Source organism: Nostoc sp. UIC 10607, assembly GCF_047228265.1.
GTDB lineage: Bacteria > Cyanobacteriota > Cyanobacteriia > Cyanobacteriales > Nostocaceae > Nostoc > Nostoc foliaceum_A.
This window is the reverse complement of sequence record NZ_JBIQNW010000030.1, coordinates 1-83,702: the sequence shown is the minus strand read 5'-3', so window position 1 is coordinate 83,702 and position 83,702 is coordinate 1. Positions and strand designations below refer to the sequence as shown.

The window sequence follows — 83,702 nt, the reverse complement described above, 5'->3', positions numbered from 1 at the left end:
CGACCCTGGTTTCATACCTATCTTTACAGCAATACTAATGAATACTCACACCTGTGTAAAAAACCTACACCTGTCAGACCCGAACCCTCCCCGTATGTATTAGGGAGGGAACTGGATTTTCTTGTTTCCCCCCTTTATAAGGGGGATTAAGGGGGGTAAAACGCCTGTGTAATAAGCGTTTTAGCTTAAGTTGACACGTATGGGCATTGCGCCTTGCCCTCTACGATAAATCTATATGTATCAGGATTTTTGTGAATTGGTGTCAAAGGTGTTTTTTGATGTTTGGGGAGATGGTGAAGTACCAAAAAGGAGTAAATTAGAATTTCCCTCTAATCCCACCTAACAATTACTTAAATCTTGTAAAGATTTAAACATTAACGTAAATGAATATAAATAAAATTACACTTTCCCAGTTAGAAAACTTTTTAATGGGAGCGGCGGATATTCTGCGGGGCAAAGTGGACATTAATTAATTAATGTCCACTTTGGTCTAGTATTGGCATTACTGAAAACATCAAATTCCATGACTTTTACCAATTACCCAATTACGCCGGAAAAATCGCGCTAAAGCTGATTCTTCTAAGGATAGATAAATTGGTCGTCCGTGGGGACAGGTGCGAGGGTTGCGAGTGCGTTGCCAATTATCTAAAAGTGTCTGCATTTCTTCTTGGTTCATAGGTGTACCATTACGAATGGCACTGCGACAAGCGACAGCTACTTGGGCTGTTTGTAAATCACCTCCCCAGCTAAGTTCTAAAATTGCTTCTGCACAGTCGTCTCGCTGTTGCAAAGGTGCGGGTATGTTTCGCACTGCCCAAAGTTGTTCGCCAAAGGGTTCTATTTCTAAACTGATGCGTTGTAGTTGTGATACTTGCGCTGGTGACAATTGATAAAGAATGATTGGCGGTTCGACAGGGACAAGTTGCCAATCATCGCATAATTGCTCATACAAAACTCGCTCATGGGCAATGTGCTGTTCTACTAACCACATACCACCTGGATGTTCAGCCACAATATAGGTGTTACTAACTTGAGCGACAGCTTTTAAAGAGTTAGGAGTTGGGAGTGAGGAGTTAGGAGTTTTGGGATTTTCGTTAGGATTTTGAGAATTGAAATTGTAGCTGCCTTTTGCTTCTGCGGCTTTGAGTAATTTACTAACTCGCGTCGTGTGAACAGCTTCTTTGAGGTTGGGAGAAGAAATGCTGAGTGCTTGGTTAATTGCTTGGGTAATTTGTTCTTGCCAATAAATGATTTCGTTGAGATAAATCTCTGTTTTCGCTGGATTGCGATTCCAATTAATTTGATCGGGAGAAATGGCAAGATGTAAGAAACAAATTGGATAGCGATCGCGTGGTAATGTTCTGTGAAATGCTGATAATATCGTTTGCTCTAGTTCTGGTGTTTTAACCATCCGTCCGTTAATGGCTACACGTACCCAATCTGGACGATGACGATGACAGCGATCGGGTAATCCTACCACTAAATTGAGTGCTGAGTGGGGAGAGACGCGATTCATCGCGTCTGTACAAGAGTTGGGAGGGTTGGGTATTTCGAGTTTGACTTCTTGCAAATCACCTTGTCGCACTTGGGGTAAAATCTGTGGTAGCAATTGCCCAGTTGTCGCAGCTGGAGAGATGGTGAACCATTGACGGTCATTTTGCCAAATCTGCCAAGTAACGTGAGGATGACATAGGGCAATTTGGTGAATTGTGGCTTGCACGGCTTTCATTTGCTGTGCTGCTGTGGGTAATCCCTGACGACGAGATGAGCAATTACCGAAAAGATGAGAAACTGTCACCACTGTACCAGGTGCGATCGCAGTTACTTCAACTTGCACAACTTCCCCGCTATCGCCATAGCTAATCCGCCATCCTAAGTTTCCACCCACAGGACGACTCAAAATTTCCAAATCTGCCAAAGTCGTTAAACTGTGTAACGCCTCACCACGAAACCCCAAACTGTTAATTTTCCATAAATCGGCACCAGAGCGAATTTTACTGGTGCTGTGGGCTGTGGCTGCTTGTTGCAAATCATCTAGGTTCATTCCACAACCATTATCTGCAACACGAATTCGCCATTGCTGCGGCCATAAAGAAACCACAATTCGCGTTGCACCTGCGTCTAGGGAATTTTCTACCAATTCCCGCACCACAGAAGCAAAAGAGTCGATTACCTCACCAGCTGTAATGAGATATACGACTTCTGTTGGTAGAGCTTGAATAGTAGATGCCATAAATTATAGTTTATAGCTTCTGGGTGCAAGGGAAGTGGAGGGAGAAATCAATTAAAAGTTAAAAATTAAAAATTGTACCTTTACGGGGATCTTGTGCTTCTCGTAGAGAAGAAGAAGACTGGGGGAGATGTAGCTTTAGCTTCCCGTAGCTTGGATAAATAAGCAGACGAATTTACGAGAAATTTTTATTAATTGTAAAGAAAACTCAATTAAAGGGGGATTTTTGATAAATTGCTTGTGAGGTGATGAACCAGAAAACTTATGAGTAATAACTTAGTTGCTGATGTCCATGAGTTAAAGACCCGTTTGCAATGGGGTCAACCAGGTTTTACAATTGTTGATGTGCGCGATCGCCACACCTACAATCACGGTCGGATCAGTGGAGCAATACCCATCCCATTAAACGATTTGGTATCTAGAGCCAAATCTGCTCTACATAAAGAACGCCATATTTATATCTATGGCGACAGTGACGAACATACAACCCAGGCTGCACAAATTCTAAGAGGGCAAGGGTTTGCTGAGGTAGCAGAAATCAAAGGTGGTCTTGCAGCTTGGATTTCAATCGGTGGTGCTACAGAAGGTGTCGCCGCTTAAACTTAACTCAGATATATAGCAATCCTATTTGGGTTGTGAAATTGTCGTCGAGGTAGGCAATAGGCAATAGATTTTTTTCACGAATGATTTAGGATTTCTATCTCAATCCAAGTCTATTTATTGCATAATTGCTAGTTTTTGTACTGCACATTAGACTTCTAACAAAAATCTGAATTAGCGAAAAGGAAACCACAGATAAACACCGATGAAATATCTGCGTGTATCTGTGGTTTAATCCCTAAAAAATTTACTTTTGCAAGATATCTACTGTGCATTACAGCTTTCTCTACGGCATCATCAAAACTAACTGATTGCAACATTAATTAACATTGAATTATCTTACTTTCTGCTTACCTCTAGATGGTGGTTAATTACTATCGCGTCAGAACTTTAGGTGGTTCAGGTTTCAGTAACCCATTCAACAGGGATGCGGGACGTTGACTGTAAGGCCAAGCAAAAGCATGACGGAAAGCTGCATCCTGACAAGCTTGTAGTTGGGCAAAACTGATAATGTTATAAGTCAAGAGATTCTCATACTCAAATGGTAGACGCACATTGTGCAACCCAGCATTATCGGTACAGATAGCGATATCTACCCCAGCTTCAAAACAACGATCAAAAACTAATTTGAGTTGACGGATATCCTGCAAAGTACCAGTTTTCAGGTAAGTTGTGGGGCAAACCTCTAAACACTGTCCGCGTTTAGCGACATCATTAAGTAACTCTGGATATAGTAAGGGAATTTGGATGCCGTGACCGATTCGCATGAGATAGGGTAAGAGTTCGGGGTAACAGCCAGCAGTGGTTTCATATAAATGTCCCGTGGTGTTAACGCCCTGCGATCGCGCATAATCATATAAGCTAATCCATTCTTCTAAGCGATCGGCATAATAGCTATCACCCCCCGCTACATCTACTGCACAGACATACTGCTTATTTTGCGCCGCCAAATCAACAATCGCCTTGTTCACCTCATAGGGTAGACGCGTGTGCATACAGAGAATTTGGCTAGTAACAATCGGATATTCTGGCTGGTGGCTAGCAAGTCCTACTACTTCCACAATTTCTGTCATCTTGTCAATTCTCTGTGATTGATTCAGATGCTCAGGTGTACGCAAATATGGAGTGTAACGCAGTTCCAGGTAAGCCAAATTTTCAAAAATGTAAGCACCCCGCACCAAGCGATAGATAAAGTAAGGCAAAGTCTCCACAGTTTGCACACTTTCTACGAGAGTGTGTAATTCTAAATACTCATCCAGGGTGTTGCGTGGGCGAGTATAAAAATCTTCAAATTCTGAATAGTCCGCAAAGCGGGAAATCAACTCCGAAGAATGTCGCTCGAAATATCGCCATAAAACTCTGGGTACGACCGAGCCGCCCAGGTGCCTATGTAATTCAGCATATAAAGCCATAGTGGTATTTTTAGGTAAAAATTTCATTAATTGTAACAAAAACATAGAAATAAAAATCTATACTCGAAGAAATAATGAACATCGGCGGGAATCCCATCCCAACAAGAGGGGTGTCCAGGATAGCGGCCCGCCGATTTAGTCATTAGTCATTGGTACTAATGACTAATGACTCGAAATTCCACGGCTTTTCATGAAAAGCCGTGGGATGATTTAACATAGGCTCCGACCGAGAAGCTGCACAAAGGTTGGGATTTTATCCATATTTTCTGAAAATCCAGCATTTATATAGTGTTTTGAGCAAAAATAAACTTGACATTATCAAGATTAAATTGATAGCATTGAAAGATTTTAATTTTTGTGTTACACTAAATAAACATTGCTATTGTTGAGCAAGTGAAATATAGCAATATATTTTTCCTTTAACTAAGCAAATTCCTGGCAAGGTTGGTATTAATTGAAAATTCAAGCGTTGGAAGTCAAAGCTGGCGATCGCATTGTTGCTTACTGCAACAACAAAATGCAAATCTGCAAGGTAAAACGCATCTTAGATCCCGGTCAAGCTAATATCACACTATCAGTATTCACCTCTGAGAATTATCGCGGTTGCTCAGTTTCGTCTATAGTCCGCTTTCAAAGCAACGCCTTAGTTGATTTAGTAAGTTAAAAATCAAGTAAACATTCAATCTCAAAAATATCTTTAGCTATTGTCCAGCCTCAAGCTGGATATAGTTATTATTGTATGTGCGATGCCTGTGGCGGGCTACGCCTACGCACATACAAATCCGTTAATTGTGGCTGGATGATTTTTCAGAAAAACGCTCTCACACTATAAGCAGTGCAGGCGGAAGTTTTTGAGAAAACTGATACTATGCTCATGCACCACCAAAAAATTAGAGAACTAGGCACAAAATAATTAGAATTCTGCTTAGTTTCTAGTAGTTTGTCAAATTTAAATTGATGGGTAAGCAAGTTCGTAGTAAGGACTTTAGTCCTTAATTCCGTTGCAATCACTCATCCAAGCGAGACATTTCTACCGCACGGTTTAACAGCAAGCCATTAACCTGGTTTGAAGCGGAGTGGAGCGCTAAAATATAATACTTGCCGTTTATATTACTGATAATTGCACCTCCAGAAGTACCGTGATTAGTATCACAGTTGTGATACAACAAATTGGAGGATACTGCATTCCAGGTGAACGCCAGCAGTTAGTTATACTTTCACCAGCACTTAGATTTTCATAACCTTTTTTCTTGGGGTTGGGAAAATCACCAGAATAGCCTACCAAAGCGAACTTTTTCGTATCGCCAACCAAACCAGAAGATGGTAGGGATTTCCAGCCCAAATAACAATATTTTTTACCGATAGGCTTGTTGAGCTTCAAAATCGCCCAGTCATTTGAGTAATCGGCTAAGGTGCCATTTTTAAAGTCTGCGGTTACGGTGTACACACAAGTGCTAGTAAATTATGGATGGAAGGGATTGAGGGGGATCTAAAAAGTTAGGAGGCTAAAGGAGTAGTTTCAAAACATACCCAATTAATTGGTAGCCTCTACCTTTTCCTTGCAGTGCATAGGCGTAGCCTGTGCACTGCTAACCAACAAGGCATAGTGCAGGCTAAAAGTCTTCTGAGTCCTTGTGTCAAGCCTAATTGAGATGATATTATCCTGGCAAAGCGATGCCTACGGCGAGTTTCTCTACGAGATGCTCCGCGTAGCTTGCTTCCACGGAGTGGTACGCTAACGCGTTACTAAAATCACCCTCCAATTGATGGCTTTTATTAGTTCTTTTTCACATCGCGAGCCATATTGAGGTAGTAGTCGTCAATTTTGGCATTAGGACGACGGCGGTTAGTGGCAGAAATTTTAGAAGTGTTATCCTGATTCGTTTTAATTGGCTCTTTTGCAGAAGCTTGCTTTATACCTTGCGCCTCATCCGATTCCAAGAAATAATCAGACCTTGTAAATCCGAACAGGTTGGCAAAAAAACCAAATAAATTTCCTACAGCATTGGAAACACTTTTGAATAAAACACCAAACAAGCCTTGAAGACGAAGGAACAAGTTCCGAACAATTTGAGTTAGACGAAACATAACAGCACCCTCTATGATTGCCTATTATTATTCTGACTTAATTCCAATAGGAGGAATGGTGCTATGCAAAAAATCTACCAGGCGTAGGCATGAGAGCAGCGAGAATTTATTAGAGGTTGTATTTGAAACATTTCTATTTGGCACCACAAACCCTATAACTGCGTCAACTATCTTGCAGCTAAATTACTGTATCAGTTTTCCTGGTGTAGCAATTTAACGTTTATATGGAATGAATATAACCAATTAACCTCATTTAGTCAGCAGAAGTAATGACAAATCAGTTTTGGGAAAAAAGCATAGAAATCAATGCTACTCTAACCAACTTACTAGTTAACACCGTGCGTAGCTTATTCCTGTATCGCAGCAAGCTACGCAAAGCGTCTGGTAGAGTTGCGCCTAGTCGTCAGACATCGCCTTTCATTCATCAAGGTTGGTGGCTTTTAAGGAAGCGTTTGCTGCCATTATTATGTCTGATATCATTCGTTACGGTATTGCTAATCAACAGCTTTGCCCCTAGCTTTGCCCAACTACCTCCTCAACCTCGTCAAGAAATTCGGGGGGTATGGCTGAGTGGTAACGATTTTAACGTTTTCAGAAATCGCTCAAAGGTGCAAGCAGCCATGAGCCAATTGCGGCAGCTAAACTTTAACACCGTTTATCCAGTAGTCTGGAACGATGGCTATACCCATTACCCCAGTGCCATCATGCAAAAAAAGGGTATTCCCTTCTTCTTCAAAGGAACAGATGGACAAGATGTGATTGCAGACATTATCAGCCAAGCCCGCAGAGAAGGGCTACTAGCAATTCCTTGGTTTGAATTTGGTTTCATGGTTCCCCTAAGTTCGGAACTCGCATCCCAGCATCCAGATTGGCTGACACAAAAACGGGATGGGACTCAAACTTCAATTAGTGCTGCGGGTGAGGTAGCGTGGTTGAATCCGTTTCACCCGGAAGTGCAAAAGTTGATCACCGAACTCGTGATGGAAGTCATTACTCAATACGATGCTGATGGCGTTCAATTTGACGACCACATGAGTTTACCTGTGGATTTTGGTTACGATAAATACACAATTAGTCTATATACTCAAGAAACGGGCAATCCTCCCCCACCGAATCCCCAAGCCCAAGCATGGATAAAATGGCGGGCAGATAAAATCACTGCATTCATGGTAGACCTCCACCAAACTGTGAAAGCTAGAAAACCGAATGCTATCTTCTCAGTTTCTCCTAATTACTATGATTTTGCCTACAAGCTGCAACTGCAAGACTGGCTTAACTGGGTACGGTTAGGTATTGTCGATGAGTTAGTCATGCAGGTATACCGTAATGATTTAGAAAGTTTTATCGCTCAAATTACCCGCCCAGAAATTTTAGAAACCCAAAAAATCATCCCAACTGGTATCGGTATTATGGCGGGGTTACGAAATCGCCCAGTTTCCATGCCACAAATCCAATCCCAGGTGCAAGCAGCGCAACAACGCGGTTTAGGTAGCGGCTTTTTCTACTACGAAAGCCTTTGGGATATCGCGCCTGAACCAGCAGCGCAACGCCAGTCAGCTTTTGCGGCTCTTTTTCCAAATCCAGTGTTGCGCGACATCTCTCAAAATACACCCCGCAAGCCAACTTTTGATACCATATCCCTACCTTTATACACAAAACCTTCCCTTGGACAACGGGTTCGCGGCTATTTTCTGGAAATAGCGATCGCAAATGGTCAACCAAAGCGTATCTTATTAGATACAGGGTCAGCAGGGCTGCGAGTTCCCAAAGAGTTTTTAGGTAATGCTCCTATCCGCAGAACAGGACAAAATATCAAGGAAGTATTAAGTGATGGTACTCTCTTAGAGGGAGAATTAGTTTATACCAATGTCCGGTTTGGTTTGCTTCCCGCCGCAGAACCAGTTCCGGTACAAGTTGTTACTAGCCGCCAATGTATTGCCCAAAAGCCTAATTGTTCAGCAAAGAGTGGTGCGCCATTTTCTGGTATTATCGGTGTCAACTATTTTGAAAAGTCACTTCCCTATAATCCGTTGAGAAAATTACCAGGAAATCTGAGTAACGGATTTATGGTGATTGGAAATGGTGGTAGTAACAATAATGGCAGCCTAATTCTCGGTTTGACTGCCAATAATCAAGCAGGTTTCAAAATGGCTGCTTGGAGTAAACAAAGCGAAATTAATGGTGTGCCCGGTAATAGATGGGACTCTCAACTGAGCAAAGTTTGTTTAACTATTGCTGGGAGTTCTGCTAAAAATCTTTGTAATGGCAAAATGATCACTGATACTGGAACTATTAATGGTTTGACTGAATTCAAGTCAGCTTCTACAGCAGGTAAGCTCAAGCCAGGAGTGTTACGTTCAGCAAATGCTCTGAAAGTAGCAATTAATAGCATTTTTGATTACAGCCTGACACCAGGAACCCGCGACGGATTTAATCGCTGGAATTTGAGTATTTCGCCACAAGCAGAACTTCCTATATTTGTAAATACTGGCATCGCCTTTTTTGATAAATACGATGTCCTCTTTGACCAAGTTAATGGAAGACAAGGTTTTCGCAGTCGGCGGTAAGAGGGTAGTAAAGTCTTGCTACCTCAGATAGCATTCAATACTAGTTTTCCTGAACCAGCAAAACTGACTTCACGGGACGCTTGATAGGATTTCCTTCCAAATCAACCTTCCCGTAAAAGGTTTTGCCCTTGTAATAAAGTGAAGACGAACTCCCACCATCCAGATTCATTGCTTGATCAGCACCAAGAGTTTTCATAAAATCAGCTAATGCTGGTAAGGATATCCCAGAGTTCGCGGGAGCCGAGGGTTTTTGAGCCACCATAACTAAAATAACGCTGCCATCACGAGTGATACCCACAGCAGTTCTGGCGTTGGGTTGGTTGCTGCCAAGTGCATCTCGTTTATTGGAATTATCCACAAAGCCCTCTTTTACTAACGTGATGTCTGGTAATAGGCGTGGGCCAGCACCTATAGCATCGACTAACTGACAACCTGCTGGTGGTGACTGACTGTGTAGGGCAATAGAATAACTGATAGTTTGCCCACATAAGTAGCTGCGAAATTCTGCACGATTGAATATTTGACCCAGGTAAGGTTTTAAGTTGGGATTGTTCACCAGTCGCTCATTTTCCTTGGGGTCAGCTACCAACTTCCCTTGTCTGACAACGTAAGATGTCGATTTTTGGTTAACTGGGTCAAAAAAGCCTGCATTCAAAATAGCTACGGCTCGATGCTTCTGGGCAAATTCCTCTACAGTGGCTACCTTCTGTGATAATGCAGGAGTTACCAAAAATCTGCTGTTAGCTGGAATTAACACGATGTGAGCTATGCTTTGAGACAAAGTGCGCTCGAAGTAGCGAATAGTTTTTGGTGGTGAAGATGCAACAGTTAGTATTGACGGTGTTGAAGAACGCAAATTAAACCACAACACCATTGTCAAACTAATTAATATCAAAGCCAGTAGTTTGATTTTTCTCACATTTAAACCCACTGCGGTTAGCTCAAACAAAATTAGTTTAGTTGAAATAGCAGAAACACAGGGAGAAATTAACCGCTATAAAGATCCTGTTCCTATTATTACTAAGCGATCGCTAATTTTTGGCTGATAGTAAAAATTCTCTAAAAATCCCTATTGGGTATTGAAACGCTTGAAACTTACTAAAATCCCTATTGGGTATTGAAATTAAGACTATGTTAGAAACCGCAAACCTGAAAAATATCTCCAATCTCAGGTAGCGCACCTGCACAGTCTAATAGAATAAAGGTATGGTGGATTCATAACCAATACCCAAGAGTCGATCCCGTATATAGTCCAGATCAGAAAATAGTGATAACGGCGTATCATATTAACTGATATTCTTTATTTCTATTAACCATTTTTCAACGTGGGCAGAAAGTTTTGGTTGATAGGATTTTTGTAGTCTGTGATATTTTCACCAGCAATATAAATTAGCCATCTCCTGTAACTGATTCCAATTCTAGAGACAGCGAATGTGTATCTCTGAATGTTGAGGCAGGCAAGTACACTGTAAATTGAGTACCTCTATTTACTTGACTGTAAACATTGACAAAACCACCGTGATTTTTAATAATACCCAACGCCGTGGAAAGTCCTAAACCTGTACCTTTGCCTACCTCTTTGGTAGTGAAAAATGGTTCAAAAATCCGTTGCTGGACTTCCGACGACATCCCCATACCAGTATCCGTCACCACGATCGCAATATAAGAACCCACTTTAGCATCAATATTTATCTGGGCAGAATGTTCACCAATCACCAGATTTTCTGCCGCCATCCTCAATATACCGCCACTAGGCATAGCATCGCGGGCGTTGACTACTAAATTTATCAGCACTTGATGTAGTTGAGTTGTGTCTCCACGCACATACCATAGGTTCTTGGGAATATCTGTCTGGCAGATGATGGATTTGGGGAATGTTTGAACGATAATTTGCTCAATTTCTGCCATCAAAGGCTGAATTTGGACAATTGTCTGTTTACCTTCAATACCCCGTGCAAAGGACAACACTTGCTTGAGCAAATTAGCACCGCGTTTGACATTATTTTCTAGGGTTTGCAGTATTTGCTGACTCTGCGAATCGGGCAATTTCTTCTGCAACAGTTGAACTGACATTAAAATTGGGGATAGTATATTGTTGAGGTCATGGGCGATACCGCCAGCTAGGGTGCCGATACTCTCCAAACGTTGCGATCGCAGAAGTTGAGCTTCCAATTGTTTCTGCTGCGTAATCTCGGTGTTCACACTCAAAATGGATTTGGGTTGTCCATTATCATGTCGGATCAGTGTCCACCGACTTTCAAGGATAATTACTTTGCCTTCCCTTGTTAGTTGATGCAACTCACCGCGCCACTCACCCGCTTTCATTACCTTCAAGTAAGCATCTTCTAACTGTGGTGAAATGTCTTTATACAAAAGTTGCACAACATTTTTGCCCACAGCTTCCTCAGCCTTCCAGCCGTATAGACGTTCAGCACCTTTATTCCAAAACAAGATTTGGTTGTGGATATTTCGCACCAGAATCGCGTCAGTTGATACATCCAGCAGCGCTGCTTGTTCACGGATTTTCTGTTCTGCCTGTTTTTGCTGGGTTATATCTCGCGTCAGTGCCAAATGGATAAACGTACCATCAAATTCGTTACGCAGTGGTACGGCATGAGTTTCCATGTAGCGGCGGGTACCTTTAAATCCAACGATTTCAAACTCCAAAGTCCCTTTGTTACCTTGGCAGATATTTTTATGCAAGTCGGCAAAGGCTGCTCTATACTCTGGTAAAATTACAGCATCAGCTGGTTTACCAATCAAAACATCAGCACTTTCCACTTCCAGCATTGCAAGCCCATAGGCATTAATTTCTAAAATGGTGCCATCCCTGGCAATTAACTTGATGCATTCTGGCTCTGCATCTATCATGGCTCGTAAACGATTTTCGCTTTGGCGTAGGGCCAGTTCCGTCTGCTGAAGTTGCTTGATATAACGCCACAACAAGTCATACAGCAGCCCCACCAGGACTAAATCCACAACAGCAGCGATAAAAAATGTGACTATCGCCTTTTGAGAATTTGCTTGTGACTGCTGCATTCCCTGCTGTAATAAATTTTGCTCTAGCTCTAAAGAGTCGTGAATAAGCTGTTGGATTTCTTTGCCAATTTGCTTGTCTTTGTCAGATAAGATTCGCTGCCGAACTGCTTCAAATCCCTGGTTTTGCCTGAGGTAAATTTCTTGTTGCAGGATGTTGAGCCTGTTGCTAATTTTTGGCTCCAACAAAAAAATCCACTGCTGCTTTTGATGGTTCTGGGCAGTTAACTTGCTGAGAATCTGAATATTGCTATTAGTTTGTTGATAAGCTGCAAGATAAGTTTTTAGATCATCTGCATCTGCTGTAATTAGGTAATTACGTTGTGCAGTTTCAGTATCTTTGAGTGTAGATTGGATCTTTTCAAGTTGAGTAACCACTTCATAGGAGTATATCATCCATTGCTGGTTGTAAATCAGCTTAACAGTGTTGCTATAGGAGACTACAGCGTTAGTAAATATAACTGCTAACGCTAAGATGAATATTGCTTTCAGCTTTTGGACTCGATACCATTTTTTGATCATGCGATCGCCCTTTCTGCCGCAGATGCCCTCCATCAGTTAAAATTAAAGATTAAAAGTAAATACTGAGAATATTTTAATGATTGTGACAGCACGGGTAACAAAATACAATCTCTTCAAGTTTTAAATATCTGGATTTTTTGGGATGATGATTTATACATAATAATCACAAATAAATCCGCTAATTTTTAATATAAATTCATTTTGAGCAGTAGTATAGCCAATGCAGTTTGGATCAGATTAAGTTGCCTATCCATAATGTTTGTAGATAGATTGCATTGCAACGCATCTATAATTAGGGAATTGTAATTAACCTCCCACTATCCATAAATCCAAAACAAAACCAGGGCATTGATGTCAACTTAACGTTACCGCGGCAGTTTCTAACCGCCTGAATTGAAAACTAAGTTATTCTGCAATAAACTTGACATGATTCAAGCAATGTGTTAATAATTATAGTTTGTGGAAACTTTACTTCTTAATATAAGCTCTTGGCTAACGTCATTGTCATAGGTGCCCAATGGGGCGATGAAGGAAAAGGTAAAATAACTGACTTACTCAGCCGTTCCGCAGATGTTGTGGTTCGTTACCAAGGGGGTGTCAATGCTGGACACACGATTGTAGTTAAAGGTCAGACCTTTAAGCTGCACTTGATTCCCTCTGGTATTTTGTATCCAAATACCGATTGTATTATCGGCTGTGGAACAGTCATCGATCCACAGATTTTGATCGCAGAACTCGACCAATTAAAAGAATTAAATATTTCCACTGACCACCTGCTGATATCTGAGACAGCCCACGTAACGATGCCTTATCATCGGTTGATTGATCAGGCATCCGAAGAACGACGGGGAAGCCATAAGATCGGCACAACAGGTCGGGGCATTGGGCCGACTTATGCTGACAAATCTGAACGTACAGGCATTCGGGTTTTAGACTTGATGAACCCGGATGGGCTAAGTGAGCAGTTGGAATGGACGATTAATTATAAAAACGTCATTTTAGAAAAGCTTTACAACTTGCCACCTCTAGATCCACAAGAGGTAATTGAACAGTATTTGGGTTATGCAGAACGCTTGCGCCCTTACGTTATTGATACATCGTTAAAAATATACGATGCGATTCAGCGACGGCGGAATATTTTGTTTGAAGGTGCACAAGGTACGCTTCTTGACCTAGATCATGGAACTTATCCCTATGTCACCTCCTCTAATCCTGTGGCCGGGGGGGCTTGCGTTGGTACAGGGGTAGGGCCGACAATGATTGACCGGGTAATTGGAGTGTCGAAAGCCTACACAACGCGAGTGGGAGAGGGACCATTTCCCACCGAATTGGATGGAGAGTTGGGAGAATTGTTGTGCGATCGCGGTGCCGAATTTGGCACAACCACCGGGCGCAAACGCCGCTGTGGCTGGTTTGATGCTGTCATTGGTCGCTATGCCGTGCGGATAAACGGCATGGATTGTATGGCGCTCACCAAACTGGATGTCCTGGATGAATTAGAGGAAATCCAAGTTTGTGTAGCCTATGACATAGATGGCCAACGCAGCGAACACTTCCCCACAAGTTCTCGTCAATTTGCTAGATGTCGCCCCATCTACAAAACCTTACCAGGATGGAAAGTGTCAACAACCCACTGCCGCACCCTGGAAGACTTGCCACAGCAAGCACTGGACTATCTAAAATTCCTCGCTGAATTGATGGAAGTCCCGATCGCGATCGTCTCACTAGGAGCAAGCCGCGATCAAACCATAATCGTAGAAGACCCCATCCACGGGCCCAAACGCGCTTTATTGCAGGCTGACGGCACACCTGCTACCCTGCTCAGTGCTTAGTTAAAAGTTAAGAGTTAAGAGTGAGGAGTAAGTAATTAATTCAAAACTCCTAACTCCTAACTTCTAACTCCTAACTCCTAACTCTAATTAACAACTCACATATTTCTATGGCTATTACAGTCGAATCTCAAAAACGCCCAGAAGGCAGCAAGCCAAGAGCTTTGCGCCGTTCTGGACTGATACCTGCCAATTTATACGGTCACAAAGGTACAGAGTCAATTTCTTTGACCATTGATGCCAAAACTGTTGAGCGCTTGCTCAAAAGAGTTTCAGTCAACAATACATTGATTGAGTTAAACGTTGCTGATGTACCTTGGCGCGGCAAAGCCCTACTGCGGGAACTTCAAATCCATCCAGCAAAAGGTACACCCTACCACCTCAGCTTTTTCGCGGTTGCAGGCCACGGCGACACAACTGTAGGAGTACGGCTGCGTTTTGTGGGAAATGCTATTGGTGTTAAACAAGATGGTGGTGTTTTAGACACCGTAATCTCCGAGTTGCAAGTGAGTTGTGCGCCAGAAAACATCCCAGATGTAATTGAAATCGATGTCTCTAACCTGCAAATTGGAGACAGCTTGAGTATTAGTGATATACCCTTTCCTGAAGGTGTAACACCTCTAGCTGAATCAGAACGACTTGTTGTGAGCGTTTTGCCACCACAAATCAGTGCTGAAGATGCTGGGACAGAAGCTGAAACTGAGGCAGCTTCTTAAGCTAGGTAAACTGTGTAATAATTTTTGATGACACCAGGGGGGAACTCCTGGTTTTTTTGTATTTGAACCGCAGAGGCGCAGAGAGCGCAGAGGACAGAGATGACAGAAGCGACTCTTCCAGTCTTAATTCAGCAAATGTTACAGCCAGGATTTTATCCCCATCCGGTAACAGAACCCATTCAACTAATTCAAACCCACGTTTCTTATGTGCTGCTGGCTGGGGATTACGCTTATAAGCTGAAAAAACCTGTGAATTTTGGTTTTTTGGACTTTTCCACCTTAGAAAAGCGGCAGCATTTTTGTCAGGAAGAGTTACGGTTAAATCAACGGGGTGCTGGTGAACTGTATTTAGAAGTTTTGCCCATAACTCTGGTAGGGGAAAAATATCAGTTAGGGGGAACGGGCGAGGCTGTAGAATACGTGCTGAAGATGTGCCAGTTTCCTCAAGAGTCTTTATTAAGTACACTTTTTGAACAGGGTAACTTAAATGAGACACACCTAGAAGAGTTGGGACGGGTCGTGGCTCAATACCATGCCGAAGCACAGACGAATGATTATATTCGCAGTTTTGGTGAAGTGCCAAAAGTTCGGGCTGCAATTGATGAAAATTATCAGCAAACTGAGAAGTATATTGGTGGCCCGCAGACTCAGGCGCAGTTTCTAGAAACAAAGCAATATACAGATAATTTTTTTGCAGAACATCCAGAATTATTTGCTAACAGAATTCAAAACGATTATATTCGTGAATGTCACGGGGATTTACACCTGAGAAATATTGCGTTGTGGCACGATAAAATCCTGCTGTTTGATTGCATTGAGTTTAATGAGCCGTTTCGCTTTGTCGATGTGATGTACGATGTGGCGTTTACGGTGATGGATTTGGAAGCGCGGCAGCGCAAAGACTTGGGTAATGCTTTTTTGAATGCCTACATAGAGCAAACTGGAGACTGGGAAGGCTTACAGGTGCTGCCCTTGTATTTAAGCCGTCAGGCTTATGTCCGGGCAAAGGTAACTTCGTTTTTGCTAGATGATCCGAGTGTACCCGCGACGGTAAAGGAAGAAGCGACAAAAACCGCCGCTGACTATTACAAACAGGCTTGGGACTATACTAAACCAAAGCTGGGACAACTAATTTTGATGTCGGGGTTGTCAGGCTCTGGTAAAAGTACCACAGCAAGGAATTTAGCCCGTCAACTGGGAGCGATTCACCTTCGTTCTGATGCAGTGCGGAAACATTTAGGGGGAATTCCCTTATGGGAAAAGGGTGGCGATGATTTATATACCCCTGAGATGACCGAGAAAACTTACACACGGCTATTGGAATTGGGAATTATCCTGGCTAAACAAGGTTTTTCGGTGATTTTGGATGCCAAGTATGATCGACAGCAGTTGCGGCAAGAAGCGATCGCTCAAGCTACGAAGTATCAACTACCGCTTCAGATTATTCAATGCACAGCACCGTTAGAAGTTCTAAAAGAACGTCTGAACAATCGCACTGGTGATATTGCTGATGCCACCGCTGATTTATTAGACTTACAAATCAAACAAGCTGAACCTTTCACTGAAGAAGAACAATCCTACGTAAAGATTTTGGATACAACTCAACCACAACAGGCACAATTAAAATAATTCGTAATTCGTAATTCGTAATTCGTAATTGAATCGAAAATTAGGAATTACGTTAGCGAGTCAGATGCTCCTACGTTGCTAACGCTTCTCTACGAGACGCTGCGCGAACGAATTAGTTAATAGCCTTTTTTTATTCTATGGCAGACAAAAAGAACGATTTTTTCAGTATTTCTCCCAGCTTCTTTTCTCAGTTGTTATTTGGGGCATTTTTAACATTTATATTAATAATGACCGGCTCTGCACCAGCCCTGAGCATCTTTTTAGGTATCATGGGCGGTTTCATCTTAAGCTGGATCACAAATGTAACCAATAATAGCCCCCAGCCTCCAACTGTAGCCTCTTCTGATGGCGTGGATACAGGATTGAAATACTGGTTATTTTTCATGCTTGGCTTTGTGTATTTGGGGTATCCAGCACCCATGAGTATCTTACTAGGTGGAATAGGTGCTTTAGCTGGAGGCTGGATTACTGCTTGGTGGGGAAGTAAGGAAGAAACTAGAACTCAGCTGCAAGTTGAAGAATCAGAGGAGGGCGAAGTTGAACCAACGAACGATAGGATCAACAAACGGCAAACAAGAAGAAGTGCCCGCCGTTATCGTCGCACTCCTGGAAGTAGTATCAATCTCAGGTTTTGGGAAAAGTAATAATTTGGGAATGGGGCATTGGGCATTGGATATCGGGCAATAATCAATAGTTCTTCTTCCTCATCTCCCTCATCTCCCTATTTCCCATTCTCTATTCCCCAATATGTTTTTATATCTATCCAAATTACTGCCACTATTTTTTTATCCACTAGGATTAGCCTGCGTGAGCTTGGTAGTAGCATTAATCACGTTGTGGAAACGACCGCGCACTGCGGCGATCGCAATTGCTTTTGCCCTAACTTTATTGCTATTTTGCAGTAATGGTTGGATTGCTAAATCACTCGTGCGATCGCTAGAATGGCAAAATCTGCCACCCGCCCAAATACCAGTTGCAGAAGCAATTGTGGTTTTAGGTGGCGCAACCAAATCAGCGTTTCCCCCCAGACCTACCGTCGATTTGAGTGAATCAGGCGATCGCGTAATTTATGCCGCACAACTGTATCGCCAAAAAAGAGCGCCTATAATTATCCTCAGTGGGGGTCGCATTGATTGGCGTGGAAGCGGTTCATCAGAGTCGGCAGATATGGCAACAGTACTCACATCTATTGGTATTCCATCTGAAGCGATTGTTCAGGAACCTGAATCTCTTAATACTTATCAAAATGCAGTGAATGTCCGAAAAATTTTGGAATCACGTGGCATCAATCAGGTGTTATTAGTTACTTCGGCGATGCACATGCCGCGATCGCTTAGAATTTTTCAACGTCAAGGAATTAATGCTATTCCTGCACCCACTGACTTTATAGTTAGTGAGGGTGAACTCCAAGAACTCGGCAGCACTCCCAAAGGCGCTATATTGAATTTATTACCTGATACCGACAACTTAAACCAATTTACCAGCGCTTTAAAAGAGTATATTGGTTCTTTTGTCTATCGCTTACGAGGTTGGCTCTGAAAGAGTGATAATTATATAGTTCCTTGATCAGGAATGCTATTGATCATAAACTCACCACCATATAATTTCGCTATATGCTGAACAATACTAAGCGATAATCCAGAGCCTTGTTGTTCGTATAACTTTCGATTAAAAATGAATATTTGAGAAAACCCGTAAAACTCAAGCGTCTGGCAGCCACCATTCAACTGAAGATAATTATCCAAAGAATACTATTTTCACAGGATTCCTTGAAGACAAATGAATGGAGATAATTACAAACATCTTTGTCATCAACGACAAATCTTTACGCCCAAGACTAAGCCAATCTGTCCCACATACATTTAACTTCGGTAAAATCCGTCAAACCCTCCCATCATCCCCTAAAAAATAATCAGCTATCGCATCACGCAAACAGGCTCAACAGCATTACTCACAAGATTTTATAGTCGCGTATCGCCAATAGCTATAATTTCAATAGTCGCAGAGTTTTAATTTTTAAATACCTTAGCACTTAGCACTCTTAAAATTATGTCTAAAAATTTACCCTATATTATCCCATCCCCTCAACCCCAAGTTGAAGAAGCTTTTGCTACTTACCAAACAACCCACCAGTTCTATCACGAAGTTCGTTCCCGGTCAGAGTTTGAGCGTTATTGTGAATGGTATTATACAACAGCAGAACAGCACCGCCAAGAGCTTAAAAGAATGCGCGGCGAACTGAATATTTTCCAGTGGTTTCGCCGCCGATGAGTCATCTAAATGACTTCTAATTCATTTTCACGTAAATGGGCTTTAAACTTTTTACTAAACTGGACTACAATCGGCAGATTAGCGCTTACGGGTCTGTCTCGCCATTGGGTGGCAATATTTACTACATCTCCTTCTTCACCTTTGATGTCAAAAGGCTGATTCCGATGTTCAGGATGATGATACACTACTACCGAATCTTTAACGCGGACGCGATCGCCAACTTTCATAACAAAATTTACATCTAGCATTTGCTTTTCCACAAGTATCTGCTACAAAATATATGAATGAACTACCTCATCTTACTTTGTTGAAGATGAGGTTTCTACATCCCCATCAGTAAGTTTAGATTTTTGTAAAAAGCCCTAGCAAATAGAATTCGCCCCCAGAAGAGACTTTAACTGTCTACGCGGGCTTTCAATTTCTTAAGTCCAGGCAGCCACTGAGGCAATAGTTTAAACGATGCCTTTGTTAATTTTTTAATGCATATCTAGTTCAAAGGATGTGGGAGTAAAAACACAGATTTGATCGTCTGAGAGAGCGAGCACACTAATCTTAACCAATTATTGGCATAACCGAATAGGAAGCGATCGATATTTAATCTATCAGCTTCAAGTATTAAAAACCTTTAATCAATATCATAACCCGAAAAACGATGTAAATAAAGCACTTATATTTTTAACTATTTTAAGTAAAAGCATATATCAAATACCAGATCAGATAATATGTGAAAATAAGATATATCGGATGCAAGCACATTATCTAAACTAAATTCATATAAATCTTAAACAAAAATGTCCCATATTAATCATATACACTCCTCTGCTTCAAAAAATAAACTAACCTAGAAATAATGCTCTTAAAGACTGGATAAAATCATGGTTCAGCAACTTCTAATCAATGATGATGATTACTATGTGCCAGATGCCAACCAGCTAGTCACTGAAAATGATACACCTGTGGATAATTTTGCATCTGCTAAACAACAACGCGCCGAACAAGCAGAACAACGCACCCAATTACTAGCAGATAGGCTACGGGCTATGGGCGTAGATCCCGACACTCTATAAAACACTCGCTGTTAAGACGCAAAGTTTTTTTACGTCTTTGCATGAGTAAAAAAATCTCACTAACTCGTGCAACTTATAAACTTATTTATACGATGCCAAACCTTCTCTAATAAATCAGGATCATTCGCATCAAACCATTCAATTTTTGGATAGGCGCGAAACCAAGTGCGTTGTCGCTTGGCAAATTGTCGTGTATGCAAAACTATTAATTCTTTTGCTTCATTTAAGGAAATATCCCCAGCCAAATATTGCTTAATTTCTTGATAGCCCAAAGTATTCAACAAAGACAAATCAGCGCCATATTTTTGACAAAGATACTCCACTTCAGCGACGAAATTATCTGCTATCATTTGCTCAGTACGCTGTTTAATCCGAGCATCCAACTTTTCAACATCGCAATCTAAACCAATTTGCAAAATCGGATAATTCGGTGGATTCTCCCCTTGTTGTTCTGAAATGGGGCACCCAGTAACATAATATACCTCTAAAGCTCTTAAAGTTCGCACTGAATCATTAGCATGAATTTTTTGTGCAGCAACTGGATCAACTTGTTGTAACATTACGTAGAGTTGAGTTTGACCAAGAGATTCAAGCTGCGATCGCAATTCTGTTTGTGGTGCAACTCTAGGGATTTTCATCCCTTGGACAATGGAACGGATATATAAACCAGTCCCACCAACTAGCAACAGTGGTGTAACATCAACAGAAGCAATTAAGGCTTGTGTTTGTTCCTGGTAGTCTGCTACTGTCATCATGTCTATTGGATCGCAGATATCTATTAAATAGTGCGGCACCAATTTTTGTTCAGCCACACTTGGTTTCGCCGTCCCAATATCAAACTCACGGTAAACTTGACGAGAATCAGCACTAAGAATCACAGAACCCAACCCCATCGCCAAAGCCAAAGCCAAACCCGACTTACCTGTTGCCGTCGCCCCACAAATCACAATTAATTTAGTCATTAGTCATTAGTCATTAGTCATTAGTTTTCTTCCCTTGCTCCTATGCCCCTCTTATACGGTACTGCAACCCCAGTATAAACTTCTCTTGAAAATGCCCTACAGACGCCAGCAAGGCTTTTGTGTTACAATTTTGGAGTGTTTTTACTTTTATTTGCCTTTAGGCGATTTCAACCCCACGCATCAGGAGAGTTTACATGACGAGCAGTTACAGTGCCGATCAGATTCAAGTTCTGGAAGGTCTGGAAGCCGTCCGCAAAAGACCAGGAATGTACATCGGTACCACTGGGCCGCGAGGACTCCACCATTTAGTTTACGAGGTGGTGGACAATTCAATCGATGAGGCTTTGGCGGGTCATTGCACTCATATAGAAGTGGATATCAACGCTGATGGTTCCGTGACTGTAACAGATGATGGTCGCGGTATTCCCGTCGATACTCACTCACGCACCGGGAAATCGGCTTTGGAAACCGTGATGACAGTATTGCACGCCGGTGGTAAGTTTGGCGGCGGTGGCTACAAAGTTTCTGGAGGTTTGCACGGGGTTGGTATTTCTGTTGTTAATGCCCTATCTGAGGTTGTAGAAGTTACAGTTTGGCGAGATAAAAAAGTTCATCTCCAACGCTATGAACGGGGTATCCCAGTTAGTGAACTGCAAGTAAAGCCTTACAAAGAAGCTAGAACTGGAACTTCTGTCACCTTTAAGCCAGATACTCAAATCTTTACAACTAGCATTGAGTTTGATTACATCACTTTATCAGGTCGCCTACGGGAATTGGCGTATCTGAATGCAGGTGTCAAAATTACCTTTACTGACCACCGTTTAGAACTACTAAAAAGCGATACACCGAAAGTAGAATCCTACAATTACAAGGGTGGTATTAAAGAATATATCGCCTACATGAACCGCGAGAAGCAGCCGCTGCATGAAGAAATTATCTATGTGCAGGGAGAACGCAACAACGTACAAGTGGAAGTTTCCTTACAATGGTGTACTGATGCTTACACGGATAATGTTCTAGGTTTTGCTAACAATATTCGCACGGTGGATGGTGGTACGCACTTAGAAGGATTGAAGGCGGTTTTGACTCGGACATTAAATGCGATCGCCCGTAAGCGCAATAAAATTAAAGAGAATGAACCTAACCTCAGTGGCGAACACGTCCGCGAAGGTTTGACTGCGGTAATTTCCGTTAAAGTCCCAGATCCAGAATTTGAAGGACAAACTAAGACTAAACTTGGTAACACCGAAGTTCGAGGAATTGTTGATTCTTTGGTGGGAGAAGTTCTCACCGAGTACCTAGAATTTCATCCTGCGATCGCAGACTCAATTTTAGATAAAGCTATCCAAGCTTTCAAAGCCGCAGAAGCAGCGCGTCATGCGCGAGAGTTGGTCCGGCGCAAATCTGTACTGGAATCTTCGCCATTACCTGGTAAATTGGCAGATTGCAGTTCTCGTGACCCCAGCGAATCTGAGATATTCATCGTGGAAGGGGACTCAGCAGGTGGAAGTGCCAAACAAGGACGCGATCGCCGGACTCAAGCTATCTTGCCTCTACGTGGTAAAATTCTCAATATTGAAAAAACCGACGATGCCAAAATCTATAAAAATAACGAAGTTCAAGCGTTAATTACAGCACTTGGTTTAGGTGTCAAAGGTGATGAATTCGATTCCACCCAACTGCGTTATCACCGCATAGTCATCATGACTGACGCTGACGTAGATGGAGCGCACATTCGAACTTTGTTGTTAACATTCTTCTATCGATATCAACGGGCACTGATCGAACAAGGCTTTATTTATATTGCTTGTCCCCCATTGTTTAAAGTAGAACGGGGACGTAATCATGAGTACTGCTATAGCGATCGCGAAAAAAATCAAGCGATCGCCAAATTTCCTGCTAACGCCAACTATACCATCCAACGCTTCAAAGGTTTGGGTGAAATGATGCCACAACAACTCTGGGACACCACAATGAACCCAGAAACCCGCAAAATGAAGCAAGTCGAAATTGAGGACGCTGCCGAAGCTGATCGCATCTTCACAATTTTAATGGGCGATCGCGTCGCACCCAGACGAGAATTCATCGAAACCTATGGTTCTAAACTGAACTTCACTGATTTAGATATCTAATATCAATTCCCTGCTACTACTCTGAGAATTTTTGACAAAGGTAATGGGTGATAGGTTTTCACCCATTACCTTTTTTATATCCAAAATTGCTATAAAAAAATACCTCTTTTGGCTGATGTCAAACTAGGAAATAGATAAGTTTTTGTATTAATATTTTTCAGACTACAAACTATGTCGTTAGATGAGTGACTATATCCATAAATTCATTAACTATTGTTAATAATTCCCTATTTAATTGGATTCGACACAAAGCTATGAAAGCGAGCAAAGGCATAGTACGAAAAGCATTGTTCAATATTATTGGCATAGGTAGTTTGGTTGCTCTGTCTGCCTGCGCTCAACCTGTCACAGAAACTCCCACCGCAACTGTTCCTCCCGTTGCCCAAACCCCCATAACAACTGTCCCTCCCGTCACGCCAACTCCTAACAGCACAACTGCAACCCAAAATTTAGCAGAACTGGCAAAGTCCGCAGCTAGTCAAGGACAGTTTAAAACTCTCATCCAAGCAGTGCAAGCTGCGGGCTTAACTGAACAATTGGTTGCACCAGGCCCTTACACAGTATTTGCTCCTACTGACGCCGCTTTCTCTGCTTTACCAAAAGCTACTTTAGACCAACTCTTACAGCCAGCAAACAAACAACAATTAGTCAGGCTTATAGCCTACCATGCTATACCTGGGGGAATTACCTCCCAGCAATTGACTTCTGGACAAGTTAAAACAGTTGAGGGTAATCCCGTTAAAATCACGGTTGATCGTGCTAGCAATTCAATCACAGTCAACAACGCTAAAGTGACTCAGCCAGACATCCCAGCTAGCAATGGCATCGTTCATGTAGTTGACCAGGTACTTCTGCCACCTAATTTTCCCGCAAGTTTAAACACCACCCCAACACCACGGTAGTTCAAGCATTGCTCATAGTTTCCAGCTTTCGCTAGGGGTAGACTTGAAAGCCACCCTGGCTTTTAACTAGACGCTAACAATCAATTAAAAAAATTTAGGTTGACCTACTACTTGTGTGGTAGGTCAGTACTACATAACTACAAAAATTCTAAATTTTTCAGTTGGCAAATATACATATAATTTGCTTCTTGTCAACATTTTACAAAAGTTCAATCTTCTAGTGTTAGCTAAACTACCAACTTTTTTGGAAATTTAGTTAAGATAATAATCTTTGCAGTGACTGGTTGATTCATTTCGCCCACCACCTAAAAACACATTTGTTATGCTTTAAGAAAATAACTGAATCTCATCTATCAAACAGCAATTAATAAGTATCTTGAGGATTTCTCATAATAAGATGACAGAAGCTTACCGAAATAAAAGTATTGAAGTTTACAACATACTTACGCAAGCAAAGTTTGTAACCAAATCATCAGACAATCTTCTGGGTTATCTTTGTTCGAGGTAATGCCTACTGGAAGCAGACACCAACTGGCAGCAAACTTGTTAATATCTTCATGTACTGCCGTGGAGATCGCTATTGTATCGTATGTATCTAATGAACTTTTGCCTTAAATAAGACTATACTGGCGAGTTCGCAGGACAAATTGTTTTTGAATTGATTAAAATATCCTTGTATACAATAAGAAAAGTTTGTCAAGTTTCATAGGGCTGAAATCGCCACAGTGCGCTAACGTGTGAATAAGACCGAATTAGTTCAACCTAAATTGATCTGCTATCAGGTCGATTCCGCCCCAGCCTCAACTCCTCAGTTAAGGTAATTAGTCTGCGGAAGGTTAACTGCTTTAAGGCAAGCACCACCACCCTTGTTGTATTTACCCAAGGTTAAGACCCGGTTTAGTCTAAGGAATGCGTAATTTGTGAAGGAAATGTAAAAATGGGTAGATTAAGACGAATTGTCTGAGTTAACATAAAATGCACTCTTCCTAAGTAATTAATGTTGTGTAAAATACATGAAATTCGGCAAAAGCAAACGTACTTACTTTGTAATGTAATAAGCAGGTCACTGCAATTCCGAAAAGTGGAGAAAAATTTAAGGGTATAACTCCCGTTTTTAATATCTTTTTGGTAATAGTGGCTAATAATTGCTTTAGAAGATCATGATTAATACACAAAAAGAGTGCAATTTCTGTGAAACAGGCTACAATCGGAAGAGTCTTTATAGGAAAATCTGCCAACAGTCTGAATTCATTAGTATAGAGTGGCAAATTTTTTGATAAAGGCGAGTCTTTTTTTTGACCAGTTAGTTGAAAGCAGTGTGTGATAGCAACACATATAACATTTACTAAGATGAGCAAGTCACTTTTAGTAATGGCTTAAACTAAAGTAAAAAACCCTCCAACTGGAGGTTTAAAACGCCCGAAAATATATCTGGCAAATCTGCCAAAAAGATTATTTTCGGTTGACAAATAGCTCGTTTAAAAGAGCAGTAAACACATCTTGAGTAATTGATTCTGCAAGGAGCATGAGGAACGCGGCATGAACCAGGCTAACAACGTACTCGAAAGCATATATCAGCCTGACCTAGAAATAATGAATCAGCCTGAGCTCGAGTTAGAAGAACTCTTAATAGACGATGAAGAGGACTTGCTGATCATCGATGAAGGTGACGATGAATTTTTAGAGCCTCAGTCTGATGAGGACGACGCAAAGTCTGGAAAAGCCGCTAAATCGCGTCGTCGGACACAAAGCAAGAAAAAGCACTATACCGAAGATTCAATTCGGCTTTACTTGCAAGAAATTGGTAGAATTCGTCTGTTGCGGGCAGACGAAGAAATTGAATTGGCGCGGAAAATAGCCGATTTACTGGAATTAGAGAGAGTACGCGAAAGACTTTCAGAACAGTTGGATCGCGATCCTCGAGATAGCGAATGGGCAGAAGCAGTACAACTGCCACTACCAGCTTTTCGTTATCGCCTCCATGTTGGTCGCAGGGCGAAAGACAAGATGGTGCAATCTAACCTCCGTCTTGTAGTTTCAATTGCTAAGAAGTACATGAATCGTGGTTTGTCGTTCCAGGACTTAATTCAGGAAGGCAGTCTCGGTTTGATTCGTGCCGCTGAAAAGTTTGACCACGAAAAAGGTTATAAGTTTTCTACATACGCTACATGGTGGATTCGTCAAGCAATTACCCGCGCGATCGCAGATCAATCCCGCACAATTCGCCTTCCAGTTCACCTATACGAAACCATCTCTCGGATTAAGAAAACTACCAAGTTACTGTCTCAAGAAATGGGTCGTAAACCAACTGAAGAAGAAATCGCTACTCGGATGGAAATGACCATTGAGAAGTTGCGTTTTATTGCTAAGTCTGCCCAGTTGCCTATTTCATTAGAAACGCCTATTGGTAAAGAAGAAGATTCTCGATTGGGCGATTTTATTGAATCCGATGGTGAAACGCCAGAAGACCAAGTTTCCAAAAATCTTCTGCGCGAAGACCTCGAAAAAGTCCTTGACAGTCTCAGTCCTCGTGAACGCGATGTTCTCAGACTGCGTTACGGCTTGGACGATGGTCGGATGAAGACCCTTGAAGAAATCGGGCAGATTTTCAACGTTACCCGCGAACGCATTCGTCAAATTGAGGCGAAGGCACTCCGCAAGTTACGCCATCCAAATCGTAACAGCGTTCTCAAGGAATATATTCGGTAGTCAATTCGTCATTGGTCATTAGTGAATAAACAAAGCACAACTGACAAATGATAAATGATAAGTGACAAATAAAAAACCTGGTAGTGAATTAGCACTCCAGGTTTTTTTATTTATAGGTCATCTTAGATATTAAAACTTACAGGATGCCCCAAAAGTGTAGAAAGCCTTGTCCAGAAAAAACCTCAACCAAAATTGCTGCTGAAAAGCCGATCATTGCCAAACGACCGTTCCAAATTTCTGCTTGTGGGGTAAAGCCCCAGCGCCAAGCGTTGCGATCTTCAATTACAGGATTAGTAACTTTTGTTGTGGTTGCATTTGTCATGGTTGAGACTCCAAACTTAATTTTTAAGGTTTATTGCCTTATGTAAACTAATATAACAAATATTTTTATAAAGGCAACATTATTTATACTTTTGTTTCCATATCTTGACATAAACAGAGATAGCTATTTATACAGATTAAAACATCAGCCTTCAGTTAGATTTACTGAGTGTTACATGAATTTTTATCGTCAGAGACAATCTTATTTTTATTGAGAGCAATTATCAAATATTGATTTGTATTGCTTTATTTTCAATAAGTTTATTATTTTGCGATGAAAAATTAGAGATATGTATAGTCAAAAATACTTAAAAATATGGATGAAACAAAATGCAAAACTTTTGTTTCATAGGTGGATGGCAATACGGTTCGGTTAAGGGAAGAGACGGGGATTTATCGCGTTTTTGTGATCTATGATTTTCATCAAAAAACCTTGTCCGAACCGTATTGAGGTGGATGGTGCTTAAATAAGCACCATCCACCTCAATATTTTCTGCCGCCAATTCGGGAGGCGGCAGCCTCTAAAAAGGCATTCCCAGCCGGAGACTGGGAACGAGGTAAACCTAGAAGAATACCTACAAGAATAGAAACTCACCTTGATTTACGATCGCACTTCGGCAACGGTGATGATTTTTTCATCGCGGTTGAGTTGGAGAATGCTTTCACCTTTCACATCTCTACCTAAAATAGGCACTGTTTCCACAGGTATCCGCACTACCCGTTCTTTATTCGTCACCAAAGCTACCTCGCCAGAGGCGTTGGCGTAGCCCGCCGAAGGCATCGCTATGACCATACCAGCTAGGTTGTCAGTTTTACTGGCAAATTTCAGCGCTTGCGTGCCTAAATCACCGCGATTAGCCGCTCTCAACTGACTCGCAGCCATCCGCTTGGCATATCCTTCTTGAGTAACTAGCAGCAGTTGGTCATCTTTACCGACAGTGACACAGCCAACCATTTGCTGATTTTTCAATAACCGAAATGCTTGTAAACCCATCGCAGTGCGACCCATGATCGGTAATTGTTCATCATTGACTGCAAAGCGCAACACTCGCCCACCTGAACTAGCTAAAATCAGATGCTCCCCTGGAGCGTTGAACTGGGTAAATGACAATTCATCATCGTCTTTGAGCTTCAAAATGGTGATTCCGCGTCGAGTCAAGTTAGTAAATTCTCCCAGAGACAGACGCTTAATCCGTCCCTGTTTTGTTAGGAGAATCATCTGCTTAGTTTCGAGATTTTCCGGCAGTAAAAAGCGGCTGACCACAGCTTCTTGAGCACCTTGAGCAGTACTACTAAGCATAGTAATCAAAGGTTTTCCCCGTGGAGAACGTCCAGTGGTGGGAGGAATTTCTCCCACCTTCACAGGATAGACTTTGCCACCACCGCTTAGTATTAGCAAGTCTTTTTCTGTGTCAGTTAAAACAGTTTGGATAATGAAGTCATTATCATGCAGACCATTTTCACCTTTTGACTTTCTCCCAGATGGCTGGGTGCGACGGACATAACCTCGTTGGGTAAATTCTAAAACCGCTTCCTCTGCCGGTTCAGAAGATTTAAGTTCCTCTTCTTCCTCTACTCCTTGTCTTTTTTTACCCTTGTCCTCTTGTATTCTTGTATCAGTGCTGGTGGGTGCTAGCTTGGTACGCCGGGGATCGCTGTACTTGCGCTTGAGCGATCGCAAATCTTTTTTCAGCGCCTTGAGCAATTCCCGGCGATCGTTCAGTAACCGCTCCAACAAGCCAATTTGTTCACTTAGCTGCTCAAATTCCTGCTGCAAATTTTGCTGTTCTAAACTGGTGAGGCGACGCAACGGCATAGCCAGAATTGCATCTCCTTGTACCTCACTCAAATCTAGTCGGCTACAAAGGTTAATTTTTGCCGTACTTCCATCGGGAGCTTGCCGCAAAATTTCAATTACTTGATCCAAATTAGATAGTGCTTTGAGTAAACCTTCTACCAAATGCACACGACTTTGGGCCTTACCCAACTCGTAATTGTAGCGACGGTTGAGTGTCTCTTCTCGGAAACTCAAAAACTCTTGCAACAGTTGACGCAAACTTAACTGTCGGGGTTGTCCATTCACTATTGCTAAGAGAATCGCCCCAAAAGTCATTTGCAAAGCAGTTTGGTGATACAAATGCTGGAGAACTTCTTGGGGATTGGTATCGCGTTTGAGTTCAATTACCACCCGCATCCCTTCGCGATCGCTCTCATCCCGAAGATCAGAAATTCCTTGCAAGCGTCCTTGATTTACTAAGTCGGCTACCTTCTCAATCCAGGCAGCCTTATTCACTTGATATGGCAATTCTGTAATGATAATTGCCGTCCGTCGCTTGCTTCCCCTCGCGGCTGGAATTTCCTCCAGAGTTGCGACTCCCCGCACTAGAATTCCACCTTTACCTGTGGTGTATGCTTCCCGAATTCCCGCCTCACCAACTATTTCTCCACCAGTGGGAAAGTCTGGCCCTGGAATTAGTTCAAATAATTTTTCATCTGGCAAATCTGGATTGTCGATTAAGGCAATTAACCCATCGACAACTTCCCCCAAGTTGTGTGGTGGAACATTCGTTGCCATTCCCACGGCAATACCAGAACAGCCATTGAGCAACAGAAACGGCAATTGAGCAGGTAGCACCGTTGGTTCTTGCTGGGAATTATCAAAGTTCCCGACAAATTCCACAGTCTCTTCGCCAATTTCTGTCAGCATTCCCTCATGACTGATGGGTGCGAGGCGCGTTTCTGTGTAACGCATCGCCGCTGGCGGGTCATTATCGACGCTGCCAAAGTTACCGTGTCCTGCTAGTAAAGGATAGCGGCTAGAAAAATCCTGCACCAGCCTGACTAAAGCATCGTAAACTGATTGGTCGCCGTGAGGATGGTATTTACCCAACACATCACCCACTACGCGGGCACATTTTCGATAGGGTCTATCTGGTACTAAACCGAGTTCGTGCATTGCATACAAAATGCGACGATGCACTGGTTTTAAGCCATCACGCACGTCTGGTAGCGCTCGCCCGACAATCACGCTCATGGCATATTCTAGATAAGACCGTTGCATCTCGGTGTGCAGGGCTGTTGTAATTACCTGTCCCGTTGAGAGAAGGTTTAACTGTTTTGCCATGAGTTTTTTCCCTGAAATTTAACTACACTAAAGCCGGCGGAACTCAATATTGCAGCAACCACAGCATAACGGATGAAATGGGATTCCTAACAAAATATTGACAGTCATAAAAGAAAAAGCAGTAGTATCATCCTTGATGACAAGGATGTACATTCACTATTAAAAAGGAAACAGATAGCAGGTAGCTATTTTAATCGAATGATAATCTGCTGCACACTTAATTTGTATAGACTCCATAGCCAGGATACTTGCCATGACTGCACTTTCTCATTTTGAATTTTGAATTGCCTAATCCCCTTACCTCTACCTCTATAACTAAAATTCTCATGAAAACTGTTTTAATTGTCGAAGACGATCTAATTAATGCTCGTGTTTTTTCCAAAATTTTGTCCAAGCGTGGCGGCTTGGGTGTGAAACACACTGAAAATGTCGAAGAAGTAATAAAAATTGCCCAATCAGGAGAAGCCGACCTGATTTTGATGGATGTTTCCCTGTCTAGAAGCGTTTACCAAGGTAAATCTGTTGATGGAATCAAAATTACACAAATGTTAAAATCTGATCCAAAAACAGCAAATTTACCTGTTATTTTGGTGACGGCACATGCTATGGAAGGCGATCGCGAGAACTTTCTCAAACAAAGCGGCGCTGATGGCTACATTTCTAAACCAGTTGTTGACCATCAACAGTTTGTTGACCAAATCATCGCACTTCTACCCACAGATGAACACTGAGAATTGACGACTTATTTCAGGAATACTCGCCCGCAAATGTTTTTGAGCGACTAATTCCTGTCTTTAGTTAGTATAGATGTACTACGAAAAGGTACTGTTAGGCAAGTGGTAATAAGAAAGTTATGAGTTATGAGTGCTGAGTTATGAGTTGAAATATTGACTTTTAACTCCTAACTCCCAACTCGTAACTCCTAACTCTATTATTGGGTAGGCTGTTTTTCAGGGGCTGATAATGAGTTTTCTCGTTGCTGTAGGGCTGCTTGAATACGGGGTAATTCTAGGAATTTTTTCGTATCAGACAGTAGGCGATCGCCCCAGAGATTTTCTTTGAGAAAATCCAAATTAGCATAGCGCGAATCGATACGGAGTGCGGCTTCTCCCAAGGTTAGTCCTTGTTGGCGCTCGCCTTTAGTATACAGTGCCACTGCCAAGGCCAATAAAGGTTCTGCCGCTTGCTTATCAAGGGTTACAGCAGATTGCCATCGCTTAATTGCTCCGGGGATATCACCCTGTTCGTAGTTGATTAAGCCAATATTGTTAAGGGCTGGCCAGAATTTTTTATCTTGGGAAACGGCTTTATCGTACTGTGCGATCGCATCTGGCAATCGACCCAGCAGATAGTAAGCATTACCCAAATTAAACAACCCTTCTGGATCATTGGGTTTTAACTTCAAACCATCTTGGTAATTGACAACAGCTGCTTGGTAATTTTTCTGCTGAAAATTTGCTGAACCCAAAGCAAACAAAATATCACCATTTTTGGGGTTGATAGATTGCGCTTTTTTCAGGCTAGCGATCGCCCCGTCAAACTCTTTAGTTTGTAGTTGCAATCCACCTAAGAGCAACCACACTTTATCATTCTTAGGAGCCAGTTGACTAGCCAGCCGCGCTCGTGGCAAAGCTAATTCAACCTGTTGAAACTGAGCTAGTTGAGCCGCCTCTTGTGCCAAGCTCAACCCCTGTTTCTCTAACTTTGTACCATCTAGTTGCAGTGTATGGGGTATTAATGCCTGCGCGTTAGCGGCTTTTGGCATACTCCACAAACTACAAACCATTAGAAAAGAAATCAAACGAACATGTTTAGGCACACTACCGCCTTTAAGCCACTAATCAAAGAATCTTTCAGCTAGCTTAAACGATCTCCGCTGTTGACGGCAGCAAAATCTTACGTCATTAGTTCTTGACATCCCCATAATAAAAGCAATATATTAATAAGTAATCACTTACTTATTTATGGCTCGTATACCCAGAATCACCAATCAGCAAATCTTAGAAGCAGCCCGTCAAGTTTTCCTACAACAAGGATTTGGTGCTTCAACCTTAGAAATTGCTCAACAGGCTGGTATTTCTGAAGCTTCAATTTTCAAGCGATTCTCAACCAAAGAAGAATTATTTTTTGCAGCGATGGGAATTCCAGAAAAACCCCTCTGGGTGAACGAGTTGGAATCTCTTTGTGGCAAAGGCAATCTCAAAGAAAACCTAATCAATATTTGTCTCCAGATTATGGAATTCCATCGTGAGGCGCTGCCTCTAATCATGATGCTGCGATCGCGAGGCAATGCGCTCCCACAACTTGGAGGTAAAGAACCAGGGCCCATGCGAGATGTCAAAGTACTGACTGCTTTCCTAGAGCATGAGATCAACCAAGGCCGGCTTCGCCTTTGCGATCCCCAGACAGTGGCTCATATCTTACTAGGATCGCTGATGAACTACGTTTTCTTAGAGCAGATATCGTCTCAAGTCAGTACATCAACTACCGAATTACCATTAAATTCTGGAGATCGTGCCACAGAAGTATCACTATTTGTCCAGAGTCTTGTGGATATTGTCTGGCAAGGAATTGCACCAAGCCAGGATTAAATCAAAGGGGTTAGGTATTTATTGGCCATTAATTATTCTCCCTTACCCCCTCTGCTCGCCACTCCCCATTAAAAAAATTGGTGACTTTGGTCATACATCAGCGTGGAATTACTAGTGACTTTCGTCATACATCGGTTTGAACTTTTTGATCAATAATTATTATGTATGAATTTATACGATGAGGTAAATATTAAACACTTTGATGTGCTGAATTCAAACCTCAGCAAAATAGAACTTCAATGCAAATAAGGAGTCAATTCTATGTTGAAACCAAACCGTGTATCAATAGTCTTAGCTGCTGCTGCTGCCCTGGTCATTGTCCCTACTCTCTTGACTGCGCCTGCAAGTGCCCAGACGAAAGTCTACGTTGTTGGCGATCGCGATCAAAATTGGGATCGCGACGGCAGACGCAACTATAGAGAACGTAGAAACCCCAGAGACAGGGGTAATTGGAACCGTAACGGCAGACCCTATCCTGGAGAAGTCAGAAACCCTGGAAACTGGGGCAATTGGAACCGTAACGGCAGACCCTATCCCGGAGAAGTCAGAAACCCTGGAAACCAAGGCAATTGGAACCGTGACAACCAACCCTATAGCAGAGTAGTCAGACTTGGTAATGGTGACATTAGATATCCCAATGGGCAAATTATTCCTGCTAGATCCATAGTCAGACTGCGTAATCAAGGTTATTTTAGACTTCCCAACGGGGACATTCTTCTTCCCAATCAGGAAATTGTTCCATCTGGGAGATTAGTGAGAGTGCGTGATGATTACTTCAGACTTCCTAGTGGATTGGTACTGCAAATAAACCTTTAAAACACCAAAAACTCAAAATTATTGTCAGTATAGGGCTACCAGGCTATAGTTTTAGCCGTGAATAACTAGCTCGGTAGCCGTTCTTTATAGACAAATTTAGATATGAAAATTGATACATCAGATGCCGTAGATTCACCAATTTTAGTTCCAGAGGTAAAGAAAAAAAAGGGCAGGCGTAATTGGCTCTCTTGGCTAATTGCCCTTTGCCTTTTAGGGGGAATTGGCTATGCAGTTTATTACCAAGTAGCCGTTGTTTCCCGTCAAGAAGCCAGAGGTCGGGTGCTGACAAGACCTGTAGAAAGGCAGAGTTTAACAATCACAGTTTCAGCGAACGGAACGGTGAAGCCTGAGCGGTCAATCAACCTCAGCCCGAAAAATTCAGGCATCTTGAAAACACTGCTGGCAAAGGAAGGGGATCTCGTCAAACAAGGACAGATTGTAGCTTACATGGATGATTCCAACCTCCGGGGGCAACTCACCTCTGCTCAAGGACAATTGGCACAAGCCGAGGCAAATCTGCAAAAGGCGATCGCAGGTAATCGCCCTCAAGATATTGCTCAAGCCCAAGGAGTATTAGACGAAGCCCAGGCGAATCTGCAAAAGGTACAAGCAGGCAATCGCTCTCAAGATATTGCCCAAGCACGGGCACGCTTGCAAAGCGCTCAAGCCTCCCTTCGCCAAGCAGAAGATGATTTGGTTCGTAATCAGCAACTTTACAATGCAGGTGGTATTTCCCTTCAGACTCTTAACCAAAACCGTGCCAATCGTGACAGCGCTCAAGCTAGTGTAAATGAAGCACAGCAAGCACTGGCTCTGCAACAAGCCGGGTCACGTCCAGAAGATATTGAGCAAGCACGAGCTGTGGTGAAGCAAAGACAGCAAGCTTTAGCACTTGTGAAAGCCGGAACGCGCCAAGAAGATATTGACGCAGCCCGCGCCCAGGTAACATCTGCTCGCGGTTCGCTGCAAAACATCCAAGCCGAAATCAATGACACAATTATTCGCGCACCTTTCGATGGTGTGGTGACAAAGAAGTTTGCTGATCCAGGCGCTTTCGTGACACCCACAACTGCCAGTAGTGAAGTAGCTTCTTCTTCTTCTTCTTCAATCTTGTCTCTAGCTTCAACCAATGAAGTTGTCGCAAGTTTAGCGGAAACAAATATTTCCAGAATCAGCCTTGGTCAAAAAGTTTCGATTAAAGCAGATGCCTACCCAGGAAAAACCTTTGAAGGTAAAGTCAGTCAAATCGCTGCCCAAGCAATAGTAGAGCAAAACGTCACCAGTTTTGAAGTGAGAGTATCACTTTCAGACCCTCAAAGGCTACTCCGATCTGGAATGAATGTGGAAGTAGATTTTCAAGTCGGTCAAGTTGAAAATGTTCTAGTAGTACCAACAGCCTCAGTTGTGCGCCAAAACAATGCCACAGGTGTGTTTGTGGCTGGAGCTGATAACAAACCTGTGTTTACTCGCATTGAGACTGGCGTTACCGTGAATAACTTTACCGAAGTTAAGTCTGGATTGACAGGAAACGAGAGAGTATTACTCAGTTTTCCACCAGGATCACGTCCGCAATCAACACCACGAGGAGGAGTTTTTCCTGGTTTAGGAGGAGGCGGAGGAAGAGGAGCCGGTGGCGGCGGAGGTCGTTCAGGCGGTGGTTCCCCTTAAAGTTAGTTGTAAATAAAACCTTATGTTTAAGATATTTAGCGGCTCTTATAAAGCTAAGAATACCCGCACAGTACCGTTGTTGGAAATTTTGACAATGGCGGCAGAGACTCTGTGGAGTAACAAATTACGCACAGGTTTAACTATGTTGGGCGTGATTATTGGGATTTCTTCAGTCATTGCCATTACTTCTGTCGGTCAGGGAGTGCAAAAGGGGGTTGAGCAACAGATACAAGCATTGGGTACAGATGTGATCCAAATCTTGGCGGGTGCGGCAAGAAGCGGGAATGTCCGTCAAGGAGTAGGTTCTAGCAGTACTTTGACTTGGGAAGATGCAAAGGCGATCGCTACACAAGCGCCATCAGCACAGATGGTTTCTGCTTATCTCCAACGGAGTGCCCAAGTTGTATATGGGGGACAGAATACCTCAACAACCATTTATGGCACAGATTTGAACTACCCAGAAGTCAGAAATACTCACCCCCAACAAGGAAGATATTTTACTCAAGAAGAACTAGATACTGTCGCACAGGTAGCTATTCTTGGCCCTACAGTCCAAAGAACACTTTTTGGACAGAGTGCCAATGTCCTCGGCGAGAGAATTCGCATTCAGGGAGAGGCTTATGAAGTAATTGGGGTGATGGAACCTAAAGGTTCTCAGGGGCCAATGGATCGAGATGACCAGATTTTCATTCCTCTAACTAGTATGTCGAAGAGACTAGTTGGGAACAATGCCCTGGTAGGCGTTTCTGTAAATGGAATTTTAGTCAAAGGTGCTAATCAGGAGCAATTAGAAGCCGCTCAGTTTCAAGTCACCAATCTCTTACGGTTGCGTCACAACATTTATCCGCCACAAGCTGATGATTTTCGACTGACCAATCAAGCTGATATTGTTAGTACCTTCACTAATGTTGTGGGTTTGTTTACAGTCATGGTGGTAGCGATCGCTGGAATTTCATTAGTGGTTGGTGGAATTGGTATTGCCAACATTATGCTGGTTTCCGTGGTTGAGCGGACGCGAGAAATCGGGATTCGCAAAGCCGTAGGAGCCACCAATTCTGCAATCCTGAATCAATTTTTAGCCGAAGCGATCGTAATTTCCATTGCTGGTGGAGGTATTGGTATGGCCACTGGCGTTTTATTAGCCTTTATAGCTGCAAGCACTTTCAAATTTCCCTTTGTCATTTCTTTCTTGTCGATCATTGCTGGATTTGGACTCTCATTGAGCGTTGGCTTACTAGCTGGGGTGATTCCAGCACGAAACGCATCTAAATTAGATCCAATCACTGCTTTAAGAAGCGACTAAATAATTCGTAATTCGTAATTCGTAATTCGTAATTCTTGTACAGACGCGATTAATCGCGTCTCTCTACTATGCCAACAATGATCTGGATGGAATCTATTACTAAAACTTACTACTTGGGAGAAGTTAGTGTTCCAATACTCAAAGGAATTGAACTCTCTATTGAAGAAGGGGAATATGTCTCGATTATGGGTGCATCAGGTTCGGGTAAATCCACGCTCATGAATATTTTGGGATGTCTGGATCGTCCTACTACTGGAGACTATATTTTTGAAGGCAGAAACCTGACGACTTTTGATGATGATGAATTAGCCTATATTCGCAACCAAAGGATAGGTTTTGTTTTCCAACAATTTAACCTATTGGCGCGAGCGACAGCGCTGGAAAACGTTATGTTGCCAATGGTTTACGCTAATTTACCCAAACCAAAACGCCGTCAAAGGGCATTAGAAGCCTTGGAAAAGGTAGGACTAGAGGGACGCATATCTAACCGCCCTAGTCAACTATCTGGGGGACAACAACAACGAGTAGCGATCGCTCGCGCTTTGGTCAACCGACCTGCATTAGTTTTGGCAGATGAGCCAACAGGAGCTTTAGATACTGAAACTTCCCATGAGGTAATGAGTTTGCTGACAGAACTTAATGACCAAGGGATCACGATTGTGATTGTCACTCATGAACCAGATATCGCGGCTCAAACCAAAAGGATTATTCGAGTTCAAGATGGCTTGATTGTAGGCTAATTTGTTAAGATCAACCCTTTGAGGGGGAATTTAAGATTGAAATTTCTGTAGGTTAATCAGGATATAAAACTCTTGATGTATCCTCAAAAAAACCTAATTAATGACTACATTTAGATTATGAATTTCAGTTTATTATTTGTGCATTCTACCTGGGTGAGCGTAGCATTGGCGGTAGCTTTGCCGTCAGGCATCGCTATTCTTTTTCCAACTTTAGCAAGTGCAGCAACTCCCCCAAAACCCCAGAATTCCTCAAACTCTGTACAGGTTCCCGATTACCTCAACCCCAATCCCAATCCTCTGCAATTTCCTACAAAACCGGAGGAAGTAAAGATTCAGGGAACTGTGCCAATCAGTTTGGCACAAGCTTTAGAACTAGCAAAACGCAACAATCGAGACTTACAGGTAGCCATATTAGAGCTAGAACGCAGTCGCTCGTCGCTACGCGAGTCTCAAGCTGCCTTATTTCCTACTCTTGGTATTAACAGTAGTTTGACTAACAGTGGTAATGGTTTTACTAGCAGTTCATCTCCAGCCAGCACCTCTTTCAATGGTTCAGCACAACTGAATTATGACCTCTATACTTCTGGGAACCGACAAGCTACTATCCAAGCCGCAAAGGAACAGCTAAGGATAGATGAATTAGATGTTGAGAGTACATCTTTGGAAATCGAACTGAATGTCACCACTGAATATTACGATTTGCTAGAAGCAGATGAACAAGCACGAATTAATCAGTCTGCCGTGGATAATGCCCAGGCTAGTTTGCGGGATACTCAAGCGAGAGAACAGGCTGGAGTGGGTACGCGGTTCGATGTGCTGCAAGCTCAGGTGAATTTAGCAAACGCCCAACAAGAACTGACTAATGCTATCTCACAGCAAGAAATCGCCCGTCGTCGGTTAGCAACTCGGTTAAGTTTGGCACAGTCGGTTAATATCACTGCGGCAGATCCGGTACAGTTAGCCGGTCTTTGGCAGCCAACAGTAGAAGAAACTATTGTACTAGCTCTTCAAAATCGTCCAGAATTGCAACAGCAATTAGCACAACGTAACATTGGTGAGCAACAGCGACGACAAGCACTTTCACAGCTAGGGCCACAAATTAGTTTGGTAGGTAACTACAATCTGCTAGATCGGTATGATGATGGTGTCAGCATTACTGATGGCTATTCAGTGGGAATTCAAGGAAATCTCAGTTTGTTTGATGGGGGAGCAGCAAGAGCAAGGGCGGCTCAGTCGAGAGCTAATATTGCGATCGCAGAGACTCAATTTGGTAGCCAGCGCGACCTAATTCGCTTTGATGTAGAACAGTACTATTCTCAATTGCAAGCCAATTTAAATAATGTGCAGACTTCTAGCGTGGCTTTAAATCAAGCCAAGGAAGCTCTGAATTTAGCAAGGCTGAGGTTCCAAGCTGGTGTGGGTACTCAAACAGAGGTGATCTCTGCTGAAAATGACCTGACAAGAGCAGAAGGTAATCGAGTCACAGCTATTTTGGATTACAATCGCGCTCTAGCTAATTTGCAAAGATCAGTCACTTCCAGGGCTTCGCGCTAAGGTCAAATTAATAAATAAATTCAAGTTGCTCGACGTTTTTAGATAGAAACGGATTGGTATCCCCCGCAATTTGATCCACATCAAGAATTAAGATGAATGGGTATAACTGAGATTTTCTTAAAATACAAAAAAAGATGAGTTATAATCACAAGCTTAAAATCCTACCTTTTATAGTAATTTTCCTGTTAATGCTTGAATGCTTGCTGGTTAAGCCAACTGCCATAGCAAGAGCAGATTCTCCATCCACCACAGTTTACGAACAACGGATAATTCATAGTCCAGATGGTATTGGCAAATACTACATGGGGCGAGAAATTGCCAAAGTTATGGGATATACAGGCGCAGGCTGGCTAGAACGACAAAGCCGAGAGGTGGAGGAACAGCCAAGTAAAATAGTCAGCCTCCTTAACCTTAAATCTAACGATGTAGTAGCAGATATTGGCGCTGGTACAGGTTACTTGAGCTTTCGCATTGCGCCGTTATTAACAAGAGGTAAAGTCTTGGCTGTAGATATTCAGCCAGAAATGTTAGAAATCATTGAGTTGTTCAAAAAAGAGAAAAGTATCACCAATGTTGAGCCTGTTTTCGCAACCCTTAGCAACCCCAACTTACCATCTGAAAGTATCGATTTGGCGTTGATTGTAGATGCTTACCATGAACTTGAGTATCCCCAAGAAGTGATGCAAGGAATTGTGAAAGGACTTAAAGCAGGTGGTCGGGTAGTGCTGGTTGAGTACCGAGGTGAAAATCCCTTTATTATGATTAAACGTCTGCACAAGATGACTCAAAAGCAAGTCCGCAAAGAAATGCAAGCGGTTGGTTTGGTTTGGCGTGAAACCAAAAATTTGTTACCCCAACAGCATTTAATGGTATTTGAGAAACCTAATTCTAACGATTCTTTGACAAGATGAAACTTGGGCAGTAGATCACAAAAAAATATGTACCAAGCCATAATAAAGTAAGACTCCTTGCCAGAGCAGAAAATCATGGTTAACCTATCACTCAAGCAGCGAATTCCTCCTTTAGAAAATGGCGATCACCTCACTCGCTACGAATTTGAGCGACGCTATCAAGCAATGCCCCGTCATCAAAAGGCAGAATTAATTGAAGGAGTTGTATACTTGGCATCCCCTTTACGCTTTGAAAGTCATGCTGAACCACATGGTCATACAATCACTTGGTTAGGAGTTTATGAAGCATCAACCCCTGGTGTGAGATTAGGAATTGAGCCAACAGTCCGCTTAGATAGAGACAATGAACCGCAACCTGATGGGGTGCTATTAATAACACCAGCAGCTAGAGGACAATCTCGTTTTAGTGATGATGATTACATCAAAGGTGCGCCAGAACTCGTAATAGAGATAGCAGCTAGCAGCGTTGCTATTGATTTACATGACAAGAAAAAAGTCTATGGTCGTAATGGGGTAAAAGAATACATTATTTGGCAAGTATTTGAAAATAATTTAAATTGGTTTAGCCTGCAACAAGGAGAATATGTGTCCTTAGAAGTGGACGCAGATGGAATTATCAAAAGTCAAGTATTTCCTGGTTTGTGGTTATCAAGGTCGGATTTACTTGCTGGCAATATGCAGCAAGTATTGGCTGTGTTGCAGTTGGGATTAAATTCGCCAGAACATCAAATATTTGTGCAGCAGTTGTCTGATTAATTCGTAATTCGTAATTTACTAAGAGAAGATAGGTAGCTACTCTTAAATAAGGAATGATTTTTTATTATCTCCTTAAATGAATTTGGTTACTCTAGACTATTAATTACGAATTATTCGGTTACAGCAATTTTTTAGCATCAGTCTATTTTTTGGGGAATTAGACTGGCATTTTTGGTTGCACTATCCCAAACAATCCAGCTAATAGAATTATCTAAATCATCGGGGCTATTTGAAACTTTGAAATATAGCTTTTCTAAGCCTTTAGTTTCAATGGCAAAGTCGGCATTTTGAGCATAAACAACTATAAAACCTTTGTCTCGCAAACAATACATCGCCCAGGCTTTCAATGATTGCTTGTATGGTTCGTGTGGAATTGGTGGTTTTGTGATTGTGTCTTCAATTACTTTAAATATTTGCGTGATTTTTGCGGACATAGTAGATACTTTTGTTATTACCCCTAAGTTAACTGGCTTCTGGATCGCAACGAATTTCAATCATAAAGCCATCTGGATCGTAAAAATACACTCCTCTACCAGTAGGACGAGTGACTGGGCCATGTGCGATCGCTATTTTATTTTCTCTGATTACTGTCACCGCTTGCTCGAATAACTGCGGATCTATATCAAAAGCCAGATGGTATGCTCTGGTGAAAGTCTTCTCTGGATTGGGATCTGGTGGTGATAATTCTGGTTCCCCAAATAAATCCAAGACCGTACCATCCGGGGTGATGAAGTTGGCTACTTTTCCAGAAGCAACTAGTTCCACCAGGGTTGCGGGTACTTCATCGCCTGTCAGTTCATGCAAACCCAGGATTGTGCCATAAAAGTAGCGGGAAGCTTGCATATCCTGGACGTTGAGGGCAATGTGATGCACTTTACGCAGATTTCCCGGCGCAAGGACACTGTTCACAGATTGGGTGCTAGATAGCATAGTAGAACCAAATCTCTTTACTAGGATAGAAGTTGAACTTTTTCTTAAAGTTTACTATTCCTAAATAAAAATCTATCATGCCATTTGATTATTCTTTAGACTTTAAGAATATTGATTTTCGCCAACATCCCGAACTATATCGTGTTGGCAAGGGTGAGCAGGGTGTACTTTTGGTAGAACCATACAAATCAGAAATTATTCCCTACTGGCGGTTCAAAACTCCTGATATTGCTAGAGAGTCAAGTGAAAAAATCTACGAGATGTTTCTTGTTTATCTAGAACAAGATGATTTTGTCGGAGCGGATATGGCACGAAAGTTTATCCAAATGGGTTATACTCGCTCTCGTCGTTATGCTAATCATAAAAGCGGCAGAAAATACAAACAGGACTCGCAAAAAGAGATTTTACCCTATGAAGTAGACCCTGTTAAAGCTGAATCAGCAGCAATATTTAAAGTCAAATGGATGCAAGCAAAGACAAATCAGAAATATCAAGAGCTTTTAACCAGACATAAGCAGAGATATGAAGTTGACTAGCTGTCTGTCAAGTCTAAAGTTATTTTTGTGATCATCTCCGTTGTAGCTCGATTTTTTCTTATGCTTAAAAGCGGGCAATTCTACAGGAGATTGTAATTTTGAATTACCTTGTCCCGCTACCCCCTCACAAATTAGTCATGATGCTGACTCCTCTACTAACAATTCTGATGCAGCATCACCATCAACAGGTTGATCGAAACCACTAGGTTTAGAAAAACCATCTGCTACATCTTTGATAAAACCAGCTACAGGTACAGCGATTAGCAAACCCAAGACTCCACCAACATTGGTTCCTACAAGCAAAGCAACTAACACCCATATTGGTCTAAGTCCAGTAAACTTGCCTAAAAGTCGTGGTGCGATCGCCTGATCAATTAACTGGTCAATGACAACAGCTACCGCAAAAACCTTCACTGCTAGCCAAAAGTCATGTGTGGCTATTATTAAAGTTATTACAACAAGACTGACAACATCGCCAAAGGGAATTAAGCTCAAAAGCCCAACTCCCAAACCGAAGAGTAAAGCAAACTGGACTTGAAAAGCTAAAAACAATAATGTTAGTGAAACACCCATCAGCAAAGCTAAAGTTCCCTGACCAATCAAGTAATTTTGGAAGTTTTGCTGAATTGACTGGCTTACCTGTTGAGGTAAACTCCCAGGTAACTTTTTAAATATCGCCTCCCAAATTCTTGGCCCATCTAACAACAGATAAAAAGTTATAACTACTATGATTAATGCCTCAGAAATACTATCAATCGTATCTCTGATAATGCTTAAAAGTTTATCTGAAACAAACTCTATCTCATTGGGTAATTGGTCAGTAATTTGTGTTAATAAATGACTCAGATTCACATTTATTTTGTGCCTTAAAAACCAATCATTTAAAACTTTAAGTTTTTCTTCGCTAGAATCAATCCATTGGGGAAGAACTTTGGCCATTTCATTAAATTGCTCTAAAATAATGGGAACTAAAGTAATACCCAGAGCAACAATAATTACCAATGCTAATATAAAAACTAATGATACTGCATAGCTGCGTTTAACTCCTCGTTGTTGGAGAATCGAAACAGGATAGTTTAAAACGAATGCAAGCAAAATAGCCAAGACAAGTATTGTTCCGACAGGTTGAAAAGTTTTAAAAAGTAAAAATGCTAGCCAACTATTGAGAAATACTAGAGGAAATAGCAGCGTAAAAATTAACCATTTAAGTAGTTGATTGAGTGAAAAATTCATAATTAATTTAAAAATCAAAATTATTCTAGTGACTAAATTGAACCTGGGGATTAAATATGAATAAGGGGACGGAGATGATGAAAATCTTTACCCATTTCCAATTTTCGGTTATTTGAGTACTAACTTTCATTAAAAGCTAAAAATTGCTCCTCATTTATTCGTCCAGCTTGATACAGAGTATTCGTAATTTCCGAAAGAGTTAAAACCGCATGACCGCGATAACCATTTTGCTGTAATTTATCTTTTACCCCTTGTTCATGGTCGATAAATACCACAATATCATTAACTTTTAATCCTGCGGATTCTAACTTTTTTGCCCCTTCCATGACACTTTTACCGCTGATGAGAATATCGTCAACCACCACAATCGTTTCGCCGGGATGAAAGTTACCCTCAATTACTCTCCGAGTTCCGTGTGCCTTCACCTCTTTACGAGGGAAAATCATCGGACAATGAAGGCGCAAAGCTAAACCGGTAGCAGTAGGCAAAGAACCGTAGGGAATACCTGCTAACCTATCAAAATGGAGATTCTTCAAAATATCCTCATAGGCAGTGAGAACTTGATTAAAAACTTGAGGATTGGAAATAATTTTGCGTAAGTCAATGTAATAAGGAAATATAGCTCCTGATGCTTGGACAAAGCTGCCAAACATAATGCAATCAATATCATAAAGTTGTAAAATCAAATCCTGTTGTGGGTGCTGATTTAGCAAACAAACATCAGGAAACCACACAGAACATGTAGAATTTTCGTGAATAATTTCAGTTTTGATTTGATTAATTTCTGCGCGTAAAGACTGGACTTCTTCAGATAGCTGTGTGTTTCCCAACATATCTTGAGGAACAGGAATCAGCAAACCATCACCGTTAGCATTCAAGCCTGCTTCTAAAATTTGCTTCAGGTTTTGACCATCTGCCCAGATGCTACGCGCCATAATAATTCTTTCAGGCGCAATTGCTCGAATAAGTGCTAAAACTTCAGGATTTGTAGTTCCCACTTCCAAACCCAATTGTTCTGGAGTTCCCCAGGTTTTTGATTCTTTTACTACCTGTAAATAAAGGGGCGATTCCTTTGTAGGATATTGCTGTAAAGTTTCTGCACCTGGATTAGAAGTACAGCATAAAATAAACACCGCTTTATCAGGATAGACCAAAAAAGGTGCTACATGATCTTGTCCTGTATAGGGACTAAGAGTGATTGCATCCACCTGCCATTCTGTAAACACAGTTTGAGCAAAAATGGTACTAGTATTTAAGTCACTGTGTTTAGCATCTAAAATAACTGGGATGTGCGCTGGAATAGCTGCTAAAGTTTTGTACAGCAGTTCTAAACCGGGAATACCTAATGCTTCGTAAAAGCCAAGTGTCGGTTTATAGGCACAAACGAAATCAGAAGTTTCAGCAATAATGAATTGTAACCATTTCTCCAAACCAGCGATGAGTTCTTCAGATTCATAACGCACAGGCATCATCTCTGGATTTGGATCAAGTCCTACAAACAGTAAGCTTTGATTTTGCAAGATATTACGATTCAATTTATCAAAAAAGTTCATATTTTTGTGAAAAAAAGATTATTTATCAAAACATTGATTCTGTTAATTCAGTACCACCAGCTTTCCGCCCTAATCGAGAGTGAATCACTGCAAATAAGATAACCATCGGTACTGAGGCAAAGTGAACGATTCGTAATGCTTGCCAACTGCCAAACAGATCCACAATCCAGGGAAATTGAGCAGGTTTATACATTCCTATTCCTGTAAATAACGCTAGAAGCAAAATAGGAATAATTGCTGTATAGGCAATCCGATGCCAAGCATAAATTAGACGCTTGGAATTTTGACTTTTTTGTAATGCTTTCAAGTCATTGGCACCGACAAACCGATGTCGCCAGCGCCGGGTAATTAAAACGTAAATTCCATACCACAGGAGATTTAGTGAAAATAGCCACATTGCTGCAAAATGCCAGTGTCTACCTCCAGCAAGCCAACCTCCTAAGGTAAATATCGGAGGAATGTGCAAACCTGCACGCCCACCAAAAACAGGGTTGGCGTTGTAAATTTGTAGTCCACTGGTGAGCATGATAAACAGGCTAATAATGTTACACCAGTGAAAAATTTTGGCTGCGATCGCTTGAGTGGGTCGCTTTCGAGTTTGGGAGGGGGTCAAATTCATAGATTTTGACTGATAAAATTTGCTGTTTATCTGTCTTGGGTGAATGGCCTAGCAAGTTTGGAGATGGGCATTAATCACCTTTATTTTCCCATCCTATGACTCAGTATTCTGACATTGATGATCTAACATCTGCTGTTTTAAATGTCAGTTTAGGTATGCTTAGAGGTGTTCTAAGCTAAATTGTCAAAATTGGGCAGTGTCTTACAGCAGTCTGCTCGTAATAAAATGATAAATTGCATTCCATCATTCTCTCGCTCAAACGACTGCTGATACTCGAATCCCAATTTCTGCCATACCCGTATCGCACGCTTATTGAATGCTGCGATCGTCACCCGACAAGCTTTTGGGTTAAATAAACTGTCTGCAAATTTCAATACGGCATTGGCATACTCAGCACCCTTTCCTCGTCCGGTCAAGTCAGGGCGAATTCCCATGCCAATATCTAGCGCCTGATCGCGGTAATCACCACCAGTGACCTGTCCATCTTGTCCAAAAGAACAGTAAGCTACCAACTCGCTATTTTTATCCACAATGCTATAGAAGTTATTCTGGGAGTGCAGAATATGTTGTAGTGAATTAGCTTCTTGCTCTGAGTAGTTGTATAGATCATAAGGTGGCTCATATCGCCAACTTAGGATAGCGCGTGCATTACTCTCATTGATTAGGTAAAACGTGAACATTACTTACTGTGCTGTTTGTACTACGCTAACCATAACTTTGAGATACGCTCAGTATAACGCCGCTTTGTTAATGCATCGACTTGCAAAAATTAACACCTCCTACTCAAGGCTAATTACTTAAAAGCTGGCGTGTTTTCTCATAGCGGTATAGTGTCTTGCTGTTGTATTCATCTCAATGACCAACTCTGTGCCTTGACCTAATTGAGAATTACACTTCAGTTTCCCTTGATGTTTTTCAACTATAATTTCCCGACTAATTGATAGTCCCAGTCCTTTTCCTTTTCCTACTGGTTTGGTGGTAAAAAATGGTTCAAATATCTGTCTTTGGATATGGGGAAGTATGCCTTTACCATTGTCAAAAATACGAATTATAACTTTGTGTTTTTTTCCTGTCCGTTTGTCATTTATCCAAGGTTCATTACTATTTACCAATGATAAATGACTGCTAATAATTTCTGTCTGAATAAAAATTCTAGGGGTAAATAAATAATCATGTTTCATCCTTTCTTCTAAAGCATCAATAGCATTAGTTAAGATGTTCATGAATACCTGATTTAGATCGCCAGGGTAACATTCGATTAAGGGCAATTCCCCATAGTCTTTAATTACTTCAATACCTGATCTATCTGGTTGTTCTTTCAAACGATGCTGCAAAATCCTCAGAACACTATCAAGTCCTTTATGCAGGTCAACTTTTTTCATTTGACCTTCGTCAGAGGTTGAAAAATTCCGCAAGGCGAAAACAATTTCTTTGACGCGCTCAGATCCGGCTCGCATTGACCACAGCAATTTTAAAAAGTCTGTCTTCACGAAACCAAGGTCGAGGCGTTGCAGATGTAAGGCAATGACTGGGGCCGGTTTGGGATAGTAATGTTGGTAAAGTTCAATGATTCTGATTAAGTCTTCAGCATATTGACTCGCAGGATGGAGATTGCCGTAAATGAAGCTAACGGGGTTGTTAATTTCGTTAGCCATATCTGCTACCAGTTGACCGAGGTTAGCCATTTTCTGGTTCTGTAATAACTGCCTTTGGGTATATTTAAGTTCTTCGAGGGTAATTTCTAGCTGCTGTGATTTTTCCTTAACTTGGTCTTCGGTAGATTGGCGTTGGGTAATTTCTGTTTGGAGTTGTTCAAATAGTTGGTATTGTTGAATAGCGTAGGCGCAGCCCGTCGTAGACATCGCTTTATCCTGACTAATATCCTTGTGCGTCCCCGCCATCCGCACTGGTTTACCGAATTCATCCCACTGAAATACTTTGCCACAAGCCAGAATCCACTTCCACTCACCGGATTTAGCCAGCATTCGTAATTCGACTTCAAACACAGGTGTGCATCCTTGGAGATAATCGTGCAATGTCTGGCGAATTCTCGCTAAATCCCCTGGATGTACAAGTCGCTCAAAGGATGTATAATCATTATCAATTTCGTCTTCTTCATACCCCAGAATGCGCTTCCACTGGGGATCATAATAAGTTTTATGAGTTACCAGATTCCAATCCCACAACCCCAAGCCACTGGCTAATAATGCCATTTGTAAGGCGGCTTGTGAGCATTGGCAAGGATCTAAATCTTCTTGAGATAAGTCTTTTTGTCCTTTTTGCAGTGGCTGTGATTCTGGGAAACTCTGAGAATCTTGTACTGAAAGTAGAGCTTCCGATTTATGAGTAGCGGGTTCTTCGATATGCATAGCTGCTGGTACGATGAGGAAGATGTCCTGTAGCTCTCTCTACGCTGTCTTAGCACCCTGACGATCCAGTTATGGACAGTACGGTTTTGTTAACAAATCGTCTACTTGGTTGATTAGGCTGTAACTTAGGTCAGAGATATATCAGCCCATATCATTAATTTGGATGGAATTGAGAAAAAGGTAAACGGACGAATGTAACCTCTGTTGCGATCGCCGTGGCCATTTTTTAGAAAAAAATCGCTACATTGTGTGCATCTATATTCTAAGATATGTCTAAAAAAAGTAGTTCAAATCACATATAATCACCTAAAAAGTCGAAAAATTTTGTAAAAAAAATTCTATGATTAAGTCATGTCAAATATTTTAGGATACAAATAAATTGTCAAGCCTTGTTTGTAGCTTTTTGGGAAAGGGCTGGCTGCTATCCATAGAAGGCAGGCTACATTGAGTTCCAAAGAATAATGGTGTGAGAAAATTTCATGCTTTAGAGCCGATGAGTAATGACTATAGATGAAGTAGTATTGCTACTAAAAGCCAGTCAAGCAACCGGTTTAACGACATTTCAAGAGATCATATTACGTTCTTCGTGGGAAGGAAAAACCTACACCAATATAGCCTGTGAAGCTCAGTACGACGAGGAACATGTCAGGAAAATTGCTGCTCATTTATGGCAATTGCTGAGTGATTTTTGCAAAGAACCTATAAATAAATCAAACTTCCGCCAGACTGTAGAAAATCATCGTCTTAGTAAAACACATCAGCAGTTAGTTAAGGAATTCAACAAAGCAGCCACGGCTATATCCTTAGAATTTCCTAGTGGCCCAGTATCCCTTAATTCCAGATTTTACATCCCTCGTCCGCCAATTGAGGAACTCGCCTACGCAAAAATGGCTGAACCTGGGAGTCTCATCTGCATCAAAGCACCCAAGAAGATGGGGAAAAACTCTCTGATTTTGCGGTTGCTTAAACACGCTAACAATCAAGGTTTGAGTACTGTAATGTTGGATTTTCAGCAAGCAGATAAAGCAGTATTTGCCAGTTTGGATAAATTTTTACGCTGGTTCTGTATCAACGTCAGTCGAGAATTGCAGCTAGAACCAAAACTCAATGATTATTGGGATGAAGATATGGGTAGCAAGGTGAGTTGTTCTATCTATTTCCAACAGTATTTACTGTCTGCGCTGGAAACTCCCCTTGTTTTGGTAATGGATGGAGTGGATTGGCTGTATGAGTATGAGGAAATTGTTGGAGAATTGTTACTATTGGTGCGATCGTGGCATGAACGAGCCAAAGGGGTAGAAATTTGGCAAAAACTGCGCCTAGTTCTAGTTTATTCAATGGAAATTTTTGTTCCTATAAAACTGACTCAATCACCATTTAATATTGGTTTACCGATTAAGCTACCTCCCTTTACAAAAGAACAGGTACAGGATTTAGCAGTACGTCACGGCTTGGATTGGACAGATAGTAAAAACGTCGAGAGTTTGATGGCAATGGTGGGGGGATATCCTTATTTGGTGCGCTTGGCTTTATATCACCTTGTGGGTAAAGGAGGACTAGAAGGGGATTTAGAACAGCTATTGCAACAAGCACCCACAGAAGCAGGAATTTATCACGAGTATTTAAGGCAGTTTGTGTTAGTGCTACAAGATGAGCCAGGATTGCAAGATGCTTTTTATGAGGTAATTAACGCTACAAATTATGTGCAATTAGAGCCAGCATTGGCATATAAATTACAGAGTATGGGGCTAATTAATTTAGAAGGCGATCGCAGTACTCCTGCGTGTGAATTATATCGTTTATATTTTCGACAATATCTGAAAAAAAGTGACAGTTTAAATAATAATTGTGTTGAACAGTTGTTTTAACATAAATTAAACTGGTAGCACAACGCGAGATTTCATGGCCATAAAGTTTATTCTGAGCGACTATATTGACGGAGCGATGTCTGACGAAAAGCCGAATGATTTAAAAGAATAAGCGGTAAATGTGACATTTTGCACTGTAACAAACCCTTACCCGCAGCCCCATTCTTTACAATGGAAAGGGGTTTTATTCACTTTCCTTCTTGAGGGAATCTCAAAGTCAACACACCAACTGATGCATGATACCCAACTGCTACCACGCATTAATGCTACAGCCAAAAGAGAAAATGGTAAACAATATTATGTAGATGCCAAGGGAAATCGCTTTCCCAGCGTTACTACAATACTCAATGCCACCAAATCACAAGCAGACAGAGACAGATTATTAAACTGGAAAACGCGTGTTGGCACAGAAGAAGCTAGCCGCATTACTACCACTGCTAGCCGTCGGGGAACCCAAACACACAAACAAATTGAGCGCTACCTCCTTGGACAAAATCCTGTTTGTCCCGAAGCCAGTCGCCCTTATTGGGAGAGTATCCAGCCAGTTTTACAACAAATCGACAAAGTTAGACTCGTGGAAGGCTCTGTTTTTCATCATGATTTGGGTTATTCTGGCAAAGTTGATTGTATTGCCAGTTATCAAGGTATTCCCTGTATTTGTGAGTGGAAAACAGCAGACAAACCCAAAGGTTCAATTGAGCATTTATATGAACATCCACTGCAACTTACGGCATACATAGGAGCAGCTAACGAATATTATCAAGATTATGGGATTCAGCTAAAGCACGCTCTCTTGGTAGTAGCAATTCCAGAAATGCCAGCAGAAGTATTTTGGTTTGAATCAGCAGTTATTAAAGATTACTGGGAGCAGTGGGAAAAAAGAGTCGCTGAATATTGGGAACGCAGAAGCGTTTGGGGTTAATCAGTAGGATTTCATAATTACCAAAATTGGAACCCCGCTTCTATTCCTCTCCCCGAAAGGTCGAAATGCTTTGATTCTTGCTCCCCTTCTCTACAAGGGAAGGGGTTGGGAGTTAGGTTTGAGATAAAGTTGCACACGGCGTTAACCTTGTAATGGAAACACACTAATTAATCCCGAAAATCTAGCAAAATCACTCGTGTTGTGAGTGAGTAACTGAGGAATGCCATAAACTAGCATCGTAGCGACAATATTTGCATCATGAACTTGCTTACCACCAATAGTAATTTGCTCCATTAGAGATAAAAGTCTTTCTGTCACTTGGGCGGTTTCATCAGCTACTCGAAATTGAGCTTGGAAAAATCGGGTACGCTCAATTATGAGTGCAACAGGTCGGGGATTCATCAATGCTTGTGGACGACTAAGAGTCATTAAGAATTCCCGCAACACCTGGCGACTAATCCATTATTCAATTCCTGCGTCATAAAGATTTTCAATAGCCTGTAGTGCTGCTTGGTGAAAGGGAGATTCGGACACATTTGCATACACTAAGATGTTTGTGTCCAGAAATACAGAGTTAGCGACCCCAATCACCATACATATCCTCACGTCTCAAAGAAAGGTTTTCAGGCCAAGGCCCATAATTATCTACAGGAAAGTTTAGAGGAGGGCGTTTTTCCTTGCTCTCTGCTTTCTCAGCCAAAGGCTTTTCATCAATTACTATTACTACCTGATGCTTACCCTCTGGAATATCCAATGGTAATTGCGCTGTAATCTTACCATCTTTGGTAACTGTGGCAATTGTTTCTATACTTTTCATCTCATTTATCCTTAATCAATCCATTACAGCTAACACAGCTTTCGGCAATAACTTATCTTTAAACCAAACAATTCTGGCGGGGACATCATTTAATTTTACTCCCGCCTTTTCTAAATTAAGTCGCTCAGAAATTGCCAAAATTAAGTCATCACGTCCAGCCCGCCGCACCTGAGAAAACTTCTTTTGTAAATATTCTGGTCGCCAATAGCCAACAATTTCTAATAAAAAGGTGCGTCCATCAGCATGTACCAAGCGAAAATCGGGAATCATCACACTACCAGGAATTGGTATCAAATCAACTTCTCGCTCTAACGCCCAACCACTTTTCAACGCATCCCACTTATCAGCAAAAGATGCTTCTAGCATACTATCGTAGGGCTTTCCTGGTGGATAATGGGATACCAAACCACATTCAGAATTGAGAGTAAAACGTCCAGTTTTCCAAGTGTTTGTATATGCATCGCGGGTTTGGAGAATGGAAGAAAGACTCCATTTAGTGACGTGAAGTAAAGCGGGAATAAGTTTAGCGATCGCTAACCCATATCGCGTACTAGGATTAAATAAACTCGTCGGCCCATCTATCGTAATTGTAAACCCGTGATCAGCATCACCCTCAATATAAGCCATCAATTGAAACAACTTTAGATAGCGAAATAACAGCTTATATTCACCCGGAACATTACGATGGGCATTTAACACCAGTTGACTGGCTTTATAAAATACACCCTGCACCTGAGATAAGTTATATCTATTTATCAAATCTGGCGCTGTTGGTGCATCAAAAACAGTCAAGATTTTATTTTCAGATAAATCAGCATATAGTCCATTACGAACCTGTTCTAGTAAAACTTCCCGCTCAAGTTCTTGAGTTAGCTCATCAGCAATTTTACTCAGAGTAACTTGTGTAGATTCTCGACTAGAAACAGACTTTGCAGCCAACGAAAACACCCGTTCTCTTAACATTTGTGGTTCCAGAGGACTAACCACCTCAAAAGTGCAAAAACTGCTTTTGAGAATATAAGCTAACCCTCGCTTCACCCGATAATCTGTAGAATCTCCTTCAAAATCAGTCAGTTGTCGCTCAAGTACACCTTGAGTCTTCCCCACTGCTGATTGAAAATAATTAATTAACTCAATCGCCAACTCTGAAGTTTTCTGATCAATCTTCAGTCTCTTCGGAATGATCTCCTCCCCGTTTTGGCGATGCATCAGTAAGTCTGTCGGTAACATCTGCTGAATTTTGGATTTTAGATTTTGGACTTCCGGTTGAATAATTAATTTCTAACTGTTCCGCAGCCTTCAAACTCCGTTCCTTCCCACTCCCATACACAACCTGTAACTTCCCTTTCTTCTCCTCCTCCTCTCTGCGTCCTCCGCGCCTCTGCGGTTCGTCTCTCCTCTCCCCTCTCCGCCTAGCCGAAGTCCCCTCCTCACTCGTATCCTCCGCCACCACCTCATACAAAATTGCCTGTTTATTCTCAATATTCCCCTTCCGTAAAACCCTCCCCAAGCGCTGAGTATACTCCCTAGCCGAACCCGTCCCTGATAAAATAATCGCCACAGAAGCCGCCGGCACATCAACCCCTTCATTCAACACATGAGAAGCAACCAAAGTATTAAATTGACCCTCTCGAAACTTTGTTAATATCTCATGCCGTTCTTTCACAGGAGTTTGATGAGTAATTGCCGGAATTAGCAACTCTTGAGAAATGCGATAAACCGTTGCATTATCCGCAGTAAAAATCAAAATTCGTGCCGGATAATGTTCTGCCAATAAATTAATCAGAATTCGCAATTTACCATCAGTACCCAAAGCGATATCTTTCGCTTCCCGGTGCGCTAACATAGCTCTACGTCCAGATTGCGATCGCGCACTCATTTGCACGAACATTTGCCAACCTTGCAAACTCCCCAAAGAAATCTTGGATTGTTTCAAAAAGTCGTTCCGAGTTTGAATTAGTTGATTGTATCTTTCGCGCTCAAGTTGCGATAACTTTACCTTAATTTGGACAATTTCATGTTCTGCTAACGCCTTCCCCGCCAAATCTTCAGCGCGTTTGCGATATACTTCTTGACCAATGAGGATATTTAAGTCAGCGTGTTTACCATCGGTGCGTTCCGGTGTAGCGGAGAGTCCAAGACGATAAGGTGCGATCGCATATTCAGCAATCACCCGATTAAAATCTGTCGGTAAATGATGACATTCGTCAAAAACAATCAATGCATATTGATTCCCTAACGTCTCAGCGTGAATTGCTGCACTATCATAAGTTGCAACTAAAATTGCCGTTCTATCCCGCGAACCACCTCCCAGCAATCCCACCTCAGCATCAGGGAAAGCCGCTACCAAATGTGCATACCACTGATGCATTAAATCCAAAGTTGGCACCACAATTAGCGTCGTGCGCGGCGTTGACTGCATCGCCATTTGCGCCAAATAAGTCTTTCCCGCCGCCGTGGGAAGCACAACAACCCCTTGTCTACCCGCCAGTTTCCAAGCCGCTAGCGCCTCAGTTTGGTGAGGATAGGGTTCCATTTCCAGGCTGGGTACCAAATCTACAGGATAAAATTCCTTCGCCTCATCGATAAAATTCACATCTTCCGCTTGTAGTGCTTCCACTAGCGATCGGTATCTAATTGCTGGAATGCGGAATTTCTCAACTCTATCATCCCACGTAGCATAATCCATCCAACCTTTGCCGCGTGGTGGTGGATGCAAAATTAATGTGCCACGATCAAAATTTAGTGTAGGGGTACGGGCCATGAGTATTGGGCATTGGGCAGGGTAGCAAGAGAGTGGAGGGGCGAATAATAACTCCTCAGTCAACAGTCAACAGTCAACACTCCCTTGATTACTAATAACGCAAAAAGTGCATGATTCATCCAAGTAACTCTGACAAAACCCAACTAGATACGCTCATTAGTCATGGAATGTCTGATCGACAAACCAACAATAACCTTGTCGAATCTTATAAAGAACAGCGACAGAACTTTCTGCTAAAACGGCTGCAATTACAGGCGCAGATTATGCTGGTAGCTGGCTTGACTTTAATCGCTTTTTTTCTTTGGGCAAATTCACATCTAGAAGGCAAGATATACGCTTTTAAAATTGGTATTGTAGTAGAATTATTCACTCTTATTTGTTGGGGTTTATGTAAAACTCCTATCGGCCGCCGTCATTCTGACTTAATTTTTTTGAGTTTATGCTGGTCTGTAACTTGTGCTGTCCAAATTGATATAGCTTTGCTGTTTAATGATTTGGAACCTAGAAGCAATATTTGGACTCTGATGTTTCTCACTCAGGCTATGATTGTTCCAGTCCAATGGTGGATGCATTTAATATCTCAACTTGGAACAATAATTTGCTATTTAACTTTATATATTTTATCCAAACCTATCTTGAAAAATCCATCAGCTTTTTATGCTGAACAAGGATTATACTTCTTTTGGACTTGCATAATTTGTGTATTTTCTGTCTATTTATACGAACGCTTGCGCAAAAAAGAATTTTACGCCCGCAAGGCAATGGAGCTAGCCCAGCAAAAATCAGAAAGACTGCTACTAAATATCCTGCCAGAGATGATTGCAGAACAATTAAAACAACAGCCTACAACTATTGCCGATAGTTTTCTGGAAGTTACGGTACTGTTTGCCGATATTGTCGGTTTTACAGAGCTTTCAACTCGTACATCTCCTGCGGAATTAGTCGAGTTATTAAATACAATATTCTGTTTGTTTGACCAATTAGCAGAACTTCATGGGGTAGAGAAAATCAAGACCATTGGCGATGCATATATGGCTGTTGCTGGATTGCCAAATCAGTCTAAAAACCATGCTCCAGCTATAGCTAATATGGCATTGGATATGCAAAATGCTATAGCTATCTTCAATGTAGAAAACAACCAAGTATTTCGCATCCGTATTGGCATTAGTACTGGGCCAGTAGTGGCAGGGGTAATTGGGCTAAAAAAGTTTGCCTACGATCTTTGGGGAGATACAGTAAATACTGCAAGTAGAATGGAATCACATGGTATAGCAGGTAGTATCCAGGTTTGTGAAGCAAGTTATCAGCTTTTAAAGGATAAATACTTATTGGAGAAACGAGGTTTAATTCAGGTTAAAGGCAAAGGAGAAATGATGACTTATATACTAAAAGCAATTAATTCATAAACTTAATATATCTATGCTTTTTGATGGAGAATCAAAAAGCATAGATGTATATAATTAGAGCGACAACTATCAGGTTATTGAACATTTGCTAAAACTGAGTTTTACTACTTTAGATAGATTCGCAGCAACTAACTGCTTAGGGGTGTATTTTTCCGATGCATAATAGGTGTTGAGCGATGTCTACGACAGGCTACGCCAACGCATTGTCTAGCTGATTTTGGGAATAATCCTTTAGCTAGCTGCATAAAAGGAGAAGCCACATTGAAAGGAATACGTTCCCTTCTAATACCCTATGCTGTGGCACTATTGGCTGTTGGTAGCGCATTGCTACTAACACTATTGCTACAGCCACTACTGAAACCAACTATTTTCCTGCTGTTTTTTGCTGCCGTGGCCGTTAGTGCCTGGTATGCCGGCATGGAAGCAGGATTGCTGACTACCGCTTTGTCTGCTTTAGCCGTCAGCTACTTTTTCTTAGAGCCAGTATTTTCGCCCTTTGTTGATAACCTAGACAGCATAGTGCAGTTAGGCAGGTTTATGCTGGTGACAACACTCATCACTTTGCTGAACTCAGAGCTACGCACTGCCAAACAACATCTTCAAATGAGTTTGCAGAAGCTACAGGTGAGCGAAGCTAGGTTGAGAAGGTTGGTAGATTCCAACATCATTGGGGTAATTGTAGCCAATATGGACGGGGCGATCGCAGAGGCTAATGATGCTTTTTTACGAATGGTAGGTTATTCGCAGGAGGATTTGCTAGCAGGGCGAGTTCGATGGCGTGACATGATACCACCAGAATATATTGAAGCAAATAACAGCGCAATCGCAGAACTCACAACCAAAGGCGTGTGTCAGCCCTTTGAGAACGAATACATCCGCAAAGATGACAGCCGTGTTCCCATTTTATTAGGTTGCGCCTTATTAGAAAATAATCCAGAGGATGTTATCTGTTTTGTACTTGATTTAAGTGAACGTAAACAAGTAGAGCTTGCCCTTGGCAAAAGCGAAGAACGCTACCGCACTTTTTTAGAGCAGAGTTCAGAAGGTATTTGGTGCATTGAACTAGAGGTACCAATTTCGCTAGATTGTCCAGAAGATGAACAAATTCAACATTTTTACCAATATGTTTACTTAGCGGAATGCAACAATGTTATGGCGCAGATGTATGGCTTTTCTCGTGCCGAAGAAATCATCAGCGCCAGACTAGGAGACTTGCTCGTTCCCTCCGATCCACATAATATTGCATACCTGCGTAGTTTTATCCGTTCTAACTACCGACTCATTGATGCAGAGTCTCATGAAATAGATAAGCAAGGTAATTCCAAATATTTTTTGAATAATCTGGTAGGAATTGTCGAAAATGGCTTTTTAGTCAGAGCGTGGGGAACTCAACGCGACATTACAGAACGCAAGCGATCAGAAGCAGCACTGCGTCAACGAGAAGATCAACTCCGCCTGATTACAAATGCTGTGCCCGTCCAGATTTCTTATGTTGATGGGGAGCAGCGTTATCGCTTTAATAATAAAGGATATGAAGACTGGTTTGGAATTCCTACTTCGGAAATTTATGGTAAACACATTAGAGAAATTGTCGGAGAATCAGTTTATCAGTCAATTCTGCCTTATGTAGAAAAGGTACTTTCAGGAGAGCAAGTAACTTACGAAACCCAATTACCCGATAAAGATGGCATAAACCATTACGTGAATGTCACTTACGTTCCCCAGTTTAGTCAGCAAGGAAAAGTTGAAGGATTTGTTGCCCTAATCACAGATATTACACTTCACAAGTTAGCAGAAGCAGCTCTCAAACAGAGCGAGAAACGGTTAAAGACACTCACAGAAAAAGCCCGCGTGATTCCTTGGGAGGTAAATGCTAGGACTGGGAATTTTACCTATGTAGGGCCACAAACTGTTGAGATTCTTGGCTATCCATTGTCAGACTGGTACACCGATAATTTTTGGGCAAAATGTATACATCCAGAAGATCGGGAGTGGGCTATCCAGTATTACCAAGAATCTTCGCTCTCACTAAATAATTACGAACTTGAATACAGGGTGTTGGCTGCTGATGGCAGAGTCGTGTGGTTATATGACATTGTTAATGTCGTGCGGGATGAGGATGGAGCGCAGCTACTACATGGGTTCATGATTGACATTACCGATCGCAAGCAAGCAGAGCAAGAACGCGAACAACTGCTTGAGCGCGAACAAGCAGCACGCGCCGATGCAGAAGCTGCAAACCGGATGAAAGATGAATTTCTCGCCACACTCTCCCACGAACTCCGCACACCCCTAAACGCCATATTGGGCTGGACACAGCTACTTAGGAATCGCAAGTTTGATGAAACTACTACTGCGCGGGCACTAGAGACAATTGAGCGTAACACCAGATCCCTAGCTCAACTGATTGAAGATGTCTTAGATGTCTCGCGGATTATTAGAGGCACACTCCATTTAAGTATTCATCGGGTAAAACTTGTACCACTTGTAGAGGCAGCAATCGATACTGTGTATCCAGCAGCCCAGGCCAAAGAGATTAGCATCAAGTGTAAATTTGACCCGGAAGTAGGGGTAGTTGTGGGTGATGCCAACCGCTTGCAACAGATTGTGTGGAATTTGCTCTCCAACGCCGTTAAGTTTACACCCAAGGGGGGAAGAGTTGATGTGGAATTGGAGCGAATTGAATCATGCGTGCAAATTCGAGTCAGTGATACAGGAGTGGGAATTGCTGCCGAATTCCTAGCCCATGTATTTGAACGCTTCCGTCAAGAAGACAGTTCCAGCACGCGATCGCATGGTGGATTAGGATTAGGGTTAGCGATCGTCCGCCACTTGGTAGAATTACACGGCGGCACAGTCTCTGCCGAAAGTTCAGGAATTGGACAGGGGGCAACATTCATTGTGAATCTGCCAATGAAAGCCGTTTATGTAGAGACTAATACGGCGGAGCAGCTTTCATCTGTTGGAGATACCCAAGAGACTAACTATTACTTGCCAAAGCTAGATGGCTTGCGGGTGCTGGTTGTTGATGATGAGGCAGACGCGCGTCATTTGCTGACTACGATTCTGGGACAGTATGGTGCCCAAGTCATGGCTGCTCCATCTGCAAGTGATGCACTGCTTGCCCTGCAACAGTTTCACCCCCATATACTGGTGAGCGATATTGGTATGCCACAAGAAGACGGCTACACACTAATTCGTCAAGTCAGGGCGCTACCAACAGACCAAGGTGGACGGATTCCAGCAGTGGCGCTGACAGCCTATGCTAGGGCAGAAGATCGCACGCAAGCCCTGTTAGCAGGCTTTCAACTTCATGTCCCCAAGCCAGTCAATCCGGGCGAATTAGCAGCCGTAGTTGCCAATCTCACCGGACGGACTTGAATAATTCAAAATTTCCCCACCTCTGCTGCTAAGACTAGAATTAGAATTGACGTGATGTTTCCTAGTAGCTAAAGTGTCAGATTCTCTGCCATTGCGCGATCGCTATCTTGCCTTAATCGATGAAATTGTCGAAACCACCCTCAAGGGCAAAATTAGCTCTGTTGAGATGGTGTATCAAATGCTGCTTAAAGGGATCACTTCCGGTACAGGGGAAGTCTTTGAGCTAGCTTTGAGCGATCGGCTGAATGCTCTCCAAAGCCAAGTCGATAGTGAAAAAGATGAACTCAAAAAAGCCAAGGCGACTCGGAGTTTGAGAGCGATTAAGACTATTCAAAGTCAATGGCAACGCTCTTCAGAGCAAAACAAAGCCACAGAAGCGATCGCCTCCGCAGTTACAGAAATTACCACAGCCTCTGCTGACGAACGTCTGGCGGCATTTATACGGGTTACTGACCCCAATCAGAAGTATCCGCTAAATTTACAACAGCTACAGCAATTGTCAAAAGCATTGCTGCAATTTGCTCAGGCAGATGCTGATTTAGAACAATTTTCTGAAGGGATTACCCGTGGTTTAGCTTCTTGGCAGCAATTGCAAGACAACTTGCTCAGTTGGATGTACGAGCAAAAAGAATCTTTGGGATTTGGCGGCGTACCGGGAGAACGTGGCCCTTGGGCAAGTTGGGCTAAACAACTCAATAGTGAGTTACCCAAAACGCTGCTTCGCACCTTGGCTATGGAAGAATCGGCAATTGACTTTGCCGAGCGACAACGAGGAATCACCCTCAGAGATTGGGTGGAAATGGCATTGATTTTACAGTTCTTGCAACGGGGACTAATTAACTGGTTTGACCAACAAGCTTACGATGTTAAAGCGGGGCCAAAGTTGTCCATTTCCACTTTTTTGACCTTTGCAGTGATTTGGAGTCAGTTAGCAAGTGGTTTTGGCAGCATTGGCAAAATATACGGCGATGCCTGTTCTCAAATCATGCTCCAGATTTTGCGAACCTTTGCCCAGCGTCCGTATTTTCCCTTTTACGGCGGGATTTTTGCCTCTTTTACTGGCACTTATTTGCGAGATGCCCTTGATTATTTGGATGAGCCATTGCGTCGAGGCGAGGGAACCCAAGAAAAGGCGCGAATTTTGACACTTTTAGGCTATTCACAACGTGCTTTGGGACAATACCAGCGCTCTATTGATTTTCATCAGCAGGCGCTAGAGATAGCCAGAAATGCAGGCGATCGCGCCTGTGAAATTGCCAATCTCAACCACCTCAGCCGCACCTATGTGCAAGAGCAAAATTATGCTGAGGCAATTAACTATAGTCAACGAGCATTAATACTAAGTCGCCAAGTAGGCGATCGCACAGGAGAAGCAAACGCGCTGGTAAATTTAGGTTACAGCGAAGTTATGCAGGCTCAGGAATTGGAAAACCTAGAACCGGAAACTTATGAAGCCGCAATTAACTATTTGGAACAAGGTTTAAAATTATCAGAGAAATTAGGCGATATTCAAAGTAAAGCCTTATGTGTCAGCAGCTTAGGAATTGCTTATCTAGTAATTGGAGAACACCAAACGGCAATTAAATATCTCGAAGATGGCTTTAAAACAGCGCAAGTTTCTGGCGATTTGTATCTGCAAGGGCGGAACTTAGCTTATTTGGCAGAAGCTTATTACCATCTACAAAATTCGGACAAAACTATTTACACAGGCTGCTTGGGAATGTATCTTTTGGAGCAAATTGCTTCTCGTGAGTGGCGACAACCGGCGGGGTTACTGACAATTTTACAAGGACAGATAGGGGCAGAAGCTTTCCAAAAGTTCTTACAGCAACATCGCCCGAAAATTATTGCGATTATCGGTGTAGATGGGTATGATCACATTCCGCAATTGTTAGAAGAATACAAGCAAGATATGTAATACCAATTTGAAAAAAGAATGCGACAAATAGACTATTTGTAGAGACGCGATTCATCGCGTCTTTACCCAAGGATATGTTGTAATCATTAATTGAATTGGTATAAGAAAGTATTGACAAAGAGTTAAATCTTAACCCAAGCGTATTGCGCTATAAATGTTACACATACACCTGAATTTTGCTGTAGATTCAGGAAGTTTGCTTCTTTTCTATTTGGTAAGCCTGCAATAGATATTCACCATTGAAATGAATCAGGTGAGTAGAATCTTCAGCAACCCAAACATCTGTTTCCCAAGCCATCTCTGCCAGATATGCCACCATTGCCTTACGACTGAGAAATGTTGTTACCATCACCAGAGGTATTTCGGCAGTTCTAAATAGAACTTCAAGTTCCTTCTTCCTTTTAGGATTAATTGGGCCATGTGAGGTTACAGCTTCAATGAGCACCAACCAGTTATTTGTTGTGAAGTGAATAATCACATCTGGCATTTTGCCGTGGGAATCGATGTTAACGCCCAAATCTGACAATGCTGTTTCATCAAAGTGGGCGAATTTTTCATTTGTATCCCCAACATAGATGAGCTTTCCACTAGGAGTAAAACGAGGGGCAAAATCATTAATAATTTTTTTAATTAGAATATTTTGGCCACCTGGCGATAAAGTTTTAATTTTTCCGTTAATTACTATGGGAATACGAGGTATTTCACGCTGGTAAACTCTAAACTACTGTTATGACTTGCTACTAAAGCTCTACTGCTTGATGGGACGATCACGGTCTGTTTTTTTTATTGCTATCAAGTCTACAATAACTTTACGGCATCCTCATGCCTGAAGAAGACCACGTTTGCGATCGCGTTCCACCCACCGGAGGTATCGCATTGTACAGAACCTTAGTAATGTTGAGACTCTTCACTCAAAGAAGTCCTGCTGACTCATACAATCGTTTAAGCATCGCTGAAATCCTTGCACCATAATCCAAATCTGCTGACCAGCGCCCTGATAGCTGATCAATTAATGGCGCAATTCCCCGCGTTACAAAGCGAAACCTGGGATCTACTACTTCCTGCACCAAAGGTTCTAAACTGGCGTAAGCTTTCAAATGTTGGACGTGCGCCCTCACTCCAATTCTGGCACTTTGAAAAGATGCAGCCTCCGAACCTCCACCGATCGCACCTAAGCCTGCAAAGTTATTTTGCTCAGGTCTAATATCACCACCGAACCGTAAAAATCCAGTTTCTACACACATTTGGCAAAAGGCAATATCATAGTTAACTCCCTCTATACCTGCTTCTTCTCGATAAAGTTTTGGGATATCAGGAAACTTTACTAAAGCATTTTCATTATTGTTTCTCAGGAATAATTGTAACTGTACTTCTGAAGTATTACCGTTCGACATTACCCGCTCAAATTGACCAGAGCAAACTATCAAATTTGATCGCAAGCTAACAGTACGCGTTGTAGCATCCCAATTGACTGCAACATTAAAATCTCGCAGTTCGATCGCTTTGACATAAACTACTTTGCGATAGGTAATCCGATTAACATTAGCCGCTTTTGCAAGGTCAATCCGTAGACGGTCTACTAAATCAATGGGGATGTAAGCATTTCCATTAACCAACACTCCTTGCTCTGAGTAATTTTGCCCATTAATATTGATATTAATTGGCGGATAATTTGGTTCCGCCGGAGTTCCAGGATTGGGGTCAATCACGCGACTCCAAGTTACTAGTCCATCGACAATTCCTAAGGCAAAATCGCGGCGACGAGTTTGTAGCAAAGCCCGATCCTCTGGATTACTAAGAAACCCCACTTGCATCATCAAAGCTGGAAGCGTTGTCTGGCGACAGAATGCTAAACTACCCAAGCCACTATTTGTATCCGGTTTAACTCCGCGATTTGGTAATTGGGGTACGCGGCGCAACAACGCCACTAACAACTGTTCAGCATTACTTCTGCGATCGCTATTATTAACAATGTAGAAGACGCTAGCCCCACGCACAGAAGGGCTGCTAGCTGCATCAGATTCAATTTCTAGGGCGACATCACCCCGACGGGCGCGGGAATTGATCCAGGTGATAGTTTGGGCGGCACTCAAGTCATCAGGGACTGCCAAAATTTCCAGATTCCGCGCTCTCATTTCCGTGACAATCAAATCCCGCAGCAGAATCATTTCTTTCGCTTCAGTTGTACCACCTGCGATCGCACCTGGATCTATCCCTCTGGCTTCTTTGCCTCCGTGAGCCGCTGAAATAAAAATACGCCCCATTTTAGGTATTTCCTCTGATGAAATTAAGTGTAAGCAATTCTATATATCATTCTTGGTCTAGCAACAAGAATATAATAGCTATCAGTTGGGAAATGCACCGCAGTGTTAACTACCAACCCATGACTTAATAGATAAACTAGAATGCAAATCCCCCGCTTGCACCCAGACACAATTGAGGAAGTTAAACTACGGGCTGATATTGTAGATGTCGTGTCAGAATACGTAGTTTTACGCAAACGCGGGAAAGATTTCGTCGGTTTGTGCCCCTTCCACGATGAAAAATCTCCTAGTTTCACTGTCAGCCAAACCAAGCAAATGTACTATTGCTTCGGCTGTCAAGCTGGAGGAAATGCCATTAAGTTTGTCATGGAGTTGGGGAAGCGCTCTTTTACTGATGTGGTGCTGGATTTAGCACGGCGTTACCAAGTACCCGTACAAACCCTAGAACCCGAACAACGCCAAGAATTACAGCGTCAGCTATCTTTGCGTGATCAGTTATACGAAGTTCTGGCTTCCTCAGCCCAGTTTTATCAACACGCCCTCAGACAATCCCAAGGGCAAAAAGCACTTCAATATTTACAATCTAACCGCCAACTCAAAGAAGAAACTATACAGCAATTTGGTTTAGGTTATGCCCCAGCAGGTTGGGAAACTCTCCATCGTTATTTAGTGGAAGATAAACATTACCCAGCGCAGATCCTGGAAAAAGCGGGATTAATTAAGCCACGCCGCGAAGGGGGCGGTTATTATGATGTATTCCGCGATCGCTTGATGATTCCCATCCGTGATGTTCAAGGGCGTGTCATTGCCTTTGGTGGGAGAACCCTCACGGATGAGCAACCTAAATATCTGAATTCACCAGAAACCGAGCTTTTTAGTAAAGGTAAAACATTATTTGCCCTCGATCAAGCCAAAGGTGGGATTTCTCAACTCGATCAAGCCGTGGTGGTAGAGGGATATTTTGATGCGATCGCTCTCCACGCCGCTGGTATTAATAACGCCGTCGCCTCCCTTGGTACAGCTTTAAGCTTAGAACAAGTCCGGTTAATATTACGCTACACCGAATCGAAACAATTAGTACTCAACTTTGATGCTGATAAAGCCGGAACCAATGCCGCCGAACGGGCGATCGGTGAAATTGCCGAACTGGCATACAAAGGCGAAGTTCAGCTAAAAATTCTCAATTTACCCGATGGTAAAGATGCTGATGAATATTTGCATAGCCACACTCCAGAAGATTATGGAGAACTGCTAAAAAATGCGCCACTTTGGCTAGACTGGCAGATTCAGCAAATTATTCAAGATCGTGACTTGAGACAGGCTACTGATTTTCAGCAAGTAACTCAGCAATTAGTCAAATTACTTAAAAATATAGCTAACAGCGATACACGCAACTATTATGTTTCCTACTGTGCAGAAATACTCAGCTTGGGAGATACCAGACTTATACCCCTACGAGTCGAAAATCTGCTAACTCAAATTGCTCCCCCTCCGGCTACATACTCTAATCCTGTATCAGCGAAGAAAGCATGGGGAGGTGGCAAAGTTTCCCACTCTCCACTCCCCACAGAACGCAGCCTTTTAGAACACGCAGAGGCGTTATTGCTAAGGATTTACTTGCATTGTCCTGAACAGCGTCGAGCAATTATTGAGGAACTAGAGGAGCGAGATTTGCAATTTAGCCTTTCCCACCACCGATTTTTATGGCAACGAATTTTAGAAATTTCATCTGGTGATGGGCAAACAAAAAATTTTGCGTCTCCACCAGATTTAATTTCCCGCCTGCAAGATCAGTTCTTAGAATTTGGCAGCGAGATGGAGTTAATTTCCCACTTATTTCACGTGGATGAAAAAAACCAAAAAGAAATACTTCGGACTCCGCAAGTAGTTCAAGCTGCGATCGCTTGCATGGATTTAGTGATGCTTGAAAAACGCTATCGCCACTTTTTGGAATTATGGCAACAAACTGATCCCGAAGCTGAACCAGAGCGTTATCAATCGTATTATCAGGCTTTCTACGCTGAAAAAATCAAGCTTCAGCAAATAGATCGACAACGGTTATTTTCCATCACAGAGTTATTGTAGTTTCGGTTTACGCAGTCAAAATAGGGGACAATAGGGGGAAATATTTATGTTCTGCACGCTTTTTATAATACAATGCAGTTCAGATAAGACCAAAACACTTGTAGAGACGGCGATTTATCGCGTCTCGAAAACCCACAATTTTGTACAATTGAACCTACAGCTAGATTTTAAACACTAAGTAGACTAAGTAAAAATAAGTTTCTCGGCTTAAAAACTCTATCTGACTCTGAAAACTGCGATAGCGGGTAGTAGGTGTGGGAGACGAATGTGCATCCATTCCTAAGCCTCGTGCCATTAATACGGCTCGCTTCATATGCAATGGATCGCTAACAATAAGAAACTTCCTTAATTGGTGAGCATTGGCTACCTCTAAAGCATTTTTGAGGTTTTGGTTAGTTGTGCGAGATTGAGTTTCAGTGAAAATGTCAGCAGCTTTTACCTGTTGCGCGATTGCATAATTTTTTCCAACTATAGCTTCAGCAGGTTCATTACTTTCACCAACTCCGCCAGTAAAAATGATCGTCTTAACAGATCCATTTTTATATAAGTTAATGGCGTGGTTGATTCGCTCTCTGAAAACAGGAGATGGTTCTTGTCCCCAAACTGCTGCTCCTAAAACAATTGCTGCATCTGCCTTGATATTATTACTACTATTACTACTGCTGCCATATAAGTAAATACTTGAGGCTGTAGATGCGATCGCCAGCAACAAGGCAGATATCAAAGCCACGGTAACCCAAATTAACCATTTTTTGGGAATTTTGTAATTGAGCATGGGCCGTTGTTCAAAGAGCAATCCTTAAGAACGAAGATTAGCGATCGCGTTTAGCAGAACGGCGCGATGCAGACGAACGAGCACTAGGCTTATCTCCATTCGTAGCAGGTGGCGCTGCCTTACGTTTAGCTGATGTCGGTGGTGACGGTTTAGAAGTACGAGCCGGACGTTTATCACGTTCGGGTTTGGCTCTGTGTTGCCGTCCATTTGGGGTTGGTTCAGGGTTGATATCGGGGTTGAGCGCAAAACCAGCCACCACTTCCCTTGGCAAGCGCTGCTCGATCAGTTTTTCAATATCTTTCAATAGAGGGTATTCATCGACGGACACCAGCGATACGGCTTCACCTGACGCGCCAGCACGACCAGTTCGCCCAATGCGATGAACATAATCCTCTGGTACATTGGGCAGATCGAAGTTGACTACATGGGGCAGTTCGCTGATGTCAAGACCCCTAGCAGCAATGTCTGTCGCCACCAGTACTTGTAAGCTGCCATTCTTGAACTTTGCCAGAGCATTAGTACGCACCGGCTGGCTCTTATTACCGTGGATTGCCAGTGCTTGAATGCGGTCTTCGCCCAACTGCTTAACCAAACGATCAGCACCATACTTAGTGCGAGTGAAAACTAGCACTTGATACCAATTATCTCGGCGAATCAGGTGAGCAAGTAATTGGCGTTTCTTGTCACGGTCTACGTGGTAAATTTTTTGTGCGATCGTCTCGGCGGTAACGTTGCGGCGTGCCACCTCAATCATCGTCGGGTTATTAAGCAACCCGGCGGCAAGTGCCTTAATTTTGTCCGAAAAAGTAGCGAAGAATAGCAAATTTTGTCGCTTTTTGGGCAGGAGTGAGAGGATGCGGCGGATATCATGAATAAAGCCCATGTCCAGCATCCGATCTGCTTCATCTAGCACCAAAACCTCAATATACGACAGGTTCAGCGTACCCTGCTGTACATGGTCTAGCAGTCGCCCTGGAGTCGCGACCAAAATATCCACTCGATTCCGCAAACGCTGTTTTTGCAGATTAATACCGACTCCACCAAACATCACCATCGAGTTTAGATTTAAGTACTTACCGTACTCACGCACGCTTTCTTCCACTTGTGCAGCGAGTTCACGAGTCGGGGTGAGAATCAACGCCCGGATTGGTGGGTATCCATTAGGCGTACCTTTGCTCTTGTTAGACGACAACCGATGCAGAAGCGGCAGAGTAAAACTAGCGGTCTTTCCAGTACCAGTTTGCGCCCCAGCTAGCAAATCGCTACCCGACAAGACGGCAGGAATCGCCTGCATCTGAATCGGCGTGGGTTCGGTGTACCCTCGCTCTGTAACCGCACGGATAATTTCATTGGACAAGCCGAGAGTAGAAAAAGACATAAGACTCCAAAGATAACATCGGCCTGTCGCCAATGGCGGCGTCAGTCTGAGGCGGACGGATACAAATTATTGAAAAGCTGGATGGGCAGTAGCGCTAAGACTGAGAGCGAATGCCGCAGTTCTGCATTCTAACAGATTGCTGTCCATTGTGTTGTTAAAGTTGCTCTGATTCAGTGTTGTGTTAAATTAGCATTACTTGGAAAGTAAAATGTTGAACAATTAGGAGAAATTCGTTATCGCAATCCAAAAGCAACTGATTAATTCCCAAATCAAGTCACCTAGCGTCTTCTTAATTGACCATGAGAATAACAATCGTGGTCTGATCGACACCAATGAGGCGCTACAGCTAGCCGAAAGCTTAGAGCTTGACTTAGTTGTAGTCTCTCAAGGCAAAGACGCTCCAATCGCCAAGATTCTCAACTATGGCAAGCTTCAGTATCAAAAGAAAAAACGTCAGAGCCAGAGTGCTAGACCCACGGTAAAGGAAGTGCGATTTGGTCTAAACGTGGGCGTGGCTGATTACAATTTACGCATCCAACAAGCAGGTGAGTGGTTGAGTAAAGGCGATTCAGTCAAGTTTGCTATACGTTTACGAGGCCGAGAACATCAATATCGTGACAAAGCAGGAGAACTGCTAGACCGAATTGCAAATGATCTCAGTCAAGTAGGTAAAATCCAGTCATTGGATAAACGCGCACTAGTTGTTCAAGTAATTCCTGCCTAGTTATCTTGCGATCGCTAGAGCATATATTTGTAACAACTTGTAAAGAACCAAAAAAGCCGGAGGCAACGCTGTAGCTTCTATGGAAAAAAATTGACATTCTCCCCATTGAAGACAGCAAGGGGATTTTTTCGCTGTGCATCCAGTTGCGCTTGCACAGAGTTACACTTACCCGTCAGGGAAGTGTAGGTAGTTCACAAATATTAATAGAGCCAACCCCATTTCTGTGGAACTCAAAGCCGCACTGACACTTATAAGTGCGGTTTTTGATTTTATGTCCTATACCGCACGATAGACTAATAGCTTTTAAGTTGAAAGCAAGAAAGTTTTACCACAGGTACTGGGGGATTGAAAATTCTCTTTATTTTATCGCCAGTTAGAAAACCGTTCCACAATATCCTTTACTGTCTTATAACTTAGATGAAACTGCTGGGCGATCTGGCGGCTAGCATACCCCTCCCGGATCATTGTTAAGACTTGAAAGGCATACTTGTCTAATTGTTTTAAATTATCCATTTAATTTTTAGACCTTTTGTATAGAGTTGGGAAAAAACTCGTATTATTAGATGGAACAATTATTGCGAAGCAAGCTTTTACAGTTATTCTCGTTAATTCCTTTGAGTTATTAAAAAGCCTCTAGTTTGGAAATAAACTAGAGAATAGCTCGTGCTTAATGTTGTCTAAAAAAATACTCTTTTTTCCAAATTTATTCTTCCATCTGGTGAATAAGTAAAGGCAGATAAAGTATAGTTTAATATTAAGTCCACTAGCAATAAGGGATACAAAGCAAAATTACCAAGATTTTCATAATAATGTACGAAATCGTACTGACTGGGGGCAACTAAGTATTTTAGTCTTTAAATAATACTTAAATATAGGCAATCCCGAACGTCTAAGAAATTTGAGATCAAATTCATGGATGGCAATATCCCTTAACTACTCGTTACTGAATTTTAGTCAGTAACAAATGGTTGGTGGGATAAAACCCATTAGGAATTGCTTAACAATCTCTTTCTATTCAGGGATTGAAACTTGGATGTCACTTGAATTGATCATGAATGTAGATATGTTTGCCCAGCAGTTACAGTCAGTGCAAGGGCGTTTGGTTAACTTGTACCAAGATGCGAACACCGGAGTACAGCCAGAAGCTGATTTGCTGCTAGCAGCCTTGAAAGAAATTGATGCTGCTTCAAAAACACTAGAGATAGCTACAGAGAAGTTGTTCGAGCAAACTGAAAAATTGGGAAATGTACAAGCACGGCTTAGAGAGGAATACAAGCGCTACCAAGACCTGTTCGAGTTCATACCAAATGCTTACTTGGTGAGTGACACACAAGGAAAAATTCTGTCAGCTAATTGTGCCACTGCCACATTGTTCAATCTTCAACAGCGATTTTTGGTAAACAAACCGTTAGTCTGTTTCATTGCAGTAGAAGAACGTCAAGCGTTTCGTTGCCAACTAAACCAGATGCACGAGTGTGAGTGTGACTATGTGCAAGAGTGGTTATCACGCATACAGCCCCGTGACTGTGAGCCTTTTGAGGCTGCTATGACTGTAGCTCCTATCCGCGACGTTAAAGGCAAGTTAACAGGCTTGCGCTGGATAGTGCGCGACATCCATCACGTGTCGCAACAGCCTCTATTAGCGCTAGAAGGGTCAAAAGGACTTTATCCGTTATCTCTCTAGCTTAAACTTTAGCAGGCGATTATATTCTTCTTTGATTACCCCATAACACTCACAGGAAGCCTCTTCTAGTCCCTGCCGATCAATGGTTTGAATTTTCTTTCGGCCGCATTGGATGAGACCTTTCTTTTCCAGATGGTGGACGGTTTCGGTAATGCCAGAACGGCGCACGCCCAGCATGTGGGAGAGGAACTCATGCGATAGGAACAGTTCATCCGTGTAGAGACGGTCAATGGACTCAAGCAACCAACGGGCCATGCGTTTTTCTAGAGTATGAACGCGGTTGCAGGCAACATTCTGTGAGATTTGCGCGATATAAGCCTGTGTGTATTTAAGCATCACATCCCGCAGCGGCTTATTGGTGTCAAACTCGTAAAGCAGCAGATGTGCCTTCATTCTCACCGCATTGCCAGGAACTTGAACGATGTACTGGGTCTGGGTCGTCTCCCGACCGCCCATGAAGGCGTTGATCCCCACCATCTCGCGGCTTCCGACCACTCCGGCTTCAACCGTGCTGCCGTCCATCATCGTGATGGTGACTGAGATTAGGCAGGTGAGAGGGAAGTAAACTTCTTCGATGGTTTCGCCGGGTCGGTTGAGTATCTTGCCCGATGAAAGGTCTACCTGCTCCATCTTGTTTTCTATCCGCTTGTACACCTCGCGGGGAAGGGCGGTGAGCAGAAGGTTTTCAGTAGCCATATTTTTCTTAAGGCTTTTTTCTTACTATTGTTAAGCATCAATCGGCGCATTTAGTGATTAGGTGTGTCAAAGCATCAATCAGGCGATCGCTTTCCATTGGTACAATGTCTTGTCCATGCATCACATTTTGAGTAATATGAAAATGCACCAATGCTCCTAAAAGAATTCTCGCTGTTGCCTCTGGGTCAGGTATCTTTAATTCCGGAGCCGCTAAGTAGTGAGTGAGAGTTTCCGCTACTGGCTTAATCATCACCCGAACACAAATTTGAGCTAACTCAGGAAAACGCCCAGATTCCCCGATTAGGACTCGCATAAATGCACTATGTTCTTTGTCGTTAATCATGTGCTCTAATGCTTTAGTTGCTATCTGGCGCAGTATGACGGCTGGTTCTCCTTCAATAGGTTCTGTGCCAAAAATGGAGCTGTTCTTTTTGCTTGTCAGTTGCTCTAACAGTACTTTAAAAAGTCCTTCTTTATCTTGAAAGTGGCTGTAGACTGTCGCTTTAGAAACACCTGCTGCTACCGCTACCCGATCCATGCTTGTACCAGCATAGCCATTTTGCAGGAACTCTTGCATTGCCCCTTGCAGAATTTGCTCCACTTTATCAACGGAATTATCTCGATCAACTTCGTCAGCTTTGATGCGTACCATTTATTAATCATCCTTTCTTATAAACAATATTAATAGATGCTGCAAAACGCCCCAGTACAAAATGGCGAAAATAAATATACCCTGCGATAAAGCCCAAAAGTCTCTATTATCAGCTTTCCTCCCTTCTACTTTTTTGTAGTAGAGAATAATCCCAATAGGGAATAGCAATTTGCTGCATAATTCAGAGCAAATTGATTGACAAGTTTAGTTGTATCATCTTGACTAAACTAGTCCGTTTAGTTTAGCATAAATTGAACTGTACAGTTTAGTACAAGTTGCTACTGGTGGTAAGGGGAAAATAGTATGGAGCAAAACAGGAATTCAGAGGGTCTAAGGTCTTCTCAGAATCTTGTGCGATCGCCTGTTCTACTTGCAATAATTACATCTCTAGCAATAGGCGGAATCAGCGTTTATGCTGTGATGAGGCTTCAGGCTACAGCTAATGAGAAAGAAAAAACACCAGTAGCAGTTCAGCCTGTGGTAAAAACAGTAACAGCATTAGGGCGGTTGGAACCAGAGGGAGAGGTAATAAAACTGTCAGCGCCTTCTTCTGGTGAAGGAAATCGGGTAGAGCAATTATTAGTGAAAGAAGGCGATCCCATCAAAGCTGGGCAGGTAATTGCGATTATGGACAACCGCGATCGCCTACAAGCTAGTTTGGGTGAAGCACAAAAACAAGTTCAAGTTTCCAAATCCCGCCTTAATCAGGTAAAAGCTGGAGCCAAACAGGGAGAACTTGGAGCACGCCAAGCTAACGTGAATCGTCTGCAAGTAGAACTACAAGGAAACATTAAAACTCAGCAAGCCACAATTGATCGTATAGAAGCAGAACTGCAAGGACAACAACGGAGCTTGCAAGCAACAGTGGCTCGCGTCGCAGCCGAGAAACGTAATGCCCAAGCTGAGGTGCAGCGCTACGAGACTTTATATAAAGCAGGAGCGATTTCTAGCCAGGAAGTTGATAGCAGACGTTTAAGCGCAGAAACATCTACTCAAGCGTTAATTGAAAGCCAAGCTACTCAGACAAGAACTGTGGCTACCCTACAACAGCAACTTAACGAAGCAAAAGCTAACCAGGATCAAACCCTCGCCAGCTTGCAACAGCAGATTAATGAAGCAAAAGCTAACCTAAATCAAACTGCTGAAGTCCGTCCAACAGATATAGCAAATGCACAAGCAGAGATAGAGAGTGCTCAAGCTACCGTGGAGAAAATTAAGGCAGAACTGGCGCAGGCATACGTTTTGGCTCCTAAACCCGGTCGGATTTTGGAGATTAATACACGAGCCGGAGAAACTGTTGGCGATGAAGGAATTGTGGCTTTAGGTCAAACCGACCAGATGTATGCAGTAGTAGAAGTCTATCAAAGTGATATCAAGAAAGTACGTCCGGGACAGGAGGTGCGGGTAAGCAGTGATTCCCTACGCAATGAATTAGAGGGAAGAGTGGATAGGATTGGTATGCAAGTAAAGCGGCAAAATCTGATCAACACTGATCCCTCTAGCAATATTGATGCCAGAGTAGTGGAAGTCCATGTGCAACTGGACAAACTATCTAGCCAAAATGCTTCTAGCTTAACTAATTTGCAAGTCAAGGCGGTAATTGAACTGTGATTGGATTTATACAGCAACTGCGGCGACGAACACCTTTAGGATGGTTGCAACTGAGTCATGAAAAGGGTCGTCTTTTGGTGGCATTGTCAGGCATTGCCTTTGCCGATGTTCTGATGTTCATGCAGCTAGGATTTCAAACTGCTTTGTTTGAAAGTAACACAATCCTGCATCGCAGTATGCAGGCTGATATGTTTGTCATCAGCCCTCAAGCACGTAACTTAGCAAATATGTCTAACTTTACGCGGCGGCGGCTGTATCAAGCAATGGATATACCAGGTGTAAAGTCAGCAGAAGGAATGTATATCAACATTGTTGATTGGAAAAATCCCCAAACACAACAGAAGACGACAATATTAGTTATGGGGTTTAATCCCGATCAGCAAGTGTTTAACTTAGCAGATGTGAATCGCCAGATAGATGCTGTTAAGTTACCAGATACCGTTCTCTTCGATCGCGCCTCTAGAGGAGATTACAACGAAGCGATCGCCAAAATTGAACAAGGTAAAACTGTCACAACCGAAATAGAACGGCGGACAATTACCATTAGCGGCTTATTTTCAGTCGGGGCTTCCTTTATAGCAGATGGTAGTTTGATCACCAGCGACCAGAACTTTCTGAGATTATTTCCCAGACAAGAAGCCAGTGGTGTCAGTCTCGGTTTGGTGCAGCTGCAACCAGGTTATGACCCAAAACAGATGAAAGCAGCTTTAGAATCTCATTTAGATGATGATGTCAAAGTTTTAACCCAAGCAGAATTTATCGAATTTGAAATAAATTACTGGAAAACCAATACTGCTATCGGATTTATCTTCAGCTTGGGTGTAGCAATGGGGTTTATGGTAGGCGTGATTATCGTCTATCAAGTTCTTTCTACAGATGTAAATTCCCACATGAAAGAATACGCCACTTTTAAAGCAATGGGTTATAACAATCTCTACTTATTAGGTGTGGTGTTTGAAGAGGCGATAATTTTGGCAATTTTGGGCTTTATCCCAGGAGCGATCGCACCTTTAGGACTTTATCATTTAACTCGTAATGCTACCAATTTACCGCTTTACATGACCGTAGGACGAGCCTTGACAGTATTAACACTGACTATGATTATGTGTGTAATTTCTGGTGCGATCGCCACCCGTAAATTACAGTCTGCTGACCCCGCAGATATGTTTTAAAAAATGGTTATTGGGCATGGGGATAATTACCCAATCCAAAATCTGAAATTTAAAATCTAAAATTGCTATGCCTCCTGTCATCTCTGTTAAAAATCTCGACCACTACTTCGGTCATGGTCAACTTCGCAAGCAAGTTCTCTTTGATATCAACCTGGATATTAACGCCGGCGAAATTATTATTATGACTGGGCCTTCTGGTTCTGGTAAAACTACACTTCTCACCTTAGTAGGCGGCTTGCGTTCTGCCCAATCTGGCAGTTTGCAGGTTTTGGAACAAGAACTTTGTGGCGCTAACGCAGCCCGACTCACCCAGGCGCGACGCAGTAATGGTTATATTTTCCAGGCGCACAATCTGCATGGTAGCCTGAGTGCGCTGCAAAACGTCAGAATGGGCTTGGAATTGCACAAAAATATTTCGCAACCAGAAATGAAAACCCGGTCAGCCCAAATGTTAGAGGAGGTAGGATTAGGAGAGCGCCTCAATTATTATCCTGATGATTTATCTGGGGGACAAAAACAAAGAGTTGCGATCGCTCGTGCGTTGGTTGGTCGTCCTAAAATTGTCTTAGCGGATGAACCCACCGCCGCCCTTGACAGTAAATCGGGACGAGATGTGGTTAACCTGATGCAAAAACTAGCTAAAGAACAGGATTGTACCATTCTCTTAGTGACTCATGACAACCGCATTCTAGATATTGCCGATCGCATCGTCTACATGGAAGATGGGAAGTTAGTAAATGACCGTGCTGTTGTTGCAGCCAGTTAGCCTAGTTTTCCCAAGATATTTTATGACAACGCTTTTCAAGTAATTTAACTACACTACTCCCAATTCCCCATTCCCCATTCCCCATTCCCCTTACCTATTTTGCTGAAAAAATCGTCTCTGTAATTTTACTAATGCCAATCTAGCAACTCATCTGCTAGAGATTTGAAAGGTTTACTGTTATATAAGAAATGCTTGCCAGAGTCTGGAGTGCATCAATTGTGGGCATCGATGCCGTCAAAGTCGGCGTGGAAGTCGATGTTTCAGGGGGATTACCGGGAATTGTTGTCTTGGGACTGCCAGATTCAGCGATTCAAGAATCAAGAGAAAGAGTTAAAGCAACGCTGAAGAATGCAGGTTTCGCCTTTCCCATGCGAAAAATTGTGATCAATTTAACTCCGGCAGATTTACGGAAAGAAGGCCCCTGTTTCGATTTGCCTATTAGTGTGGGAATTTTGGCGGCTTCTGAGCAAGTTAGCGCTGATTTGTTGGGGGATTATCTATTTTTGGGCGAAGTCTCTCTAGATGGCAGTTTGCGTCCGGTGGCTGGTGTTTTGCCGATCGCAGCAGCAGCCCAAAAAATGGGAATTACAGGTTTAGTTCTCCCTGCTGATAATGCCCAAGAAGCCGCAGTGGTTCAAGGCTTGGCTGTTTACGGTTGCAAACATCTGTCTGATGTGGTGGATTTTTTAAATAATCCGGGACGTTACAAACCTGTGCAAATGGATAGCACAACGGAAATAGCAACACTATCTTACCCTGGCGCAGATTTACATGAAGTGAAAGGACAAGCTCATGCGCGGCGGGCTTTAGAAATTGCTGCTGCTGGTGGACACAATTTAATTTTTGTTGGGCCGCCTGGTAGTGGGAAAACGATGTTAGCACGGCGCTTACCAGGAATTTTACCGCCCCTGAGTTTTGCCGAATCTTTAGAAGTGACTCGCATCCATTCAGTAGCTGGTTTATTGAAAAATCGCGGTTCGTTGGTACGCGATCGCCCTTTTCGCAGTCCCCACCACTCAGCATCTGGGCCTTCTCTCGTTGGTGGTGGTAGCTTCCCTCGTCCTGGCGAAATCTCATTATCTCACAGAGGTGTGCTATTTCTGGACGAATTAACTGAGTTTAAACGTGATGTTTTAGAATTTCTGCGCCAGCCTTTGGAAGATGGTTATGTGACGATTTCCCGCACCAAACTATCAGTCATGTTTCCCGCGCAGTTTACTTTGGTGGCGAGTACCAATCCCTGTCCTTGCGGTTACTATGGCGATACCATCCAACAATGTACTTGTTCTCCCCGTCAACGCGAACAATATTGGGCAAAACTTTCTGGGCCGTTGATGGATCGAATTGATTTACAAGTTGCGGTGAATCGCTTGAAACCAGAGGAGATTACCCAACAACCGACTGGAGAAACATCAATATCAGTACGAGAAAGAGTTCAACAAGCAAGCGATCGCGCGATTACCCGCTTCCAAGGAGAAGCAAATCTGCGTTGCAATGCCCACATGCAGAGTCGTCATCTTCAAAAATGGTGCAAGCTAGATGATGCTAGCCGCAGTTTACTAGAAGTAGCAATTAGAAAATTAGGTTTATCGGCAAGAGCAAGCGATCGCATTCTCAAAGTAGCACGGACTATTGCAGATTTAGCTGGAGAAGAAGAGCTACAAACCAATCATGTGGCGGAAGCGATCCAGTATCGTACAATCGATAGAATGCAGTGAAAGGTCGGTTATAACACCTCGTCTATACAAGGTTTTCCCTACCTCCGTGGGTTAAAAACTCATTCTATTCGCCCTGCCTCTAAGAGGTAGGAGAAATCAACTGACCAATACGCTTGAGAATTTGCAAAACGGTGTACAGTTCTCTCGCAGATGCAAACGGAGCAAAGACCCTTGACAAATTGTACTGTGGTGTGATTTTTTGCGTCACTTTGACAAATAAAATATCGTCTCCATTCGTCACCATCCCAAACACAGGTTTACTGGGGTTGGGGTTAGCCATCATATAAGCTAGGGCTTGCGATACAGCCGACCAAACTGACAGCGTGGTTTTTTTCGACTCTAACACCATCACCCACAACTGCTCTTGTAGCACTAAAACGTCAATTTGTCCGCGCAGTATCTCCTCGCCATCATCCAGCACTAGTTCCACGGATGATTCAGCCTTAATTCTGAAAGGAGGATCGTAAAATCCAGAGAGTGCAAGTATTGGTGACACCAACAACAATATGACTGTTCCTTCTAGTAAATCACCTACAGCACGGTGATAGAGATACCTACGCCGCACGACATCCACAGAGGCTTTTTCCGCTTCCGTAATTTCAGACAATCCTTCATACCACTCTGGGAAAAATTTTTCGTCTTCAACACGGACAAAACCGAATCGATTTTCTGCATCCTGAAGAGTGGTAATCGCTTCTGTAATTGCTGCCGTTTGTGTCATTGCTTCTAGGTAACAGTTGCTTTTCTACATTATCAACATCAACGCATCTTTATTATCGTCAATTGGCGCGACGCCGAATAGCTTGTCGTAGACATCCATTCCCATCTGATCAGAAAATTCTAAATTCCTCCCCAAGGACGCTGCACAAACTCCCTTGGGGGGATGCCTCTACTTATGAAATCAGTATCCAATATATCAGGAAGTAAGCGACATCCCCAAAGGAGATTGATTGGATGAATTTGCAGGCAATTTGGAAGTTGTTACAAGAGACATTCAAAGAATGGAGTGAGGATAAAGCCTCACGGTTAGCGGCGGCGCTAGCTTATTACACGATTTTTTCCATTGCACCGTTGTTAATTATTGTAATTGCGATCGCAGGAGCAGTATTTGGAGAAGAGGCGGCAAGAGGGCAAATCGTTGGACAAATTCAAGGTTTAGTCGGCCCAGATGGCGCAGAATTTATCCAAACAGCCATTCAGAATGCCAACAAACCACAAACAGGCGCGATCGCTTCCATTATTAGTGTTGTAGTTTTGCTTTTAGGTGCTACTGGTTTATTTACCGAGTTGCAAGATTCCCTCAACACGATTTGGGAAGTAAAACCGAAACCCGGACGCGGCGTAACTAACATTATTCGCCTACGCGTTTTGTCCTTTGCAATGGTGATAGGTATTGGCTTTTTACTTTTAGTTTCTCTGGTAATTAGTACGGCATTAACAGCATTAGTAACATACTTTAGTAACTTGCTGCCAGGTGTCGATTTCCTCTGGCAGATTCTCAATTTTGTCCTCTCTTTTGCCATTACTACGTTCCTATTTGGACTCATTTTTAAAGTCTTACCAGATGTCAAAATTGGTTGGAGTGATGTTTTAATTGGAGCTATGCTCACCTCCTTCTTGTTCTCTATCGGTAGATTTTTGCTAGGACAATATTTAGGTAATGGTAGTTTTGGTTCAGCCTATGGTGCAGCTGGTTCACTGGTGGTAATCTTAGCTTGGGTTAACTATGCCGCGCAGATTCTTTTCTTCGGTGCAGAGTTTACCCAAGTTTATGCCAGAAGGTACGGCAGCGGTATCACCCCATCTAAACATGCCATACCTTTATCTGATAATACAGAATATAATGGCAAGGCTCCAACGGGGCAATCGTCCGCTAAGAAAAAGCCTTCTTCTAACTTTATTAATCGCTTATTCCAGTCTTTTAAGAAGCCCAAGCGTTTAAAACAGAGAAGAAAAAATCAACGATTTTGATTCCTGATTGTTAGAAATTTAGGTTTGTAAATCTGTATAGATGTTGAAATATTTAACCTCTAATAAAAGTTAGTCTTATGAAATAAGACCACAGATAAATAACCTGATACTGGATTTTTTCCAGAAGTCTATTGAGAAAGGAAGAAAATCAGTGCTAATGGAAAAATGGTTTTTTATCGATTGGCAGGCAATCTTTATTCCTAGCATCAGCATCTTTGAGTTAATTATCCGTGGTTCGCTGGTCTATTTAGCGCTGTTCTCAGTGCTACGTTTTCTTCCTAGCCGACAACTAGGAACACTAGGAATCACTGATTTACTCGTAGTTGTGCTATTTGCTGAAGCTGCCCAAAACGCTATGGCGAGTAATTATACATCTATTACTGAAGGCGCTATTCTGGTAGGAACTGTGATTTTTTGGAGCTATTTACTGAACTGGTTAGGTTACAAAATACCCCAGTTCCAACGTTTTATGAATCAGCCGCCACTGCTACTGGTAAAAAATGGTCGGATGATTGAGCGTCATTTACAACGAGAGTTAATTACAGACGATGAGTTGATGAGCAAGTTACGCCAGCAAGGTGTGGAATTTTTAGCAGATGTGAAGTTTGCATATATGGAGGCTGATGGCAGGATTAGTATCATCACCTTTGACTCCAAAACTAGTTCCGTCCTGAGCAAAAAGCAGGACTAAAAAGCGATCGACATTAATTAAACTGTAAAATATGACGGTTGTATTCTGTGCCGAACTGTGATTGAGCGTTATACTTTGCCCGAAATGGCTAATCTGTGGAGTGAAGCCTATAAACTAAAAACTTGGCTGCAAGTCGAAATTGCTGTTTGCGAAGCTCAAGCTGAACTGGGTTACATTCCATCTCAGGCGGTTGAGGAAATTAAAGCCAAGGCAGATTTTGACCCAAAGCGGGTGTTGGAAATTGAGGCTGTAGTCCGCCACGATGTCATCGCTTTCTTGACAAATGTCAATGAATATGTTGGTGATGCAGGACGCTACATTCACCTGGGTTTAACTAGTTCGGATGTTTTGGATACAGCTTTAGCGCTGCAATTGGTTGCCAGTCTGGATATATTGTTGCAACGTTTGGAAGACTTGATTGAGGTAATCCGCGAAAAAGCACGGGAACATCGCCATACAGTGATGGCTGGTCGATCGCATGGTATTCATGCTGAACCGATCACTTTTGGTTTCAAGCTAGCTGGCTGGTTAGCAGAAGTGTTGCGACATCAAGAACGCCTGAGAATTCTTCGCGAAACGATCGCTGTGGGTAAGATTTCTGGTGCGGTAGGAACCTATGCTAACGTTGAACCGCGTGTAGAAGCGATCGCTTGCCAAAAACTTGGACTCAAACCCGATACGGCCTCAACACAAGTTATTTCCCGCGATCGCCACGCCGACTATGTGCAGCAATTAGCTTTGGTAGCAGCATCCATAGAACGTTTTGCTGTAGAAATTCGCAATCTGCAAAAAACAGACGTTCTGGAAGTCGAAGAATTCTTCTCCAAAGGTCAAAAAGGCTCCTCAGCCATGCCACACAAGCGCAATCCCATTCGTTCGGAACGGCTGACGGGAATGGCGCGACTCGTCAGAAGTCATGCTGGTGCAGCTTTGGAAAACGTTGCTCTCTGGCATGAGAGAGACATTTCCCACAGTTCTGTAGAACGGGTGATTTTGCCAGATGCTTGCACATTGACGCACTTTATGTTGTCAGAAATAACCGACTTGGTGAAAAACCTGTTGGTTTATCCTGAGAACATGGAACGAAATCTCAATTGCTACGGCGGCGTTGTGTTCAGCCAAAAAGTCCTACTTGCCTTGATAGACAAGGGAAGCAGCCGAGAGGAAGCTTATGCGATCGTTCAAGAAAGCGCTCACGCCGCTTGGAACAAGCCGGAAGGTAATTTCCAGGACTTAATTAGCAAAGATCCTCGTGTTACCGAAAAGTTGTCCCCAGCAGAACTAAAGGTCTGTTTCGACCCCCAGCAGCATCTAACGCATTTAGAAGAGGTTTATCAACGGTTGGGAATTTAGGATTAATTTCCTTGTAGTGAGCGTTTATACGCTCACTACCAACTTATTATTCAATAAATACACAAATATTCTTAAAAAAATATAGATACTATATAACTCCTTGAACTCACGTTAAAAAAGAATATAAAAATACCAACAATATTTAGTATTGCATTGCTGAAGACAGTCAGTTTAGTGCTGGAATTTTTGCCAGCCCTGGGTAGTATAAATAACAGATATTTACTTCTTTATTAGTGCTTCGAGTGCCTTAATGATTGAAATCCTAGCCACACTTTCTGCCTCTGCGGCAGCAGGAATGAGAATAGGTACACCTCTGCTAATTATTGGATTGTTGCAGGGTAATAACTTGTGGTCACAAGTCCCAATTTTATCTCACATTTCTTCACCAATCTTATTAGGCTGCCTCAGCTGTTGGTCTTTAGTTGAATTATTTGCCTCAAAAAAGCTTTGGGGGCAAAGATTGCTACAAATGGTTCAGTTATTCATGTCTCCACTCGTGGGGGCAATTATGGGGTTAGCAGTAGCTACCGCAACAGCAGCACCACACTGGCTGATTGCATGTATTGGGGGTTTATTAGCTTTGGTACTCCAGCTAGTTCAAGTTGGTTGGTTTTATCGGTTACGTGGCTTACCCTTATGGGCAGTCTTTCTTCAAGATACCTTATGCATTGCTTTAGTACTTTTTGCCTTTGATGCTCCCTGGCAAGGAGGTTTAATTGCTTTAATACTGCTCTGGTTTGCAGTTCGTAGCGCAAAGCAGTGGTATGACTGGTATTGGCAGAAAAATTAGGAGTTAAAAGTGAGAAGTTATGAATGAAGATAGGAGTTAAGAGTTAGCGAGAAAAATTTAAAACTTCAAACTCCTAATATCGTTTCGTTTTAATAATGATACAAATACGGTGTTAGTAGGAAACATTGCTCATTGGTGTCAACTTAAGGGGAAAAGCTAGTCTAAAACAAGCTTTTAGAGATTGTCTCGTTTGTGTCGTTCCCAGTGTCAGATTGGGAATGCCCGTCGTTGGGGCTGCCGCCAGGAGCAGCATTTCCAGCCTCTGGCTGGAAACGAGGTTTTAAAGGGGTTTGGGCTTAAGTTGACACCCATGAGCATTGCTGTACCCCTACTAGAAATCTATATGTATCAAAGTTTGTATGAAATGGTATAACTCCTAACACCTTTCATTTACTGCAAAAGCCCAATCATATGCAAAAAGCCGTGACCGGTAATCAACTCGATGATTAAGGCGATGAAACCCAGCATGGCAATCCGACCATTCCATACTTCAGCACTAGTTGTCAGCCCCCATTCCCAACGCTCTTGGGGGTACATTTTCACCCTTTTTTTCATTTGGGCAGCTTGCGAAAGCTTGAAACTGGGGTTTTTCAGTGCATCAATCACCAAGTCTGCAAGTGCATTAATAAATACCGGATGGGTATTGGGAGCAGGAACGCGACGGAAGTTATGAATTCCTGCTTCTTCTGCTACTTCCCGATACTCAATATCAATTTCTTGCAGTGTCTCAATATGTTCTGAGACAAAACTGATAGGCACGACAACCAAATCTTTCACACCTTGTGCCCCTAGTTCTTTGAGGGCATCTTCAGTATAAGGTTGAAGCCATTCTACTGGGCCAACGCGACTTTGGTAAGCTAAAGTGTGGGCATTAGGTCGATTGAGGGTCTGCATAATCAAGGCAGTACATTCTTCAATTTCTTGCTGGTAAGGGTCGCCAGCCTCTTCAACGTAGCTTTTAGGAACGCCGTGAGCACTGAAGAATACATGAACTTCGTCTGGGTTAGGAAACTGCTCAAGTTCTTGGGCTATGAGTGCCGCCATTGCTTGGAGGTAGCCCGGTTCTTTGTACCAAGAAGGAATGACGGTGTAATCAATGGGTTGAAGCTTTGGATCTTCTTGCCAAAGCTTTTCTAACAGCCGGAAGCTGGAACCACTGGTACTGATAGAAAACTGGGGATATAGTGGTAATATCACCAGGTGTTCTATGTTATCTTGGGTGATCTGTGCGATCGCCTCTTCTGTATAGGGATGCCAATAACGCATTCCCACGTATATATCGGCTTCTTGCCCTAAACAACCCAACTGTTCTTTTAAAGCTTCCCCTTGCGCTTCTGTGATCCGCCGCAGTGGGGAACCGCCACCGATTTGCTTATAATTCTCTTGAGATGTTCTGGTTCGCCGCGTGGCAATAAACCAGGCTAGGGGCTTTTGCAACCAGCGAAATGGTAGGCGAATAATTTCCGGATCGGAAAATAGGTTGTACAAAAACGGCCCGACATCCTCTAGCTTATCGGGGCCACCGAGATTGAGTAATAAGACGCCTACACGACCCATAGCAGTTACTTTCCCCCAATCTTTTCAGGTTTTTTACTAATGTTAACAATATATCTTTATTAAATAATAAAGCTTAATAGCAAGGAAATATATAATGGCAACAATTTTAAGGGATTGGAGTTACCGCTATCAGTGGTTATATGATGGTATTTCCCGTTTAGCAGCCTTAAGTGTAGGTGGTGAAGCCCGTTTTCGGCAACTTGCTTTGCAAGGCTTAACAATTCACTCAGATACTCAGGTCTTAGATTTATGTTGCGGCAGTGGTCAAACGACCCAACTTTTGGTAAAAATTTCACAAAATGTAACAGGATTGGATGCCTCACCTAAGTCTTTGCTAAGGGCACGGCAAAATGTACCATTAGCTTCCTATGTCGAAGCTTTTGCTGAGGAAATGCCATTTGCAGATAATCTATTTGATGTGGTGCATACCAGCGTTGCATTACACGAGATGCAGCCTCAGCAATTACGAAAAATTATTAATGAAGTTTATCGGGTGCTGAAGCCAGGAGGGGTGTTTACGCTGGTGGATTTTCATGCTCCTACGAATCCGATATTTTGGCCTGGGGTATCACTGTTTTTGCTGTTGTTTGAAACCGAGACAGCTTGGGAATTGTTGAAAACTGATTTGGTTGGATTATTGGCTGAGATTGGGTTTAAAGTGAATGAGCCAACTTTATATGCTGGTGGTAGTTTGCAAGTGATACAGGCAATAAAGTGAAGGATAGGCTTTAGTTATATCTTGCACCTACCAACATTCAGCCAATAATTTTATTTCTTGGCTAATAGTGTAAGTCAACTTCAGTGTACTACAACCTTTAATTAGTATGGTTTCAATCCCTAATAGGGATTTTGATGAATTGCAATATTTGTGGAATCTATGTCCTGGCGTATACCACTAGTTTCAATCCCTAATAGGGATTTTGATGAATTGCAATAGAGTGTTGCAAATCCTAAAATCAGTTTACGTTGGTTGGGTCGATGGAGGGTATTATCCCTCGCACCTCCCATTTCAATCTGGACGTGCATCTTTCGGTGCATCCAGC

The 83,702-nt window shown here is 42.4% G+C and carries 72 protein-coding genes and 1 pseudogene; 40 read left to right on the top strand and 33 right to left on the bottom strand.

Annotation, left to right across the window (positions count from 1 at the left end):
* Positions 1-514: 514 nt before the first annotated feature.
* Positions 515-2,233, bottom strand: a complete 1,719-nt coding sequence (gene mutL / locus ACEYW6_RS22580) for a DNA mismatch repair endonuclease MutL (protein ID WP_412981514.1) — start codon at positions 2,231-2,233, stop codon at positions 515-517.
* Positions 2,234-2,494: 261 nt separating this feature from the next.
* On the opposite strand from mutL, the gene ACEYW6_RS22575 reads away from it, so the two are divergent.
* Positions 2,495-2,830, top strand: a complete 336-nt coding sequence (locus ACEYW6_RS22575; RefSeq protein ID WP_196510361.1) for a rhodanese-like domain-containing protein — start codon at positions 2,495-2,497, stop codon at positions 2,828-2,830.
* 374 nt (positions 2,831-3,204) lie between these two features.
* Here ACEYW6_RS22575 and ACEYW6_RS22570 read toward each other — a convergent pair whose 3' ends face one another.
* Positions 3,205-4,242 carry an adenosine deaminase gene (locus ACEYW6_RS22570; protein ID WP_412981513.1) on the bottom strand — a complete coding sequence of 346 codons (1,038 nt, stop codon included), beginning with the start codon at positions 4,240-4,242 and terminating at the stop codon, positions 3,205-3,207.
* Positions 4,243-4,696: 454 nt separating this feature from the next.
* On the opposite strand from ACEYW6_RS22570, the gene ACEYW6_RS22565 reads away from it, so the two are divergent.
* Positions 4,697-4,906 carry a hypothetical protein gene (locus ACEYW6_RS22565; protein WP_190890347.1) on the top strand — a complete coding sequence of 70 codons (210 nt, stop codon included), beginning with the start codon at positions 4,697-4,699 and terminating at the stop codon, positions 4,904-4,906.
* A 441-nt stretch (positions 4,907-5,347) separates the two neighbouring features.
* Here the strand turns inward: ACEYW6_RS22565 and ACEYW6_RS22560 are convergent, their stop codons facing one another.
* Positions 5,348-5,689, bottom strand: a complete 342-nt coding sequence (locus tag ACEYW6_RS22560) for a hypothetical protein (RefSeq protein ID WP_412981512.1) — start codon at positions 5,687-5,689, stop codon at positions 5,348-5,350.
* A 329-nt stretch (positions 5,690-6,018) separates the two neighbouring features.
* Complete coding sequence (locus ACEYW6_RS22555; protein ID WP_190890349.1) at positions 6,019-6,330, bottom strand: threonine dehydratase; 312 nt, start codon at positions 6,328-6,330, stop codon at positions 6,019-6,021.
* A gap of 269 nt (positions 6,331-6,599) precedes the next feature.
* Here ACEYW6_RS22555 and ACEYW6_RS22550 point away from each other — a divergent pair, with 269 nt between their 5' ends.
* Positions 6,600-8,897 (top strand): glycoside hydrolase family 10 protein, encoded by a 2,298-nt coding sequence (locus tag ACEYW6_RS22550; RefSeq protein WP_412981511.1) that lies wholly within the window; start codon positions 6,600-6,602, stop codon positions 8,895-8,897.
* A 40-nt stretch (positions 8,898-8,937) separates the two neighbouring features.
* On the opposite strand, the gene ACEYW6_RS22545 is transcribed toward ACEYW6_RS22550, so the two are convergent.
* Positions 8,938-9,816, bottom strand: a complete 879-nt coding sequence (locus ACEYW6_RS22545) for a phosphodiester glycosidase family protein (RefSeq protein WP_412981510.1) — start codon at positions 9,814-9,816, stop codon at positions 8,938-8,940.
* 470 nt (positions 9,817-10,286) lie between these two features.
* Entirely contained in the window at positions 10,287-12,488 is a 2,202-nt protein-coding gene (locus ACEYW6_RS22540; RefSeq protein WP_412981509.1) for a PAS domain S-box protein, read from the bottom strand.
* 455 nt (positions 12,489-12,943) lie between these two features.
* Here ACEYW6_RS22540 and ACEYW6_RS22535 point away from each other — a divergent pair, with 455 nt between their 5' ends.
* From ACEYW6_RS22535 to ACEYW6_RS22510, 6 genes are all read left to right on the top strand, one after another.
* Complete coding sequence (locus ACEYW6_RS22535; protein ID WP_412981508.1) at positions 12,944-14,287, top strand: adenylosuccinate synthase; 1,344 nt, start codon at positions 12,944-12,946, stop codon at positions 14,285-14,287.
* Positions 14,288-14,394: 107 nt separating this feature from the next.
* Entirely contained in the window at positions 14,395-15,000 is a 606-nt protein-coding gene (locus ACEYW6_RS22530) for a 50S ribosomal protein L25/general stress protein Ctc (protein ID WP_412981507.1), read from the top strand.
* A 99-nt stretch (positions 15,001-15,099) separates the two neighbouring features.
* Positions 15,100-16,629, top strand: coding sequence for an AAA family ATPase (locus ACEYW6_RS22525; protein ID WP_412981506.1), 1,530 nt, complete (start codon positions 15,100-15,102; stop codon positions 16,627-16,629).
* Between the two features lie 137 nt (positions 16,630-16,766).
* The gene (locus ACEYW6_RS22520) at positions 16,767-17,273 is read left to right on the top strand and encodes a hypothetical protein (protein ID WP_196509859.1); all 507 of its coding nucleotides are present in this window, start codon (positions 16,767-16,769) and stop codon (positions 17,271-17,273) included.
* Between the two features lie 103 nt (positions 17,274-17,376).
* Complete coding sequence (locus tag ACEYW6_RS22515) at positions 17,377-18,168, top strand: YdcF family protein (protein ID WP_412981505.1); 792 nt, start codon at positions 17,377-17,379, stop codon at positions 18,166-18,168.
* A 510-nt stretch (positions 18,169-18,678) separates the two neighbouring features.
* Positions 18,679-18,900, top strand: a complete 222-nt coding sequence (locus tag ACEYW6_RS22510; protein ID WP_190890389.1) for a hypothetical protein — start codon at positions 18,679-18,681, stop codon at positions 18,898-18,900.
* Between the two features lie 5 nt (positions 18,901-18,905).
* Here the strand turns inward: ACEYW6_RS22510 and ACEYW6_RS22505 are convergent, their stop codons facing one another.
* Entirely contained in the window at positions 18,906-19,148 is a 243-nt protein-coding gene (locus ACEYW6_RS22505; RefSeq protein WP_313889930.1) for a ferredoxin-thioredoxin reductase variable chain, read from the bottom strand.
* Positions 19,149-19,775: 627 nt separating this feature from the next.
* Here ACEYW6_RS22505 and ACEYW6_RS22500 point away from each other — a divergent pair.
* Positions 19,776-19,889 (top strand): annotated as a pseudogene (locus tag ACEYW6_RS22500) (Uma2 family endonuclease); the annotation flags it as partial.
* A 137-nt stretch (positions 19,890-20,026) separates the two neighbouring features.
* Here the strand turns inward: ACEYW6_RS22500 and miaA are convergent.
* The gene (gene miaA / locus ACEYW6_RS22495) at positions 20,027-20,929 is read right to left on the bottom strand and encodes a tRNA (adenosine(37)-N6)-dimethylallyltransferase MiaA (protein WP_412981504.1); all 903 of its coding nucleotides are present in this window, start codon (positions 20,927-20,929) and stop codon (positions 20,027-20,029) included.
* A gap of 194 nt (positions 20,930-21,123) precedes the next feature.
* Between miaA and gyrB the strand changes: the two genes are divergently transcribed.
* The 3 genes from gyrB (at position 21,124) to rpoD (ending at position 26,672) form a co-directional block, all read left to right on the top strand.
* Positions 21,124-23,061, top strand: coding sequence for a DNA topoisomerase (ATP-hydrolyzing) subunit B (gene gyrB, locus ACEYW6_RS22490; RefSeq protein ID WP_196509854.1), 1,938 nt, complete (start codon positions 21,124-21,126; stop codon positions 23,059-23,061).
* A gap of 254 nt (positions 23,062-23,315) precedes the next feature.
* Entirely contained in the window at positions 23,316-23,963 is a 648-nt protein-coding gene (locus tag ACEYW6_RS22485) for a fasciclin domain-containing protein (RefSeq protein ID WP_412981503.1), read from the top strand.
* A 1,539-nt stretch (positions 23,964-25,502) separates the two neighbouring features.
* Entirely contained in the window at positions 25,503-26,672 is a 1,170-nt protein-coding gene (gene rpoD, locus ACEYW6_RS22480; protein WP_012412585.1) for an RNA polymerase sigma factor RpoD, read from the top strand.
* Between the two features lie 136 nt (positions 26,673-26,808).
* Here the strand turns inward: rpoD and ACEYW6_RS22475 are convergent, their stop codons facing one another.
* Positions 26,809-26,994: a chlorophyll a/b-binding protein gene (locus ACEYW6_RS22475; protein ID WP_412981502.1), complete on the bottom strand. Its 186-nt coding sequence runs from the start codon at positions 26,992-26,994 to the stop codon at positions 26,809-26,811.
* A gap of 600 nt (positions 26,995-27,594) precedes the next feature.
* Positions 27,595-30,117, bottom strand: a complete 2,523-nt coding sequence (gene gyrA, locus ACEYW6_RS22470) for a DNA gyrase subunit A (RefSeq protein ID WP_412981501.1) — start codon at positions 30,115-30,117, stop codon at positions 27,595-27,597.
* A gap of 326 nt (positions 30,118-30,443) precedes the next feature.
* On the opposite strand from gyrA, the gene ACEYW6_RS22465 reads away from it, so the two are divergent.
* Positions 30,444-30,848 (top strand): response regulator, encoded by a 405-nt coding sequence (locus tag ACEYW6_RS22465; protein WP_094353192.1) that lies wholly within the window; start codon positions 30,444-30,446, stop codon positions 30,846-30,848.
* Positions 30,849-31,048: 200 nt separating this feature from the next.
* Here the strand turns inward: ACEYW6_RS22465 and ACEYW6_RS22460 are convergent, their stop codons facing one another.
* The gene (locus ACEYW6_RS22460; protein WP_412981500.1) at positions 31,049-31,936 is read right to left on the bottom strand and encodes a tetratricopeptide repeat protein; all 888 of its coding nucleotides are present in this window, start codon (positions 31,934-31,936) and stop codon (positions 31,049-31,051) included.
* Between the two features lie 145 nt (positions 31,937-32,081).
* On the opposite strand from ACEYW6_RS22460, the gene ACEYW6_RS22455 reads away from it, so the two are divergent.
* The 8 genes from ACEYW6_RS22455 (at position 32,082) to ACEYW6_RS22420 (ending at position 40,456) form a co-directional block, all read left to right on the top strand.
* Positions 32,082-32,708, top strand: coding sequence for a TetR/AcrR family transcriptional regulator (locus tag ACEYW6_RS22455; protein ID WP_412981499.1), 627 nt, complete (start codon positions 32,082-32,084; stop codon positions 32,706-32,708).
* A gap of 261 nt (positions 32,709-32,969) precedes the next feature.
* Positions 32,970-33,524, top strand: coding sequence for a hypothetical protein (locus tag ACEYW6_RS22450; protein WP_412981498.1), 555 nt, complete (start codon positions 32,970-32,972; stop codon positions 33,522-33,524).
* Positions 33,525-33,626: 102 nt separating this feature from the next.
* Positions 33,627-35,192: an efflux RND transporter periplasmic adaptor subunit gene (locus ACEYW6_RS22445; protein ID WP_412981497.1), complete on the top strand. Its 1,566-nt coding sequence runs from the start codon at positions 33,627-33,629 to the stop codon at positions 35,190-35,192.
* Positions 35,193-35,214: 22 nt separating this feature from the next.
* Positions 35,215-36,495: an ABC transporter permease gene (locus ACEYW6_RS22440; RefSeq protein ID WP_412981496.1), complete on the top strand. Its 1,281-nt coding sequence runs from the start codon at positions 35,215-35,217 to the stop codon at positions 36,493-36,495.
* A gap of 68 nt (positions 36,496-36,563) precedes the next feature.
* Positions 36,564-37,235 carry an ABC transporter ATP-binding protein gene (locus ACEYW6_RS22435; protein WP_277926718.1) on the top strand — a complete coding sequence of 224 codons (672 nt, stop codon included), beginning with the start codon at positions 36,564-36,566 and terminating at the stop codon, positions 37,233-37,235.
* A 117-nt stretch (positions 37,236-37,352) separates the two neighbouring features.
* Positions 37,353-38,789: a TolC family protein gene (locus ACEYW6_RS22430; protein ID WP_412981495.1), complete on the top strand. Its 1,437-nt coding sequence runs from the start codon at positions 37,353-37,355 to the stop codon at positions 38,787-38,789.
* A gap of 134 nt (positions 38,790-38,923) precedes the next feature.
* Positions 38,924-39,700, top strand: a complete 777-nt coding sequence (locus ACEYW6_RS22425) for a class I SAM-dependent methyltransferase (RefSeq protein WP_412981494.1) — start codon at positions 38,924-38,926, stop codon at positions 39,698-39,700.
* 75 nt (positions 39,701-39,775) lie between these two features.
* Positions 39,776-40,456 carry a Uma2 family endonuclease gene (locus tag ACEYW6_RS22420; protein ID WP_412981493.1) on the top strand — a complete coding sequence of 227 codons (681 nt, stop codon included), beginning with the start codon at positions 39,776-39,778 and terminating at the stop codon, positions 40,454-40,456.
* A gap of 137 nt (positions 40,457-40,593) precedes the next feature.
* Here the strand turns inward: ACEYW6_RS22420 and ACEYW6_RS22415 are convergent, their stop codons facing one another.
* Complete coding sequence (locus ACEYW6_RS22415; protein ID WP_190890431.1) at positions 40,594-40,890, bottom strand: hypothetical protein; 297 nt, start codon at positions 40,888-40,890, stop codon at positions 40,594-40,596.
* A 28-nt stretch (positions 40,891-40,918) separates the two neighbouring features.
* On the bottom strand, positions 40,919-41,386 hold the full coding sequence (locus tag ACEYW6_RS22410) for a VOC family protein (protein ID WP_190890434.1): 468 nt from the start codon (positions 41,384-41,386) through the stop codon (positions 40,919-40,921).
* A 77-nt stretch (positions 41,387-41,463) separates the two neighbouring features.
* Here ACEYW6_RS22410 and ACEYW6_RS22405 point away from each other — a divergent pair, with 77 nt between their 5' ends.
* Positions 41,464-41,922, top strand: coding sequence for a DUF4385 domain-containing protein (locus tag ACEYW6_RS22405; protein WP_412981492.1), 459 nt, complete (start codon positions 41,464-41,466; stop codon positions 41,920-41,922).
* A 135-nt stretch (positions 41,923-42,057) separates the two neighbouring features.
* On the opposite strand, the gene ACEYW6_RS22400 is transcribed toward ACEYW6_RS22405, so the two are convergent.
* From ACEYW6_RS22400 to ACEYW6_RS22380, 5 genes are all read right to left on the bottom strand, one after another.
* Positions 42,058-43,155, bottom strand: coding sequence for an AI-2E family transporter (locus ACEYW6_RS22400; RefSeq protein WP_412981491.1), 1,098 nt, complete (start codon positions 43,153-43,155; stop codon positions 42,058-42,060).
* Between the two features lie 119 nt (positions 43,156-43,274).
* Complete coding sequence (locus ACEYW6_RS22395) at positions 43,275-44,708, bottom strand: bifunctional orotidine-5'-phosphate decarboxylase/orotate phosphoribosyltransferase (RefSeq protein ID WP_412981490.1); 1,434 nt, start codon at positions 44,706-44,708, stop codon at positions 43,275-43,277.
* Positions 44,709-44,733: 25 nt separating this feature from the next.
* Entirely contained in the window at positions 44,734-45,327 is a 594-nt protein-coding gene (locus tag ACEYW6_RS22390) for a cytochrome b/b6 domain-containing protein (RefSeq protein ID WP_412981489.1), read from the bottom strand.
* Between the two features lie 170 nt (positions 45,328-45,497).
* A complete protein-coding gene (locus ACEYW6_RS22385; RefSeq protein ID WP_412981488.1) occupies positions 45,498-46,007 on the bottom strand; it encodes a GNAT family N-acetyltransferase in 510 nt (169 codons plus the stop codon).
* A gap of 117 nt (positions 46,008-46,124) precedes the next feature.
* On the bottom strand, positions 46,125-47,696 hold the full coding sequence (locus ACEYW6_RS22380) for a sensor histidine kinase (protein WP_412981487.1): 1,572 nt from the start codon (positions 47,694-47,696) through the stop codon (positions 46,125-46,127).
* Between the two features lie 500 nt (positions 47,697-48,196).
* On the opposite strand from ACEYW6_RS22380, the gene ACEYW6_RS22375 reads away from it, so the two are divergent.
* Positions 48,197-49,564 carry an AAA-like domain-containing protein gene (locus tag ACEYW6_RS22375; protein ID WP_412981486.1) on the top strand — a complete coding sequence of 456 codons (1,368 nt, stop codon included), beginning with the start codon at positions 48,197-48,199 and terminating at the stop codon, positions 49,562-49,564.
* Positions 49,565-49,796: 232 nt separating this feature from the next.
* Positions 49,797-50,486: a PD-(D/E)XK nuclease family protein gene (locus tag ACEYW6_RS22370; RefSeq protein ID WP_412981485.1), complete on the top strand. Its 690-nt coding sequence runs from the start codon at positions 49,797-49,799 to the stop codon at positions 50,484-50,486.
* 141 nt (positions 50,487-50,627) lie between these two features.
* On the opposite strand, the gene ACEYW6_RS22365 is transcribed toward ACEYW6_RS22370, so the two are convergent.
* The 4 genes from ACEYW6_RS22365 to ACEYW6_RS22350 form a co-directional block, all read right to left on the bottom strand.
* The gene (locus ACEYW6_RS22365) at positions 50,628-50,915 is read right to left on the bottom strand and encodes a type II toxin-antitoxin system VapC family toxin (protein WP_412981484.1); all 288 of its coding nucleotides are present in this window, start codon (positions 50,913-50,915) and stop codon (positions 50,628-50,630) included.
* 145 nt (positions 50,916-51,060) lie between these two features.
* Positions 51,061-51,303, bottom strand: coding sequence for a hypothetical protein (locus ACEYW6_RS22360; protein WP_412981483.1), 243 nt, complete (start codon positions 51,301-51,303; stop codon positions 51,061-51,063).
* Positions 51,304-51,318: 15 nt separating this feature from the next.
* Positions 51,319-52,533 (bottom strand): DUF790 family protein, encoded by a 1,215-nt coding sequence (locus ACEYW6_RS22355; RefSeq protein WP_196509827.1) that lies wholly within the window; start codon positions 52,531-52,533, stop codon positions 51,319-51,321.
* Complete coding sequence (locus ACEYW6_RS22350; RefSeq protein WP_412981482.1) at positions 52,463-54,067, bottom strand: DEAD/DEAH box helicase; 1,605 nt, start codon at positions 54,065-54,067, stop codon at positions 52,463-52,465. Before ACEYW6_RS22350 ends, ACEYW6_RS22355 begins: the two co-directional genes overlap by 71 nt.
* Positions 54,068-54,345: 278 nt before the next feature.
* Here ACEYW6_RS22350 and ACEYW6_RS22345 point away from each other — a divergent pair, with 278 nt between their 5' ends.
* From ACEYW6_RS22345 to ACEYW6_RS22335, 3 genes are all read left to right on the top strand, one after another.
* Positions 54,346-55,473 (top strand): adenylate/guanylate cyclase domain-containing protein, encoded by a 1,128-nt coding sequence (locus ACEYW6_RS22345; RefSeq protein WP_412981481.1) that lies wholly within the window; start codon positions 54,346-54,348, stop codon positions 55,471-55,473.
* A gap of 261 nt (positions 55,474-55,734) precedes the next feature.
* Entirely contained in the window at positions 55,735-58,854 is a 3,120-nt protein-coding gene (locus ACEYW6_RS22340) for a PAS domain S-box protein (RefSeq protein ID WP_412981480.1), read from the top strand.
* A 73-nt stretch (positions 58,855-58,927) separates the two neighbouring features.
* Positions 58,928-60,772 (top strand): tetratricopeptide repeat protein, encoded by a 1,845-nt coding sequence (locus tag ACEYW6_RS22335; protein ID WP_412981479.1) that lies wholly within the window; start codon positions 58,928-58,930, stop codon positions 60,770-60,772.
* A 187-nt stretch (positions 60,773-60,959) separates the two neighbouring features.
* On the opposite strand, the gene ACEYW6_RS22330 is transcribed toward ACEYW6_RS22335, so the two are convergent.
* Together ACEYW6_RS22330 and ACEYW6_RS22325 are read right to left on the bottom strand one after the other, a co-directional pair.
* Complete coding sequence (locus ACEYW6_RS22330) at positions 60,960-61,451, bottom strand: BsuBI/PstI family type II restriction endonuclease (RefSeq protein WP_412981516.1); 492 nt, start codon at positions 61,449-61,451, stop codon at positions 60,960-60,962.
* A 232-nt stretch (positions 61,452-61,683) separates the two neighbouring features.
* Positions 61,684-63,036: an N-acetylmuramoyl-L-alanine amidase gene (locus tag ACEYW6_RS22325; protein ID WP_412981478.1), complete on the bottom strand. Its 1,353-nt coding sequence runs from the start codon at positions 63,034-63,036 to the stop codon at positions 61,684-61,686.
* A 141-nt stretch (positions 63,037-63,177) separates the two neighbouring features.
* Here ACEYW6_RS22325 and dnaG point away from each other — a divergent pair, with 141 nt between their 5' ends.
* Positions 63,178-65,121, top strand: a complete 1,944-nt coding sequence (gene dnaG / locus ACEYW6_RS22320) for a DNA primase (protein WP_412981477.1) — start codon at positions 63,178-63,180, stop codon at positions 65,119-65,121.
* A gap of 160 nt (positions 65,122-65,281) precedes the next feature.
* Here the strand turns inward: dnaG and ACEYW6_RS22315 are convergent, their stop codons facing one another.
* Both ACEYW6_RS22315 and ACEYW6_RS22310 read right to left on the bottom strand, forming a co-directional pair.
* Positions 65,282-65,896: a YdcF family protein gene (locus ACEYW6_RS22315; RefSeq protein WP_412981476.1), complete on the bottom strand. Its 615-nt coding sequence runs from the start codon at positions 65,894-65,896 to the stop codon at positions 65,282-65,284.
* Between the two features lie 37 nt (positions 65,897-65,933).
* Positions 65,934-67,274 carry a DEAD/DEAH box helicase gene (locus ACEYW6_RS22310; protein WP_196509819.1) on the bottom strand — a complete coding sequence of 447 codons (1,341 nt, stop codon included), beginning with the start codon at positions 67,272-67,274 and terminating at the stop codon, positions 65,934-65,936.
* A 235-nt stretch (positions 67,275-67,509) separates the two neighbouring features.
* Between ACEYW6_RS22310 and infC the strand changes: the two genes are divergently transcribed.
* On the top strand, positions 67,510-67,998 hold the full coding sequence (infC, locus tag ACEYW6_RS22305) for a translation initiation factor IF-3 (protein ID WP_190890766.1): 489 nt from the start codon (positions 67,510-67,512) through the stop codon (positions 67,996-67,998).
* A 172-nt stretch (positions 67,999-68,170) separates the two neighbouring features.
* Here infC and ACEYW6_RS22300 read toward each other — a convergent pair whose 3' ends face one another.
* Positions 68,171-68,278, bottom strand: a complete 108-nt coding sequence (locus ACEYW6_RS22300; protein ID WP_412981515.1) for a zinc ribbon domain-containing protein — start codon at positions 68,276-68,278, stop codon at positions 68,171-68,173.
* 83 nt (positions 68,279-68,361) lie between these two features.
* Entirely contained in the window at positions 68,362-68,511 is a 150-nt protein-coding gene (locus tag ACEYW6_RS22295) for a LuxR C-terminal-related transcriptional regulator (protein WP_412981475.1), read from the bottom strand.
* A 520-nt stretch (positions 68,512-69,031) separates the two neighbouring features.
* Between ACEYW6_RS22295 and ACEYW6_RS22290 the strand changes: the two genes are divergently transcribed.
* Positions 69,032-69,682 (top strand): PAS domain-containing protein, encoded by a 651-nt coding sequence (locus ACEYW6_RS22290; protein ID WP_412981474.1) that lies wholly within the window; start codon positions 69,032-69,034, stop codon positions 69,680-69,682.
* Here ACEYW6_RS22290 and ACEYW6_RS22285 read toward each other — a convergent pair.
* Entirely contained in the window at positions 69,671-70,378 is a 708-nt protein-coding gene (locus tag ACEYW6_RS22285) for a Crp/Fnr family transcriptional regulator (RefSeq protein ID WP_412981473.1), read from the bottom strand. The genes ACEYW6_RS22290 and ACEYW6_RS22285 overlap by 12 nt on opposite strands.
* A 37-nt stretch (positions 70,379-70,415) precedes the next feature.
* Complete coding sequence (locus ACEYW6_RS22280) at positions 70,416-71,030, bottom strand: TetR/AcrR family transcriptional regulator (RefSeq protein WP_412981472.1); 615 nt, start codon at positions 71,028-71,030, stop codon at positions 70,416-70,418.
* A 303-nt stretch (positions 71,031-71,333) separates the two neighbouring features.
* On the opposite strand from ACEYW6_RS22280, the gene ACEYW6_RS22275 reads away from it, so the two are divergent.
* From ACEYW6_RS22275 to ACEYW6_RS22260, 4 genes are all read left to right on the top strand, one after another.
* Complete coding sequence (locus tag ACEYW6_RS22275; protein ID WP_412981471.1) at positions 71,334-72,641, top strand: ABC exporter membrane fusion protein; 1,308 nt, start codon at positions 71,334-71,336, stop codon at positions 72,639-72,641.
* On the top strand, positions 72,638-73,813 hold the full coding sequence (devC, locus tag ACEYW6_RS22270) for an ABC transporter permease DevC (protein WP_412981470.1): 1,176 nt from the start codon (positions 72,638-72,640) through the stop codon (positions 73,811-73,813). The genes ACEYW6_RS22275 and devC overlap by 4 nt, the downstream gene beginning before the upstream one ends.
* A gap of 67 nt (positions 73,814-73,880) precedes the next feature.
* The gene (locus ACEYW6_RS22265) at positions 73,881-74,579 is read left to right on the top strand and encodes a DevA family ABC transporter ATP-binding protein (RefSeq protein ID WP_190890503.1); all 699 of its coding nucleotides are present in this window, start codon (positions 73,881-73,883) and stop codon (positions 74,577-74,579) included.
* 188 nt (positions 74,580-74,767) lie between these two features.
* Complete coding sequence (locus tag ACEYW6_RS22260; protein ID WP_412981469.1) at positions 74,768-76,297, top strand: YifB family Mg chelatase-like AAA ATPase; 1,530 nt, start codon at positions 74,768-74,770, stop codon at positions 76,295-76,297.
* Positions 76,298-76,376: 79 nt separating this feature from the next.
* Here the strand turns inward: ACEYW6_RS22260 and ACEYW6_RS22255 are convergent, their stop codons facing one another.
* A complete protein-coding gene (locus ACEYW6_RS22255; protein ID WP_412981468.1) occupies positions 76,377-77,018 on the bottom strand; it encodes a type I restriction endonuclease subunit R in 642 nt (213 codons plus the stop codon).
* A 233-nt stretch (positions 77,019-77,251) separates the two neighbouring features.
* Here ACEYW6_RS22255 and ACEYW6_RS22250 point away from each other — a divergent pair, with 233 nt between their 5' ends.
* The 4 genes from ACEYW6_RS22250 to ACEYW6_RS22235 all read left to right on the top strand — a co-directional run bounded on the left by ACEYW6_RS22250 (position 77,252) and on the right by ACEYW6_RS22235 (position 81,102).
* Positions 77,252-78,268: a YihY/virulence factor BrkB family protein gene (locus ACEYW6_RS22250; protein WP_412981467.1), complete on the top strand. Its 1,017-nt coding sequence runs from the start codon at positions 77,252-77,254 to the stop codon at positions 78,266-78,268.
* Between the two features lie 157 nt (positions 78,269-78,425).
* Entirely contained in the window at positions 78,426-78,959 is a 534-nt protein-coding gene (locus tag ACEYW6_RS22245; RefSeq protein WP_412981466.1) for a DUF421 domain-containing protein, read from the top strand.
* Positions 78,960-79,016: 57 nt separating this feature from the next.
* Complete coding sequence (gene purB, locus ACEYW6_RS22240; RefSeq protein WP_412981465.1) at positions 79,017-80,312, top strand: adenylosuccinate lyase; 1,296 nt, start codon at positions 79,017-79,019, stop codon at positions 80,310-80,312.
* Positions 80,313-80,562: 250 nt separating this feature from the next.
* Positions 80,563-81,102, top strand: coding sequence for a DUF4126 domain-containing protein (locus ACEYW6_RS22235; protein WP_412981464.1), 540 nt, complete (start codon positions 80,563-80,565; stop codon positions 81,100-81,102).
* Between the two features lie 390 nt (positions 81,103-81,492).
* On the opposite strand, the gene hemH is transcribed toward ACEYW6_RS22235, so the two are convergent.
* Positions 81,493-82,659, bottom strand: coding sequence for a ferrochelatase (gene hemH / locus ACEYW6_RS22230; protein WP_412981463.1), 1,167 nt, complete (start codon positions 82,657-82,659; stop codon positions 81,493-81,495).
* Positions 82,660-82,753: 94 nt separating this feature from the next.
* Here hemH and ACEYW6_RS22225 point away from each other — a divergent pair, with 94 nt between their 5' ends.
* Positions 82,754-83,377: a class I SAM-dependent methyltransferase gene (locus ACEYW6_RS22225; protein WP_412981462.1), complete on the top strand. Its 624-nt coding sequence runs from the start codon at positions 82,754-82,756 to the stop codon at positions 83,375-83,377.
* 119 nt (positions 83,378-83,496) lie between these two features.
* Here the strand turns inward: ACEYW6_RS22225 and ACEYW6_RS22220 are convergent.
* Positions 83,497-83,702: hypothetical protein (locus ACEYW6_RS22220; RefSeq protein WP_412981461.1), on the bottom strand; the 206-nt coding region annotated here is incomplete at its 5' end.

Coding starts and splice junctions, on each gene's coding strand:
- ACEYW6_RS22390 (WP_412981489.1), bottom strand. CDS start 45,327: ATGAATTTGACCCCCTCCCAAACTCGAAAGCGACCCACTCAAGCGATC.
- gyrA (WP_412981501.1), bottom strand. CDS start 30,117: ATGGCAAAACAGTTAAACCTTCTCTCAACGGGACAGGTAATTACAACA.
- dnaG (WP_412981477.1), top strand. CDS start 63,178: ATGCAAATCCCCCGCTTGCACCCAGACACAATTGAGGAAGTTAAACTA.
- ACEYW6_RS22450 (WP_412981498.1), top strand. CDS start 32,970: ATGTTGAAACCAAACCGTGTATCAATAGTCTTAGCTGCTGCTGCTGCC.
- ACEYW6_RS22465 (WP_094353192.1), top strand. CDS start 30,444: ATGAAAACTGTTTTAATTGTCGAAGACGATCTAATTAATGCTCGTGTT.
- ACEYW6_RS22510 (WP_190890389.1), top strand. CDS start 18,679: ATGTCTAAAAATTTACCCTATATTATCCCATCCCCTCAACCCCAAGTT.
- ACEYW6_RS22370 (WP_412981485.1), top strand. CDS start 49,797: ATGCATGATACCCAACTGCTACCACGCATTAATGCTACAGCCAAAAGA.
- ACEYW6_RS22420 (WP_412981493.1), top strand. CDS start 39,776: ATGGTTAACCTATCACTCAAGCAGCGAATTCCTCCTTTAGAAAATGGC.
- ACEYW6_RS22410 (WP_190890434.1), bottom strand. CDS start 41,386: ATGCTATCTAGCACCCAATCTGTGAACAGTGTCCTTGCGCCGGGAAAT.
- ACEYW6_RS22555 (WP_190890349.1), bottom strand. CDS start 6,330: ATGTTTCGTCTAACTCAAATTGTTCGGAACTTGTTCCTTCGTCTTCAA.
- miaA (WP_412981504.1), bottom strand. CDS start 20,929: ATGACTAAATTAATTGTGATTTGTGGGGCGACGGCAACAGGTAAGTCG.
- ACEYW6_RS22435 (WP_277926718.1), top strand. CDS start 36,564: ATGCCAACAATGATCTGGATGGAATCTATTACTAAAACTTACTACTTG.
- ACEYW6_RS22375 (WP_412981486.1), top strand. CDS start 48,197: ATGACTATAGATGAAGTAGTATTGCTACTAAAAGCCAGTCAAGCAACC.
- ACEYW6_RS22515 (WP_412981505.1), top strand. CDS start 17,377: ATGTTTTTATATCTATCCAAATTACTGCCACTATTTTTTTATCCACTA.
- ACEYW6_RS22385 (WP_412981488.1), bottom strand. CDS start 46,007: ATGTTCACGTTTTACCTAATCAATGAGAGTAATGCACGCGCTATCCTA.
- rpoD (WP_012412585.1), top strand. CDS start 25,503: ATGAACCAGGCTAACAACGTACTCGAAAGCATATATCAGCCTGACCTA.
- ACEYW6_RS22395 (WP_412981490.1), bottom strand. CDS start 44,708: ATGAACTTTTTTGATAAATTGAATCGTAATATCTTGCAAAATCAAAGC.
- ACEYW6_RS22445 (WP_412981497.1), top strand. CDS start 33,627: ATGAAAATTGATACATCAGATGCCGTAGATTCACCAATTTTAGTTCCA.
- ACEYW6_RS22475 (WP_412981502.1), bottom strand. CDS start 26,994: ATGACAAATGCAACCACAACAAAAGTTACTAATCCTGTAATTGAAGAT.
- ACEYW6_RS22400 (WP_412981491.1), bottom strand. CDS start 43,155: ATGAATTTTTCACTCAATCAACTACTTAAATGGTTAATTTTTACGCTG.
- ACEYW6_RS22530 (WP_412981507.1), top strand. CDS start 14,395: ATGGCTATTACAGTCGAATCTCAAAAACGCCCAGAAGGCAGCAAGCCA.
- ACEYW6_RS22295 (WP_412981475.1), bottom strand. CDS start 68,511: ATGGATAATTTAAAACAATTAGACAAGTATGCCTTTCAAGTCTTAACA.
- ACEYW6_RS22325 (WP_412981478.1), bottom strand. CDS start 63,036: ATGGGGCGTATTTTTATTTCAGCGGCTCACGGAGGCAAAGAAGCCAGA.
- ACEYW6_RS22360 (WP_412981483.1), bottom strand. CDS start 51,303: ATGAAAAGTATAGAAACAATTGCCACAGTTACCAAAGATGGTAAGATT.
- ACEYW6_RS22365 (WP_412981484.1), bottom strand. CDS start 50,915: ATGACTCTTAGTCGTCCACAAGCATTGATGAATCCCCGACCTGTTGCA.
- ACEYW6_RS22540 (WP_412981509.1), bottom strand. CDS start 12,488: ATGGAGGGCATCTGCGGCAGAAAGGGCGATCGCATGATCAAAAAATGG.
- ACEYW6_RS22260 (WP_412981469.1), top strand. CDS start 74,768: ATGCTTGCCAGAGTCTGGAGTGCATCAATTGTGGGCATCGATGCCGTC.
- gyrB (WP_196509854.1), top strand. CDS start 21,124: ATGACGAGCAGTTACAGTGCCGATCAGATTCAAGTTCTGGAAGGTCTG.
- ACEYW6_RS22225 (WP_412981462.1), top strand. CDS start 82,754: ATGGCAACAATTTTAAGGGATTGGAGTTACCGCTATCAGTGGTTATAT.
- ACEYW6_RS22265 (WP_190890503.1), top strand. CDS start 73,881: ATGCCTCCTGTCATCTCTGTTAAAAATCTCGACCACTACTTCGGTCAT.
- ACEYW6_RS22430 (WP_412981495.1), top strand. CDS start 37,353: ATGAATTTCAGTTTATTATTTGTGCATTCTACCTGGGTGAGCGTAGCA.
- ACEYW6_RS22380 (WP_412981487.1), bottom strand. CDS start 47,696: ATGCATATCGAAGAACCCGCTACTCATAAATCGGAAGCTCTACTTTCA.
- ACEYW6_RS22235 (WP_412981464.1), top strand. CDS start 80,563: ATGATTGAAATCCTAGCCACACTTTCTGCCTCTGCGGCAGCAGGAATG.
- ACEYW6_RS22550 (WP_412981511.1), top strand. CDS start 6,600: ATGACAAATCAGTTTTGGGAAAAAAGCATAGAAATCAATGCTACTCTA.
- ACEYW6_RS22415 (WP_190890431.1), bottom strand. CDS start 40,890: ATGTCCGCAAAAATCACGCAAATATTTAAAGTAATTGAAGACACAATC.
- ACEYW6_RS22310 (WP_196509819.1), bottom strand. CDS start 67,274: ATGTCTTTTTCTACTCTCGGCTTGTCCAATGAAATTATCCGTGCGGTT.
- ACEYW6_RS22455 (WP_412981499.1), top strand. CDS start 32,082: ATGGCTCGTATACCCAGAATCACCAATCAGCAAATCTTAGAAGCAGCC.
- ACEYW6_RS22405 (WP_412981492.1), top strand. CDS start 41,464: ATGCCATTTGATTATTCTTTAGACTTTAAGAATATTGATTTTCGCCAA.
- ACEYW6_RS22290 (WP_412981474.1), top strand. CDS start 69,032: ATGTCACTTGAATTGATCATGAATGTAGATATGTTTGCCCAGCAGTTA.
- hemH (WP_412981463.1), bottom strand. CDS start 82,659: ATGGGTCGTGTAGGCGTCTTATTACTCAATCTCGGTGGCCCCGATAAG.
- ACEYW6_RS22285 (WP_412981473.1), bottom strand. CDS start 70,378: ATGGCTACTGAAAACCTTCTGCTCACCGCCCTTCCCCGCGAGGTGTAC.
- ACEYW6_RS22485 (WP_412981503.1), top strand. CDS start 23,316: ATGAAAGCGAGCAAAGGCATAGTACGAAAAGCATTGTTCAATATTATT.
- ACEYW6_RS22525 (WP_412981506.1), top strand. CDS start 15,100: ATGACAGAAGCGACTCTTCCAGTCTTAATTCAGCAAATGTTACAGCCA.
- ACEYW6_RS22245 (WP_412981466.1), top strand. CDS start 78,426: ATGGAAAAATGGTTTTTTATCGATTGGCAGGCAATCTTTATTCCTAGC.
- mutL (WP_412981514.1), bottom strand. CDS start 2,233: ATGGCATCTACTATTCAAGCTCTACCAACAGAAGTCGTATATCTCATT.
- ACEYW6_RS22505 (WP_313889930.1), bottom strand. CDS start 19,148: ATGCTAGATGTAAATTTTGTTATGAAAGTTGGCGATCGCGTCCGCGTT.
- ACEYW6_RS22425 (WP_412981494.1), top strand. CDS start 38,924: ATGAGTTATAATCACAAGCTTAAAATCCTACCTTTTATAGTAATTTTC.
- ACEYW6_RS22255 (WP_412981468.1), bottom strand. CDS start 77,018: ATGACACAAACGGCAGCAATTACAGAAGCGATTACCACTCTTCAGGAT.
- ACEYW6_RS22520 (WP_196509859.1), top strand. CDS start 16,767: ATGGCAGACAAAAAGAACGATTTTTTCAGTATTTCTCCCAGCTTCTTT.
- ACEYW6_RS22250 (WP_412981467.1), top strand. CDS start 77,252: ATGAATTTGCAGGCAATTTGGAAGTTGTTACAAGAGACATTCAAAGAA.
- ACEYW6_RS22275 (WP_412981471.1), top strand. CDS start 71,334: ATGGAGCAAAACAGGAATTCAGAGGGTCTAAGGTCTTCTCAGAATCTT.
- ACEYW6_RS22570 (WP_412981513.1), bottom strand. CDS start 4,242: ATGGCTTTATATGCTGAATTACATAGGCACCTGGGCGGCTCGGTCGTA.
- ACEYW6_RS22315 (WP_412981476.1), bottom strand. CDS start 65,896: ATGCTCAATTACAAAATTCCCAAAAAATGGTTAATTTGGGTTACCGTG.
- ACEYW6_RS22280 (WP_412981472.1), bottom strand. CDS start 71,030: ATGGTACGCATCAAAGCTGACGAAGTTGATCGAGATAATTCCGTTGAT.
- ACEYW6_RS22355 (WP_196509827.1), bottom strand. CDS start 52,533: ATGTTACCGACAGACTTACTGATGCATCGCCAAAACGGGGAGGAGATC.
- ACEYW6_RS22350 (WP_412981482.1), bottom strand. CDS start 54,067: ATGGCCCGTACCCCTACACTAAATTTTGATCGTGGCACATTAATTTTG.
- ACEYW6_RS22575 (WP_196510361.1), top strand. CDS start 2,495: ATGAGTAATAACTTAGTTGCTGATGTCCATGAGTTAAAGACCCGTTTG.
- ACEYW6_RS22440 (WP_412981496.1), top strand. CDS start 35,215: ATGTTTAAGATATTTAGCGGCTCTTATAAAGCTAAGAATACCCGCACA.